Below are 105,607 nucleotides of genomic sequence, written 5' to 3'. Positions count from 1 at the left end.
GGTCAAACCGGGGTTGCCGCATTCTCGACCAGGACAGGCATTGTCGCGTTCGGCCTGCGTGGGCTGGGTGGTGAAGTCGGTGTCGCCCTGGGTGTAATCCGTTTTTGTGTCGATACCCTGCTGCTGCTCCATCGGCAGCGCGACGCCCGCGTCGGTGCCCTGGTCGTTGCCCTTCGCGATCTGGCTGTAGATGAACATCGGGGCCATCGGGCCGCCGGTGATGCCCTGCTCATTCATCAGCACGCCATAACCGGTGTAGCCGGTCGCCCAGGTGACGCACGAACCGACCTGCCCCTGGTCGCCCGGGACGTTGGCATAGTGGGTCAAGTCGGCGCTCGGCGGCGCGGCCGCGGCCCCGAGCGGGTGGACCGGCTGAGCTGTGGGGTGAACGTGACTCCTGGACTGCGCGGCGCGCAGAGCGGCGACGTTCAGGCCCAGCCCGTGCTTCTGGTGCTGGACCGCAGCCGTGGCAGTGCCCACGGTTGCGGCAAGTCCGGCTGCAACGATCAGGGAAAGAACGGCTGGCGTTTTTTTGATGTGCATTCTTAAGCACTCCTTCACGTACACGGCACGCGAAATCGCGGCACAGACATTCCGCGTGCGACAAAAAACAAATAAAGGTCCGCGAGCGGATGGAACCGAAGACAAGGCGCAGGAACTCGTCGTGCACCAGTTCGCCGGTTCCCGTTCAAGACATTGCGGCTGCAGTGGTGCGGTCAGGTCGCCGCGCAGATCTACGCCGACGCGTGCTCTCACGCGGTCGGTGCATCCGCGACCGGGCGCACCTCGGCCGACAACCTGCCGTCTGGATAGATGACCTTCTGCGCCGTCCTGCGGAAACTGCTCTGCAAGTGAGACGTGACCATGTCGAACTATGATTTCCCACAACAGGTTCGACCACGTTCTGGATGCGCCTCGACCGCGCGGAGTCAGGGGAAATTACGCACGGTCGAGGCGCGCGGGCCGGGCAGAGGGGCCAGGTTCCCACCCGGCCCGAGTCTTCAGGCGGCCGTGACCTCGATCAGGGCGCCGAGCCCGGCATCACAACGTCCCCGCTCATCAGATGACGAGCAGTGCCGCGGCCCCACGCCGGATGGCGGCAGAACGCGATGCACCGCAGTGTCGCGCAGCGTTGGCCCAGCCATACAGACCTATCACCTCCCTCAGTTGACTGAGGTCAAGCCTGACGGGCGTTTTCGGGACCAGTCCCGAAAACGCCGCCTATATGCTCCTGGCCTGCCGGAAGATGATGCGGTCTTGCACCATTTGCCGAGCGATGACTCGATGTCGAGTCCGACGAGGTCGACGAGCGTCGGTCACCGCGAATCCGGTCGGCCTGAACTTCAGCTCCCCGCGGTGCCCGGCCAGACCGACCTGCCGTGTCCAGCGTTCAAGAATCCCTCAGCCGCCAGAGATCTCGATTCGCTGCTGCACTACCAGCCTCTGACTGCGACCGGGCCGACAACCGCGGCCCCGTCACCCGAGGTGCCTTCGCTGTCGCGAGCTGGTCATCGCCGCAGGTATCACGCCATCGAGATTGGGCACCGGGAAACGGACGACAGCACCAGTTTCGGATCGCTTCAGGACTGGGCCGCGCTGAGCACGGACACGCGAAGGTAGGCGGTGAGTCGAATGCGCAGGCCCCGCAGATCCCGCAACGCCACGATCTGCTGTCGACGGCTACCGGCCGGGTGCGGAATTCGGGGAGCAGCTGGTGCAGGGGGTGTTCGAGTACGAGCTTAGCCCGACACGCGACGTCGACCTGAAATCGTTCAGTCCCCGAGGGCGGCCTGAGGTTCGACCGCGCTTTCGATCTGCGAGACAAGCAGGGCGGTATCTTCGACCGCACGGTGCCGGGCATGTCGTATTCAAAGACCGATCCAGGAGTCGCCGGACGCGCCGCGCACATCGACGAGGCTCGCACCAACCCGAGGCGACAGTGCCGCAGAAGCCGGGCAAGCGGCTGCTGGGCGGATCCCCGGCTCCCGGGGAAACTGCACCATCTGGCCAGCGCCCGCAGCGACGCCTCCCGCCCACTCGCAACGACAGGGTGGCGAGGAGTTTCTGCGACACGCAGCAGATGCCTCCGAAGCCGCCCACCGGCGGGCCGTTCGACTGCGACGAGTACGCCTTCGTCTCCAGCTACGAAGTCGCTGCCCGGCACAACTACGCCCCCAGTACGAACTGGAGCGCTCCGTCCGCTGGGTCGACTGAAAACAGAACCGGGAAGTTGGTCAGAGGCCGTACGGCTGGCGGGAAAACGACCGTATCCTCGTGCATTGTTCAGACCGCGCCGCTGATCGAGATCGGCATCTCGGCGCTGTGGACGACGATGCCCTCGGCGGTGGTCGCTCAGGGAAATCCTCTGCCGTGATCGGGCAGGCGCACCCTCGGCCGACGGGAGAGACCTGACCGCATCTAATATTTGACACCATTTGAGACTACGTATTGCCCTACGTCAACTAATGTCCTAACCTGCCTGATGGGGGGCCGGGAAATCCGCTCCAGAGAAGGGAAATCCATGGACTTCGGTCTGACCGAGGACCAGGCGTCGGTGCGGGACGCGGTCCGGAAGTTCGCCCGCGATCAGCTCGCTCCGGGGTACCTGGCTCGCGCCAAAGGCGAGGAATTCCCGTGGGAGCTGCACCGGCGGGTCGCAGACCTCGGCGTGCTGGGGCTGCTGGCCGGGCCCGAGCACAACCCGTTCGCGGACGAGGATTACGTGGCGGCAGGTCTGGCGATCGAGGAGCTCGCGTACGCCGACTTCAATATCGCGAACGCCGTCATCCCTGTGTTGCTGATGTCCGCGCTGATCCACCGGCACGGGTCGCCGCGGGTCCGTGCGGACTGGCTGGGGCGGCTCGTCTCCGGGGAGACCTTCGTCGGATTCGGGCTGACGGAACCGGGTTCGGGCTCCGACGCCGGAGCGCTGCGGACCAAGGCCGTCGCCGCGGAGGGTGGTTACCGCATCAGCGGCGAGAAGACCTCGGTCACCATGCTCGCCAACGCCGAAGCGATGATCGTGACCGCGCGGACCTGCCGGGACGGGCAGGACGCGGGAGTCTCGGCGTTTCTGGTCGGCCTGGACCTGGCCGGGGTGTCGAAGGCGGCGATGCCGGACACCGGCTGGCGGCCGCTGGGACGTGGGCTCGTGCATTTCGACGAGGTCGAAATACCGGAGGACGCCCTGATCGGCCCCGAGGGTTCGGCTTTTCGCGCTGTGCTCAACGGATTCGACTTCACCCGCCCGCTGCTCGCCCTCACCGGGATCGGCTGCGCGCAGGCATGCCTCGACGAAACTGCGGAGTATCTGCGCACCCGCACCGCCTTCGGCTCCTCGTTGGCGGGATTCGAAGGCGCGTCGTTCCCGCTCGCCGAGCACACGACGACGCTCGAGGCGGCTCGCCTCTTGTGCTATTCCGCGCTGTGGCGCAGGACCGAGGGGCTGCGCCACACCGCGGAGGCCGCCATGACCAAGTGGTACGGCCCGTTGACGGCGAGCCAGGCGGTCAAGGATTGCCTGCTGCTGCACGGGAACTACGGCTATTCCGAGGAACTCCCTTTCGAGCAGCGGCTCCGTGACGTGATGGCGGTCGAGATCGCCGACGGCACCGCCCAGATCCAGAAGATCATCATCGCACGGGAGCGGTACGGCCGGGAGTTCGTGCCTTACCGGCGCTGATATGACGCTCCGAGCGTGGCCTTCGCCGCGAAAGGGCTTCTGTGACCCACTACGCCTGATGTCGTGCCGGGTGAGCCAGTTCGGGTGCCGAATCTCGCGTGAGACCCGCACTCGGCGAAACTGGCCCAGCAGCCCACGAGCCCGTATTCGAACGGCATAGCCCCACGCTATGCCGTTCGAATGGTCAGCCCCGGCGAAGGGCGATCGTCTCGCCGAGGTGGACAGCGCCGCCCGGGGAGCCGTCGCACCCGGCGCACGAATGTCCTGCCCCGCCACTGGGGAACAGCTGGACATCGGTGTCGGCATCCTGGCCGGCAGGCACCGGGCCTGACGATTCCCTCGCGAGGAGGGCGGCACCGTAGGCACCGGTGATCTGGGGATGCTCCGGCACCCGCACCTCGAGGTCGAGTGCCTGTTCCAGGAACCGCACGGCGGCGGGGTTCCTGGCGACGCCACCGGTCAGCACGACCGGCGCGTGCCGGCCGACCTGCGCCACCAGCGCCAGCGTCCGGCCCGCGATCGCGCGGTGCACGGACGCCGCGATGTCCGGCGCCGGAAGTCCTTCCGCCAGCATGGAAACGATCTCCGTCTCGGCGAAGGTCGCGCACATACTGCTGACTTCCAGATCCTGCTTGCCGCGCAACGCCAGCTCCCCCAGCGTGCCGATCTCGCATTCGAGCGCCCGCGCCAGCACCTCGTAGAACCGACCGGTGCCGCTGGCGCAGCGGTCGTTCATCGCGAAGTCGTCCACGAGACCGTCCGCGTCGACGGTGATCGCTTTGCTGTCCTGGCCGCCGATGTCGATGATCAGCTTGGCCCCGGGGCACATCTCGGCGGTGCCCCGGGCGTGACAGGTGATCTCGGTGAACGTCCGCTGCGCGCCGGGTACGAGCTTGCGCCCGTACCCGGTCGACACAGTGCCGCGCACATCTCTTTCGGCGATGTCGGCGTCCGCGAGCGCGTCGTCGATGGCCGCGTGCATCCCTTTCCGGCTCACCGCGCCCATCTGGATCACGCTGGCCCCCGCGATGGCGCCGGTTTCGTCCACGACGACGGCCTTCGCAGTGGTGGAGCCGAGATCGACCCCGAGGTAGTACGCGGTCATGAGATCGGCACGAACCCGGCGGGCAACGCCCCGCGCTGCCTGCGGACGTCGATCGCTTCCAGCATGGCTACCAGACGCGACTCCAGGATGCCGTCCTTGTAGAACGCCGCGTCCGCCACGTCGCCTTCGAAGAAGATCGACGGGATGCCCAGTTTGTCCTGCGCGGACTTGGCCAGCAGCCGCTGCGGCCCCGTGAAGGCGCGGCAGGTGCGGGTGGAGTGGAACACCAGCCCGTCGAGGTCGTACTCCTCGCAGTCCCGCAACGTCAGGTACTCCAGCGTTTTGGCACCGTGGTTGGTGGGGCACAGCAGGTAATGCTGCGCCATGCCCATGATCGGGTCGCTGGTTTCGATCAGCTGCGGCTCCTGCCAGAACGCGTTCTGGATGTAGCGCCCGGCCAGCACCGCCACGCCGTACTCGGCGAATTTCCTCGACAGGAAGCCGAGTTTGTTCCAGTTCATGATGCCGTCGAAGTACAGCCGGTACTTCTCGTCCTTGACCGCCGAGACGCCGTTGTCGATCCGGTCCTGGATCTCGTCGCGCACGGCCGCGAAGTAGTCGACCAGATCCTGTTCGCCGGGCAGGAAATTGATCGGGGCGACGCTCGCGATCCAGTCCCAGAACGTGGCGGGCGCGGGCTTCGCCTTGCACAGATCGAGCCCCTCGCGGCGAAGCTCGGCGGCGCGCTTGATGTAGGTCATGCTTTCCGACAGCGCGTCGTAGTCGAACGGCCGGCCGGTCTGCTGTTCGAGGAAGTCGATGAGATTCCGCAACTGCTCGGCGACGAATTTCGAAGCGTCTTCCCATTCCTCGCCCTTGAGGTAACCGGAGTCCGGTTTGTTGCCCCACAGGAACGGGTGGGAGATGTTGAAGATAGGCAGCTTCTTGCCGAAGACGCGATACGAGATGCCGTCCCATTGCTGGCCGGTGCTGCAGCCCGCGTAATTGTTGACGAAGAAGTCGGGCGCGGGCAGCTTCGCGGCGAGCACCTCTTGGTCGTGCACCCCGACGACACCCGTCTGGTCGCCCTCCGAGCCCTGCACGGTGAGCACGGAGCAGCCCAGGTGCGTGCGCGAGTAGGAGCACAGTTCGGCGTTGTAGCCGTACTCCGCCCCGGCCAGCTGCGCCGGGCCCTCGAGCTTCTGTGCGGCCAGCCGCGCGGCGAACGCCTCGCCGTGGCACCAGGCCAGCCCGGCCGCTTGGAACATGGGGTTGAGCGCACCGCCGTTGTACCAGACGATCTGCTTGCCCTGTTCCCGCGCGGTGAACAGGTCCTCCCAGTAGTCGGCGATCATCTGCCCGCCGACCCGTGTGATGCCGAGCCGGTTCGTCTTGTCCTCGGCGGGCTTTTCCTTGGTTTCCAGCATTTCGCAGCTTCTCCTGTCGGCTCGGGCGTCAGACGTGCGCGGGACGGCGCCGTCGGGTGCGTTCCACCAGCGCCTCGATCCGCGTGCGGAAGGACTCGATCGGGATGCCCTCGTGCTCGGTCTCGATCTGCAGCTGCGGGATGTTCTCCGCGTCCAGCCGCTTGCGCAGTTCCGGGTAGTAGAGCATGTGCGGTTCGCAGAACTTCGGTATCAGGTGGATCACCGCTTCGGCCCCGCTGGCGTGCACGGAGTCGACCAGGTAGCCGTCCCAGTCCACGTCCTGCTGAACCCTGGTGGGACAAGGGATCGCGACGTTGCGCCGGGCGTACCACTCCCCCAGCGCCGCCATCGGGTCGCCGGTCTCCGCCACGTCGGCGGAGACGTACCGGCGGCCGTGGTACAGGTCGTCGTCGACGACCAGCGCGCCGCTGTCCTCGATCACTTCGAGCAGTTCGCGCCGCGGCGCGTGGCACAGGTGGCCCGACAGGTGCACGCGCACCCGGTCGTCGCGTTCGGACCGCCGCGGCTCGCCCAGCGCCTCGGACAGCAGGGCGTGGTGCTCGCCGGGGTCCATCACCATGCTCGACGCGATGATGTCCTGCAGTTCCACCGGGCTGAACGCGGTCTCCCCGGCGCTGCGCTCGTCGAGCAGGCGCCGGATCAGCCGGCGATCCCGGTTGTACGCCGTGATGCTTCCGCGCAGCGCGTCCGGGTCGATTTCCTCACCGGTGAACGATTCCAGCTCCGTGCGGATGCGCCGCATCATCTCCGCGACCCGCTCGCCCGCCCACGAGTCGTTCATGGACGAGTTGAGCATGCCCAGGAAGACCGTCTTGTCCGGTTCCAGCGCGCGCACGATGTCGGCCGAGCCGATCAGCTGGATGCAGTGGTCGGCGGTGAACACCGCGTCGTAGACCGAAAACCGGCCGGTGGCCACCTGATCGGCGAGGTTGCGGGTGTAGCCGCAATAGAACTCGGCCAGCAGCGCGCGGCCTTCGGTGACCGGCTCCCGATCGTCCTGGACGATCACCGGCAGCGCGCCGAGAGCGTGGGCCAGTTCGCGCGGAAAGTTCATGGGCAGGATCGCCAGCACGGGACGGCCGGGATGCGCGCCGCGCCACTGCCCGAGGTAGGCACGGGGGTCGCGGGCCGCTTCGACCAGTCTGGCCATCGCTGCCGAAGACGCCTGGGTCATCGCTGCGGGTTCCTCTCGTCGGCTCTGTTCGATACTCTACACCTCACGCAATCTGATCTCAATCCGCGTAAAATATCTATCGTCGAACGGAGCCCGGCATGCCGCCGATCGTCAACCGCTACACCCAGCTCACCGGGATCGAGCACCCGATCGTCCAGGAAGGCCTCGGCCCCTTCCGCACCCCGAAACTCGCTGCGGCGGTGTCCAATGCGGGCGGCCTCGGCACGGTTTCGATGCCCGGGATGCCGGAGGACATCGCGGCGGGCGCCCGGACCTTCCGCGAGCACATCGAGGAGTGCGCCGGGATGACCGAGCGCCCGTTCGCCGTGAACATCCCCGTCGGAGTTGACAGCAACGGAGACGTGCTTCCCTTCACTGACATCTATATCCGGACCGCGCTGAAAGCGCGGGCGGCGGATCCGGAACTGGCCCGGCGGCTGCGCGTGCTGACGACGTCGGCCGGGTTTCCCGGGGACTACATCGCCCGGATCAAGGACGCCGGGATGGTCCACCAGCACAAGGTCGGCTCGACCCGCCAGGCGGTGAAGGCTGCCGAAGCCGGGGTCGACGTGGTCATCGCCGCGGGTTTCGAGATGGGCGGGCACGCACCGAGCAAGGCCGTGCACAGCTTCGTGCTCGTACCCAGCGTGACCGAAGCAGTCGACGTGCCGGTTCTGCTCACTGGCGGAGCGAGGGACGGGAGGGGACTGGCGGCGGCGCTCTCGCTCGGCGCCGAGGGCGTGGCGATGGGCACCCGCTTCATCACCAGCACCGCCAACTCCGACTGGCATCCGGCATACATCCAGGCGTTGCTGGACGCCGAGGAGGGCGACGATGTGGCGTTCGACGGGGTGTACGGCCCCTGCCGCGGCTTGCGCAACACGGCGTCACTGCGGCTCATCGAGGAAGCCAGGCGGGACAATGCGGATCCGGTCGAGCTGACCCGGCGGAAGATCGAATCGATGCAGCGGGCGCAGACCGAGGGCGACACCGAGAACAGCCTGGTGATGACCGGCCAGGTGGCCTCGGCGATCAAGGAACTCGTCGACGTCGCGGAGTTCGTGCCCCGGATGGCGGCCGAGGCGGCCGGGATTCTGCGTACACTGGCGGCGAGCCTGCCGTCCGCCGTCGGCGCGCCGTAGCCCTCAGCCGGGGCCGTGGTGGTGCGCCGAGGCGACGATGCAGGGTTTCCCGGCTTCGTTGAGCCCCGTCACGTGCGTCACGGCCAGCCTGCGGCCCCGGCTGGCGACATCCGCGCGGAACGTGGCGACGTCGCCGACCACGAACGGCCGGAGATAACTCACGGCCAGCGAGGCTGGAACGAGACCGGACGCCACCGAATCGACCGCCCGGCAAGCCAGGAGTTCGGCCAGCCACAACGTGACCCCGCCGTGCAGCGTCCGGAGCGGATTGACGAGATCCTCCTCGACGGGCAGCGAGAACCAGGCCAGGCCGTCGACGGCCCGGGCATCGCCCAGCACGGCGCCGGTGACCTCGGCGACCGATCGGCAGGGACCGGAGAACCCGCCTGTGCCGCCGTCCCGTTGTGGGGTCGCTTCGATGAAGCGCCCCCACTGACGGCATCGGGCGACCAGCTCGCCGCCGGAGGAGAACAGCGAGCCCTCGGCGAGCCCCGCGCCCGATGATGCGTGCACGACGTGGGCCTCGGCCGACAACCGTGTTCCGTCCGAGGGCAGCGGACCGCAGAAGTCAAGCGAGATCTCCGTGCTCACCGACCACCTGCCGAGCGGGGCCGAAGCGATGAGCGCGTACCCGAGCACGTTGTCCGCGAGCACGCCGACAGCCGCCGCGTTCGCGGGCCCTGCCGACCAAGGGCCGCTGACCATGGACGCCCGGAAGCCGGCGTCGTCGGCGGTCAGCTGGTCGACCCCGAACATGATCTCGGGACCGCCGGGCTGGAAGTCATGCCGGTTCTGACACGTGGTCGCCGTGTCCATTCACGCTCCTTGAGGGAATCGCTCGGCGCTCAGGCCGTGTTGAGTTCGGCGAAACGGCGACGCACGACGGGCGTCCACTCCGCCCGCAGCGCCTCGATCCGCCGGGCGACGCGCCGGCCCGCCCAGTCCGGCAGGATCGCCTCGGGCAACTGCGGATCGACCCGCGGGAACTCCTGCCATTCGTTCATCAGCCGCAGATGCGTGAACAGCGTCTCGTCCTCGGTCTTCGGGCGCAGCGAGTCCATCGCCTGCCACACCTCTTCGTACCGGGCCCGCAAGGCGGCCAGGTCCCAGCCGCGCTCCACGACCTGGTCGCGAGGGAGGCCGACCGCGTCCAGCGCGCCGGTGAACGCGAACGTGTGCTCCTTCAGTTCGAGCTGTTCGAGCAGCCCGCCGACCTCGCCCGACCGCTCGACGTGCGGCGTCAGCCACAGGCCCGGCGCCGGATTCCCGAAGCCCGCCCAGGTCAGGCCCGCGTAGAGCGGCCGGCGCGCGCGGCGCAGCGGCTGCGGGATGATCACCCAGAGGGCGAGCCAGGTGCCGTCCCAGCTCGTGTACGGGTCGCTGAGCGAGTACACGCGGCGAGAGCCGGTCTCGAAGATGTGCGCCAGCTTGTCCGTGAGCGACCAGCGCACTTCCCGCCCGTGGCGTTCCGGCGTGATCCAGCCCGATCCCGACGCCCGGGCGATCGCCTGCCGAGCCGCCTGCTCCTCGATGCCCAGCCCGCCGAGGACGCGCACGAGGGTCGACGTCCACACCGGTTCCCCGGTCTGCCACACCAGCTCGCCGAGCGTCGTGATGAGCAGCGAGCGCGCGCTGCCAGGGGTCAGCACAGCGTCCGCGAACTCGCGCGGCGAGCTTTCGAGCGCCCCGGGGAGCGGCATGTGCGCCTCCTGCTGATCGTGGACCGGCCTGTGCGTACTTTACGCGTCCCAGAACCCAGAACGCGGCAACGTAGACAAACGTCACCTCACCCGTTCCCGCTGAACAGGCATCTTCCTCCTCTATCGGCGCTGCGGATCTACATTCGAAGTAACGCAATCCCCAAACGCGTCATATGATTTTTGGCCAGACCATTTGCAAGGTCGGACCGAATGGGTACACTCCGGTGACCCGAGTCACACGTCGATACAAGGGAGTACCGCGATGACCGACGCCCGGGTCCTGAAGACTTCGTACTGGCCCGCGGAGCCGGGGGACATCCACGACACGACTGTCTGCGAAACGCTCCGGCACGCCGCGGCGACCGTGCCGGACCGCCTGGCGCTCGTCGACTGCGTGCCGGACGCTGAAGCGCGCGAAACCTGGACCTACTCCGAACTGCTGGCGGACGCCGAACGCGTCGCACGGGCCTTGCTGGGCGCGTTCGAGCCGGGCGACCGCATCGCGGTCTGGGCTCCCAACAGCGCCCGGTGGATCGTTCTGCAGCACGGTGTCGCCTTGGCCGGAATGGTGCTCGTGGCGCTGAATCCGGCCTACCGCGCCCGCGAGATGGGCTTCGTACTGAAGCAGTCCGGGGCCGCTGGGCTGTTCTGCCCGGCCGAGCACCGCGGGTTCGACATGCGCGGCATGCTCCAGGACATCCGGCAGGAGACGCCCGAACTGCGGAAGATCGTGACGTTCGGCGAATGGGACGCGTTCCTCGCCGGCGGGGACCCGGAGCGCGAACTGCCCGCGGTGGCGCCCGGTGACGTGGTCCAGATCCAGTACACCTCCGGCACGACCGGCTTCCCCAAGGGTGCGATGCTGCACCACAAAGGTCTCGTGAACGAAGCCAGGCACGTCGCCGAGCGCGCCGGGATGAGCGACGGGGGCGTCTACGTCAACGCGATGCCGATGTACCACATCGGCGGCGGCGCGGTCACCTCGTTCGGGGCCTGGGCCAAGCGCGGCACGTTCGTGATCCTGCCCGGGTTCGACCCGGGGCTGCTGCTGGAGGCGTTCGAGACCTACCGCGGCACGCACACCCTCGTCGTGCCGACCATGCTGATCGCGATGCTCGATCACCCCGACCGCGCACGGCGGGACCTCACCAGCGCGCAGACGATCCTCAGCGGCGCCGCCTCCGTGCCCGCCTCGCTGGTGCACAAGACCCAGCAACTGCTCGGCTGCCAGTTCTCCATCCTCTTCGGACAGACGGAAACCCACGGCGTGATCAGCCAGACCAGGGTGACCGACGCGCCGGAGGACCAGGCCGAGACGGTCGGGCAGCCGCTGCCGCGGCTGGAGGTCAAGGTCGCCGACCAGGTCACCGGCGAGCCGGTCGCGCCGGGCGAGACCGGCGAGATCTGCTGTCGCGGCTACCAGACCATGCTGGGCTACTTCCGGATGGAGGCCGAGACCGCGACCACGATCGACGCCGACGGCTGGCTGCACATGGGCGATCTCGGCTCGATGGACGAGCGCGGGTTCCTCCGCATCCGCGGCCGGTCGAAGGACATGATCATCCGCGGCGGGCTGAACATCTACCCGGCCGAGATCGAAGCCGCGCTCGGCGATCACCCGGCCATCGAGTACGCCGCCGTGATCGGCGTGCCCGATGCCAAGTGGGGCGAGCAGATCGGCGCGGTAGTGACGCTGCGGGACGGCGCCGGACGGCCCTCGCTGGAGGAGCTGACCACGTATCTGCGCTCGCAGCTCGCGCCGCACAAGACGCCGGTCTACTGGGCTTTCGTCGACGAGATGCCGGCCACGCCCAGCGGGAAGATCCAGAAGTTCGTGCTGCACAAGCGTTTCGAGGACGGGTCGCTCCGCTTCGACGCGGTCCGCGCGTCGAGCACCGAACCCGTGGCGCCCTGATACCGGGCGAGCCCGTCCCGGCCGTCGCGGATCCGGGATCGCGCGTCAGTCCGCGACCGCGGCGGTGCGGATCTCGATGCCGAATTCGTATCCGGCGAACGCGTTCCGCAGCGCTTGCTCTTCGCCGTCGCCCCGCTGATCGATGGTGAGCACGGCCACCGGCCGCCGCCCGGAATGGTCGACAGCGACCTGGAACCGGGCGGAATCCCCGAGAACGTCTGCGGCCACCGCGCCAGCCGCCCGCTCGACAATGTCCCGGCGCAGCGCGGGCTTCGAGATCTTCCCGACGGGCGTCAGCGGCATCTGGCCGACCACGATGATCTCGACGGGCACCGAGGCCCGCTCCTGGATCCGGGTCCGGCAGAACTCGAGCAGTTCGGCCGGGTCCGCGCTCGCCCCTTCGAGGAGCTGCACGTAGGCGATCGGCAGCTCGCCCTTGAGCGGATCGGGACGGCCGATCGCGGCGGCCAGGTGCACCGCGGGATGCGCCGCGACGGCCTCTTCGACCGGAACCGGGTCGATGTTGTGCCCGCCCCGGATGATGAGGTCCTTGGCACGCCCGAAAATCCAGACGTACCCGTCCTCGTCGACGGTGCCGAGATCCCCGGTGCTCGCCCAGCGCCTTCCCTCGCCGAGACCCTGGACGAACAACTCGGCCTGAGGCGCCGGAGCGAGGTAGCCGGGCGTCACGGTGTCGGTGCCGAAGACCAGCAGGCCCCGCTCCCTTGGTGCGCATTCCCGGACGACCGCATTGTTTTCGTCGACTTCGACGGCCTTGACCCGGACGTGCGGAAGCGGCACTCCGGCGGAGCCGACCCGCGGTTCGCGGTCGCCTCCGGGATGCCCGGTCATCGTCCCGTGCACCTCGGTCATGCCCCAGTTTTCCCGCAGCCAGATGCCGAACCGGTCGTGGAAAGCGCGCACCAGCGCGAGCGGCACCGTGCTGCCGCCGCAATGGAAATCAGTGATGCAGTGCCCTTCCGACGAGGCGCCGGGAACGGCGAGAAGCGCGGCCGCGGTCGTCGGAGTGGCCAGCAGCGAGGTCATCCGGTAGTGCCGGGCGATGTCCCAGAAGTTCGCCACGACGCCCTTGTCCCGGAAGCCGCCGGGGGTAAGCGTCAGCAACGTCTGCCCGTAAAGGAATGCCCGCAAGCCGAGCGAAAGAGTTCCGCCGCAATGGAAGTTCGGCATCCCGTGCCCGACTACGCCGTCTTGGCCGGCACCCATCAGCGCCCCGACGTTCCAGGCGACAGTCAGCTGGCCGCGGTGGGTCATCCGCACCAGCTTCGGCGCTCCGGTCGTCCCGCCGGTGGGCATCCGCATGACTTCGGCGTCCGGATCGGCGGACGGGGCGAACGTCAGCCTGCCCGCCGGATGCGCCGCGATCGCGGCGGCGAAGTCATGAGGCGAGCCTGAGGCGTCCACCAGCAGGATCCGCCGCAGCGTCGGCACAGCGGCCCGGAGTCCGGCCAGCCGAACCTGGTCGAACTGGTCCGGAGTGGTGACCAGCGCGGTCGCACTCGTCGCGTTGAGGATGGCGGCGACAGCGTCCGCTTCGAGGTACGGGTTGACCGGGACCGCGACGCCCGCCGTGGCCGCTCCCCATGTGGCGATCATCCCTTCCGGCACCATCGGCAGCAGGATGCCGACCGCGCTCGGAGCTCCTTCCGCCGTCTCGCGGAAGAGGTTGGCCGCTCGCTCGATCGAAGCGACGAACTCGCGATAGCTGAGCGTCGTGGGCGGGTCTTCCACGCGGTGCGACCACAGCTGGACGATCGCGGCCTTGTCCGGGTGCTCGGCTGCCGCCGCGCGGATGGCCTCGTACACGGTCGCGCCCTCGCGCAACGTCTCCGGCTGGTGCGCTTCGATCCGCCGGACATCGGCCGGCGACCGAAGCCGCGCCCTGGCGATCCGCCCCTCCCCCGGAGCCGCTCCCGGCAACCAGAGGGGATCCGCCTGATCCTGCCCGCTCGGCCGGGATTCTGGCTGTGTCATGGGATCGCGCCTCCTCGATCGCCTGCGCGGCGCCGGACAACGACGGGACCGACCATAACAAAGGACTGACCACAGAAATATAAGACAAACCGGCGACTTGAGTTTTCGGAGCCGTACAGCCCGCACCCGCAGCAGGTCGCTGCTGGGGACAAAATCCTCGCCCGAGCAGACTCGATAGTCGACATCATATGCAACTGAGTCTTGTCTCATGTAATATAATCTTCTACGATGCAGGAAACGAACCGAAGGGACCGACCATGACCGGCTCCATTCCCCGCGCCGACGAGGGATTCGACTTCTCCGGCAGCGGGGTGCTGATCGCGGGCGGCACGTCAGGGGTCGGCCTCGCCACCGCAGTGGCCTTCGCGCAGACGGGCTGCCATCGGCTGATGCTGCTGGGCCGCAACGAAGAACGCGGCAAACGAGCGCTCGACCACGTGCTGTCGACCGTGCCGCGAGCGCACGCGGAGTTCCTGTCCGCGGACGCGAACGACCCCGCGTCCGCAGCCGAGGCCGCCACCGAGGCGCACCGCCGGCTGAGCGGGATCGACGTCCTGGTCAACTCCGTGGTCGCGCCTTACCAGCCGACTCCCCTGCACGAGATTCCGCTCGACGAGGTCCGCGACATCCTTGCTCAGCAAGCGCTGGGGCCGCTTGTGATGAGCCGCGCCGTGCTGCCTTTCCTGCGGGAGCAAGGATCGGGCTCGATCGTCAACATCGCCTCCGACGCGGCGAAGGTGCCCACTCCGGGCGAAACCGTGCTGGGCGCCGCGATGTCGGCCATCGTCACCTTCTCGCGCACCCTGGCGCTGGAGGCGAAGCGGTACGGCGTGCGGGTCAACGCGATCACGCCGTCGCTGATCGCCAACACCGGTTCCTACGACCGGGCGATGTCCCAGCCGTTCAGCAAGAAGATCTTCGGGAAGATCACCAGTCAGGCCCACCTCGGCCTCACCGAGCCCGAGGACCTCGCCAACCTGACGCTGTTCTTCGCCTCTCCGCTCTCGCGCCTCATCACCGGGCAAGTGGTCAGTGTCAACGGCGGCATCTCCGTCGCCTGATCCGCCACTCCCGTAAGGGGTATTTCGCTCCTCCTTTGGAGAGCAATCACGTGCGGCGGTGTATCCCCGGCACCGGTCCGCGGCGACAATCGGCCGGACAGAGCAGCGCCGCTCTGGCGGTCGAACGAGGAGAACAGTCGTGGACAGCGGTGGCGAACTGATCCGGCGAACACAACGCACCCTGTGCGAGATCGCCACGCTTTGGGGTGGCCAGGACGTCGCCCGGGCCGCGTTTCGCGATCTGCGATCGGCCGAAATCGCCCTCCGGGGCGCGGAAAGCGGCCTCCTCCGCGAGCTGTCCGCGTTCGACGGCCGAGGCGCCGACGGCGCACGGATCGCCGCGGCGCTGGCTCGCGTGAGCGCTTTGCGCACGGAGATCCGGGACAGCATGCTCGCCACCCGCACCGCCGCGATGTCCGATCTGCACCGCTGCCTGCACCGGCTGCGGTCCGCGTCCTCCCTTCGGGACCTCGCCGACCGGGTGCCGGCCGAGATCAACCGGCTGGGCTACCGGCGCGCGCTGTTCTCTAGCCTGTCCGGCCGGAGCTGGAGCGCGCGCTCCGCGTACGCCTACGCCGATCCCGAGCTGAGCGCGGACCTCGTGCGGGTCGGTACGGCGATTCCGGGGCAGATCGGCCGCGAGCTGCCGGAGACTGAGGTCGTCCGCACCCGCACCCCGGTGCTCGTCGAGGACGCCCAGCACAACCCGCACGTCCACCACCGGCTCATCAACCTGGCGCGCACCAAGGACTACGTGGTCGCGCCCCTGATCGGGCGCGGCGAGGTGGTCGGCCTGGTGCACGCCGACCAGCACGTGGACCACGACCACGTGGATGCGTTCGACCAGCAGCTGCTGGGGTTGTTCGCCGAGGGCCTCGGGTGCCTGTTCGAACGCGTGGTGTTCCGCGAACAGCTCGCCGCGATGCGGGCGCGGCTGCGCGAGCAGGCCGACGCGGTGGACGACGTACTGGGCGGCCTGCAAGGCTCCGGAATCACCGAAGCCGAACGACCGCGGCAGGCGGACCCGCTGGAGCGCGTGGACGGCCCGCTCGCCCAGTTGACCCGGCGGGAGCTCGACGTCCTGCGCCACCTCGTGCGCGGCGAGAGCAACAGCCAGATCGCCGAGGAGCTCTTCGTCTCCCCCGGCACGGTGAAGACGCACGTCAAGAACGTGCTCCGCAAGCTCGGCGCCGCCAACCGGGCAGAGGCGGCCGCCCGCTGCCACGCCCTCGTCCGCGGGAGCTAGGGAGAAATCCGGGGGGAGAAATCTCTTCCTCCGGGGTGATGCACGCCACGTCTGTTGGACCAAAGATTGGACCAACAACGTGCACCGCAGCCGTTACCCCGGAGGGAAGTTCCGATGACCACCACGCCCGAGGTGTCCACCCGCCCGATCCCCGAGGAGATCGCGAAACAGGTCGTGCTGCCGGAGGGGCACCGCGACGACGGACCGCTCTTCGAGGCCTACCGCTGGCTGCGCGAAAACCATCCGCTGGGCCAGGTGCAGGTCGAGGGCTACGACCCGGTCTGGCTGGTCGCCAAGCACGCCGACATCATGGAGATCGAGCGGCAGCCGCACGTGTTCACCAGCGGCGGGGGCGACGAGCCGGGCTCGCACAACCCGATCCTGCAGAACCAGGCCGGCGACGCGTTCACCCAGCAGCTCACCGGCGGCAGCCTGCGCATCCTGGACACGCTGACCTACCTCGACCCGCCCGAGCACACGCAGATCAAGGACATCGCGAACGACTGGTTCCGCCCGGCGAACCTGAAGAAGTGGGAAGACCGGATCCGGCAGCTGGCCCGCGAGGCGATCGGCAAGTACCTGCGCAGCGGCGCCAACGAGATCGACTTCGTGCAGCAGTTCGCGCTCTACTACCCGCTGCACGTGATCATGTCCCTGTTCGGCGTCCCGGAAGAGGACGAACCGCGGATGATGACGCTGACGCAGGAGTTCTTCGGCACCGCTGACCCGGACGCGCAGCGCGAGGACGTCGAGCCGCTCACGCCCGAAGCGGCCGCGCAGCAGTGGTCCGCCGCGATCAACGACTTCTACGCCTACTTCGACAAGCTGGTCGAGGACCGGCGCGCGGACCCGCGGGACGACCTGGCCACCATCATCGCCCGCGCCCGCGACGAGAACGGCGAGTACTACCGCAAGGAGTTCGCCTACGGCTGGTTCATCGCGATCGCCACGGCCGGCCACGACACGACCTCGAGCACGATGGCGGGCGCGATCGAGGCGCTGGCGATGTTCCCGGACCAGCTGGCCAAGGTGCAGCACCGTCCCGAGCTGATCCCGGACCTGGTCAACGAAGCCCTGCGCTGGGTTTCGCCGGTCAAGCAGTTCACCCGGCGCGCGCAGGAGGACTACGTGCTGCGCGGGCAGCAGATCCGCAAGGGCGACCGGTTCATGTTGCTCTACCAGTCGGCCAACCGGGACGCCGACGTGTTCGAGGAGCCGGACACCTTCCGCCTGGACCGCAAGCCCAACCGGCACATCGCCTTCGGCTACGGCCCGCACATGTGCATCGGGCAGCACCTGGCGAAGCTGGAGCTGCGGATCATGTTCGAGGAACTGCTGCCGCGGATCGCGGGGGTCGAGGTGACCGGCCAGCGCAAGCCCGTGGTCACCAACTTCGTCGGCGGGCTGCGGAAACTGCCGGTCCGGCTGGATCTGTCGTGACCGGGCGGGTGCTGGTCGTCGGCGCGGGCCACGCCGGCGCGACGGTGGCCGGCCTGCTGCGGCAGGCGGGCCACCCCGGGCCGGTGGAGCTGTTCGGCGACGAGCTGGACCTGCCTTACCAGCGTCCGCCGCTGTCGAAGAAGTTCGCCGAAGGACAGCTCGAACAATGGCTGCGGCCGGCGGAGTTCTACCGGGAGCAGGACATCACGGTCCGGCTCGGCGAACAGGTCACCGCGATCGACCGGGACCGCCGGTGCGTGCGGACCGACACGGGCCGGACCCACGGCTACGAGTACCTGATTCTCGCGACCGGCGCGGAGCCGCGCCCGTTGCCGGTACCCGGTTCGGGTTTGCCCGGCGTCGTGTCGCTGCGGACGCTGGCCGACGCGCGGGTGCTGCGCAAATGCGTCGAGGAGCGGCGCGCGCTGGTCATCGTCGGCGGCGGGTACATCGGGCTGGAGGTCGCGGCGGTCGCGCGGGCGAACGGCGTGGCGGTGACGATCGTCGAACGGGAGGACCGGGTGCTTGCCCGGGTCGCCAGTCCCCGGCTGTCGGAGATCCTGGCCGCACACCACCAGGGACAGGGCACCCGGATCGTGACCGGCGCGGACGTCGTGCGGATCGACGGCGACGACCGGGTGCGGGCAGTCGTGCTCGGCGACGGCGGGGAAATCCCGTGCGAGGCGGTGCTGGTCGGGATCGGCGCCACGCCGCGCGACCGGCTGGCCGCGGAGGCCGGACTGGTGTGCGCGCAAGGGATCGTCGTCGATGCGCAGGCGCGTACGAGCGACCCGCACATCCTGGCGATCGGCGACGTGACACGACGTCAGCTGAGCACGGGTTCGCTGGCCCGGCTGGAAAGCATCCCGAGCGCGACCGAGCAGGCAAAGCAGGCGGTCGCCGCGATCACCGGCGCGCCGCCGGTCGCGCCCGAGGTGCCGTGGTTCTGGTCGGATCAGTTCGACCTCAAGCTCAAGATCGCCGGGCTGGTGCCGCCCGGCCCCGGCACGGTGCTGCGCGGCGATCCCGCGAGCGGCCGGTTCGCGCTGTTCCACCACCTCGGCGGCATCGTCGCCGCGGTCGAGTCCGCCAACTCCCCCGCCGAGTTCATGGCGGGCAAGAAGTTCATCGCGTCCGGCACCCGGATCGACCCGGCCCGGCTGGCCGACGCCACGGTCCCGGTGCGAGACGCGGTCATTCAGTGAATACGGAGACATCATGCCGAAAGTGAGCTACCAACTGCCCGACGGAACCACGCACGATCTCGAAGTCCCTTGTGGACAGAGCGTGATGGACGGCTCCGTGCGCAGCAACCTGCCCGGCATCGTCGCCGAATGCGGCGGCGGCTGCTCGTGCGCCACTTGCCACGTCTATCTCGAAGAAGGAGCGTCCTTTTTCGACGAACCGACGGACGAGGAGCGGGAACTGCTCGAGTTCGCCGAGGACGCGCGGCCCAACTCCCGGCTGTCGTGCCAGCTGATCCTCACCGAGTCCTGCTCGGGCGTGCGCGTCACGGTCCCCGATTCCAACGGCTAGCAATCCCCCACCGGACAAAGGAGTTCGACATGGACGTCACCGCCGCGGTGGCCACGGAGATCGGTGGCCCCTTCGCGATCAAGCAGCTCGCGCTCGCCGATCCGGCACCCGGCGAGGTGCTCGTCGAGATCGCCGGGGTCGGCCTGTGCCACACCGACCTCGCTGCCAAGGACGGGCACTTGCCGTTCCCGCTGCCCGGGGTCTTCGGGCACGAAGGCAGTGGGGTCGTCACTGCTGTGGGCAGTGCGGTCACCAAGGTCGAACCTGGCGACAAAGTGGTGCTCAGCTTCGACAGCTGCGGCCACTGCACGCAGTGCGACGCCGGTGAACCTGCCTACTGCCAGGAGTTCATGGCCTACAACTTCGGCGGCGCACGCCAGGACGGCACCAGCCCGCTGAGTGACAGCGGCGAGCCTGTGGGCTCGGCGTTCTTCGGGCAATCGTCATTCGCAACCCACGCGCTCGCCCGCGAGCGCAACGTGGTCAAGGTGCCCGGCGACGCGCCGCTGGCAGTGCTCGGGCCGCTCGGCTGCGGCGTGCAGACCGGCGCTGGCGCGGTGCTCAACTCCCTGGACTGCCAGCCGGGCGGCACTCTGCTGGTGCTCGGCGGCGGTTCGGTGGGGCTGTCGGCCGTCCTCGCCGGGGTCGTACGGGAGCTGAGCCGGATCATCGTGGTGGAACCGCATGCCGCGCGGCGCGATCTCGCGCTTTCGCTGGGCGCGACCCATGTGGTCGACCCCGGTGCCGGCCCGCTGGCCGAGCAGGTGCGCGCGATCGCGGCCGAGGGCGCCGATTACGCCATCGACACGACCGGAATCGCCGCCGTGCTGCAGGACGCGATGCAGGCGCTGGCGCATCGCGCCAAGGTCGGCATCATCGGCGTGCCCGCCGATCCCGAGGCGGCTCTGGCGCTCAACCTCATCCAGGCGCAGGTGCTCGGCGTCCGGGTGATGGGGATCGTCGAGGGCGACAGCGATCCCGACGTGTTCATCCCGGAGCTGCTGGAACTGCACCGCACCGGCCGGTTCCCGTTCGACAAGCTCGTCACCACCATGCCGTTCACCGAGATCAACGAGGCCGTCGCCGCGCAGCACCGCGGGGACGCCGTGAAAATCGTGCTTGTGCACGGGGAGCTGTGATGACACTCGACTACGACCGGCTCTATCTCGCGGGCGACTGGGCCGAACCCGCTTCGGCGCAACGGATCCCAGTACGCTCGGCCACCACCGAAGAACCGATCGGCAGCGTGCCGGAGGCAGCCGAGGCGGACGTCGACACCGCTGTCGCGGCTGCGCGGCGGGCCTTCGACGATCCCTCCGGCTGGTCCCGGAATCCACAGCTGCGCGCCGAAGCATTGGAACGCTTCGCGGCGGCGCTGGAAAGCCGGGCCGCCGAGACCTCGCGCCGCGTGACCATTCAGAACGGCATGCCGATCAGCCTGGCGCAGCAGTTCGAAGGCGGATTCCCGCCGGTGCTGCTGCGGTACTTCTCGGGCCTGGCGACGGGCTCGCCGCAGGAAGAGACTCGGCCGGGCATGCTCGGCGGCAGCTCGCGCGTGCTGCGGGAACCGATCGGCGTCGTGGCGGCGATCGTGCCGTGGAACGTGCCGCAAGCCATCACCTTCCTGAAACTGGCCCCCGCGCTGGCGGCCGGCTGCACGGTGGTGCTCAAACCGGCGCCGGAGACGGTGCTCGACGCGATGCTGATGTGCGAGGCGGCCGCCGAGGCGGGACTGCCCGAAGGCGTGCTGAACGTCGTTCCCGGCGGTCGCGAGCTCGGCGCTTACCTGATCGCCCATCCCGGTGTGGACAAGGTCTCCTTCACCGGTTCCACCGCGGCGGGCCGCTCGATCGCGGAGACCTGCGGGCGGCTGCTGCGGCCGGTCACGCTGGAACTCGGCGGGAAATCGGCGGCGATCGTGCTCGACGACGCCGACCTGGCGGCCACCATCGAAAGCTTCTTCGCCGCCACCTTGCTCAACAACGGCCAGATCTGCTGGCTCGGCACGCGGGTGCTCGCGCCGCGCGCCCGCTACGCCGAGGTCGTGGACACTGTCACGGATCTCGCGCGTTCGCTGAACGTCGGCGACCCGCTGGAGGAGACCACCCAGCTGGGTCCGCTGGTCTCTGCCCGGCAGCGGGACCGGGTGGAGTCCTACATCGCCAAGGGCCTCGGCGACGGCGCCCGGCTGACCACCGGCGGCGCCCGGCCCGCCGACCGGGACCGGGGCTGGTTCGTGCAACCCACGGTGTTCGCCGACGTGGACAACAACCACACCATCGCGCAGGAGGAGATCTTCGGGCCGGTGCTGTCGGTGATCCCCTATGCCGACGAGGACGAGGCGGTCGCCATCGCCAACGCCAGCGAGTACGGCCTCGGCGGCACGGTGTGGACCGCCGACCCGGACCGCGGCGAGGCGGTGGCCAGGCGGGTCGCTTCGGGAACGATCGGTATCAACGCCTACACCAACGATCCGGTCGCGCCGTTCGGCGGAATCAAGTCCAGCGGGATCGGCCGCGAGCTCGGCCCCGAGGGACTGCACTCCTACCAGGTGTTCAAGACCATCTACCTGGACCCCAGCAAGGGGTAGCCGAGCTATCCACAAAGGGGTAAATCCCTCCTCCTTCCGCACTCCGGGGCGGCGGCGCTCTTGATAACGCTCGTTCACAGACCTACGTTCGGTGAAGGGCGGGAGCGCCGCCGCTTCGACGTTCTTCCGACGGGGAAAGGATCGCGGTCTTCATGGACGAGTTCACCGACATCAGCTACAAGGTCGAGGACGGCCTGGCCTGGATCACCATCAACCGGCCGGAGCGGTACAACTCGTTCCGCGCCCGCACGGTCGACGAGCTGGTGAAGGCGTTCAAGAAAGCCTGGGGCAGCGGCGAGGTCGGCGTCATCTGCCTGACCGGCGCGGGCGACAAGGCGTTCTGCACCGGCGGCGACCAGAAACAGCGCGCCGAGACCGGCGACTACGGCCCCTCGGACTCCGGCCTGTTCGAGATCGACGCTCTGCACCACGTCATCCGCGACGTGCCCAAGCCGGTGATCGCCGCGGTGAACGGCTTCGCCATCGGCGGCGGCCACGTGCTGCACGTGCTGTGCGACCTCACGATCGCCGCGGACACCGCGAAGTTCGGCCAGAACGGGCCGCGCGTCGGATCCTTCGACGCCGGGTTCGGCACCGGCTACCTCGCCCGCATCCTCGGCGAGAAGCGCGCCCGCGAGGTGTGGTTCCTCTGCCGCCGCTACACCGCGGCCCAGATGGAGAACTGGGGCCTGGTCAACAGCGTCGTGCCGCAGGAGGACCTGTACCAGGAGGTGCGCACCTGGGCGGACGAGATCCTCTCCCTGTCCCCCACCGCGCTCAAGGTGCTCAAGCAGTCGTTCAACACCGACACCGAGCAGTTCGCGAGCACCGGGCAGCTGGCGTACTCCTATCTGCACTCGTTCGGCGAGTCCGAGGAGGCGCAGGAGGGCATCAAGGCGTTCAACGAGAAGCGCAAGCCCGACTTCGCCCCGTACCGCGGCAACTGAGCGGAAACGAGCGTTATCACGATGCGTTTCACGAAGGAACAGGAAAGCTTCGCCGCCGCGGTGCGCGCGTTCTGTGAAGCCGAGTGCGGCACGCTCGCCCAGCGGGACGCGCTCACCGACGGCGGGAAGCTCTCCAACAGCCCGGAGATCCTGCGCAAGCTCGCCGCACAAGGCTGGCTCGGGGTCTCGATCCCGGAGGCGTATGGCGGCGGCGGGGCCGGCATGGTCGAAGAGTGCCTCTTCCTGGAGGAGACCTCGCGCGGGCTGGCCCCGATCACCGGGTACTCCACCGGTCTGACCGCGGGCCAGACTTACCTGCGGTACGGCACCGAGGAACAGAAGAAGGACATCCTCGGCGGGCTGTGCGCCGGGGCACTGGAGGCGATCGCGCTGTCCGAGCCGGGTGCGGGCTCGGACCTCGGTTCGGTGCGGATCAAGGCCGTGCCGGACGGCGATCACTACGTCGTGGACGGGCAGAAAACCTGGACGTCCGCGGCGCACGTCGCCAAGCACCTGCTGTTGCTGGCTCGCACCGACTCGAGCGGGCCGAAGCACCAGGGCCTGACGCTGCTGATCGTGCCGACCGACGTGCCGGGTCTGGAGATCCGGCCGATCGAGACGATGGAAGCGCACACGGTCAACGACCTGTTCTTCACCGGCGTGCGGATCCCGGCGGCGAACGTCGTCGGCGAGGTGGGCCAGGCTTGGAAGCACCTGATGCGCGGGCTGAGCGTTGAACGGCTCATCATCGCCGCGATGTCGCTCGGCGCGGCCGAGCGTTCGCTGGACGACCTGCTCGGCTACGTCAAGCAGCGCGAGCAGTTCGGCCGCACCATCGGCAGTTTCCAGGCGGTGCGGCACCGGATCGCCGATCTGGCCACCGAAATCGCCTACGCCAAGGCGTTCGTCTACGACGTGGCCGCCCGGATCGACGCGGGCGAGGAGGACCAGCTCGCCCGGGAAGGATCGATGGCCAAGCTCAAGTGCACGGAGATCGCCAAGCACACCGCACTGGAGGCCATGCAGCTCATGGGCGGCTACGGCTATGCCCGCGAGTACGGCATGGAAGGCCAGGTCCGCAAGGCGCTGGCACCGCCGATTTACGGCGGTACGAACGAAATCCAGCGCGAGATCATCAGCAAGAGCTTCGGGCTCTGACACGAGGGACCATCGCATGGCAACGACGAAGTCCGTGTTCGCGCCCGATCTCCTGGCGGGGCACCGCATCCTGATCACCGGCGGCGGCACCGGCCTCGGCCGGGGCGTCGCCGGGCACCTCACCGCGCACGGCGCGCAGGTCCATCTGTGGGGCCGCCGCGAAACGGTGCTCGCCGAAGCCGCCGAGGAGGCGGGCGAGCCGGGCACGGTGCACTACCAGACCGTCGACGTCCGCGACGCGGACCAGGTGGACGCCGCGATGGCGGAGATCTGGTCCGGGCACGGGCCGCTCACCGGAGTGATCAACAACGCCGCCGCGAATTTCATCGCACCCACGAAGTCGTTGAGCGCGCGCGGTTTCGAGGCGGTCAGCTCGACGGTGATGAACGGTTCGTTCAACACCACGCACGCCGCGGGCCGGCGCTGGATCGAACAGGGCCTGCCGGGAGTGGTGCTGTCGACGCTGACCACGTGGGTCTGGAGCGGCTCGGCTTTCGTGGTGCCCTCGGCCATGGCGAAAGCGGCCGTCCACGCGATGACGATGTCGCTGGCGGTGGAATGGGCGCGGTACGGGATCCGGCTCAACGCGCTGGCTCCCGGGCCGATCCCGACCGACTACGCCTGGGAAATGCTCAACCCGACCGACAAGAGCGGCGTCGGCGCGACCCAGGCCGACCAGGTGCCGATGGGCCGGATGGGCACGGTGGAGGAATTGGCGAACCTGACCGTCTTCCTGCTGTCCGACGCTTGCCCGTACCTGACCGGCGAGACGATCGCGATGGACGGCGGCCAGCGGCTGGCCGGGCCGGGCACCTTCGCTGGCCTGACCGCACTGTCCGACGAGGACTGGACGGAAATCAGGGAACAGAGCAAGAAAGCCAGCGCGGCGGCGAAGGCACAGCGCAGCGTGTGAACGGGTCGGGCCGCTTGCCTCGGGCGAGGCAAGCGGCCCAGCTCAGCGCCCGCAGTCGAAGCCGCCGCTCGGGTCGGCGTAGCGGGCCTCGGACACGTTCGCCAGCGACTCCCCCAATTCCACCAATCCCGTTGAAATAGCGGCTACCGCTTCGTCTTCGGCGCCCTGCGCCGTACGCATCGGGGCGGCCGCGACCGGAGTCGGTGGCTCGTCGAGGTGGAACGCCGTGCGCTGCTGCACCGCGTCGCCGGCCCGCACGACCAGCCCTTCTTCCCACCGCCGCCCGGCCAGCGACAACGCGAGCGGCAGTCCTAGCCCGGAGAGCCCCATCGGGAGCACGAGCACCGGATTGCCCAACGGATTCCAATACGCCGTGTGCAGCGAGGTCATCACGCTGGTCGGGTCCAGGCCGGTGACCTCCGCCAACGACGGTGCGCCGAGGTGTCCCATCGGTGTGGCGATCAGGTCGACGGTCTCCAGCAGCGCGTCCATTTTCGCCTGAGCGACACGTCGGACCCGCATCGCTTGCAGGTAGTGCGCCGCAGTGATCGCCCGCGCGCTGCTGAGCAACACCCGGGTCGCCTGTCCGTAGTCGGCGCCGCGGGCACGCAGATCTCCCTCGTGGTAGCTGAGCGCCTCGGCGAGCATCACCACCGAGTCGATCGCCTGCAGTTCGGGGTACATCGGCAGGTCCACCGGCACGAGTTCCGCGCCCGCGTCGGCCAGCACGCCAAGCGCCGCCGCGAAGCAGCGCCCCGTCTCCGGGTCAGCCCGCGGGGCAAAGCGGTCGAGGTCGTCGACTCCGACCCGCACGCCCCGGAGGTCGCCGGTGAGGCCGCCCAGGTAGTCGCCGGGCTTCGTCTCCGCGGCGTATGGGTCGGCTGGATGGTGCCCGGCCAGCACCGACAGCAGCAGCGCGCAGTCCCGTGCGCTGCGCGCCAGCGGACCGACATGGTCGAGGGTGTAGCTCAGCGGCACCATCCCCGCCTTCGGAACGCGGCCGAAGGTCGGCTTGAGCCCGGTGACACCGTTGAATCCAGCGGGCATCCGGATGCTGCCCGCGGTGTCGGAGCCGAGCGCGCCCAGCACCATCCCGGACGCGACGCCGCTGCCGCATCCGGAACTTGAGCCACCGGCGTAGTGGGCGGAGTTCCACGCGTTGCGGGGCACCGGAAACGGCTTGCCGGGGTCGGGCACGCCGAGGGCGAACTCCATGGTGGTGAGCTTCCCGAGCACGATTCCGCCTGCGCGCCGCAGCCGGGCGACGGCCGGGGCGTCACCGATCCCTTCCGCCCAGCCGCGATCCAGCACCAGGCTTTGCGCCGTCGTGGGGCCGCCCTCGGCAGCCAGGATGTCCTTGACCCCCAAGGGAATGCCGTCGAGCGGGCCGACGGGCTCGCCGCGCGCGAACCGGTCGTCGGCCGCGCGGGCCGCCTCCCGGGCACCGGCGTCGTCACGATGCAGGAAGACCCCGAGCACCGGGTCGAACGCATCCGCCCGCGCTATCGCCTCCTCGACCAGTTCCGCCGCGCTCGCCCGGCCCGCGCGCAGATCCGCCGCGGCACCGGTGATCGTCCTGATCACGAGGCCGCTTGCTCGGCCGCTGCCAGGAACGACTTCACGAGTCCGGAGTCCGCGTAGTACTCGTCCCCCACACCTTGCACGGCCCGCCGTCGCCCGTATTCGTACAGGACAGCCAGCTTCCACAGCGCCAGCGCGGTGTACCAGCCCAGGCCGGACAGATCCCGTCCGGTCTGGTCCGCATACCGCTCGGCCAGCTCGGCCCGCGTGGGATAACCCTCCTCCAGCGCCGCGACCCCGAGGTCTTCGGTCGGCGTCCGCACCTGTCCGGCGACCGGCCAGGACGCCAGGAAGTAGCCGACGTCGAACAGCGGGTCCCCGAGCGTGGCCAGTTCCCAGTCGAGCACCGCGAGAACACGTCCTGGCGAATCCGGGGCGACGATCACGTTCCCCAGCCGGTAGTCGTTGTGCACGATGGTCGCCCCCGCCTCGGCGGGCACGTGCGCGGCGAGCCACGCGTCGATCGCGGCGAATTCCGCGGGCGGCTTGCCGTCGCCGTCGGCGATGAGACGACCCATCCGGCGGAAGTGCCGGGCGTTGAACCCCTCCGGCCGGCCGAGATCTCCCAGCCCGCGCGCGACCCAGTCCACTGAGTGCAGGGTGGCCAGGGTGTCCGCAAGGGACTCGCCGATCCGCCGCCGGTCGGCCGGAGTGTCCAGCTCGGGAGGCGTGCGTTCGGTGATCACCGGCCCCTCGACGTAGCTCATCACGTAGAACGGCACGTCGAGCACTTCGCCCGGTTGTCCGGTGGCGAGCACCTCGGCCACCGGAACGCCGGTCCCCGCCAGCGCGCCGATCAGCTTCGCCTCCCGCAGCATGTCGTGCGCCCCGGGCGGGGTCGGCGGCGGAGGCGGACGGCGCACGACGGCCTGCCGCTGTCCGTCGCTGACCAAGAACGTCAGGTTGGAGTGCCCGTCGCCGATCCGCCGCGTGCTGACCGGACCCGAGCAAATCCCTTTCCGGGCGAGGAAATCGGCCAGCAGGGCGCGCTGCTGCTCGCTCCAGTCCCAGCTCATCGACCGCTCTCGATCAGGTGCTGCAGGTACTGGCCGGGCCAATGCGTCTCGAACTGCCCCGCACCTTCCTCGCCGTCGATGGTGACAGTGCAGGCGGCCTCGGTGATCACGGTGCCCATGGGGTCCTTGGTGGGCAGCTTGATCACGCCGTACGCGTCCATCACCAGCCGGGTGGTCTCGCCGGTGATGTCCACGACGTCCGCTTCAAGGTGCTTCTGCGTCATGTCGTCGTGGTACTCGGCGTGGTGCTTGATGTGCGAGACCGGCACCGTGACCCCGTCTTTGACCACGTACCCGGCGAAGCCCCATTCGCCGCGGGCGATCCAGATCCAGCCGTTGACGACCCGGCCGGATTCGGTGTAGGCGATGAACCACTTCCAGTGGTGCGGCACGCCCCAGTCGCGGGTGCCCCACGAATGGTCCCGGTGCCCCTTGCGGTCCAGGGAAATCCGCCGTCCGCCGGCCTCCAGGAACCCGGTCACGTGCCCGGTCTGCTCCAGCCGGTTGGCGGCGAACCACGACGGCAGCCCGTCGGGATTGCTCTTGTAGCTGAACGCGTCGTGCAGCGCGGTGAAGTCGAACTGCAGGTTCACTTCGTCGCTGACGTAGCTGACCTGCGCGGTGCGGCGCAGTTCCGGCTGCTTGACCGAGAGACCCTCGAACTCGAAGTTGTCCAAGTCCATCTCGTCGCCGACGGAGCCCTGCGCGAGCTTGAGCGCGACCGGTTCCTTGTCTGGGCCCCAAACCGAGACGTTGTAGCCGGTCTTGCCTCGGTTGGTCAGGTACAGGTAGACCTGCATGCCGAGGTGCTCGTCGGGCAGGATCATCTCCCAGAACAGCGAATCCCGCATCCGGCCGCCGGGCTCCGGCCAGTGCCGCAGGTCGTCGTGCGGACCGAAACCCGGGTCGATGTCGCCTAGGGTCACCATCTTCGTCACCTTCCCGTGAACTGCGGCGCGCGCTTGTCCTTGAACGCCGCCAATGCCTCGGTCATGTCGTCGCAGCGGGTCAGCAGCGCCTGCCCGCGGTTCTCCAGCTCCAATGCCCCGGCGTAGCTCGCGACTTCTTGGTTGCGCTGCAGTGCCCGCTTGGACATCCGCACGCCGCCGGGCGAGTTCCCGGCGATCTGCCGGGCTGTCTCCAGCGCCTCGTCCATCAGGTTCCCGCTCGGGACGACGCGGTTCGCCAAGCCGATCCGTGCCGCTTCCTCGGCGGCGACAACCCTTGCCGTGTAGGCGATCTCGGCCGCCCGGCCCGGACCGACGAGCCGGGTCAGCTGCCACGACGTGCCCAGCTCCCCCGCCGAAAGGCCGACCTTGACGAAGGCGGCGTTGAACTTCGCCGTCGGCGCGGCGAGCCGGATGTCCGCCGCCAGCGCGAGCGAAAGACCGCCGCCCGACGCGGCGCCGTGCACCGCCGCGATCACCGGGAACGGCAGCTCGCGGATGGCGGCCAGGCCACCGGTCGCGGTCTCCTGGAAGTGCAGGAACTCCCGCACGCCCATCCGCGTGATCACGTCGATCTCGTCCAGGTCGAACCCCGCGCAGAACGCCCGCTCGCCGGCACCGGTCACGATCAGCGCGCGGGCCTTGCTGTCCCGCATCGCCCTGGCCGCCGCGAGGAATTCGCCGAACATGCGCACCGTCATGGAATTCATCCGGTCCGGCCGGTTGATCCGCAGCACCAGCACGCCTTCCTCGGGCGATTCGAGCGTGAGGGTCCGCAGTTCCGGGACCTCGAAGTCGATCATGGCGGGTTCCCTCAGCGTCCAGTGAACTTCGGCGCGCGCTTCTCCTTGAAGGCAGCCAGCGCTTCGGGCATGTCCTCGCTCCGGGTGAGCAGTGCCTGCCCGCGGTTCTCCAGTTCCAGCGCGGCGGCGTACGAGGTGATCTCCAGGTTCGCCTGCAGCGCCCGCTTGGACAGCTGCACGCCGCCGGGCGAGTTGGCGCGGATCAGCCGGGCCATCGCGATGGTCTCGTCCAGCAGCTTCTCTCCGGGCACCACGCGGTTGACCAGCCCGATCCGCTCGGCCTCCTCGGCGAACACGAACCGTCCGGTGTAGGCGATTTCCGATGCGAGCGCGGGGCCGATCAGCCGCGGCAGCAGCCAGGACGAGCCGAGATCGCCCGCCGACAGTCCGATGCGGACGAAGGCGGCGTTGAACTTCGCCGACTCGGCGGCCAGGCGGATGTCCGCGGCCAGCGCGAGCGCCAGACCGCCGCCCGCGGCCGCCCCGTTGACCGCGGCGAGGACCGGGATGCGCAGCGACCGCAAGGCCGACAGCGCGCGGACCGCGTGTTCCTGCCGTTCCAGCATGCCCAGCGCGGTCAGCCCGGCCAGCTCGTCGGCGTCGTCGAGGTCGTATCCGGCGCAGAACGCCTTGCCGGCGCCGGTGACGATCAGCACCCGGGTGTCATCGTCGTCGCCGAGCGCGAAGGCCAGTTCCTCGAGCTCGGCGAACATGCGCACCGTCATCGAGTTCAGGGACTCCGGGCGGTTGAGCGTCGCCACCACGATGCCCTCTTCGGGCCGGGACAGCTCCAGCGTCTCCGGTTTCAGCTCCGCCATCAGCGCATTCCCTCCACAATGGACTCTGTCGCGTCCTCGGCTTCTTCGGGCTTGAGCCCCCACGGCACGCTGACGAGGTTCAGATGGTCGTAGTCGCGCGCGTGCACCGCCACGCGTTCCTTGAGTTCGCCGGGACGGCAGGCCACTCCGACGGCGTCGATCGCCTCGTCCGGCACCGCAGCGGCCATCGCCTCGGGATCCCGGTTCCGCGCCGCCTCCCGGATCCGGTCCTGAGCTTCGGTCCAGCCGTGTAGCGCGAAAAGCCGGTCGTACACGCGGGAAGCGGCGTACTGCGCGACGGCGAAGGCCAGGCGGCGGCGTGCCGCCTCTTCGTCGGAATCCACTGCGCACATGAGGATGCCCATCAGCTGCACGTCGCTCGCCGCGCGGCCGGAGTCCGTCAGCCCCTTGGCCAGGCCCGGCCGCACGACCTCCCGCACGTAGGCGGAGGTGAACATCGGATGCCCGACCAGCCCGTCCGAGACCCGGCCCGCCACGCGCAGCATCAGGGGGTTGACCCCGGCGGTCCAGATCGGCAGGTTCTCCTGGACCGGCGGCGGGGTGTCGGAGGTGGGCTTGAGCCGGACCCGGTAGAACCGGCCCTCGTGCTCGACCGGCCCCTCGTGCAGGCGCCAGAGCTTGCGCAGCACGGTGACCAGCTCCTCCATCCGGGCGGCCGGGGCCTCGCCGCTGACGCCGTGCCAGTCCTCCATCATCCGCGGGGTTCCGTTGCCCAGCCCGAGGGTGAGCCTGCCGCCGGACAGCTCGTCGAGGTCGCGCGCCTCGGCGGCCCACACGAGCGGGGTGCGGCCGACCCCGTAGGCGATGTTGCTGCCCAGCCGGACCCGGCTGGTGGCGTTCGCCAGCACCGCGAGCGGCACGGTCACCGACCGGTTGTACAGCTCGTTGGCCCACACCGCGGAGAATCCGGCCTTCTCGGCCCTGGCCGCGAGGCCGGCGAGCCGCCGGTAGCGCTCGGGTCCGCTGCCCGCGCTGAACACGGTCAGTCCGTACATTCCTGTCCTCCTAATCCGCGACCGCGATCGCGCCCGACCGCCGCCAGTCCCGCATCCGCTGCCCGCTCACGCCCCAGTCCCGCAGCGCTTGTTCCGTGTGCTCTCCCGGCGCGGGCGGCGGATGGCCGAGCGCGGCCGGGGTCCGGCTGAATTTCGGCGCCGGCGCGGGCTGCACCAGCCCGTCTTTGTCCACAAAGGACTTCCGCGCCACGTTGTGCGGATGTCGCGGTGCTTCGTCCACGTCGAGCATCGGTGCCACGCAGGGAGTTCGCCCCTCGGCGAGCCGCACCCACTCGTCCCGTGTGCGGGTGCGCACGGCGTCGGCGAACAGCTTCCGCAGCCGCGGCCAGCCGGTCTTGTCCTCGCGATCGGGCCGGTCGGCGGGCAGGCCGAGCAAGTCGGCGAGATCGTCGTAGAACCGCTCTTCCAGCGCAGCCACGGAAAGCCAGCGCCCGTCCGCGGTCTCGTAGACGTCGTAGTACGGCGCGCCGCTGTCGACCAGGTTCGTGCCGCGCTCGGGATTCCACGCGCCGGTCTGCGCGAAGCCGAAGAACGCCGTGCCCAGCAGCGCGGCTCCCTCGACCATCGCCGCGTCGACCACCTGTCCTCGCCCGGACCGCTGCCGTTCCAGCAAGGCCGCGAGCATTCCGAGCGCCAGCAGGTATCCGCCGCCGCCGAAGTCGCCGACGAGGCTCAGCGGCGGAGTCGGCGGCTGTCCCTGGCGGCCGATCAGCGAAAGCACCCCGGACAGCGCGACGTAGTTCAGGTCGTGCCCGACCGCCTGCGCCAGCGGGCCGTCCTGGCCGAAACCGGTCATCCGCCCGTAGACGAGCGCCGGATTGCGCGCCAGGCACTCTTCGGGTCCGATGCCCAGCCGTTCGGCAACTCCGGGGCGGAACCCTTCCATCAGGGCGTCGGCCCGCTCCACGAGGTCGAGTACCACGGCAGCGCCGTCGGGGTGCTTGAGGTCGACCGCGACCGACCGGCGACCGCGATGCAGCAACTCGGTGCGAAAATCCGCGTTCGGCCCGACCAGCGCGGCACCCGCTGCGCGGTCGATCCGGAGCACGTCGGCGCCGAGATCGGCCAGCAGCATGGCGCAGAACGGTCCCGGGCCGATCGAGCCGATCTCGATCACCCGGATGCCCGCGAGCGGTCCTGCCACGGCGTCGCTCCTCACGCGAAATTCGGCGGCCGCTTCGCCAGGAAGGCAGAGAGCCCTTCCTGCGCCTCACCGGACTCGAACAGCTCCTGTTCCTGCTCGACCTCGAACCGGAAACCCTGCTCCAGCGGCAGATCGAACGCGGCGTCCACGGTGCGGATCACCGCCTGCTGCGCGGGCAACGACAGCCCGGCCAGCTCTCCGGCGAGGTCGAGCGCGGCCTTCTCCGCCGTCCCGGCGGGCACCAGCCGGTCGATCAGGCCCATCGCGTGGGCTTCCTCGGCGGGCACCTGGCGTCCGGTGAGCATGATGTCCAGCGCACGGCCCCGGCCGACCAGCCGCGGCAGCCGCTGGGTGCCGCCCGCACCGGGGATGAGGCCGAGTTTCACTTCCGGCAGCCCGAATTTCGCGGCGGCCGAGCCGACCCGCAGGGAGCAGGCCATCGCCAGTTCCAGCCCGCCGCCGAGGGCGAGGCCGTCCACCGCGGCGATCGTGATCCGGTCCGGCGAAGCCACCCGGTCGAGCAAGCCACGCAGCTTGTCGCCGTACTCGGTGAACGACTTCGCGTCGATCGAGGACATGTGCTTGATGTCCGCGCCCGCGGCGAAGAAGCCCGGCACCTCGGACGAGATGACCACGACCTTCGCGTCCGCCGCCTCGTCGAGCGCGGCATGCAGCCCGTCGATGATGGGCAGTCCCAGCGCGTTGGCCGGCGGGCGCTTCAGCGTGCAGACCTCGACCCCCGCCCCGGCGGAGCGGCGCACGACCACGTTGTCGCTCATGATGAACCTTTCGTCAGGGACGGCGCGGGAACCGGCCGAAGTCCGGCGTGCGCTTGTCCTGGTAGGCCTCGCGGCCCTCCTTGGCTTCCTCGGAGGCGTAGAAGAGCAGGTTGGCGTCGTGCGCCAGCTGCTGGATCCCGGCCAGCCCGTCCTCGGCGGCGTGGAAGCTCGCCTTGAGCATCCGCAGCGCGAACGGCGAAAGCGCGAGCATTTCCCGGCACCACCGCACGGTCTCGGCCTCCAGGTCCGCCAACGGCACGACGGTGTTGACCAAGCCCATCTCCAGTGCCTGCCGGGCGTCGTACTGGCGGCACAGAAACCAGATTTCCTTGGCCTTGCGAGCGCCCACCAGGTTCGACAGGAGTCCGGCGCCGAACCCGCCGTCGAACGAGCCCACCCGCGGCCCGGTCTGCCCGAACCGCGCGTTGTCGGCCGCGATCGCCAGGTCGCAGACCAGCTGGAGGACGTGCCCCCCGCCGATGGCGTATCCGGCGACCATCGCGACCACCGGTTTCGGCAGCCGCCGGATCTGCACATGCAGGTCGGTCACATGGAACCGGCCGGGCTTTCCCGGCTCGGACAGATACCCGGTGTCGCCGCGCACCCGCTGGTCGCCGCCGGAGCAGAACGCCAGATCTCCCTGCCCGGTAAGGACGATCACGCCGATTTCAGTGTCTTCGCGGGCCGCTTCGAGCGCGTCGGAGATTTCGACGAGCGTCTGCGGGCGGAACGCGTTGCGCACCTCCGGACGGCAGATGGTGATCTTGGCGATGCCGTCCCCGCTGTAGTCGAGGCGGATGTCGTCGTAGTCGCCGATCTTCTTCCAGTCCACGCTCACGCCATGGTCAATCCGCCGCTGACGGACAGGGTCTGGCCGGTGATGTACTCGGCGGCGTCGGAGGCGAAGAACGCCACCGCGGCGGCGACGTCGCTCGGTTTGGCCAGCCGCTTCATCGGCACGCTGCGCACCATGCCGCCCAGGACCTTGTCCGCGTCCTGGCCGGAGCTGTCGGCGAACTTGCGCAACGCCGGGGTGTCGGTCGGGCCGGGGCACACCGCGTTCGCCGTGATGCCCTTGGTGGCGACTTCGCGGGCGAGGGTCTTGGTAAAGGCGATGATGCCGCCTTTCGCGCCCGAGTAGACCGCTTCGAGCGACGAACCGACGCGGCCGGCGTCCGAGCCGATGTTGACCACCCGGCCGAAGCCGCGCTCGATCATGCCCGGCACGACGGCCTGGATGACCCTCAGCGCGCCCTTGAAGTTGATGTCCAGGATGCGGTTCCAGAAATCCTCGTCGGTGTCGACGAACTTCATGAAGTCGTCCCAGCCGGCGTTGTTCACCACCACCTCGATCGGGCCGAGTTCGTCGGTCACGGTCTTGACCGCGGCCCGGACCGACGAGGTGTCGGTGATGTCGGTCCGCACGGCGAGGGCGGTGCCGCCGGCCTCGGTGATGGCCTTGGCGGTCGACTGCGCTGCTTCGAGGTTCAGGTCGGCGATGGCCACCTTGAAGCGCTGTTCGCCCAGGGTCAGCGCGATGCCCTGCCCGATGCCCTGCGCACCGCCGGTGACGAGCGCGACGCGGTTGCTCATGAGGTGTTTCCTCTCAGTTCCAGTTGACGGGTCCGGCGACGATGGAATGGCTGGTCAGCTTGCGGCCCAAGGTGTCCTGCGCGGCGCGCGCGGCGTCGATCAGGCCGGGCAGCGACAGGCCGGTCTCCACGCCCATTTCGTGGAACATGCTCACCAGGTCCTCGGTGGCGATGTTGCCGGTGGAGCCGGGCGGAACCGGGCAGCCGCCCAGCTCGCCGAAGCTGGACTCGAAGCTGGCGCAGCCCGCTTCCAGCGCGGCGAAGGCGTTGGCCAGGCCCTGTCCTCGGGTGTTGTGGAAATGCGCGGTCACCTCGACGCCGGGCAGCCGCTCCAGCGCCGCGGCGAAGAACTCCGCTACATAGGCCGGATTCGCCATGCCGGTGGTATCGCCGAAGCCGATCTCGGCGGCCCCGGCCTCAGCGAACCGCTCGGCGAGCCCGAGCACCCGCTCCAGCTCCACCTTGCCCTCGTACGGGCAGCCGAACGAGGTGGCGATCACCGCGGCGCAGTCCAGGCCCTCGGTGTTGATCCGGGCGGCCATCTTGTCGTTGTCGGCCATGGTTTCCGCGACTGTGCGGTTGACGTTCTTCTTGTTGTGCGTCTCCGAAGCGGACACGAAGATCGCCGCCTCGTGGAACTTCTCGCGCACTTTCAGCGCGTTGTCCAAGCCCCTGCTGTTCGGGATCAGCACCATCAGCTTCACGTCGTCGGGCACGTCGATGCCGTGCAGCACCTCGATCCCGTCGGACAATTGCGGGATCACGTCCGGCCGGACGAAGCTGGCCACCTCGATGCGCTTCAGCCCGGCCTGGGCCAGCGCGTTGATCAGCCGGATCTTGTCCGCCGTCGGGATGTGCTCCGGTTCGTTCTGGAAACCGTCGCGCGGGCCGACTTCGCGGACGTGCACGCGGCTCGGTCGCCGGCTGGTCATGGCTGGACTCCTTTCGACAGGGCTTCCCGGTGCTCGGGCGCGGCGATCGCGACGAGCCGCCGTGCCCGTTCGGCCGGGTCGCAGCCGCGCAAGGCGGCCGCGCCGTACTCGGTCACCACATAGTCCACATCGGACCGCGAAGTCGTGACCACGCCGCCGTGCAGCGCCGGGACAATCGTGGAATGCGCGCCGGCGCGAGCTCGCACGGTGATGATCGACCGCGCCCCGGTGAGCGCGGCGGCGCGGCTGAAGTCCGCCTGGCCGCCGACCGCGCCGAGGTAGGCGCCTCGGGCGATCTCGGCGCCGACCTGGCCGGTGAGATCGACCTCGATCGCGGAATTGATCGATGCCAACGAGCGCAGGCCGGCCAAAGTGGACGGTGCGTGGGTGTAGCTGGCGGGCCGGAATTCGACCGGCAGCTCCGGCAGGCGGTCGTAAAGGTCGGTGGTGCCCAGTGCTGCGCCGGTGACGATGACGCCGGGGTCGATTTCCTTGCGGGCACCGGTGAGCACGCCCTTGTCGACCAGCCGGAGGACTCCGTCGGAGATCATCCCGGAGTGGAAGCCCAGGTCGGTGTGCCCGGTCAACGCGTCCAGCACCGCCGAGGGCAGCGAACCGACGCCCATCTGCAGGGTGTCGCCGTCCTCGACCAGTTCGGCGACGTGCCGGGCGATGGCCAGTTCGACGTCGTCCGCGGCCTTGGCCGGGGCTTCGGCGAGCGGCCGGTCGGTTTCCACCGTGGCGGCGAACCGCTGCAGGGGGATTTTGGGCGTGCCGGTGGTGACCGGCATCCGGTGGTTGATCTCGGCCAGCAGGACCGGAGTGTGCTCGACAGCGTCCGCGGCGTAGTCGGCGCCGACGCCGAGCGAGCACCGGCCGTCGGCGTCGGGCGGCGACACCTGGACCAGGCCGACGTCGCTGGGCAGCGAGCCTTCGGCGAACAGCCGGGGCAAGGCCGAATAGTGGCAGGGCACGACGGTCAGCCGTCCCGCCCGGCTGAGCTTGCGCAGTTCGCCGAGCGCCCCGTAGGACATCAGCTCCAGCTCGGACGGCAGTTCGCGGGTGAGCCGCTGGTCCCAGGTGAGACCGCAGAACGCCCGGTGCGCGCCGAGGTCGCCGACCTGGTCGAGCAGGGCGTGCACGAGCGGCGTGGGCTCCGCGCTGGCCTGGCCCCACCAGATGCCGGCGCCCTCGGGAATGAAGAGCTTGAGGTCGATCATCCGTCGAGCCGCTGGATCAGGGTGGCGGTGCCCAGGCCGCCGCCGCAGCACATGGTCACCAGGCCGAGTTCGGCGTCCCGGCGTTCCAGCTCGGCCAGGATGGTGGCCGTCAGCCGGGAACCGGTCGCGCCGACCGGGTGGCCGAGCGCGATCGCGCCGCCGTTCACGTTCACCCGGTCCATGTCCGGCTTCAGCTCGCGCTCCCACGCCAGCACGACCGAACTGAACGCTTCGTTGACCTCGAACAGGTCGATGTCGTCGACGCTCAGCCCGTTGCGCTCCAGTATCTTCCGGGTCGCCGGAATGGGACCGGTGAGCATGATGACCGGATCCACGCCGACGGTGGTCTGGTCGAGGATGCGAGCCCGTGCGCGCAAGCCGTGCTCGGCGGCCGCCTCCCGGGAGGCGAGCACCACGGCGGCCGCGCCATCGGAGATCGGCGACGAACTGCCTGCGGTGATCCGACCGTTTTCCTTGCGGAAGGCGGGTTTCAGGCCCGCCAGCTTCTCCAGGTCGGTGCCGGGCCGGATGCTCTGGTCGCCGTGCAGGTCGCCGAACGGCACGGTCTCCGCGTCGAACCGGCCTTCCGCCAGCGCCTCGGCGGCCAGCCGGTGCGAGCGGACCGCGAACTCGTCCATCTCGGTGCGGCCGATGCCCCAGCGGTCGGCGATCAGTTCGGCGCTTTCTCCTTGGTGCACGAAGGAATACAGCTCGCGCAGTTCCTCGGGCCACGGGTCGCCGTACAGTTCGGCGATCTTCCCTGGAGAGTCGATCGGCACGTGTCCCATGTGCTCGACTCCCCCGGCGATGACGAGGTCGTGCGTTCCCGAGCCGACCAGCCCGGCGCCCATCGCGATCGCGGTCTGCGCCGAACCGCAGCGCCGGTCGAGGGTCACTGCGGGCACTTCGGGCGGGTACCCGGCCTGCAGCCAGGCGTTGCGGCCGATGTTGCGGGACTGCTCGCCGAACGGCGCGGTGCAGCCGATCACGAGATCCTCGACCGCGCCCGGTTCGAGGCCGGTGCGCTTGACGAGCTCGGTGTAGCAGGCGGCCAGCAGCGCGTTCGGGTGTGTGTCGCGGTACCAGCCGCGCTCCGGGTGCGACTTGCCGATCGGAGTGCGCACGGCCTCGGCGAGGAGCACCTCGCGGCCCGCCGCGAGCATCGGGCTCTTGGTGTGCTTGCTCATCACATCACCGTCCCGCCGTCGACCGGCAGTACCTGGCCGGTGATGTACCCGGCCGCGCCGGACGCCATGAACACGAAGCTGCCCGCGATCTCGTCCGGATAGGCCCAGCGCCCCAGCGGAATCCGCGCGAGGGTCTTCGCTGCGAGCTTCTCGTTGCTGCGGATGTTTTCCGTCATCGGTGTGGCGGCCAGCGGCGCGAGCGCGTTCACAGTCACCTGCCGCCGGGCGAGTTCCTTGGCCAGCGACTTGGTGAGGCCGATGATGCCTGCCTTGGCGGCGCCGTAGTTCGCCTGGCCGATCGTCCCTTCCAGCCCGGCAGCGGAGGTGACGTTGATGATCCGGCCCGTGCCGTCGTCGGGCAGGTAGTCCAGCACGGCTTGGCTGCACACGAAGCTGCCGACGAGGTGGATGTCGACGATGCGCCGGAACGCTTCCTCGGTCATCTTCGGGAACATCGCGGGCGCGATCGCCCCGGCGTTGTTGACCAGAATGTGCAGCGTGCCGTCTGTAAGAGCCGCGGCCTGCTTCGCCGCCTCTTGCGCACCAGCGGCGTCGCGGACGTCGAGGGCGCGGTACTCGGCCTTCTCGCCAATGCTCTCGGCCGTGGCTTTCGCGGCCTGCTCGTCGATATCGGTGACCAGCACGCGCGCCCCGGCGGCGGCGAAGGCACGGGCCACGGCGGCGCCGATCCCGCTGCCGGCCCCGGTGACGAGCGCGGATCGGTTGTCCAGTCCGAACATCAGTAGCTCCTCGGCAGTCCGAGCACGTGCGAGCCGAGATAGTTGAGCACCATCTCCTGGCTCAGCGGTGCGATCTTGAGCAGGCGGGCCTCGCGGAAGTACCGGGCGACGTGGTACTCCTCGGAGTAGCCCATCCCGCCGTGTGTCTGCAGCGCGCGGTCCGCAGCCTGGAAACCTGCGTCAGCACAGAGATACTTGGCGGTGTTCGCCTCGCGGCCGCAGGGTTTTCCGTTGTCGTAGAGCCAGGTCGCCTTGCGCAGGGCCAGTTCCGCCGCGTCGAGCCGCGCCAGCGAGTCCGCGAGCGGGAACTGCAGCCCCTGGTTCATCCCGATCGGACGGCCGAACACCTCGCGTTCGTTGCCGTAGCGCACCGCGGCGCGCAACGCCGCCCGGCCGAGCCCGAGCGCTTCCGCGGCGACCAGCATCCGCTCCGGGTTGAGCCCGTCGAGGATGTACTTGAACCCCTTGCCCTCTTCGCCGACCCGGTCCTCGGCCGGGATCCGCAGATCGTCGATGAACAGCTCGTTGGAGGTGACTGCGTTGCGGCCCATCTTCTTGATCGGCCGGATGTCCACTTTGGACCGGTCGAGATCAGTCAGGAACAGGGTGAGCCCGTCGGTCTTCTTCTCCGCGTCCTCGAACTTCGTGGTCCGGGTCAGCAGCAGGATCTTCTCCGACTCGACAGCCTTCGAGATCCATACCTTGCGCCCGTTGACCACGTACTCGTCGCCTTCGCGGCGAGCGAACGTGGTGATCTTCGTGGTGTCCAGGCCCGCGCCGGGCTCGGTGACACCGAAGCACACGTGCAAGTCGCCGTTGACGATCCGCGGCAATGTGCGCCGTTTCAGCTCCTCGGACCCGTGCACGATCACCGGATGCATGCCGAAGATCGACAGGTGCATCGAGCTGGCCGCGTTCATCCCGCCGCCGGACGCGGAGACCTCTTCGAGCAGCAGCGCCGCCTCGGTGATGCCGAAACCGTGGCCGCCGTACTCCTCCGGCGTGGTGATGCCGAGCCAGCCGCCTTTGGCGAACGCGTCGTAGAACTCGGCGGGGAACTCGTGGGCAGCGTCCTTCTCGAGCCAGTACTGGTCGTCGAATTTCCCGGCCAGCTCCGCCACCGCCTTGCGGATGGTGGCCTGGTCCTCGGTCAGCTCAAAGTCCACAGCGGTTCTCCCAAGCACTTGATTTGGGCTAACTATATCAAAGGACTGACCAAAACTGTAGGCGTCGGCCAGCGCGCGGCGGAACGGAATCAGGGTCGGTCAGGCCGCGGGCAACAGGGGCAGTTCGCGCGCCAGCCGCTCGTTCCACACCGCCGGGGCGCCGAACAGGCTGCCGTTGAGCTTGGCGCGCTTGTAGAACAACTGCAGGTCGTGTTCCCAGGTGTAGCCGATCGCGCCGTGCATGGTCAGCGCGCTGTCCGCGGCACGCACTGCTTCGGCGCACACCTGAGCCTTCGCCGCCGCCGCGTGCAGGACGTAGTCCTCGTGCTCCTGCTCGACCGCCGCGGCGGCGTAGTAGACCAGCGACCGGGCCGACTCGACGGTGACCAGCATCGTCGCCGCGGCGTGCTTGACCGCCTGGAACGACCCGATCGGAACGCCGAACTGCTTTCGCTGCTTGCTGTACTCCACCGCGAGTTCGAGCATCCGCTCCGCGGCGCCCAGACTGTCCGCGGCGACGAGAACCGCTGCCCGCAGCGCGATTCGCGACAGCTCAGCGACAGGCAAGGACAACTCGGTCCCGTGTGCGCCGTCGAGCACGACATCCGCCACCGAGCGGCTGCGGTCGAGCAACGCGCGCCGGGTGAGCGAAGCCTCCTCGGCGTCCACCAGGTAGAGCCGCCCGCCGGCGGGCACCACGAACCGGCGGGCCCGGTCCGCCGCGAGCACCAGGGGCACAGTGCCGCGCAGGGTTCCACCCTCGGCGACCACCGTCGTCGCAGCGTCGACCGGCTTCCCCGCGCTGACCGCGAGCGCCACGAATTCCCCCTCGGTCAAGCAGGCTTCCGCCGTCTCGGCGGGCAGCACCGGTGCCGCCAGCACCGAAGCCAGCCACGCCGAAGAAGGCGCCGCCGCCCTGCCCAGCTGTTCCGCCGCCAAAGCCAGGTCCAGCAAACCGCCGCCCTGGCCGCCCAGCGATTCCGGCGATCCGACGGAAAACCAGCCTTCCTCGACGAACCGCCGCTCGAAGGGGGCGCTGTCGCCGCTGTCGAGCCAGCCGCGGACGTCTTCGGCGGCGGCGAAGCGTTCCAGCCAGCCCCGGAAGGCGTCCTGGAACAGCTCCTGATCTTCGGTCAATGTCCACCGCATTGCTCGTGCCTTTCGCCGTTGACGTCACGATTGCTGGTTCAATACGACCCGACCCGGGAAAAATGGTAACTTAGGTCAGACCTTTAGGCCAAAGAGTGGGGAGACTGACATGGCGGGCACCCGCCCCCCGGCAACCAGCACCGGCCGCTCGGCGGTGCGCCTGGCGCCCATGGAGGTGCCCAAGGCTTCTGATGTGCTGGCCGACGACCTGCGGGAACGCATCCTCGAGGGCGAGTTCGAGGAAGGCACCGCGCTGCCGACCGAGCGCGACCTCGTCACCCAGACCCGGATGAGCCGCACCACCGTCCGCGAGGCACTGCGCATCCTGGAGGTCCAGGGCCTGGTCCGGATCAAGGCCGGCCGCGGCGGCGGCGCCTTCGTCCAGCGGCCGGGCAAGGAGTCCGTGGCCAGCTCGGTGAACCTGCTCATCCGCGGCCAGCGGGTCCGGCTCGCCGCCCTGCTGGAGACCCGCGAAGCGATCGAGCCGTTCTGCGCGAAGCTGGCGGCGCAGCACCGCACCGACGCCGACCTGGCCCGGCTCGACGCGGCCAACAAGGCGATCGCGGACGAAACCGGCAGCCTGGCCGATTTCCTCCAGGCCAACGTCGACTGGCACGTCGCGGTCGCCACCGCCAGCCACAACGAGCTGCTGATGGGGCTGATGTCGGCGCTGTCCACGGCGATCTACACGGCCACCGAGAACGAGACGTTCGTCGACGACGAGGTCCGCCGCACCACGGTGCGCGCGCACAAGTCGATCACCACGGCCATCCGGGCCAAGGACCCGGACGCCGCGGTCCGCCGGATGAACCGGCACGTGCACTCCTACGCCCAGGCGGTGCTCGAGGTGGACGAACGCACGGAGATCCCGGTCCCCGGCGAGAACTGAGCTCACGGCCGCACGAGCGCGCGGATCTCCCCGACCGCCTCGGGGTTTTCCGCGCCGGACAGGTCGCCGGGGTCGGTGCCCAGCACGGCGGCCCGGACCGCGCGGCGCAGGATCTTCGCCGAGCGAGTCTTGGGCAGCTGCGCCACGCGGTACACCGCCGACGGAGCGAACGGCTTGCCGAGTTCCTCGGCGACCATTTCGCGCAGCTTCGCCGACACGTCCTCCCCCGCCCCCGGGCGGGGGACCCAGAACGCCCAGACCGCTTCGCCCTTCTTAGCGTCGGGCACCCCGACCGCGGCGGCTTCGGCGACCGCGGGATGCGCGGCGAGCACCGCTTCGACCTCGGCAGGGGCGAGCCGTTTGCCCGCCACGTTCATCACGTCGTCGGAGCGGCCGCGCAGGAACCACTGCCCGTCAGCGTCGACCAGCGCGTAATCGCCGTGCCGCCACATCCCGGGGAACGTCGACCAGTACGCCTCCAGGTAGCGCTCGTCGTCCTTCCACACCCCGCGGGTCATCGCGGGCCACGGCTGGCGGCAGACGAGTTCGCCGATCTCGCCGCGGACCGGTTTCCCGGCGTCGTCGACCACGTCCACGTCCATGCCCAGCGAAGGGCCGCCGAGCGAGCAGCTGCGGATTTCCTCCACCGGGTACGGCGCGAGGAACGAGCCGCCCACCTCCGTGCCGCCGGAGAAGTTGATGATCGGCACCCGGCCGCCGAACACGTCGCGGGCCAGCCATTCGTAGGAGTCCGGGTCCCAGGGTTCGCCGGTCGAGCCGAGCACATGCACCGCGGACAGATCGAACCCGCTCAGATCGGCCTTCTCGCTCGTGCGCAGGGTGCGGATGAGCGTCGGCGACACGCCGAGCATGGTCACCCGGTGCCGCTGCGCCAGATCCCACAACCGGTTCAAGTCCGGCACGTCCGGCGAGCCCTCGTAGAGCAGCAGGGTCGCGCCGTTGGCGTGCGTGCCGACGATCGACAGCGGGCCCATGATCCAGCCCATGTCGGTGACCCAGCAGAACACGCCGCTCTCGCTGACGTCGAAGGAATAGGCCACCTCGCTGGCGGTCTTCACCAGGAACCCGGCGTGCGTGTGGACCGCGCCCTTGGGCTTGCCGGTGGTGCCGGACGTGTAGGCCAGCAGCAACGGATCGGCGGCGGACATCGCCTCGACCGGCCCCGGGTCGCCAGCGGGGAGCTGCGACCACAACACGTCCTTCGGGGTGCTGGGTTTCGGCTCCGCGGTCAGGTTTCCGACGAGCAGCACGTGCTCCACGGTCGGACACGACGCCAAAGCCTCGTCCAGCAACGGCTTCATCGCGACTTCCCGGCGCCGGCGCACGGTTCCGTCGGCGACGACGACCGCTTTGGCGTCGGCGTCCTGCAACCGCGACGCGATCGCCGTGGGCGCGAATCCGGAGAACAAGGGAACAAGCACTGCTCCGAGACGCGCCACGGCGTAGACGGCCACCACCGCTTCCGGGATCATCGGCAGGAACAGTCCCACCGCGTCGCCGCGGCCGATGCCCAGCGCGCGCAGTCCGGCGGCCACCCGCTCCACTTCGGACACCAACTCGCCGTAGGTCAGCTTCCGGACCGTGCCGTCCTCCGCCTCGTGCACGACGGCGTCGCGCTCGGGCGGCTTCTCCGCCCAGCGCGTCAGGCAGGCGTCGACGATGTTCAGCTCGCCGCCGACGAACCAGTCCGGCCACTCCGCACCGCGCGACAGGTCCACCACCTGCGAGTACGGCTTACGGAAGGGCAGGCCGAGGTCTCGCACGACGGCGTCCCAGTACCAGCCGATGTCCTCGACCGACCGCGCGCGCAGTTCGGCCAGGGAGTCCGCGCCGTGCGTGCGGGCGAGCCGCGTGACGTTGGCGTTCTCGACGTAGTCGTCGGTGGGAACCCAGGTGTAGACCACGGTGTCAGCTCCTCGGCATGCCGAGCATCCGCTCGGCCAGGATGTTGCGCTGGATGAAGGTCGAACCGCCCGCGATGGCGGTGCCGCGAGCCTGGTAGGCCAGCCGGAGCCACCGCGAGCCGGCTTGCTCGTCGTCGAGGCCGAACTGGTCGCCGAGCGGATCCAGCGACAGCCGGAAGTCGGCGAGATCCTCCACCAGCGGGCAGAAGTACAGCTTGCCGATCGAGGTGACCGGCCCGGGCGGGCCGCCCTCGGCGGCGAGCGTGACCACCCGCTGGCCGATCAGCCGGTGCGTCAACGCGCGGCCGTAGAGATCGGCGATCTTCTGCCGGACCACCGGGTCCGCGCCGAGCGGCTCGCCGTTTTCGCCGGTGCGGGCGGCGATGCCGGCGACGATGTCCTCCACCGCGCGGCGCGTGTTGACCCGGCCGGTCGCGATGGCGACCCGCTCGTAGCCCAGCGTCCCCATCGCGACCCGCCAGCCGCCGTCGACTTCCCCGACGACGAGCTCATCAGGGATGAACACGCCGTCGAGGAAAACCTCGTTGAATTCGGCCTCGCCGAGCATGTGCTCCAGCGGCCGCACGGTGACCCCCGGGCTGTCCATCGGCAGCAGGAAGTACGTGATGCCCTTGTGCCGCGGGCCGCCGCCGGTGCGGGCGAGCAGGATCGCGTGCGCGGCCAGCTGCGCGCGGCTGGTCCAGATCTTCTGCCCGTCGATCCGCCAGCCGCCCTCGGTCCTGGTCGCCTTGGTGCGCAGCGAGGCCAGGTCGGAACCGGCCTCGGGCTCGGAGAACAGCTGGCACCAGATCTCTTCGCCGGTCAGGATCGGGCGCAGGAACCGTTCTTTCTGCGCGTCGGTGCCGAAGCCGGCGATCGTGGGCCCGGCGAAGTCCTCGCCGATGATGTTGAGCCGCTCCGGCGCGCCCGCGCGGTCGGTTTCGTCGGTGAACACCGCGCGCAGTTTCTCGTCGACGCCACGGCCGCCGTATTCGGCAGGCCAGGACAGCCCGGCGTAGCCGGCGTCGAACAGCATCTGCTGCCACTGCCGCCAGAACGGCAGCTTTCCCTCCAGGTCCGGCGGTTCGGGCCAGGGCAGTTTCGGCAGCGCGCTGCCGAGCCAGTCCCTGATCTCCGCCCGGAACCGGGCCTCTTCGGGCGAGTCCGCGAGCTCCATGGGTCAACCCTTCACGTCGTTTCGGGCTAATGATACTATAGGTCTGACCAAAAAGGGAGGTGCGATGGACGTCCTCGACGAGGTCTCCTTCGACGTCGAACGCGGCAAGGTCCGGGAGTTCGCCCTGGCCACCCGCGCGGCCGACCCGGTGCACGTCGACCGCGCCGCCGCCGGTGCCGCGGGTTTTCCCGACGTGCCCGCCACGGCCACGCATGTGGTGGCGGCCGGGCATTTCCGCGATCAGCTGGCGTTCGTGGCCAAGCTGGGGCTGGCGTTCGAGCGGGTCGTCGTGGGTTCGGTGAAGTGGACTTACTTCCGGCCGTTGTGCGCCGGGGACTCGGTGCACGGCGTGCGCCGCGTCGCCGATGACACGCCGAAACGCGGCATGCGCTTCGTGACCCTGGAAACCGACTACCTCGACGCGTCCGGGGAATGCGCCGTCCGCGTGCGGGAAGTCCTGATCGAGCGGAGTGCCCAGTGAGGAATCCCGTCACCGTGACTGCCGGCGAGGTCTTGCCCGACGGGGAAACCGGGCCGGTCACCCAGACCGACGTCGTGCGGTTCGCCGGTGCGGGCGGGGATTTCAACCCGCTGCACCACGATCCGGAGTTCGCCGCGGCCGCCGGCTTCCCCGGAGTGCTGGCGATGGGCCAGTTCCAGGCCGGGCTGCTCGCCGCGTGGCTGACCGACTGGTGCGGCATCGAGCACCTGCGCGAGTACGAGGTCCGGTTCGTCGCGCCGGTCTTCCTCGGGAACCGGCTGCGGTTCTCCGGCGAAGTCACCGCGGTCGAGGCCGGGGTCGCCGACCTGACGCTGCGGGTGACGCGCGGCGACGAGGAGATCGTCCGCGCCGCCGCGCGGGTCGCCGTTGCCTGAGCGCGGTCAGGCAAACCGCTGCCGGAGCTTGTACTTGAGGATCTTGCCGCCGACCGTCTCGGGCATCTCCGCCACGAAGAAGATCCTTTTCGGACACTCGTACCCGGCCAGCTGTTCGCGCGCGTAGGCGATCAGCTCCGCATCGGTCACCTCGGCGGTCTTGATGACGACGGCGGCGACCAGCTCGCCCCACTTCTCGTCCGGAACGCCGATCACGGCGACCCGGCCGACCGCAGGATGCCCGGCCAGCACCGTCTCCACCCGGAGGCTGGACACGTTCTCGCCGCCCGTCTTCACGATGTCCTTGAAGCGGTCCACCATGATCTGTTGGCCGTCGTCGTCGAAGACGCAACTGTCGCCGGAGTGGAACCAGCCGTCCCGGAAGGCCGCGGCCGTCGCCTGCTCGTCCCGGTAGTACCCGGCAGTCAGCGCCGGAGACCGGTACACCGCCTCGCCCGGCTCCCCCGGTATCCCGCGCAGGCTCCGGCCCGTCTCGTCGACGATGTCCGCGGCCAGCACCGGATTCGGCGCGCCGACGTGATTCACGCCGTTGAGCGCCTGCTCCCGCTTCGCCGGGTAGCGATCCGGCCAGAACCGGTAGCAGGACATCGATTCGGTTTGCCCGAACACTTCCAGCAGCGCGACGTCCTCGCCGCACACCTCGCGCATCCGGTCGAAGAGGTCGGGTTTCATCGCGCCCCAGGAGAACATCGCGACGGTGAGGCTGCGCAGGTCCACCTCGCCGGGCCTTGCGAGCGCTTCGTCGACCAGCTTCTGCAGCCACAGCGGCGATCCCGCCCAGAGCGCCGTTACACGCTCGCGGGTGACGGTGTCCGCGAGCACCCCCGCGTCAGGCCTGCGGCTGAGGACCATCCGGCCGCCAGCGAAGAACGCGGGCAATAGCGCCGAGTTGTGGCCGCAGTGGTAGACGATCGGCAGGAATGTGCACAGCCGAAGATCTTCTTCGTAACGCAAGCCGCGGGTCAGCGACAGGGCGTAGCTGTAAGCGGTCAGGTACGAGTAGGTGTGCGTGGCCATCGAGGCTTTCGGCATCGCCGTGGTGCCGGACGTGAACACCAGGCTCCACACGTCGTCGCCGTGGATCTTGACCTCGGCCTCGTGGTCCGGACGGCCGCGGATCCACTCCGCGAACCCGTCGCCGATCACCACCGGTTCCGGCAGGTTCGCCCCGGCCAGCAGCGGGGCGGCTCGCTCGGCGAACTCGGCGTCCATCACGGCGAAGGCGGCTTCGGTGTGGCCGAGCACCCAGGTCAGCACGTCCGGCGCGAGCAGCGGGTTCACCGGCACCGCGACCAGGCCCGCCTTGGCGATGCCGAACAGGGTCACGATCGCTTCGACCGAATTGTCGCAGTACAGCAGCACGCGATCGCCGCGCTTCAGCCCTTCGCCCAGGAGCGCGTGCGCCACGCGGTTTGCCGCCTCGTCGGCCTGTTTGTATGTCAACTCCCGGAATTCCGGGCTGCTGAAAGCCCCTGGCGCACCGATGATCGCGGGCTGATCGGGCCTGCTCCAGGTGAGCCGTTCGAGCACATCGCCGACGGCCGTCCGGTTCCAGCGGTCGCCGGCCCGGCGGCCGTACAGAGTGGTGACGTCCATTCGGGTCACACCGTCGTCTCGGCGGCCTTCACCTTCTCCGCGATATCCGCTCGCAGCCGGTGTTTCTGGATCTTCCCGGTGGCCGTCATCGGCAACTCGGGCACGACCTCCAGCCGTTCGGGCATCTTCTGGATCGCCAGCCCCTGCCCCAGCAGGAAGTCCTTGATCTCGTCGAGCGTCACGTTCTCGTGGCCGGGCCTCGGCACCAGATACAGGCAGATGCGCTCGCCGAGCCGCCGGTCCGGCATCCCGACCACGGCCGCGGCGGCGATCGCCGAATGCCGGGTCAGCAGGTCCTCCACCTGGCGGACGCTGATGTTCATCCCGCCGCGGATCACGATGTCCTTCAGCCTGCCGGTGACCCGGAGGTAGCCGTCCGAGTCCATCACCCCGAGGTCGCCGGAACGGGAGTAGCCCTCGGGCGTGAACAGCGCTTCGGTCTCCGTGGGATTGCCGATGTATTCGAGCATGTGCATCGGGCCGCGGTAGGCGATGTCGCCCTCCTGCCCACGAGGCACCTCCTCGCCCAGTTCGTCGACGATCTTGACCGAACTGCCCGGAAGGACCCGCCCGTCGGAGGTCGACGACCGGGCCGGATCGTCCTCGACCGTGCACATGCTGGTGGTCACGTTCTCGGTGCGGCCGTAGAGGCTCAGCACCCGGCAGCCGGGCAGCAACCGAGCGGCCTGCTCGACGAACGCGGCCGGAATCGGCGCGCCCGCCGCGACCCACAACCGCAGGCTGCTCGCGTCGTGCCGGGCCGGGTCGTAGACGTCCATCAGCATCTGCAGGAACGTCGTCGCGGTGACGGACACCGTGCACCCGAAGCGGCGGATGTGGTCCAGCCCGGCCTCCGGCTCCCACACCTCCATGACGTGCGACGCGGCGCCGTGCATGAGCGGGAGCAGAATGCTGGTGACGAGGCCCGTGGTGTGCGTGATCGGCGACGGCCCGAATTGGACGTCGGTGTCCTGGTAGCCGAATCCCTGGGCCAGCAACCGGGATCCGCACGCCAGCGTGTTGAAAGTGTGGAGGCAGCCCTTCGGCCGCGAGGTGGTGCCCGAGCTGTACACGATCACGAAGTGGTCGTCGGCTCCGACTCCCGGGCCGAGATCGCGGTCGTCGTCGGCTTCCAGCGACGCGAGCGGGATCGTGCCTTCCGCTTCCCCGCGCACCAGCACGAGGGTTTCCAGACCGGCCACGTCCTGCTGGATGGTGCGATACATGGCGGCATAGTCGAATTTCTTGAAGCTCTGGCAAGTGATCGCCATCTTCGCGCCCGAGTTGCGCACGATGTAGCCGACCTCGTCCAGGCGGTAGATCGGCATGATCGGCACCATGATCGCGCCGATCCTGGACAGCGCCACGGCGATCTGCGCGAACTCGACCCAGTTGGGCATCTGCACGCACACCCGGTCTCCGACGCCGATCCCCTTGCCCCGGAGGCCTTTCGCCAGCCGGATCGCTCCGTCGCGCAGTTCGCGGAAGGTGAGCGACCGGGTGTCGTCGGTCAGGAACACCTTGTCCGGCCGCAGTTCCGCCTGCTGTTCGAGCAGCTCGAAGAACGTCTCCCGCCGCCACCGGCCGGTGGCGTGGAAGTGCTCGATCTCCTCGGCCGAGTAACGATCAGTGACTCGCGCGAACTCCATGGGCGATCTTCCTTGATCTGAAGAGGAATACGGTGCACGACCCGCTTGTCGGTCCAACGCTAATATTGTTGGACCAAAAACGCAACGGTGCCAATGTGGCGAAACATCAAGGAACGCAAGCCTGCCAGGAGGTTTCGCCGCGACGCGGCATGCGAGAAGCAGCCGCAGGACGGCCAATGGCTATGTGCGGGACAGTGCGAAGCGCACTTCAGCGCCGCTGCCACTCCGGACGCCGTTTCTCCCGGAACGCCGCAACGCCCTCCCCGAGATCCTCCGTCGTGAAGGCCAGCGCCAGCTGTGCCTGCAACACGTCCAGCGCCTCCGGCAGGCCGAGGTCGCGCGTGGAGTCGATCGCGTTCTTGCCGAGTTTCATCAGCAGCGGAGACTTTTCCGCCACCCGGTGCGCCCAGGACCGCACGGTCTCGTCGAACTCCGCGTCCGGGACGACCTTGTTCACCACGCCGAGGTCCCGCGCCTCGGCGGCGGTGATCTTGTCGCCGAGCATCATCAGTTCGTTGGCCTTCATCCGGTCGACGTTGCGGTAGATCAGCGCGGAGATCATGAACGGGAACGCCCCGACGTTGATCTCCGGGCAGCCGAACCGCGCGGATTCCTTGGCCAGCACCAGATCGCACGCCAGCGCGAGACCGAAGGCCCCGGCGAGAACATCGCCGCCCGCCGCGCAGATCACCGGTTTGCCGAGCGCGCCGATGAGCTTGAACAAGCGCGGGAACCGATCGAGCCCGGCATATTTGACGATCGGCGGGCGCTTGTCGGCGAAGGCTTTGAGATTGCCGCCGGACGAGAACACCCGGTCGTGCGAGGAGCCCAGCACCACAACCCGGACCTCGTCGTCCGCGCGGGCGGTTTCCAGTGCCCGCAACAGTTCGTCGAGGAGTTCGTCGCTGAGCGCGTTGCGGGTCGCCGGATCGTCGAGCGTGACGTAGGCCGCGCCGGCGGCGTCGACCTCGTATCGGACCAGAGCGTCAGTCATGCCGCAGAACCACCTTTCCGAAGCCGCCGCCCTGTTCCAGGTAGCGGTGCGCGGCCGCCGCCTCGTCGAGCGGGAAAACCCGGTCGACGACCGGCGGCGCGATCGACCGGCTGTCCAGCAGGGCGAGCAGCCCCGCGAAATCGCGCGGGCTGCCCATCGTGGTGCCCAGCAGGCTGTACTGCCCGAAATAGAACGGCCGCACGTCGAGTGGAGCCTTTTCCGCCGCGGAAGCGCCCAGCACCACGAGCCGACCGCCCGGACGCAGCGCCTGCACCGACTCCGGCCAGCTGCCGACCGAGTCGAGCACGAGGTCGAAGCCCTTGCCGCCGGACGAAAGCGCCTTCGCCTGCTGCGCCCAGTCGCTTTCGGTGTAAAGCACCCCGCCGTCGGCGCCCAGTTCGCGAGCCTGCGAGATCTTGCTCTCCGACGAGGACGTGACCACGACCGAAGCGCCTACGCCGCAACCGAAAGCGACTGCCGTCGTCGCGATACCGCCGCCCGCGCCCAAGACGAGCAGCGACTCGCCTTCGCGCAGCCCGCCGCGGCTGAACAACGCCCGGTAGGTGGTCAACCCGACCAGCGGCAACGCGGCGGCCTGCTCCCAGCTGTATCCGGCCGGACGCGGCGCCACGCACTCCGCAGGCACCTGTACCACCTCAGCGTAAGTGCCGGGCCGGTGATCCCCGAGGATCTCCCAGCCCGGCGCGGGCGCGGATTCGTCGTCGCCCCACCACAAGGACGGGAGGACGACCACCTCTTCGCCGGTGTCCGTCCGGACGCCAGCACCGTCGGCACCGGGCACATGCGGCAACGGCGATCCATACTGGCCACGCCGGACCAGCACGTCATGCCAGTTCAGCGCACTCGCCTTGAGCCGGACGGCGACCCAGCCCGGCTCCGGTTCCGGATCGGGCACTTCCTCCGGACGCAGCACGTCGGCAGTCCCGAACTCCCGCAGCACGATCGCCCGCACCCGCCACCTCCGCCTTAGGTTTAACTATTGGACCATAATTCGCGGACGGCTCGCGTTCAAGGCCCCGCCCGGGTTTTCAGAGACCCCGGTCGCCCATGGTCAGCCGGAGATACCGCGAAATGGCCTCCGCCCGGTTCTCCACGCACAGCTTCCGCAAGATGCGCTTGACGTGCGACTTCACCGTGCCGTCCGCGATCACCAGCTCGTCGGCGATCCGGCTGTTCGTCGCGCCGGTGGCCATCAGCGCCAGCACCTCGAGCTCACGCCCGGTGAGCAGTGCTTCGAGCGTGGCCGAGGAGCGGGCCGGGGCTGGCGCGGGGCGCAGTGAGTGAAGCGGCCGGGCGGCGAGTTCGATCTCCGCGGACGCGAGGTCCTCGAGCACGGCCTCCACCGTCCGCATCGCTTCCCGCACCTGCTCCCGTTGTTCCCGCAGGCGACGCAGCAGAACCGCGCGTTCGAAGAGGCGGCCGAAGGCGTCCGCGAACGCGCCGAGGATGTCCCGGTCCAGTTCGGCGACCGGGCGAGACTCGCAGTCCGCGTGCAGGAAACCGATCACCCGGCCGGTCGGCATCAACGGAGCCGCGACATAGGAATTGAGCCCGGAAGCACGCAGCAGCGGCTGGTAGACGCGCGGGTCCCCGCGCGGGTCGGTCACCAATGCTGCTTCCCTGCGCCGGACCATCTCAGTCTCCAGCACCAGGTTGTCCAGCCGGATCTCCGGCACGGTGCGCATCCATTCGCGAAACGCTCGTTCCGGATCGGCGTCGGTCACGGCGAAACTCTTCCACGGCCGCCACAGCGAACCCTCGACCTTGGACAGCATCACGCGGTCGAACCCGCACGACCGGACCACCGCCTCGCAGGCACGCGCCAGCAGGCTGTCCGGATCGGACACCTTCCGCAACTGGGAGAGCCCATCGTCCAGCGCGTCCAGTCTGCGCGCCCGCTGACCGTCGAGCCATTCTCTGATCTCGTACCGCAAATCCTGCGTATCAGCGAGGAGGACTGCCAACTGCGGCGCTTCCGGCAACTGCTCGCGCAGCGCAGCGGCGAGGGCGGTGAGCGGCCCGTCGAAACCGGCCAGGCCGATCGGTTCGGGCAGCGCCACGCCGGCCCTCGCCGCCGCTTCCCGCAGCAGCGCGCGGCCCCGCTCGGCCAGTTCGGCTTCCGTGCGCACCTCGCCGTGCCCTTCCGCTCGTCCCCGCCTGCCGAGTCTAACCGCAATAACGATCGTTCACAGTCGTGCTAGATTCGGCCGGTGGACAGGGACCGCAAAATCCTGGACACCGCCGCCGCGGTCTTCTACGAGAAGGGCTTCCACGGCGTCGGTGTCGACGAGCTCGGCAAGCGCGCCGGCCTGTCCGGGCCCGCGCTGTACCGCCATTTCTCCGGCAAGGACGAAATCCTCGCCGCGCTCTTCAACGAGGCGCTGGACGAGCTGCTCAGCGCCACCGCGCCGGTGCACGAGGACCCGGCGAAGGATTTGGAGCGGCTGATCCGCCACCACGTCGGGTTCGCGGTCGGGCACCGGCATCTGGTCAACATCTACCAGCGCGAGGACCGCTCGCTGGCGGAACCGTGGAAACGCCAATTCGACCGGCGGCGGCGCCAGTACGTGGACCGCTGGGAGACCGCGGTCGCCCGGTGTTACCCCGATGCCGCCGCTGACGCGATCTCCGCGGGCACCCAGGCGTGCCTCGGGGTCATCTTCTCCATCGCGTACTGGCCGGCGAAGCTGGCGCAGACCCCGGCGCTCAGCGATCTGATCGCTGGCTTCGCCGGCAACGGCCTGGCCACGCTCCGCCGCTGAGGTCAGCTCTTCCGGAAGCCGAACAGCGAACCGGCGATCCGGCGCAGCTGCAGTTCGTCGGAGCCTTCGGTGATGCGGTAGCGGCGGTGGTGCCGGTAGATGTGTTCGAAGGGCAGATGCCGGGTGTAACCGGTGCCGCCGTGGATCTGCATCGCCCGGTCCGCGGCGCGGCAGGCCAGCTGGTTGCCGCGGATGTTGACCATGGAGACCTTGTCCGTGACGCCGGTGCGGCCGTGCGTGTCCATCAGCCAGGCGGTCTTGTACAAGGTGTTGCGCACCAGTTCGGCGTCGGTCTGCAGTTCGACGAGTTGCCACTGGATGCCCTGCTGCTCGTGCAGCGCTTTGCCGAACACCGTCCGCTCCCCCGCGTAGCGCACGCTGCGGTCGATGCAGAACTGCGCGGCACCGAGTGACGAAGCAGCCTGCCGGATCCGGTTCTCGTGCACGAAGAGCTGCGCGCAGTCGAGGCCGCGGCCCTCCTCGCCGAGAATCGCCGACGAGGGCACCCGGACCTCGTTCAGCCGGACCTCCGCGTGATCGCTCGGCATGTTCAATGTCCAGTGGTAGTACGGAATCTCGAAGCCCGGCGCGTTCGTCGGCACGAGGAACGCGGTGATCCCGGCCGCCTTGCCCGGCTCGCCGGAGGTCCGGGCGAACACCAGATCGACTTCGGCCACGTCCACCACGCTGTTGAACCGCTTGGCGCCCTCGATCACCCAGTCGTCCCCGTCGCGGCGCGCAGTGGTCTCCAGGTAGGTCGCGTCGCTGCCGTGGCCGGGTTCGGTGAGTCCGAAGGCCATCTCCAGCTCGCCTGAGACGAGCCGCTCCAGGTACGCCTCCTTCTGCGCGGGCGTGCCGTACTCGTGCAGCACCAGGGCGAGCGGAAGATTCGCCACCACGGACGCCTCGTGGCTCAGCTCCGCGTGGAGCCCGGGTCCGAGCCCGGCGAGGTGCTCGCGGATGACGGCCATCGCCAGGTTGGTCCCGTCCTTGCCGCCGAGGGCGGACGGCAGCGGGTACCGGTAGAACCCGGCGGCGTCGGCCCGGCGGCGAGCTTCGCGCATCAGTTCGCGCCAGCGGCGGGTGGGGATGCCGTCGCGGTCCACGTCGGTGCGGGTGAACTCGCGGCGGTGGTCAAACAGGTCCGGATTGTCCGCTTCCAGCGGCTTGATTTCGGCCTCGATGAACCGGTCGAGGTCCTGGACGAACTGTTCGACGTCGGCGGGGATGGACCACTCCATGTGGATTCCTCCAGTGGCTAGGTTGACTGGGCGAGGATGTCCCGGCCCCGTTCGATCACTCCGGGCAGGCTCTCGGCCGCGGTGACGAGGCGGGCCTCGGGAGCGGCGCTGCGCCGGTTCCGCTTCACGAACACCGACAGCGTCGCCGCCGCTTTGTAGTGGCAGTAGGCGAGAAACCACGGCAGGCCGGGGAGATCGTCGCCGCGGACCTCCTGGTAGGCGTCCAGCAAGGCGGCCCGCGACGGCATTCCGCGGCCCGCCCGAACGTTCGCCTCGTCGCGGTATTCGTGGAAGCGGTGCGGCGGATCGGTGTGCATCAGCAGCCAGGCGAGATCCGCCCGGGGATCGCCGACCGACCAGATCTCCCAGTCGATCACCGCGGCGAGCCGTTCCCCGGTGAACAGCATGTTGGCCAGCCGGTAGTCCCCGTGCGACAAGCACGGCGCGACCGGAGCCGGAACACGGGCGGCAAGCTCGCGGTAAAGCTGCTCGTGCTGGGGCGCGATTCCCGGGTCGACCGTGTCGAGCAGTCGCGCCCAGCGATCCAGTTCGTCGCGGACGGGTATCGCCCGCTCCCTCGGCGGCGGCACCTTCTGCAGCCGCGCGAGGGCCCGGGCCGCCGCGAGCACGCGGGCCGTGACCACGCTCGGCGACGGAGGTTGCGCAGTGACGTCCAGCAACGGTTCGTAGGACTGGCCCGGCACCAGGGTCATCGCGAACAGCGGCGGGCTGTCGTCGTCCTCGGCCAGCACCTCGGGTACCGGCACGCTGCCGTCCGCACCCAGCAGTCTCAGGATTCTGGCCTGGCGCAACACATCCCGGTTGCGCACCGGAGCAAGACCGGGCGGGGCCACCTTGAGCACCACACGGGTGTCGGGTCGCTCCGGCCGACGCAGAACCGAGGCGAAGGTCAGGCTGGAAACGCCGCCGGGCAGCCGGTGCAAGCCAGTCAGTTCGCTGCCGGGCCAGTGCCGCACCACCCGGCGGCGCAGTTGATCGTGATCGAGTTCCGGCACCGCCTCACTGTGTCCAGCGGGCCACCAAGCACGCAACAGCCCGGCGACGCGGCACTGGAGATCTCGACAGTCGCCGCTTTGCGCGAACGCGAGACGTCCGGGCCAGGCGTGTTAGAAGCGGAGGATGAACCGATTTCGTCTCGACGGCAAAGTCGCCATCGTGACCGGGGCGTCCTCCGGACTCGGTGTCGCGTTCGCCCTCGCTCTCGCCGAGGCAGGCGCTTCGGTCGCGCTCGGCGCCCGCCGCGAAGAGCAGCTCCGGGAAACCGCGCGGGCTGCCGGGAAGAACGCACTGGCAGTGCGCACCGACGTCACCGACATCGACGACTGCAACGCACTCGTGGCCGCAGCGAAGCAGAAGTTCGGCAGGGTCGACATCCTGATCAACAATGCCGGCACGGGCGGGGAATACCACCCGGCGACCGAAGACCCGCCGGAACAGTTCCGGTCGGTGGTGGAACTGAACCTCTTCGCGGCCTACTGGATGGCGCAGGCCTGCGGCCAGGTGATGGGGCCGGGTTCGTCGGTGGTCAACATTTCCAGCGTGATGGCGCTGACCACGGCGAAGATGCCCGCCGCCGGATACAGCGCGAGCAAAGCCGGGGTGCTGGGCCTCACCCGGGACCTCGCCGCGCAGTGGGGCCCGCGCGGGATCCGGGTGAACGCGCTGCTGCCCGGCGTCTTCCCCAGCGAGGCGACCGCGCACTACAGCGAGAACTACCAGCGCAAGATCATCGACGCGAAGATCCCGCTCGGCCGGATCGGCGACCCGGCCGACGTCGCCGCGGCCGCCGTCTTCCTGGCCTCGGACGCGAGCGCCTACATCACCGGGGTCAGCCTTCCGGTGGACGGCGGCGTGCTGATCAACTGACCCTCCGCCTTGCGCGGCGCGGTCACCGCCCGGAAACAGAACGCACACGCGGGCACCCGTGCTCCGGTTCGCGGGGCGAGCGGCACCGTCAGGCCGGGCATGGCGTTCACGCTGCAGATGCTGGGGTCGTGGCCGAGCGGGCGGCACAGGCACTGACATTCCATCCGGCCATGCTTGCATCTTTGGTCCGATCATTATAAGTTTGGACCAACTTGAGTGACGCACACCACTCGCTCATGGGAAGGGCACACGCATGTCAACGCCGACCGTGCGGGACCGCTATCGCGAGGACGAGATCCAGGCCTTCTACGAGGCCGGTTACTGGCACCGGGACGGATTGGCCGAACTCCTGGAAACCCGGAGCCGGACCCACGGCGCCAAAGTCTTCGTCTCCGACGGAACGACCAGCCGCAGTTACTCCGCGGTGCGTTCGCAGAGCCTGCGGCTGGCCGGCGGGCTGCGCGAACTGGGCATCGGGCGGGGCGACCGGGTCGCCGTCCAACTGCCCAACTGGACCGAGTTCGCCGTCATCGCCGCCGCCGTCAGCAGGCTCGGCGCGGTGCTGGTCCCGATCATGCCGATCTACCGGGCGACCGAGGTGGGCTACGTGCTCGGGCACTCCGGCGCCAAGGTCGCGATCACCTGCGAAGAGTTCAAGGGTTTCGGGCATCTGGAGATGTTCTCCGCGCTGCGCAAGGAAAATCCGGCGTTCGAATCGCTGGTCGTCGCACGCGGCCAGCACGGGTCCGCCGCCTCGCTCGACGACCTGATGGCCGGGCCGGAGCCGGACCTGGCCCCGCCGCCCTCGGCGGACGACGGGTTCCTCATCGTCTACACCTCCGGCACCACCTCGCGCCCCAAGGGCTGTTTCCACACCTTCAACACGCTGCGCGCCAGCGCCGAGGCCATCGCGAAATCCGTGCAGTACACCGAGGATGACGTCCAGTTCGGCCCGTCTCCGGTCACCCACAGCACCGGGCTCGTGACCAGCGTCGTGCTGCCGCTCCTCGCGGGCGCGTCCTCGCACTTCATGGAGGCGTGGGAGCCGGAGGAAGGGCTGCAGCGCATCGCCAAGCACGGCTGCACTGCCGCGGTCACCGCGACGCCGTTCCTGCAGATGCTCACCGCCGCCCACGATTCCGATCGGCACGACGCGAGCAGCCTGCGGCTGTGGGTGTGCGCGGGCTCGCCCATCCCCGGCTCGATCGTGCGCCGCGCGGCCGAGAAGTTCGCCGGCTGCCGGGTGCTGAGCCTGTACGGGCGCTCGGAGAACTTCCTGACCACCATGTGCACGCTGGACGATCCGCCGGACCGCTCGGCGACCTCCGACGGCAGCGCGGTCGCCGGAGCCGCGGTGAAGATCGTCGATGAGACCGGCGCCGAAGTGCCGCGCGGCACCGAGGGCGACATCGCCTACCACGGGCCCAGCCACATGCTGGAGTACTACCGCGACCCCGAACAGACTTCAGCATTGTTCACGGCTGAGGGGTATTCCCGCTCCGGCGATCTCGGTTTCATGGACGAGGACGGGTACGTGCGGGTCACCGGGCGGCTCAAGGACATCGTAATCCGCGGCGGCCTCAACATCAGCGCACGCGAGCTGGAGGATCTGCTGCTCGAACATCCCGCCGTCGGGGCGGTGGCCGTGGTCGGCATGCCGGACGAGCGGCTCGGCGAACGCGTCTGCGCCTACGTCGTGCCCGCGGGCGACGCGGCTCCGGCGCTCGCGGACCTGACCTCCTACCTCCGGGAGCGCGACGTCGCCACGCCGAAGCTCCCGGAACGGCTGGAGGTGGTCGCCGAACTGCCGATGACCGCCACCGGGAAAGTGCAGAAACACGTGCTGCGCGCCGAAATCAAAACCAAACTCGCCCAGTGACCGCGGAAACGTGGCGGGCGCTGCTGGACCAGGCGCCGGTGGTCGCCGGGTTCGGGAGCGCACACCTGCGCTGCCCCGGCGAAGTCAGCACCGGGATCAGCCACGACGCCGCGGGAACCGTCGTTTCCGTGCCGGTGGGCACGGCCGCGGTGCTCACCCTCACCGACCCCGCGTACATCACGGTCGACGACCAGGTGCTCGAACGCCTCACCGCGCTCGCCGCGCTGGCGTCCGCCGCGCTTGCCGAATCCGGTCGGCTCGCCGCGGAGACGGCCGCCGAACGACGCTTGAGCGAACTCGTCGGCGGCCCCGGCGGCCTCGCCGCGCTAGTCGCCGCATGCGCCGAACTCACCGGCAAGGTCACCGCGCTCTTCGGCGTCCAAGACCGGCTGATCGCGACGGAAAGCCCGCCCGGTGCAAGCCCGATCCGCCTGCGCTCCCTCGCCGAAATCGGGGAACGGGACGGCCTCGTGCCCGCGAGCCGGCACGGGCTCACCCGGCGGCATCTCGTCGTTCCCGCCGTCCATCGCGGCGAAACCTTCGGCTGGCTCGTGCTGGTCGAGCATCCTTCCGTGCTCCGTCCCGAGGACCGCCTCGTCGCGGAACGCACCGCTGTGCACGCGGGTACCGAGTTCGCGGTGCAACGCCGGGTCGCCGCGGCGGCGTGGAACGCCCGTTCGTCGCTGGCGCGCCAGCTGATCCGGGGTTCCTCCACCATGGACGACCTGCGGGCGAGCGGCGAGTACCTCGGCGTCGACACCAAGGCCCGGCGGGTGCTCGCGTACGTCATCGGTTGCGCGAACGCCGAGCGGCTCGCGCACGCCGTCGAGGAACGGCTCGGTGCCGAGGTGCTGGCCACCCGGGGCTCGGAGGGCGTGTTGCTGCTGATCGAGGCGACCGAAACCGGCATGGCCGCGCGCACGAAGGCGGCTCTGCGCGCGGTCGCCGCCGAACTGCCGGGCTGCGCCAGCCTCGTCGCCGGAGTGTCGCCGGTGAGCGAACCGGCCAAACTCGGGCGCGCGTATCGGGAGGCGCAGGAGGCGGCGCGGTGTGTGAACCGGTTCGTCGGTCCGTCGTCGCCGCGAGTGCTGGCCGCCGACGATCTCGGCCCGGCCCGGCTGTTCGTCGCGAACAGTGCGGTCGCGGCCGTTCGCGAGTACCTGCACGACATTCTCGGCCCGCTGCTGACCGGCGAGACCGCCGAAGCGGATCTGCTGTCGACCTTGCAACAGTTCTTCGACAGCGGCCGCAGCGTACGCGTGTCGGCCGCGCGGCTGGGCGTGCACGAGAACACCGTCCGGCTGCGGCTGGCGCGGGTGCGCCACGCCACCGGGCTCGACGTCGCAGCCGATGCGAACGATCAGCTCAGCGTGCAGACGGCCTTGCTCGTGCTGCGGTTGCAGGGACATCCGGCGCTGCCGTCGTTCGACGAGGGCCTATCCGACCACGGAAGGAAAACAGCGTGAAGCTCAAGGCACTGGTCACCGGGGCGGCCCGCGAGGGCGGGATCGGGCAGGCGATCGCGGCGCGGCTGGCGGCCGACGGCGTCGTGGTCGAGACGCTGGACCGCGAGCCGGGCTGCACCTACCAGGCCGACATCGCCGCCGGCGAGCTTCCCGCGCTGGACGACATCGACGTCTACGTCGGCAACGCCGCACTCACCACGATGTTCGGTTCCGCGCACCGGTTTTCCCTGGAGCGTTGGGAGAAGGACCTGGCAGTCAACCTGACCGGCACGTTCCGGGTGCTTCAGGCCTGCCTGCGCGGGATGCGAGAGCGCGGGTTCGGCCGCGTAGTGCTGGTCTCCAGCACCGCCGGCACGCAGGGCCTGCCCGGTCAGGTCTCGTACAGCACCAGCAAAGCCGGGCTGCTGGGGATGATGAAGACAGTCGCGGCGGAGAACGTCACCGCCGGGATCACGGCCAACGCCGTCCTGCCGGGCATGACCGCCAGCTCCGGCGTGCTGTCGATGCCGCCGGACATCGTCGACGCCTGGCGGGAAAGCATGCCGGGCGGCCTGGTGCGGCCCGAGGACATCGCCGAAGCGGTCGCCTTCTTCGCCTCGCCCGCCGCGTCGCGGGTGACCGGCCAGGTGCTCACCGTCGACGGCGGCGACAGCCTCAACATCCGATCGGTCACGTCGCCGAAGGTGCGGAGCTGATCATGCGGGGCTTTCTTGTCACCGAACTGACCGGCCCCTCCGGCGGCTCCGTCGCCGAGGTGCCCGAGCCCGACGGCGCGCATCCCTGGGCGGACGGGCGGCTGCTGATCGAGGTGCACGCGGCCGGAGTGTCCTTTCCGGACCTCCTGCAGACCCGAGGCCAGTACCAGCACGGCGCGCCGCCGCCGTACGTCGCGGGCGGCGAAGTGGCCGGGGTCGTAAGGGAGGCCCCTGCGGGCTCCGGCTTGCGACCGGGAGACCGGGTGGCGAGCCTGTCGGTCTGGGGCGCGCTCGCCGAGCGCGCGCTTGCGATCCCGCACTACACGGTGAAACTGCCAGACGATTTCGACTTCACCGCGGGCGCAGCGCTGTACCTCAACTACGCGACCGCGTGGTTCTCCTTGCACCGCGTCGGATTCCAACGGGGTGAGCAGGTGCTGGTGCACGGTGCGTCCGGCGGTGTCGGCACCGCGACCCTCCAACTGGTGCGCGCGCTGGGCGGGCATCCGATAGCCGTTGTCTCCACAGTGGACAAAGAACGCGTCGCGAGGGAGGCCGGTGCCGAGGAGGTGCTGCGCACCGGCGACGACTGGCCGGAGAAGGTCCGGCAGCTGACCGGCGGCGGCGCGCAGATCGTCGTCGATCCCGTCGGCGGCGACCGGTTCACCGATTCCCTCCGCTGCCTCGACGTCGGCGGACGGCTGGCCGTGGTCGGCTTCGCCGCCGGGACGATCCCGACGGTGAAGGTGAACCGGCTGCTGCTGCGGGACCTGAGCGTAGTCGGCGTGGCGCTGGACCCCTACGTGGCGAGATTCCCCTCCGTGGTCCGGAATTTGGCGCGCGAGCTGGAGAACCTGGCGGCCTCGGGCGCGATCCGGCCGCTCGTCGGGCACGTCCTCGACCTAGCCGAAGCGCGCCGGGCCCTGGAACTGCTCGACACCCGGCGGGCCACCGGCAAGGTGGTCGTGCGGATCCGCTGACCGGCACGACCACCGTGCGCGGGGCGTCAGCCGCGTTTGACCAGCGGCAGCTCGGGCCGCCGATCCGAGACCCCGGCCTTGTCCGCGAGTTCGCCGGACACCGTGCCGGACGAGAAGAACTCGTGGAAGACCGGGTTGAACAAGTCCGGCCGGTCGGTCTGGCCCTGGTGCCCGCAGTCGTCGGGGTAGAAGAACTGGACGTTCGGCAGGTGGTCCTCCTGCGTGTAGCCCCATTCGACCGGCGTCAGGATGTCCTGGCGGCCGTAGAGGTAGATGCCGGGGATGTCGAGCCGGTCGAGACGGCCCTTGGTGACCAGCCGCGCGGCGCGGTTCTGGTCCGTCCACGGCGCGAGGTGGCGGTACTGCAGCAGCGTCGGCCAGAACTGCCGGTGCGCCTCCATCCGGTCGCGGGCCGACCGGAACCGCATCTCCACGAGGTCGTCGCTGACCGCCTCGGTGCGGTGGATGATCGACTCCATCATCGAGCGCATGCCCTCGCGCGTGCCGTCGTAGGCGGTCATGTGGAACTGGCCGCGCGGCGGCGGGACGTCCTCGGGCACGACGTCGCCGATGTCGCCGGCGATCAACGCGAAGCTGGCCACCCGGTCCGGATGCGCCACCGTGTAGTTCACCGTGTTCATGCAGCCCATCGAGTTGCCCGCGAGGTGGAACCGGTCCAGGCACAGCGCGTTCGCGAACTCGTGGACGAAATCGACGAAGTCCTCCATCCCGCGCGGCCAGTGTTCCGGGCGCGGGTCGGAGAGGCCGAACGCCGGCATGTCCGGGCAGTACACGCGGAAGCCGCGCTCGCCGAGATACGGGGCCATGAACCGCCAGCCCGCCAGCCCGGAGGACCCGGGAAGCCCGCCGTGCAACAGGATCACGGCCGGGCCGGCGTCCCCGGCGGTCATGTAGTGCGCCCGCGCGCCGCTGGCCAGGCGGACCCACCGGCTCGCCAGTCCCGGCACCTCGACCAGGTCTTCGCTCGTCAACGTCATCGCTGTGCTCCTTCGTTCGCGTTCAGTGCCGGCAGGCCCAGGAATTCGAAAGCGTTCGCCGCCAGGAATTCGTGGCCGGCGCGCCGGGGAAGGGCCTCGCTTCGCAGCCCTGATTGGATCGATGCCATCGATTTCGCCATCTGGTCCGGGAAGAACGGGGCGTCGCTGCCCAGCAGCAGCCGCTCCGCGCCGAAGCGGTGGACCAGCAACCGCAGGTGCTCGTCGTCGAAAACCAAGGTGTCGGCGTACAAGCGGCGCGCCTCGCGGTCCCAGTCCTCGGCGGTGTCCCCTCGGGACAGAGCGGCGGCGACGCGGAGACGGGGATAGGCCCACGGGAACGCGCCACAGCCGTGCGCCAGCGCGACCCGCAGCCCGCGGTACCGCCCGAGAACACCGCCGAACACCAACGCCGACGCGGCGATCGCGGTGTCGGTCAACATGCCGAGTCCGAGGTCGTACGGTGCGCCCGCACGCCGCACGACGCCCTTCCCGCCCTCCACCGGATGCACGAAGACCGCTGCCCCGAGGTCGTCGCACGCCGCCCAGAAGGAGTCGAGTTCGGAAGCGTCGAGATCGAGTTCGCCGACTCTCGTCCCGATCTCGACTCCGCGCAAGCCGATCCGGAGGCACCGCTCGAGCTCTGTTCTCGCGGATTCGCCGTCGGCCAGCGGGAGGCAGCCCAATCCGAACAGGCGGCCACCGGCGGCCTCGCATGCCGACGCGATCGAATCGTTCGTCGCGGCGGCGTAGGCGGGCTGCTCGGCGGCGTACTCCATGGCGACCGGCACCGGGGAGATCACCTGATGGGAAATCCCGGCCCGGTCCATCTCCGCGAGCCGCCGGGGCACGTCCCAGAGCACCGGCGACACCACCCGGAAAGTGTTCTCCCCGCGCATGATCCGCCCGCTGTCCCCGTCGAGCACGAGCCGGGGCGCGTCGCCCGCGGGCAGCGGCAGGTCCGTCCCGAAGTGGTGCGCGTGCGCGTCGACGGCGGTGCGAGCGGTCATGCGACGGACGTTAACCGCGGCGACGCGCCTCGGGCGCGCACGGTTTCAGTGGCCGGAACTCGGTCCCCGGGCGGCATTCCCACCGAAGTCTCCCCTGGTCGCTGTGGACGGGCAAAACGAAAGACCGCGGCACCGGGTTCGCACACCCGGCGCCGCGGTCCGCGGTTTCCGCTACCGCCGGTCCAGATAGACCGACTGGAGCTGCTGATAAGCCGCCAGCCCTTCCGGCCCGAGCTCGCGGCCCATCCCGCTCGCCTTGACCCCGCCGAACGGCGCGGTCGGATCGGGCAGATAAGCGTTGACCCCGATGGTGCCCGTATTGACCCGCTTGGCGACCTCCGCCCCGCGTCCGGGATCCGCCGTCCACACCGAGCCGCCGAGGCCGTAGTCGGAATCGTTGGCGATGCGCACCGCGTCGTCGACCCCGTCGTAAGGGATGACCGACAGCACCGGGCCGAAGATCTCCTCCTGCGCGATCGTGAAGGCGTTGTCGACGTCGGCGAACACCGTCGGCTGTACGTACCACCCCTTGTCCAGCTTCTCGGGCCGTCCGCCGCCCGCGGTGAGCCGGGCACCTTCAGCCTTGCCCTTGGCGATGTAGGACTCGACCCGGTCGCGGTGCCGGGCGCTGGCCATCGGGCCGATCTGGGTCGCGTGGTCCAGCGGGTCGCCCACCGCGAGGCCGCCGGCCAAGCCGGAGAACAGGTCCACGACCTGGTCGTAGATGCCGCGCGGGGCCAGGATCCGGCTGCCCAGGTAGCAGGTCTGGCCGTTGTTGATGAACGACGTGGCGAAGAGCTGCTCGACGCTCCCGGAGAGGTCCGCGTCGTCCAGCACGATCACCGCGGACTTGCCGCCCAGTTCCAGCGTCACCGGGCGGAGCAGCCTGCCGCACGCCTCGCCGATCGCCCGGCCGGCCGCGGTCGACCCGGTGAACGCGACCTTGTCCACACCGGGGTGCGAAACCAGGTAGGCGCCGACCTCCCGTCCGGCGGGCACGAAGCTCAGCACCCCCGGCGGAACACCGGCCTCCTCCGCCGCTTCCGCGAGCAGGAACGTGTCCAGCACCGTCTCCGGCGAAGGCTTGACGACGACAGTGCACCCGGCCGCCATGGCCGGTGCGACCTTGAAAAAGGTAAGTGCCTGCGGGAAGTTCCACGGCACGATCGCCCCGACCACGCCGATCGGCTTCTTCCGGACCAGGGTCGTCCCGCCGAGCAGCCCCGGCCGTTCCTCCTCGGCGGCGCTCTCGCGAGCCAGATTCGCGTAGTAGCGCAACAGCATGCTGGGGAACGCGCCCTCCAACTGCTCCGCGACGACGATCGGCATCCCGTTCTGCGCGCTGATCCGGCGCACCATCTCGTCCTTGCGCACGTCGAGCGCGTCGGCGAGGCGCTCCATCACCTCGGCCCGGCGAGCCGGTTCCCAGGAAGACCAGCCCGACGGGTCGTCGAACGCCCGGCGCGCGGCCGCGACCGCGTCGTCGATGTCCGCCTCGACGCCCAGCGGCACCGAGCCCAGCGGCTCTTCGGTCGACGCCGACACGACCTCGATGACGTCGCGGCCGTGCGGGTTCGTCCACTCCCCGCCGAGGTAGAGCTTGTCGTACTGCACCATCGATGTTTCCTTTCCCGTGAACTTCGGATCGCCCGGAACTGTCAGGCGAGATCGGCGACAACGGCGATCGCGAACAACGCCGCGACCGCCTCGCAGCCCAGCGCTCCCCGCCGCAGCACCGCCTCCCGGTGCTCCCGGCCCGGGCCCGCTCCGGACAGGACCCGGGCGTTGCGCCGGCCCCATTCCCCGACGAGCCCCAATGCGCCCGCCAGCGCGAGCTGCAGGACGGCCAGCATCCACATAGGACAGACCTACTTGCCCGCCGGAGCCGGGACCGGTGCCGCGGGCTGCCCGTCCAGGCCGGTCGGCGGCGGCGCGTCCGGGTCCGCCGGCCGGTAGTCGTCGGCGTACTGCACGGCGGCCGACCGGATCTGCTGGGTCAGCCAGTCCTGCCAGCGGCTCATCAGCTGTTCGTTGGTCAGCTGCAGCTTCAGCTTGTCCTTCACCGCGTCGAATTGCGCCGGCACTGCGGGCACCACCGACACGACCTTGCCCACATTCCACCCGTGCGAGGTCTGCACCGGACCGAACACTGCGCCCGACGGCGTGGCGAAGGCGGCTTTGGCGTATGCCGGGTCGAGCTGATCCGCGGTCAGCGCGCCGAGATCCCCGCCGGAGGCGCGAGTCTGGTCGTCCAGGCTGGATTTCTTCGCGAGGCCCTCGAAAACCGCCCCCGAAGAGACCTGGCCGAGGAGTTGCTTGGCCTCGTCCTGGGTGCGTACGACGATGTTGCGGATCTCCCGCTTCTCCGGGGTGCCAAGCGAGGCCTGCCGCTTCGGGAAGGCGTCGCGGACCTGCTGGTCGCTGACCGCGACTCCGTGCGTCTGCTGGCCGAAAAGCTGGTTGACCGCCAGCATGTGCTTGATCTCGTCGAGGACCGCCTGCTCCGAGGTGCCCGCCGCGCCGAGGCCTTGCACGAAGTTCGCTTTGGCGTCGGCGCCGTCGCCGGACTGCTGCGAGACGTACCGGGTCAGCACGTCCTGCGCGGTTTTGTCGGCGACGACGATCCCGTGCTGCCGGGCTTGGCCGTCGAGAATGATCCGCACCGCGTCGGCTTTCGCGACCGCGCGGCGGAATCCGTCGAGTTTGGCCGGGTCGGTCGGGACCTGGAGCCCGTACAGCGCGCGCAGCCGGTCCGCCTCGGCGTTGAGCTGATCGACCGTGACGACCGTGCCGCCGACCCGGAACGCCGCTCCGGCGGGCAACCGCCCGGCGTCCCACCAGAAGTAACCGCCGGTTCCGCCGCCGACGAGCACCGCCAGCACGAGCACCGCGACAATCCGGCCCTTCCGGGTGCGCGGCAGCCGCACCGCGCGGCGCACCCGGGAAAGCACCGAACGGATCCAGGACTGCCGAGACGGCTCCGCGTCCTCGCCGCCGCGGGGAAGGCCGGATTCCTCTTCCACGGCCTCGACGTCGTCGTCCTCGGCCACGACCGTGGCGACCCCGCTGCGGGCGGTCTCCTCGGTTTCGTCGTCGGCTGGCATGGTCAACGCACCTCCTCGAGTGTCTTCAGCGCGGGTTTCCTTGCGGTGGGTGTTTCTCTCTTTCGCGGCGGCCCGGGCACCGACACCGCGACCACGCAGGCCGCGGACAGCAGAGCCAGCACGACGGAACCGGCGAGCAGAAGCCCGAACTGCTGGATGACCGCCAGCTTCGACACGACCAGCGCCGCATAGCCGGCCGCGGACGTGATAGCAGCGAGGACGACCGAGCGGCGCAACGCCGGGTTGCCCGTCCGGACCGCCGCCGCGAGCACGACGGTGAACTCCGCGCCCACCGCGGCGGTCAGCGAGCCGAGCGCGACAGTGATCGGGCTCAGCGGGATTCCGCCCGCCCACAGCGCGAAAAGCCCGAGCCCGGTCGCGGCCGTCGCGGCGGCGACCGCTCGCAGCGCGTCGCTCCGCCTCCGCAGGCCGACGGCGAGCACCAGTCCCGAAGCGACGATGCCGAGCACGTTGGACCAGACCCGATCGCCGGAAATCAATTCGGAACCGCGCACGGCGGCCATCGGCAACCCCGTCAGGTCCGCCCGATACCCGGCGGGCGGGTTCGGCAGCCGCCGCAGCACGTCGTCTCTCAACTGCCGCAACGCGCCCAGGTCATTGGTCCGCGCACCGAACACGAGCACGGAGCTGGTGCGGTTCTCGCTTGCCACCGCGGAGCTGAGATACGGCGGCAGCAATCGCATCCCGGCACTGACCTGCTCGGCTGTCGCGTCGCCGCCCAGGAACGTGAGAAGCGACGGGAGCGAAATAGCGGGGCGAAGCTGGTCGCCGTGCTCGGTGACCACGGAATCCTGCGCTTGCCGCATCCACCGCAGCGCGGCCGGGGACGTCACGTCCGGCCCGCGCAGGACGAGGTCGACCTCGCCGGACGATCCCAGTGCCCGCTCGACTTCGGCCGCGTCGGCCAAGGACGGCAGCCCGGTCGCGAAAGCCTCCACATTCGCCTGCAACGGCAAGGAAGGCAGCGAATACCAGCCTGCCGCCGCGAGCGCGGCGGCGAGCACCGCCATCGCGACACCGCGTTTCCGGTGCACCGCCTTGACCGGGGCAACGGGGACGGGCTCCGCGGACGCGAATCGCCGCAGCAGCAACGCGCCCGTCACCGCCGAAAGGACCACGCCTACCGAAAGCGTCATCCCGAGATCTCGGACGAACGGCAGCGGGGACACCATCAGCATCGCGAAGCTCGCAGCACTCGCCGCCGCGACCACCAGCACGGTGCGACGCTTGGCGCGCTGGACGAAGTAAGCCGGGTAGTAGCAGCCGACGCCGAGAAGCACCGACAGAAACGCCACCACGCCAAGAGAAAGCGGCTTGCCGGACCACCCGAAGAGACCGAGTGTGAGCAGGATCGAGATCAGCGTCACCAGCAGCGGCGGCAGCCGGTGCCGGCGGCGTGTCCACGGCACCAGCCACAGTGCGAGGCCAACGGAGGCCAGCGCGACCGCCCCGATCACCGGAAGCTCCCTGGCGATTTGCTCCGCGATGGACGACGCCACTGCGGGCACGCCGGAAACGGTCACCCGGTCCGCACCGGCGGGAGCCTGCCCGACCGCCGCGCGCACTCCGGCCGCCAGCCGGGCAGTCGCGTCCTGGTCCATGCCCTCTCGCGGGCGGACCAGCACCGCCACCGAATTCTGCGACGGAACCACGAAATGCCATTGCGCGCGGACCCCGCCGTCGCCGGAATACATGACCGAATCCACGAAACGCTGATTGCTCAAGGTCGGCAGCCCGGCAGGCATGCCCTGGACCAGAAGCGAGCCGTAACGGCGATCGAACTCGTCCTGTGCGCGCTGCCCCGCGGCTTGGGCCTTCTCCGGTGCCGCGCCCGTCGCGGCAGCCTCCTGGACCGCTTGCTGACGCACAGCGTCCCGGCGGCCGGTCAGCTCGGCCAGCAAGTCCTGCGCGCGCCCGGCGAGCTGATTCAGCACAGTCCCGGGCCCGTAGACGCTCGCCACGTCGGGCAGTCCGGCCAGCTTCCCTTCGAGACCGACCAGCTGATCGAGGTTCCGGCCGCTCAGCATCGCTTTGGGCGCCCGGGATTCGAGCAGCACCACGATCGGATCCCCGCCGAACGACCGCGCCTTTTCGTCGAGCTGTGTCACGCTCGGGTCGCCGGAGGGCAGAAACGACTCGACCGTCGTCTCCACGCGAAGTCTCGCCAAGCCGCCCGCGCCGAGACCGGCGACGCAGACCACTGCGAGCACAAGGCACCACCCGCGCACGGTCCAAGTGCGCGGCGCCCACCGGCGCGCGAGAGCCGCCCGCGTGGCGATCCGCTGGCCGCTCATCGCGGGGCCGGGAGCGGGTTCACGTGCGGGTACTGACCGCTGAACGGAACCGGCTGCACCGCGCCGGGCGCGGGGTACGGATTCCGTTCGTTCAGCGGACCCACGTTCGTGTTGAGCGGAACGCCGGTGACGGCTTGCCGGTTCAGCACCGGCAGCAACCGCAGTGCCTTCCCGTCCTTGTTGCCGGTCATCAGCGAGGCTCCCCAGTTCACGAACAGGTGCGCGATGTCCTGGCCGTAGGGCTCCAGGTAGGTCAGCATCGGGTTCAGCTGCAGCAGATCGTCCTGCAGCGACGGGATCAGGGCATCCAGGTCGGCGGCGGCCGGCTGAATCCGCTGCACGGTCGCCGGGGCCTTGCCGAGCACCTGGTCGAGCGCCGGGAGAATGCCGCGCAGGCCGCTCGCCGCCCTCGGCAGCTGCTCGAGGGCCGTGGTGAGGTCGGGTGCGGCCGTGCGCAGGTCCCGCGCCACCGGCGCCAGCGCGCCCGAGAGCTTCGACAGGCTCGCGGTGGCCCCGTTGGCCGAGTCGAGGACCCCGGGCAGCTTCCGCACCACCTCCTGCAAGCTCTGGCCGTTGTCCGCGGTCGCCGCCGCGAGCCGGTTGGCGTTGTCGACCAGGTCCGCGATCTCGCCCTGCCTGGTGTCCAGCGCGGCGAGGAGGGTCGCCGTGCCGCCGGTCAGCTGCTTCAGGTCGGCGGACTGCGCGGCGAGTGCGTCGAGCGCGGTCTTCCCGTTCCGGCCCAGCTGGCCCAGCCCGCTCAGCGCCCGGTCGATGTCCTGCCTGCGGTCCTGCGTGGCCATGCCGAGGGACCGCAGGCTCTCGCCCAGCGCCTGCCGGGTGCCGCCGTCGAGGCTGACCAGCACGTCGTTCAGCTCGACCGCCGGTTTGGCCGAGCCGTCCGGCAGGCTCGCCCCGTTCGCCAGCGCCGCGCCCTTGCCGTCGGCGACCTCCAGGAACGTCTCGTCGACCAGCGTCTTCTGCCGGACCTGAACAGTGGCGCCGCCGTGCAGCGGCGCGTTGCTGTCCAGCTGAAGCGTCGCTCGCGCACCGTTGCCGACGACCTCCAGCGAAGCGACCTTGCCGACGGTCACGCCGGCGATCGTCACGTCCGAGTTCTCGACCAGGTTCGACGCCTTCGGGAGGTTCAGGCTCACCCGGTAGCCGGTCTTGCTGACCAGCGGCAGCCTGCCGCCGGCGTTGACCCACAGGTAGCCGAAGATGACGACGCAGACGAGGGCGAACACGCCGAGCACGATCAGCCGGATCTTCGGCAACGCGGCATGGGGAATGTTCATCGGGACCACCTAGCGCGGGGAGTGCGGGAACCGGTACGGAGCGGCCGGCGTGGACAGCGGCAGCAGCGCGTTCGTGCCGAGCGTCTGCGGGGTCAGCACGAGGAAACCGCGCAGGATGCCGCCGTTTCCGTCTTTCATGCTGGTCAGCGATCGGGTGTTGACGAAGAACGCGCCGAGATCGGACAGGCTCGACACCGCCGCGCTCGTGACTCCGTTCAGCCTGCTGGTCGACGCTCGCAGGTCCGGGAGCGTCGCCTGCAAATCCGACGCCACCGGGCGGAGGTCCTGCACCACCGGCCGCGCCTTCTGCACGACCGGCATGCCCTTGTCGACGGTGCTGCCGAGATTGCCGACGGTGTTGCTCAGCTTGTTCAACGCTCCGGGAAGGGTGCCCGCGGCGTTCTTGAGGTTGTCCAGCGTCGGGTCCAGCTGGCCGCTGAGCGACTGCACCGCGTCAGTGGCCTGCTTGAGCTGCCGGGTGAAGTCCGGCAGCTGGCCGAGCACCGATTTGAGGTCGCCGTTGTGCGCGCCGACGGCCGCCAGCGTGGTGTTCAGATCTCCGGCGAGGCGGCCGAGCCGGTCGCCGTCGCCGCCGACCGCCTGCGAGATCTGCGACAACGCCGTCACCAGCCGCTGCAACGCGTCCCGGCGGGACTGCAGCGATTCGACGACCGGCTGCAGCTTCTTGGCCACCTCATCCGTCATCCGGACACCGCCGGGCAGGTTCTGCGGCGCGGCGGCCAAGGCGACGTCGGACTCCTGGAGAAGGGTGGCCAGCGCCTGCCGGGTGTTGTCGTCGAGGTGACCCAGGACCTCGTCGATCTGAACCGGGCGCTGTGACTGCGAAACGGGCAGCACGCCGTCGGCGTCCAGCTTCGGCGCGGGCGGGCCGCCGGGACTCAGCTCGACGTACATCTCGTTCAGCGGGCTCTTCGGCCGCAGGACGACGGTCGCGTTCTGGTACACGGGATAGCGGGAATCGATCGACAGCTCCAGCCGGGGCCGTCCGCTGTCGTCCAGGCCGGCCGCCTCGATCTCCCCCACCTGCACCCCGGCGATGCGCACTTCCTGGCCGTGGCCCGGGCTGACGCCCGGCGTGTCCTCGAACGTCGCGGAGAAGGTGAACCGGTCGTTCCACGGCCAGGAGAACCGCTGGTTGGCCAGGATGATGCCGCCGACCAGTGCCGCCAGCACGATCAACGCCGCCAGCACCGCGACGTTGCGGAACAGCCCTGGTTCGGTGCGGACCCGCTGCCAGCCCCGTCCGATCTTGCCGAGCCGCGCGTTCATCGGCCCCCCTGCTGGTTGAGGTGGATCTGCTGCTGAAGCTGGTCGAGGAAGTGCTGGAGGTTCACCGGCAGCCCGCCCGCGGTGCCCAGCCCGAACCCGACCTGGATCGCGATCGCGTGCCCGTTCGGGTCGAACAGCGACGAGGTCTTGTCCAGATTCGTCACCGCGCCGCCGATCTCCTGGTACATCGGAACGTCCGAAGTGGACTGGGCGTACTCGCCGGCGCCGTGGTACTTGCTGTACAGGAAGTCCTTGACCGGACCGTTCAGCCGGTCCAGCACCGGCCCGCGCACGTCGGAGAGAACCCCGGTCGCGTCGCGGCTGACCGGGACGAGCTGATTCACCAGCGGTCCCGCGTCGGCGAGAAGAGCATTGGTCTGCCGGACGAACGGCTCTGTCTTCGCGAGGACCGGGTCAAGGCGCGTGAGCGCGGCGGACAACTGCTTGACGGTCGGCCGCGCGACGTCCGAAGTGTCACGCAGCTTGCCGAGGCTGGTGTCGAGCCGGTTCAGTCCCGCGTCGGCGGAGCGCAGCGTCGCGGGCAGATCCCGGACTGTCGCGGCGATTTCACTGCTCTCCTCGCCCAGGGTGGAGCTGACCTTCGCCAGGTTCGAGACTGTCGAATCGAGCTGTCCCTGATGCTCGGACAACCTCGCGGACGCGGATTCCAGACCGGTGACCAAGTTCGGCAAGTCAGTGCCGGGGTGCTGGCCGCGCGCCGCGTCGAGCACGTTCCCCGCCGGTTCGAGAACGTCCGGGGCGTCCGCCAGGAGCTGGTCGATCGCCTGCCGCCCGCCGCCGCGCAACGTCTCGTCCGTCTTGCCGACCGTGTGCTGCAGCCCGGCCAAAGCGTCCGGCTGCACCGTGTTGGCCACCTGGTCGAGTTCCACCGGAAGCTGCGTCCGCTCCACCGGGATGCCGGAATCGGCCAGCTCGCCCGGAGCACCGCCCGGCTGGAGATCGACGAAGTAGTTGCCGCCCAGCAGAGTGGTCGGGCGGATCGCCGCGCTCGGCTTGGACCGCAGTTTCGCCAGCGTTCCCTTGTCCAGCTTGAGCGAAACCACCGCGCTGCCGTCGGTCTGCTCGTCCACCCCGGTGACCGTGCCGACCGGCGCGAACCCGACCTTGACCTGGGATTGGTAAGGCTGCAACCGATAGTTCCGGGCGAAGTGCGCGGTGATCGTGTCGCCGGGCGACAGCGTCGTGACGATCTGGGATTTCGCGAACAGGCCGATGCCGACCAGCAGAATCAGCACCACGAAGAGGCTGCCCAGCTTGACCGGGGAGATCCGCCGGCGAACGCCGTCCGGGCGGGCGCCGCCGAACAGCCTGCGAAGCGTCGACTCGGTCATTGGCCCGCTCCTGTCGTCCCGGCCGCCGAACCGCGACGCTGCCCGCCAGCCGTCCCTGGCGGGGCATAGGGGTCACGAGCTGCGGTCGGATCCTTGAGCCCGACCAGACCGGTCACCGATTCGGTGTCGATCGGGGTGTAGATCCGGAGGAAATGCCCTGCCGCGTCGCCGTATTTCATGGCGTCGGCGAAATCGGAGAAGAACTCGGAGATCTCCGGCGAATAGGGGGCGATCTGCTCCAGCGGCTTCCGTGCCGTGGTGACCGCGGACGTCAGCAGCGGGGCCAGCGGCCGCGCGTCGGCCAGCGTGCCGGTCAAGGCGCCGACCGCCGGTTGCGCCTGATCCGCCACGCCGGGAACCCGTTGCAACGGCGGAATGCTCTCGCGCAGCACGCCGCGGACGTCCGGAGTCGCCTTGCCGAGCGCGTTCGCACCCGGCCGCAACGCGGTCACCGCCGCCTCCGTGTCGGACAACGGACCGTGCAGGTCCCGCAACGCGCCACGGACCTTCTCCAGCGTGCCCGGCGCCCGATCCATCGTGTCGCTCAGCGGCTTTCCGTTGTCCGCGTCCAGTGCGCGCAAGGTGGTGTCCAGCCGTCCGGCCAGTTCGCCGAGTTGCTGCTGCCTTCCGGAGAAGCCCCCGGCGAAATGGTTGGCGACCTGCAGCAGGCGAGTCAGGTCCTGTCCGGACCCCGCGCTCAGCGCCCGCGAAACCGTGCCGAGGTCGGGCACGATCGCGGGCAGCGCACCCGCCGCGTCGGAAAAGTCCTTCACGTGTCCGGCCGCGCCGCCGCCGACCTCGCGGACGGTCGAGCCGAGCGCCTGCCGGGTGGGTGCGTCAAGCACCGCCAGCACGTCCGAAAGCTCTTGTGCCCCGACTGTTTTGGTCGCCGGAATCACCGCGGCCGAGTCGAGTTTGCCCGCTTTCGGATCCCCGGGATTCAGGTCGACGTACTTCTGGCCCAGCGCGGACCTCGCCCCGACGGACGCGGTCACCGCCGACGCGTCCCGGAAGACCTGCCGATCGTCGTCGAGCCGCATGGTGACCCGCGGCTTCCCGTCGACCAGATCGATCGCGCTCACCTGGCCCACCCGCACGTTCGCGATCCGGACGTCGTCGCCCGCCCGCAGCGCGCCGACGTCGTCGAACGTGGCGCGCACTACCGTCCCGGAGGCGCCGGGCAGTCCCGAACTCGCGGTGAGCGCGAGGTAGAGCGCGCCGCCGAACACGACGGCGATCGCCCCGCCCAGCAGCATGGCCCGCCGCCGCGCCCACTTCCCGCTTCCAGTGGCCATCAGTCAGTTCCCTCCGAGCAGGAATTGCAGTGCACCGTTTTCCTGGCCCTGCGACATTCCGGTGACGCTCCCGTCTGGGCCGGTCTTCGGAGCCAGCAGCCCGCCGAGCGGCGCGGGGGCCGCAGCCGGAGGCTTGCCCGCGGCCGGTGCCTGCCCGGTGGGCGCGGGGGCGGCAGTTTGCGGCTGCCCCGCCAGCGACGGCAGGAGGCCGGTCGCGATTCGCGGGTCGACGACGAACAGCGCCCGGAAGTAGTGGGAAAGGCCGTCGCTGCCGTTGGTGCTCAACGCCCAGCCGCGGACGAAGTTCATGACGTCGCCGATGTTGTTCGCCAGCTCGGCCGTGACCGGCTTGAGCGCGGCCGCGTCCGCCCGCAGCGGAGGGCTTGCCTTCAGCAGTTCCTGGGTGACCGGCCTCGCCGCGTCGAGCAGCGCCTGTGCCTTGTCGAGCACCGGCTGCGCATGCGTCAGCGCCGGGTCGGCGCTTTCGGTGAACCGGGTGATCTCGTCGCTGATCGCCTGGAGGTTCCCGGTGACCGGCCGGATGTCGGCGAGCACCGGGGTCGCGGCGCCGGCCGTCCCGGCGAGCTGCGACAACGTCGAGCGCGCTTGGGCCAGAGTCGCGGGCAGCTGGGCGAGCGTCTGCTGCACCTGCTGTTGCTTGCCCGCTGTCGTGGCGAGAAGGTTGTGAGTCGACTCGACCAAGGAGTCCAGCGTCTGGCCGTTGTCCCGCGCGAGCGACTGCGCGACCGGCTCGACGTTGTCCACCAATTGGTTCAGCGTCGTGTTCTGCTCGTTGAGCACCTTGGCGAGCCCGCTCGCGTCGGTCATCGCCGGTGCCAACGCCTTGATCGTGTCCGCGACGTGGGTGCCATTGCCTTGCATGCCCTGGCCCAGCATGGTGACCAGAGCCGCGAGCGCATCGCCGGTGTTCTGGTCGAACACGTTGAGCACCTGGTCGAGGTCGGTGTTCTGAGTCGTGTGCGCGAGGGGGATCACTCCGCCCGGGCGCAGCACCGGAGCCGCGGGCGTGCCGCGGCCGAGGTCGAGAAAGCGCTCGCCGAGAAGGCTTACCGGGCGGACCGCCGCGGTGGCGTCGACGTGCAGCGGCAGGGCTCGTTCGTCCACCGTGAACGTGACGGCCGCGTGACCGTCCACAACGGACATCGCGGTCACCGTTCCGACGGCCACCCCGTCCACTTTGACGTCGTTGCCCACCAGCAGCGGACTGGCGTCGGCGAACTGCGCGACGACAGTCTGCGGCTCGTGATGCCCCGCGGCCTCCGCGCCCAGCACCGACCAGCCGAGGCCCACCGCTGCGACCACGACGACGCTGAGCAGCCGCAACCGGCGTGCCGCCCAAGACCCGATCCGCTTCATCGCACTCCACTCCCCCACGCGTCTTTCCACGGCTGGTTGGCGTTCGCGCCGGGCAGCGGATACGGCTCGTTCTGGGTTCCCGGCGGCAGCACCCCCGGGTTGTCCGCGAACGTCGTGGCGCCCTCTTGCAGATAGAACCGGACGAAGTGGCCGTTCGCGTCGTAGTTGCCGCCGTTGGACGACCATTCCGAAACCCAGCCGGCGAGTTCCGGGGTGAACGGCCGCAGGTAATTCAGCACCGGGCCGAGGTAGCTGGCCGTGCCCGCGACCCCGGGCACCGTCTGGTGCGCGACGTCGAGCAGGCCCGGCGTGGCGTCGAGCAACTGGTTCGCTCCGGCCAAGGTCGGGGCCAGTTTGTCCAGCAGTGGCGGGATCTGCTGCAGCACCGGCGAAAGCTTCCTCGCCACCGACGGCAGCTGTTGCGTCGCCGGTTGGAGGTCTTGCAGCAGCGGAACCGCCTTGTCCGCGGTCGCCGGCACAGTGCCGAGCACCCGGTTGGCAGTGTCCAAAGTCCCCGGAAGCTGTTTGAGCGTGCTCGCCAGCTGCTGCCGCTGTTGAACCGTCAGCGCCGTCGTCTTCGACAGCGAGTCGATGATCGCGCGCACGTCTCCGTCGTGTTTGGACAGTGTCCCGACCATCGAGTTGACCTGGGTGACGAGATCGCGCACAGCGGGGCCGTCCCGCCCGATCCCGCTCAGCACCTGTCCGAGGGACGACAGCGCGGGACCGGCGGCACGCAAGGTGTCGCTGGCGTTCCGCTCGTTCCCGTGCACGGTCTGGTCGAGCTGGTTCACCAACGACGAGAGGTGCTCGCGCGTCGGCTTGTCCAGCGCGGCCAGCACGTCGTCGAGGTTCGTCGGAGCGATTTGCGAGCCGGGGAGCATCCCGCCGTCCGGGATCGCCGCGTTGGCGGGCGCGCCGTCCTTGATTTCGACCCACCGCTCCCCCAGCAGGGCTTTCCACTCCACGGTCACCTTCGCGCCGTCGTGCAGCGGGGCGCTCTTTTCGTCGAGCGCGAGCCGCAGCATCGCTTTCCCGTCCTGGACCGAGATCGACTCGACCTTCCCGGCCGGAAAGCCGTTCATGGTGACCTCGCCGCCCTCGTGCAGGTTCGTCGCCGAAGCCAGCACGACGCCCACTCGGTAGACCCGGCTGTCCACGGCCCAGACGAGGCCCGCGGCCACCAGGACGGCGACCGCGATCACTCCAGCAAGCACTCCTCTGCGCACCGGAATCAGTCCATTCCCAGCGGCCCCGCGGAATCACCCGCGAGGAACTGCCGGACGAACGGGTCCTGCGACGCGAACGCCTCCTCGGCCTCGCCGTAGTGCACCACTTTGCCCTTCCAGATCAAGCCCACGTAGTCGCTGACTTTGCGCGCGCTGCGAATGTCGTGGGTCACCACGAGATAGGTGCCCTTGTGCCGCTCGTGCATCTGCAGGATGAGATCGCACAACAGGCTGGTGCGCACCGGATCCAGCCCGGAATCCGGCTCGTCGAACAACACGATCTCCGGGTTCATCACCAGCGCCCGCGCGAAGCCGGCGCGCTTGCGCATCCCGCCGGAGATCTCGCTCGGGTGTTTGGTCAGCGCTGCTTCGAGGCCCACCTCGATCAGCCGCTCCATGACGATGTTCTCGATCTCGGCCTCGGGCAGATCGGTGTGCTTGCGCAACGGGAACGCGACATTGTCGTAAATGTTCATCGAGCCGAACAGCGCGCCGTCCTGGAACAGCACCCCGAACCGCTTCCGCAGTTCGTAGCGCTCGTGCTCGCTTATCCGCCAGATGTCCTTGCCGAAGATCAGCACCTCGCCGTCGTCCGGTTCGAGCAGTCCGACCAGATGCTTGATGAGCACGCTCTTGCCGGTGCCCGAAGGGCCGAGGACAGTCGTGATCGCGTCGTTGGCGAACTCCAGATTGAGCCCGTTGAGCACGTGGAAATCGCCGAACGCCTTGTGCACGTCGCGCACCTGCATCGTGTGCGCGGGCCTTCCGACCGCCGGGGCGACGCTCCCGAACGGAACCGTCGGGTCCGGATCGGACACCGCCCGCGCGGCGGGGATCTTCGCGCTTCCGGAATTCACCGGACCTCCTCTTCGTCGGCACAGCTGGGGGTTTCGGGGACGGGCGGCTAATTCGCGATCGGCGCGTTCGGGCTGAGCCCCCAGAACAACTGGGTGCCGAGCAATCCGACGACGTGGATCAGCACCATGGACAGCATCATGGATTTCGCGGTGTTCTTGCCGACGCCGACCGGCCCGCCGCCCGCGGTGTAGCCGTAATAGCAGCCGACGAACACCACGACGGTGCCCATCGCCAGCGCCTTCGCCAAGGAGTACAAGAAGTCCAGCGGATTCTGGAACAGCCAGAAGGTGTACAGATAGCCGCCGGAGGAGACCCCGCTCAGCTGGACGACCGTGACCAGGTACATCGACAGGTACATCAGGCCGAGCCCGACCGTGAACAGCAACGGCATGGCGATCCAGGTGGCCACGATCCGGGTGCCCACGAGGTAGCTGCGCGACCGGATCCCCATCACCTCCATCGCGTCGATCTCCTCCGCGATGCGCATCGACCCGATCTCCGCGACCAGGCCGCAGCCGACCTTCGCCGCGAAGATGTAGCCCCACATGTACGGAGCCATTTCCCGGGTGCCGCAATAGGTGTTGAAGATCCCGCTGTAGATCGGCGCGCCGATCTGCTTGAGCGTGTAGCTCGCTTCCAGCCCGCACACCGAGCCCATCACGAACTGCATCATCCAGATGATCAGGCCGCTGGACAGGATGAGAATGCCCGCCTGGTGGAAGATTTCCGAGAAATAGCGGCGAACCTGCGGCAGCGCGCGGGCGGTCTGCCCGGAGAACCGGGCGATCTCTCCGCCGGTGGCGAGCGCCTCGCGCATTTTCGCGCCGATGTTCGCCGCAGAAATGTGGACGTCAGGCGGTTTCGGCGCGCGCGACACGCGTGCCGGAGGGAGGTCTTCGTCGATCGACATGCGCCGGCCTTACTTGTAGACCTGCATCTGCGGGTTGAGCCCGAGCAGGATGGTCGTGAAGACGTAATCGATGATCCAGATGGCGGCGAACGCGCTCACCACCGCCTGGTTGACCGCGCGGCCGACCCCGATCGGGCCGCCCTTCACATGGATGCCCTTGTAGCAGCACACGACGCCGATGATGAAACCGAACACGGTCGTCTTGGCCACGCTGCCCCAGATGTCGATGGTCGTCGCGTTGTCGAAGAAGCTGGCGAAGAAGCTCGCCTGGTTCGCCCCGAAGACCACCACCCCGGCGAGATAGCCGCCGACGACGCCGAAGACCAGCGCCACCAGGTCCATCAGCCCGGTCATGAAGGTGACCGCCAAGACCCGGGGCAGCACCAGATCCCGGATCGGGTCGACGCCGAGCACTTCCATCGCGTCGATCTCTTCCCGGATCCGCCGGGCCCCGAGGTCCGCGGTCATGGCGGTGCCGACCACCCCGGCCACCACCATCGCGTTGATCCACGGCGCGAACTCGCGCACGCTCGCCATGATGAAGAACGAGCCCAGCCGCTCCGGAATGCCGAACAGCAGGAAGATGTTGCCGCCCTGCAAGCCCGGCGCGCCCAGGCCGAACGCCGTCGTGGACACGGCCATCGGAAGCCAGCACAGCCGGAGGATGCCGAACATCTGGTCGCGCACCGAACCCCAATAGCCGACCGGATGCCGCACCGCCGACCGCACCACCTCGCCCGCGAGCTGCACCATCTCGCCGGCTTCCGCCAGCGGGGAACCAGTCTTGGCGAGGAACCCGCCGCCGAGCGGCTTCCGTTTCGGCTTCGCAGCCGCTGGCGCGGTCATGTCCGCTCCCTTCGCCGGGCTCCGGCGAAGCCCGCCGCCGCGCCCACCGCGAGCGCGACCGCGGCGGTCAGCCCGATCCAGCCGAGCCCGGCGGCTCCGCCTCCGCCCGCGAGGACCAGGGGCAGAACGAGGAGATACGAACTGACCGCAGCCACTATGCCTTGCACCACCGGGTGTTCGCTGCCGCCGACCCGCACGCCCGCGACGGCGAATGCCGCCACCGCCACCGCCGACAGCCAGCAAGGCCCGATGACGGGGAGCCGTCCGGCCAGCGGCGCCAGCAAACCGCCGAGCACCAGCACCGTGAATCCCCGGGAGCAGCCGCGAATCAGCGCCTCGGCGTCGATCCCGCCCCAGAGCGCGAGACCGGTCCGGTCGCGGTGAGCTGAACTCATCGTCCGTTTCCTTTCTGTCACGCCGAGACCTCCTCCGGCGCGAGCAGTTCGGCGAGATTGCGCGTCGCGCGCAACTGCAGCTGCCGCAACGCGGTCCGGCTGCGGCCCAGTGCGAGTGCTGTCTCCGCAACCGAACGACCCTCGAGAAATCGCAGGTACAGACACTCCCGCTGGGCCGGGGCGAGTTGTGCCAGCCTGGTCCAGACCACGTCCCGGGCCAGCCGCCGCAGCACCAGATCTTCCGCGCTCGGTTCGGCCGGGCCGGTGTCGTCGGGCGCGCTCACCGGTGTCACCGAGCGCTGGTACCGGGACTTCGCGTGGTCGAAGACCATATTCCGGCCGATCGTGAACAGCCAGGCGCGGAACTTTCCTTTCTGGAACCGCACCCCGTCCAGCGATCGAAGCATCCGCACGAACACTTCGCTGGTCAGGTCGTCCGCGAGGTCAGGACTCGCCACCTTCGACCGGATGAAGCGCCGCACCGCGCCGACGTGCGCGCGGTAAAGCGCCGCCACCGACTCGATATCGCCGCGCCGCGCCGATTCGAGCAGCGCCCAGGACTCCTCGTCGGGGAAGAAGTCCCGCTCCCGCAGCGGATCAGAATCGGATGACGCCGCGGATGTTGCGGCCGGCGAGGAGATCATCGTAGCCCTCGTTCAGGTCCTCGAGCCGGTATTCGGTGGTCACCAGCTCGTCCAGTTTGAGCAGGCCCGCGTTGTACATCTCCAGGTATCGCGGGATGTCGAACCGCGGATTCGACGACCCGAAAAGCGCGCCGCGGATGGACTTCTCGTACAGCGTCAGCTCGAACAGCGAAGCCGCCACCGAGGTTTCGGCGGGATGGCCGAGCGCCGTGACGACAACCCGGCCTTGCTTGCCGACGAGGCTCAGCGCTTCCCCGACCTGGTAGCCCTCGGCGTTGTCCGTGGTGATGATGCAGGCGTCCGCCAGCCTTCCGCGCGTGAGCTCGGTGATCGCCGGCAGCGCGTCGGCAACTGATCCGAACGTGTGCGTCGCACCGAATTCCTTGGCCTTGTCCCGCTTGAACTCTTGGGGATCGATGGCGACGACGTAGCTGGCGCCCGCGTTCTTCGCGCCTTGAACGGCATTGACCCCGATGCCGCCCGCGCCCATGACCACCGCGCAGTCGCCGTGGCGAATCTCGCCCTTGTTCACCGCGCTCCCATAGCCCGTCGGCACGCCGCAGCCGACGAGGACCGCCTTGTCGAGCGCGGTGCCGGGATCGACCTTGACGACCGACGCTTGGGGCACGACGGTGTACTCGGAAAACGTGCCCAGCAAACACATCTGGCCGACGCCCTGGCCGCGGCTGTGGAACCGGTGCGTGCCGTCCAGCTGCGGACCGAGGATCACCGACGCGCCCAGATCGCAGAGATTGGTCATTCCCTGTGCGCAGTAGCCGCATTGCCCGCAGGCGGGCAGGAAGCTCAGCACCACGGAATCGCCCTCTTCGACACCGGTGACCCCCGGCCCGACTCCGGCCACGACGCCGGCGCCCTCGTGCCCGCCGACCACCGGATAAGGCATCGGCATGTCGCCGGTCACCAGGTGGTAGTCCGAGTGGCACAGCCCGCTCGCGGTCAGCTTGACCAGTACTTCGCCGTCCCGGGGCGGATCGAGTTCGATCTCCTCGATCTGCCACTTCTCCTTCGGCCCCCAGATCACCGCGGCCTTCGTCTTCATCGTGCTGCTTCTCCCTCTGCGTTGAGGTCGCCCCACGGGCTTGTGCTGCCGATCGATGTTTCCCCTGAAGCGCGGGCCCGGCATCTTCCGTGCGGGGTAGTTTCGCGGTCCTCCGGGGGATAGCCGCGCGGCCCGGACGGACGGGGGACGCAAAGCATCCCCTTCGGGAGATGTCTCCGGACCCGGCGGCTTCCTACCATCGGCCGGAATCCGTTATGCCGACGGCACAGGAGGAACAATGTCCAGCGCCACCAGCGAGCAGGAATCGACTCGCATCCCGGATGAGATAGCACGGGCCGTCGTGCTACCGGAGTCCTACGGCGACGAACAGAACGTCACCTACCCCGCGTTCGCGTGGCTGCGGCAGAACATGCCAATCGGCCAGGCGTTCGTGGACGGCTACGATCCGCTGTGGCTGATCACGAAGTTCGACGACATCATGACCGTCGAGAAAAACCACGCGCTGTTCACCGCGGGCATGAACAACCCCATCCTCAACACCCAGGCGGGCGACGCGTTCCTCCGTTCGCTGACCCCGGACGGGTCGACCCGCTACCTCGACGCGCTGCCGTTCCTCGACCCGCCGGAGCACACCCAGGTCAAGGCGGCCACCAGCAACTGGTTCGTGCCGAAGAACGTGGCCAAGTACACCGAGAAGATCCGCGCGATCGCCAAGGAGGACGTCGACAAACTCCTCAGCGGGCCCGACGAATGCGACTGGGCGGCCGATTTCGCGCTCTACTACCCGCTGCGGGTGATCCTCGGCCTGTTCGGCATCCCGCAGGAAGACCTGCCGCTGATGCTCAAGCTCACCCAGGAGTTCTTCGGAGCCAACGATCCGGACGAGAAACGCGATGACGTCGAGGTCAGCCCGGAGGCCGCCGCCCGGCAGTTCCAAGCCGCGTTCGCGGACTTCTTCGCGTATTTCGACCAATTCACCGAAGACCGGCGAGCCGCCCCGCGCGACGATTTGATGTCGGTGATCGCCAACGCGAAGGTCGACGGCGAGTTCCTGCCCCAGGCCACCGTCAACGGCAGTTACCTCCAAGTGGCGACCGCGGGCCACGACACGACCTCGTCGACGATTTCCGGCGTGGCCATCGCGATGGCCCGGCATCCGGAACAGTGGCAGCGGGTGCGGGCGGACCGTTCGCTCATCCCGAAACTGATCAACGAGGCGGTGCGCTGGACCTCCCCGGTGAAGCACTTCATGCGCAGTGCCTCGGAGGACACCGAACTGCACGGCGTCCGCATCCGCAAGGGCGAACGAGTCATGCTGAACTACCCGTCCGGCAACCGCGACGAGGACTACTTCGACAACGCGAACGCGTTCGACCTCGACCGGTCTCCCAACAAGCACCTGGGTTTCGGCTTCGGCGGCCACATGTGCATCGGCCAGCACATCGCCCGGCTCGAAATGGAGATCCTGTTCGAAGAGCTCGCCGAGAAGATCGAGAAGTTCGAACTCGTCGGCGAGCCGAAGCCGATCAAGACGAACTTCGTGTCCAGCTTCAAGAGCGTCCCGGTGAGGTTCACCAGGGCCTGAACGGCCTGTACGGAAAGGCCCCGGGGAGTCCGCGCTCCCCGGGGCCTTCTCGTGCGCGCAGTTCAGGATTTCGTTTTGGCCGCGCCGAATTCGACCGCGCTCGACCAGGCCTCCCGGTTCGCGATCATGCGGCGGAACTTCATCACGAGCGTGGGGCGGTTGACCGTCAGCGCGCCGGTCACCCGATCTCCGCAGCGGTAGAGCGCCAGGAGTTTCCCTTCCTCCCAGCCGCGGTCGACGATCGCGATCTCGTCCGCCTCCGGCTCGCCGACGAACTGGATCCGGCTGTCGTACCAGTCCGACCAGAAGTACGGGACTGTGTCGTACGGTTTGGCCGTCTGCGGCGCGAGCGCGTTGCGAGCGGCCAGCACTCCTTGCTCGGCCGCGCTGGTCCAATGCTCGAGCCGCAGCCGCCTGCCGAACAATTCGCTCTCCCACTGGCACACGTCGCCCGCGGCATACACGCCTGGAACAGATGAGGCGAGCGTGCTGTCGCACAGGATCCCGCCGTCCCGCGGATCCAGCGCAAGTCCGCTTTCCCGCAGCCACCAGGTCGCCGGTGCCGCTCCGATCCCGACCACGACCAGGTCCGCGGGAACCTCGGTGCCGTCGGTCAGGGTCACCCCGGACACCGCGCCGTTCCCGTTGAGCCCGGCGACCCCCTGCCCCAGCCTGAGATCGGTACCGGCCTGGAGGTGCAGGCTGGCAAGCAGTTTCCCCGTCTCCGGCCCGACCGAACGAGTCAACGGCACCGGGGCAGCTTCGATCACCGTGACCGGAAGGCCCCGGTTCCGTGCCGAGGAAGCCACTTCCGAACCGATGAACCCGGCGCCGATCACCACGGTGCGAGCCCCAGCGTCAAGCGCGGCTCGCACTTTGCGTGCGTCGTCGAGCGTGCGCAAAGTGCAGACGCCCTCGAGTCCTTCCGCGCCCGGGACAGTGCGCGCCTCCGCTCCGGTCGCGATCACCAAGGCTTCGTAAGGGATTTCGCGTTCGCCAGCGCATACGACGCGCGCGCGTGGATCGAGCCCCGTCGCTGTCGTGTCGAGCCGGAGCTCGATTCCCCATTCCTCCCTCAACGCGCGCTCGTCCCGGTACACCGGATCCGCCGGTTCCTCCGCACCGAGGAACTGTTTCGAAAGCGGAGGCCGGTCGTAAGGAAGATGTTCTTCGGAGCCGATCAGCGTGATCCGGCCCTCGTAACCGGCTTTCCGAGCCGCTTCGGCGGCCCGGAGTCCCGCCAGCGAAGCACCGACGATACTGAGCCCTGCGCCGCTCATTCAGTCCTCTTCGACCAGCAGCGCGCCCGTCGGGCAGCCTTCGACGGCGTCGAGCGCAGCTTGCCGGAACTCGGCGCCCGGCCGGTCGTCGATGATGGTCAGCGAGCCGTCGTCCTGGACCTCGAACAGGTCAGGGGCAACGGATTCGCAGATGCCCAGAGCGGTGCACTTGGACCGGTCCACAGTGATTTTCATCGGAACTCCACCCACTTTCGCGGAAACGACGCGGCCGTGACGACGGCCGCGCTCCACGGTAAGAGGGCATCGGCTCCGATTCATCGCTCGCCGGAGGTGTTTCCCTTCTCCCGACCGGGAGAGGCCTGCCCGGCGAGCAGGCGCCGCGGCTAGGCTTTCCGCATCATCAGGTGGTAGCGGGACACCGCCTCGGCCCGGTTCGCCGCTCCCAGTTTGCGCAGGATGTGCTTCGCGTGCGTTTTCACGGTTCCTTCCGACACGAAGAGATTTCCCGCGATCTGCGCGTTCGTCTGCCCCAGTGCCATCTGCTCCAGCACCTCAGCCTCCCGCCGGGTCAGGCACATGCCGCCGACCCCTTCAGCCCGCGGCGAGGACGCCGCGGCGCCTTCGTCCGGCCACAGCTTCTCGGATTCGGCGAATTCGTCGATGAACGCGCTCGCCGCGCGGTGCTGGTCGTCGAGCTTCCGCCGGAGACCGCGCAGCCGTTCGTGGAACATCGTCCGCTCGATGGCGAAACCCAGCCCCTCGGCCGCCGTGCCGATCAGCTCCCGGTCCGCCTCGTCGACTGTGCCGGTGTCGAGGTTCTGGTCTCCGTGCACGAGACCGGCTACCTTGCCCGAGACCATGATCGGCGCGGAAACGTACGCGTGGCAAGAGATCAGCGAACGCAGCTGGGGATGCACCCGCGAGTTGTTCTCCGCGTCGTGCACCAGGATCGGAGCGCGCTTGCGGACCATCTCGGTCTCCACCATCCCGCCGGTGAGAGTTCCCGGATGCTCGTTCCCGACCCGGACCATGGCCTGCGCCAGCTCGGTGTGGCCGACCGCCTCGGCGGAACGCGCGATCCACTGCCCGTCGCTCACCCGCGACACCAGCACCCGGCCGAGCCCGAGCCGGCAGACCTCGCCCGGAATACGGTCCACCAGGTCCGGCACGCTCGAGTAGAGACGCAGGTTGTGCAGGAACGCCGAGATCCCGAACATCCGGGACTTCCGTTGCGCCGCAACCGAATTGCGGAAGGACGAACGCACCGCGCCCAGCTGCAGGAAAGCGGCGAGCATGCGGGCCGTGTCCGTGTCGCGGCGTCCGGTCGACCACCGGCCCCAGCTTTCCGCCAGCGCCTGTTCGGCGGCACTCATCCCGGCTTCGAGCGTCGCGGGTTCCCGATCCGGCACCCTGCCGTAGGAGACGTCGTCGCGGACGATGCCCTCGACTGCCGACAGCAGTGCGAGCACCCGCTCCGCTTCCCGCTCCGCCCAACCGTCCGCGGCGACCGCTCCCCGATCGTCCCGGCCACTGTCCGAGGCGTGCTCTCGACGATTCTGGACCACTTTGTCCGTCCTCTTTCTCCAGCTCGAACTCACGGCGCGGACCGACCCGCTCCCGGTCGGCGAACCCGCTCCCGGCCGTCGCGCGGACTGCCTGCTCCGGCGCTCCGCGCGACGTTCGCCACATGCTAGGTGTTCCTTAACACAGGTTCAAGGCGATCGGTGAATGTTTCCGCTTTCGAGTGCGTCATAAACAAATCCCCCCAGCTTATGAGCTACGGCGAGCTACCGCACACACTCAATTGTAGTAACATTTTTGGCAAGAATTCCGGCAAGGAGGCGCTCGTGGAGCCGAACGCACCCCAGTCACCGGCGCGGGCGTCCCGCGCCCAGCAGGTGGCCGCCGAACTGGAAGCGCAGATTCTCGGCGAACGGCTGAGCGCGGGCACCCGGCTCGCACTCCGCACCGAGCTCATCGTCCGGTTCGCGGTGAGCGCGCCGATCATCAACGAAGCACTGCGTATTCTGCGCGAGCGCGACCTGATCATGGTGAAGCCGGGCCCGAACGGCGGCGTCTTCGTGGCGAACCCGCCGCCGCAGGTCCGACTCGGCGGAATCGACCTGTGGTTCCAGGGATTGCATGTCGAACCGGAAGCTCTCTTCGAGGCACGCGAACACCTCGACCGGCTGTTCGCCACCGTCGCACTGCAGCGCGCGACCCCGGAGGACCTGCGCGCCATGGAATGGGCGCTCGACGAAATGCGGGAACTGCGGCACGATCCGCGCGGCTGGCTGGGCGCGGCGATGCGGCTGCACCTCGCGATCGCCAGGGCGTCCCGCATCGAGGTGCTGACCGGGATGTACCAAACGGTCGTCACTACCCTGCAAGCGACGATGACCCGCGCGGCGTTCGCCGAGGGCCTCGAGGAACGCCGCAGGCGCAACTTCGCGCTGCACGCCGAGATCGTCGCCGCGATCCGCGACGGAGACGCGGTCGCGATGGACAAGCTGCTCGGCTTGCACGAGCAGGACTTGGTCCGCATGGCCTGATCTCACGCCCGGCTCCCCCGCTCATCGTCGAGCAGCAGTACCCGCGCTATGGTACAAACATCATACCAAACCGTCAACGGCTCGGTTTCGCCGCGCCGAGACCGGCGCCCGGCCGCTCGCCTCCGCGCCCGGCCGGAGTTCGCCCTGCGATTTCGCGTCCGCCCGACGAACAAAGGTGTTCCGATGCTTTCCTTCTCTTTCACCGACGAACAACAGCAGTTCGCCGAAACGCTCGCCGCGTTCGCGCGCAAGCACCTGCTGCCTGGCTACCGGGACCGCGCGGCCTCGACCGACTTCCCTTTCGCACTCCTGCGCCGGCTCGGCGAACTCGGGGTGCTCGGCATCGGCCTGCCGGAGAACGTCGGCGGCACCGGCTCCGACGATCCGATCCTGCTCGGCCTCGCTGCCGAGACCCTCGCCTACGGGGACGTCAACCTCGCTTCCGCGCCCGTCCAGGCCGGTCTCATCTCCGCACAACTGCTGCACGGCAGCGAAGAAGTACAGCAGACGTACTTGCCACCGCTGATCGAAGGACGCCACACCATCGCGATCGCGCTCACCGAGCCCGGCTCCGGTTCCGATGCCGCGGCGCTGACCACGGCCGCGCGTCCCGTAGCGGGAGGATGGCGGCTCACTGGGGAGAAAACCGCGATCTCGTGGGCGTGCAACGCTTCCGCGGCCGTCGTCTACGCGCGGGACCCCGGCACGATCCGGGCGGACGGAGTCAGCGCCTACCTGGTCCCGCTCGATTCCGCCGAGGTGACCGTCCGCCCGCTGCCGGGAATGGGCTGCCTCCCCCTCGGCTGGGGCTCCATCCACCTGGACGACGCGTTCGTCCCGGAGTCCTACCTCATCGGTGAACCCGGGCAAGGCTTCCGCACGGTGATGAGCCATTTCGATTTCAGCCGCGCAGCGCTCGGCCTCATGTGCCTCGGAGCGGCGCAGGCCAGCCTCGACGAGGCCGCGGTCTACGCGAACCAGCGGCACGCGTTCGGCCGGCCGATCAGCGCGAACCAAGGCGTCTCGTTCCCGCTCGCCGAGCACGCCACCTATCTCGAAGCGGCACGCTGGATGTGCTACCGGGCATTGTGGCTGCGCGAACAAGGCCAGCCGCACACCTCGCTGGCTTCGATGAGCAAATGGTGGCCGCCGGTCGTGGCCAAGGACGCGATCGAAGCGGCGATGAAGATCCACGGCAACCTGGGCTACGCGACCGAATTCCCGCTGCAGCAACGGTTCCGCGACGTCATGGCGTACCTCGTCGCGGACGGGACAGCCGAGATCCAGAAGAAGGTCATCTCCAGGGACATCCTCGCGAGGGAGACTGTCCGCTTCTGAACCGGGCGCTCGGCGGGTTACAGTGAGGTGCGGTTGTGCCGCGAGACGCTGTTCATCGAAGAGCGGCCAAGGAGGTGCTTGGTGACCACCGTCCACGAGCATGCTTCGGAGGCGGACGACCAGCCTGCCTCGATCCTGTCGAAAGCTTTCACCGTGCTCGAAGCCTTCGACCACGAGCACCGCGTCCTGACCCTAACCGAGATCGCCCGGGCCAGCGGGCTCCCGAAATCGACGACGCACCGGCTCCTGCGCCGGCTGATCCCGCTCGGCGTCATCGAACCGCACGGCCCGGGTTTCAAGGTCGGGCTGCCCATGCGGCGCTTCGCGTCGGTGATGCCCATCGAAAGCCTGCGGCAGTCCGCTCTCCCGCATCTCGGTTCGCTGCACCGATGGTCTGGCAGGCATGTCCACCTCGGCGGGCTGCGCGGCGGCCGGGTGGTCTTCGTCGAGCGGTTCCTGGTGCCCGGGCACGAACTTCCCTCGGCCAGCCCGGGCACCGAGCTTCCCGCCCATGCCACCGCCCTCGGCAAGGCGATGCTCGCGTTCCTGGCCCCGGAAGAGCTCGACGCCGTCCTGTCCCAGCCACTAGAGGCTCTCACCCCGGACACGGTCACCGATCCGAAGGACCTGGCCGCGGAGCTGCGTACGGTGCGGCAGCGGCGCGTCGCCATCGCCCGCGGCGAAGCCGACCCGGACGTCACCTGCGTGGCAGCCCCGATCCTGATCCGGGGCCGGGCGGTCAGCGCGATCTCGGTCTCGGCGATCGGCCGGGACGCGGCCACCGATCGCTCGCTCGTGGACGCGGTTTGCGTGACCGCGGACCGGATCAGCCGGGACAACCAGCAGGTCCTCGCCGCGGGCCACGACAGCTGGTTCCCCGGATTCGACTGAGACCGGCGGGGTCAGCCCTGGTAGACGGCGAACGGCTTGTTGGAGTTGAAGACGTCGGTGGTGACCATGGTCGACCACGTCAGGTCCAGGCCGAGTTCCTGGACCGCGCCCACCAGGCAGAACCAGTTGAGCATCTCGTGCTGTCCCGAATGGACGACCTCGCGCGTGCTCGTGGCCGCGAGTTCGTCGTAACGCCCCTCGACGAGCATCCGGTACAGCCGCTCGTCGGCCTCGGTGTCCGGCCGGATGTGCCACAGCGCGTCGGCCAGGAAAGCGTGCGACCAGCTTGACGACGCGATGAAAGCGACCCGCAGGTCCTGCTTCAGGAAGTGCCGTGCGATCGCCCTCCCCACCGCCACGCACCGGGCCGGGGTCGGACCGACCGGGTCCAGCTGCTCGCGGCTGATGTCCGCGAACCTGGCCAGCCCGCCCTTGCGGGCGATCGCGTGCTGGCCGTAGCAATTCACCGTCACCGGAAGGATCCGGTACGGGAACTCGGCTCCCGCGTGCTCGTAGTCGAGGAACAGCTGGGTGTTGAGGATCGCGTGCGGGAAATGCGCCCCGGCCCGTTTCCGGTACGAGTACGCCATGTCGACGCCGTCGTTGAGCAGCCCGTCCGCCAGCCCTCGGGCCCGGGCGGCGTCGCCGTGCAAGGTGATCTCGAAATCGTCCGGCAGCCCCCAGACGTTGGGGCTGCCTCGTTCGTTCATCACCTCGAACGCCGGCACGCGCAGATCGTCGTAGGCGAGCACGCAGAACGGCGGGACGACCTCCTCGCGGAAGTTCTCGTACTGGTCGTCGCCCCACACGACGACCAGGTCCGGGGCGAACTCGTCCAGCGCGGCACGGCACCGGCGAAGACCGTCGAGCAGCCGCGCGCGGTGCCCGGCCGCGGCCGCGCGGCCCTGGTCCTCGCCCCACTCCGCGCGCATTCCGGCGGGCCAGCTGGCCGGGTCCTTCTCCGCCTCCGGGATGTCCGGGTCGGCCAGCGTCCAGCGGAGCAGTCCGGCCATGTGCTCGTCGGTGCCCGCCAGCAGCGGGTAGTGCGTCATGCCGAGTCCCAGGAAACGGCTCATCGTCGCGCCTCCTCGCGGTCGAGGTCCCGCCCGAGGGCCGCCGCCGCGTCCGCGGTCGGCTGCCCGGCGTGCGAAACCGGCATCACCACCACATTCGAGGTGCCCAGGTGCATCCACCGGACCCCCTCATCGTCCGGCTCGTGCGGCAGGATTTCGATCGTCGTGAACGGCACCCCCGAGGGATCGTGCGTCCCGACGATGATGTTGACGTCGCACCCGACCGACCGGACGTGCAGGATCTTGTCCGGGCCGTCGGGGATGTCGTGGTCGACGATGCGCATGTGCACTCCGTGCCGGTGGGGGTCACCGGGTCCGGCGGCTCCGGCCCGGGTCGCGCCGAGAGGCGACGGGCCCCGACGCTAATCCGCGGCGGCCTGCCGCACCGCGCCGGTTCCGGTCGCTGGAACCGCGCCCCACGCCGGGCGCGCACCGGCCTAGCGTCAACGCACTCCTGAACGTCCGCTCGACGAACAACCCGGAGGGCGCGCGCCGCGAATCCGCCGTCCGGCCCGCCCCTCATGCCCTGCTGTGCCGGCTGACCGCCACAGCCCGCGAAGGGAGTTTTCCCAGTGCCTCAGCCGTATGTGATCGACAACCGCGCGGAATCCCTTTTCCAGGTGGACCGGGAAGTCTTCACCTCGCCCGAGATCTTCGAAAAGGAACGCCATCTGCTCTTCGCCGACGCCTGGCTCTACGTCGGCCACGAATCCGAACTGCCCAAGAAGAACGACTTCCGCACCCGGGACGTCGGCGGCCGTTCGGTGATCTTCAACCGGGACCGCCAAGGGATCGTGCGCGTCCTGCTCAACACCTGCCTGCACCGGGGCGCGTCGGTGTGCCGGCACCCGGAAGGCAACCAGAAGATCTTCACCTGCTTCTACCACGGCTGGGCTTACCGCAATTCCGGCGAACTGGTCAACGTGCCCTCAGGCGAGGATTACCGCACCGCGCCGGCCGACGTCTACGGCGGACTCGGCTCCCCTCGCACCGAGGAATACCGCGGCTTCTGGTTCGTGAACTTCTCCGCTCAGGCACCGGATCTGCGCACCTGGCTCGGCACGTCGGCCTATCTGCTCGATCTCGCCGCCGACCAGTCCGAAGACGGCGTGGAAATCCTGGGGGGCACGCACAATTACACGCTGAACGCCAACTGGAAGCTGCTGGTCGAGAACAGCGTCGACGGCTACCACGCGAAATCCGTGCACCACACGTACTTCGAGATGATGATGGAGCTCGGCCAGACCCCGCCCATGCTCGGCGACGGCACGGTCAACGGAGTGCCGCCCGCCGGAATCGGGACCGAGTTCGGCAACGGCCACGCCACGCTCATCTATCCCGGCAACGGGCTGCCGCTGGCGAACGAACAGGTAGCCCGCAATCTCGCCGAACTGCGCGGGAAAGCGGTGGCCCGGCACGGCGAGCCCTACGCGTCCGCGGTGTTCAACCTCGCCCGCAATTCCGTCTTCTTCCCCAACTTCGTGCTGATCGACCTCAACTTCGGCATGATCGTGCGCACCATCATGCCGGTCGCCCCGGACCGCACCCACGTCACCAGCTGGCACCTCGCCCCGCGCGGTCTCGACCAGGAATCGCTGCAGTACCGCATCGACAACGCGCTCACGTTCTGGGGCCCGGCCGGGCTCGCCACCCCGGACGACGTCGAAGCGCTCGAACAAGCGCAACGCGGTTTCAGCGCCCGCCGCGAGGTGCCGTTGTCCGACATCTCCAAGGGCATGGGCAAGGCTCGTCCCGCGGCGAACGACGAGCTGCAAATGCGCGCCTGGTGGCGACAGTGGAACTACCTGATGACCGGCGAGCAGCTGCCCAGGGAGGTCGAGGAATTCGTGCCCTTCCCGACCCGCGAGCACCAGGAGGCCTGAGGACATGACCGCACCCGAGACGACTCCTGCCCCGGCTCGGCCGGTCGCCGGAATCACCCGCGCCGAGGTCGAGGATTTCCTCTTCGCCGAGGCGGCGCTGCTCGACGACTGGCGGCTCGAAGAATGGCTCGAGCTGTTCACCCTCGACTGCATCTACGAGGTCCCGGCCACGGACGCGCCGCTCGCCGACCCCGGCCTCACCTGGTCGCTGATCCACGACCGGCGGACCATGCTAGAACAGCGGGTCATCCGGCTGAAGAAGCCGGAGGCACACGCCGAGTTCCCGCACTCGCAGACCAGCCGGATCATCGGCAACGTCCGGATCGTCAAGCGGAACCGGGAATCCCTTCTGGTGGAGGCGAATTTCCTTGTCTCCCGGATGAAGGCGGGCAAATTCGACCAGTATGCCGGCCGGCACTACTACGAACTGATCCCGGCTCGGCAGCAGTTCCTGATCCGGCGGAAGAAAAGCGTGTTAGCCCACGACCGGCTCGATCCGCAAGGGAAGATCTCGTTCGTCCTGTGAGGACGGACGAGAGCGGAAGGAGGCAGACATGACCGAGGAAAGTGCAGTGGCGGAGCGGACCTTCGCCTGCGAGGCCGACGAGCTGGAAGACGGCGACACGATGCGGGTAGAGACCGGCGGTGCCGCCGTCGCGCTCTACCGCGTGGGCGACGACTTCTACGCGACGTCGGACAGTTGCACGCACGAGAAATGGTCGCTGGGCGAGGAAGGCGATCTCGACGGCTTCGAGGTCAGCTGCACACTGCACAACGCCCGGTTCGATGTGCGTGACGGCAAGGCATTGTGTTTCCCCGCCACTGTCGGTCTCACGCGGTACGAGACGATCATCGAAGACGGCAAGGTCTACATCTCACCGACCGGAGTCGCGCAGTGACGGCGGACCGTTTTACCGGCCGGATCGCGGTCGTCACCGGAGGAGCCAGCCCGATCGGCTACGCGATCGCGGAACGGCTCGTCGAGGAGGGCGCTTCCGCCGTGCTGGGCGATTTCGACCCCGAACGCCTCGAAACGCTCGGTGCCAAGCTTTCGGCAAACGCACCCGGCAGAGTGCACACGGAGTTCCGGGACCTGAGCAAGCAAAGCGATGCCGAGGCGCTCATCCGCGCCGCGATCGAGCACTACGGAAAGCTCGACGTTCTCGTCAACTGCGCGGGCGGCGGCGTCATTCGCGCCACGCCTGAGCACACTGAGGAAACCCTGCGCACGACGATCGACCGCAACCTGTGGACGACGATGTACTGCACCCTCGCCGCCCTCCCGGTCATGGCCGAAGCGGGATACGGCCGAATCGTCAATGTAGGCGCGGAATCCGTGCGGAACGGGCTCTACCGGCACGCGATCTACAACGCGGCCAAAGGCGGAGTGCACGCGCTGGCCACCGGTTTGGCCCGCGAGTACGCCCGGCAAGGAATCACCGTCAATGTCGTGGCTCCCGCCTGGATCACCACCCCGGAAGCCGATGCCCGGATCGCCGCGTCGTCTCCGGCCGTCCAAGCGGATTGGGCGGAGTTCACCGACCAGATCCGCTCGACGATTCCGATGGGCAGGCCCGGCACCGTGCACGAGGTCGCGGCAGCTGTGGCGTTCGCCGCGTCCGAAGAAGCTTCTTATTTGACCGGCCAGACGATCAGCGTCAACGGCGGCAGTTCGATGCTGTGAGCGCCGCCCAGTACTCATTGCGCCCCAAGGAGATTTCGTGTCCACCGCAGATCCGCTCCGCTCGATCACCGTCGTGGGCGGCGGGCTGGCCGGGTTCACCGTCGCCAGGGAACTCCGGTCGCGCGGCTTCGACGGCGTGCTCCGCATCGTCGACCCGCAAGGACTCCCCTACGACCGTCCGCCGTTGTCCAAGTCGTACCTCGCCGGGGAAACCGGGGCCGAGGCGCTCAGGCTCGCGCCGCCGTCGTGGTACCCCGAACACGAAGTCGAGTTCATCGAAGACTCCGCGGTGAAGCTCGCCGCCGACCGCGGCTCCGTGGTGCTCGCGGGCGGCACCGAACTGTCCAGCGATGCGGTCGTCCTGGCGACCGGCGGACGTGCCCGGCAGCTCTCCGTACCCGGCCACGACTCGCCGGGAGTGGTCGCGCTGCGCACCCTGGCCGACGCGGAGCGGCTGCGCGCCGCCCTGCGCCCCGGACTCCGGTTGCTCATCGTCGGAGCCGGACTGATCGGCGCGGAAACGGCGGCGACCGCGGTGGCCGCCGGTGCCGAGGTCACGCTGGTCGATCCGGTGCCGGTCCCGCTCATCCCGGCGGTCGGGCAGGAACTGGCTGAAGTGCTGCACGCGATGCATCCGGCGCACGGAGTGGACGTCCGGACCGGCGTCCCGGTCGAGATCGCCCGCGACGGCCAGCGCCTGCTCGTCGATCTGGACCAGCACCCGGGGCTCGAACGGATCAGCGCAGACCTGGTTCTCGTCGCCATCGGCCTGGAGGCGGACACCTCTGTCGCGGACTCCGCAGGCCTGCGAACCTGCTCCGGCATCGAGGTCGACGAGGCCGGCCGGACGTCGCATCCAGCGATCCGCGCGGCAGGCGACGGCATCCGGCTGCGCCAGCCGGACGGAACTCCCGGCCGCCGCGCCGAACACTGGGAGGCGGCTCTGCTCAGCGGCACCGCAGTCGCCTGCGGGCTCCTCGGCGAGGAACTCCCGCCGCGCCCGCCCTCCTGGTTCTGGAGCGACCGCTACGGCGTGCACGCCGAGGCGGTCGGCTCGATGTCCGCGCCGGGCCGGACGGTGGTGCGCACTGACGGGGCGAAGCAGTTCGCGTTCCGGATCGACGACGGGCAGGTGCTCGTCGGCTGCGCCGCGATCGACGGAGGAAAGACCCTCCGCGCCGCGAAGCGGCTGATCGCGGCGGGTGCCGTGGTGGACCCCGACCAGCTCGCAGACCCTGCTGTCGACCTCAGGAAGCTCGGGCGCGCGATCTCCTGATCGCGAGCACTCCTTTCAGGGCTTGTCGCACCCGTCCGCCCTCAGATCATCCAGACACTGAGGCAGGGACTCAGCGAAGCCTGAGCAGTGCGTCGACCGTGCGGTGCGCGATTTTCTCACGGGTTTCGGAGTCGAGGTGGAGCCGGTCGAACCAGTCGCGGGCACGGCGGTTGTCAGCGAAGGGGTAGTCCACGGAGAAGATCAGCCGGTCGTCGCCGAACGCCTCGCGGGTCAGCCGGAACGGACCGTCGTGGAAGTAGCCGCTGGCGGTGATCCAGAAGTGCTCGCAGAGGTAGTCGCCGATCGGCTTGGGCAGCCCGGAGATCGCGGGCGCGAGCGTGTCTTCGATGCGGGACAGGTGGAACGGGATGCCCTCACCGAGGTGGCCGAGGATCAGCTTGAGGCCGGGCAGCTGGTCGAACACCCCGCGGAGGATCATCCGCAGCGCGTGCAGCGAGGCCTCGTAGTGCCAGCCGTAGCCGCCGGTGGCCAGGATCTGGTTGATCGGATCCGAGAAGCCGGTGTAGTACGCGTCGGCGACCGGCTTCGGCGGCGGCGCTGGGTGCAGGTAGATCGGCACGTCGAGCCTGGCCGCGGTTTCCAGGATCGGGGTGAACAACGGGTCGTCGAGCAACCGGCTGCCGATTGCACCGCTGATCATCGCGCGCACAAAGCTCAGTTCGCTGACGGCGCGCTCCAGTTCGGCCGCGGCCGCGTCGGGGACAGTGACTGGCAGTGTCGCGAACGCAGCGAAGCGGTCGGGACGGTCCTCGACCATGCGGCGCAGTTGTTCGTTGGCCTTGGCAGCCAAGGGTTTCGCGGCTTCGGCGGGCAGCATCTCGGGCGTGGGCATCACGGCGGAGAGCACCTGCTGGTCGATTCCGGTGGCGTCCATGTCGGTCAGCCGCTCGTCAACCGTGGCGCGCAAGCGGTTTCGCATCGCGGGCGGGAGCTGGTCCAACTGCAATGAGCCGCTCAGCTCAGGGATGACGTGGTGTTCTTCGATGGCTACGACGCGCATGACGGTCGACCTCCCTGATCTGGCGCGGATGCGGCACACGATGACGGGAAAGAGGGTCGAGGTTCCGGTCAAACGCATTCTTCAGGGTGCTGCGCCGGACAGTGTGGCGAATCCGGCTGCGCTCGATGATGCTGGCGCGCTCGCGCAGTTCGCCGCGATCGCGAACGACCGGAAAGCCACCCGGGACACGGCTTGAGGATCCGGGCAACGCTGACCGCAGTTCAAGCGGTACGCCGTACCATCCCGTCCCACAGCACACGTCTGGCCAATCTGACAACCTTCTCCCGTTGCGCCAATGCATCCACATCGAGCGGATCGGTCTCCACCTCAATATTCAGCTTCTTCGACGGAGCACGCGCGCCCGTTCCGAGGAAACGGCACGAGCCGCCAACCGCCGCGCGCAACTCGATCGCATCGAGAAACACGGCCCGATCCCGCTGGCCAAGGCCCGCTGCCTCAGCAACCAACACAGCCCTGTCACGCACTCGCTGGCAGCTCTGTTGTCGTGCGAGAAGGAGCGCGTCGTAGATGTCGATGATCTCCCGGTCCAGACCGACAAGGACACTCGCTTCGCCTGATCTTCAAGAACCAGGCAATCATCGTTCGCCGCAGTCAGGGCAGCTCTTCGAACACCCCGGGCCATCTGACGCGCACAGTTCGCTCGGCCCGGGGTCAATCCGTTCGGTTGACCGGCTCGTTCCAGGACCGTCTCGTCCCGGCCCCGACCGACTGCTTCGCGACTCAGCCGGGACTCCAGCACAACCGCCTAAGAGTGTGATCCAGCCCACATGCGAACTTCCTTGCCGGACATCCGCACAGGTCTAGCCTGGCTATAAGTGAACTTAGTTAGGTGAACTTTCCAGCAGTGGGAGAATGACATGCAGATCGCCATCGACGAGGGGAAATGCTGTGGCGCCGGCCAGTGCGTGCTGGCCGCCCCGGACGTGTTCGACCAGCGGGACGAGGACGGGATCGTCGTCTTGCTCGACGCCGAACCGGGCGAGGACCAGCACGCAGCGGTGCGGGAAGCGGCAGCGGTGTGCCCGGCGATGGCCATCGTGGTGGACGAATGACGAAGCGGGTGGTCGTCGTCGGTGCGTCGGCAGCCGGGTTGGCGGTCGTGGAGACGCTGCGGCGGGACGGCTTCGACGGCCGGATCACGATGGCCGGCGAGGAGAGCGTCGCGCCGTACGACCGGCCGCCGTTGTCGAAGGAGATTCTCTCCGGAAGCTGGGCTGAGGAGCGGGTCTGGCTGCGCAGCGACGCGGCGCTCGCCGGGCTGGACCTGGATCTCCGCCTTGGCGCGCGAGCGGTGCGAGCCGACCCGGCGGCGCGCACCGTGGAGTTCGCGGACGGTTCCGTCGTCGGATACGACGAGCTGGTGATCGCGACCGGGGTGCGGCCGCGGCAGCTGCCCGGCACCGACGGGCTGGCCGGTGTGCACCTGTTGCGCACGCTGGACGACGCGAGGCGGCTGCGGGCCGTCATCGAGGAGAAGCCACGGCTGGTAATCGTCGGCGCCGGCTTCCTCGGTGCGGAAGTCGCTTCGGTGGCACGCGCGGCGGGCGCGGAGGTCACGCTGGTGTCCGACCTGGAGGCGCCTCTGTCTGATGTGCTGGGTCCGGATCTCGGCGGGCTGCTCGTCGACCTGCATCGCGAGCACGGAGTCCAGGTCGTGACCGGCAGCCGGGTGCGCGAGGTGGCGGGCGCCGGAGGGCGCGCGCACGGGGTGCGGCTGGCCGACGGGCGGCTGATCGAGGGCGACGCGGTGCTGGTGTCGATCGGTTCGGCGCCCAATGCGGAGTGGCTGGCGGGCAGCGGGATCGAGACCGGCAACGGCGTGCTGTGCGACGAGTTCTGCCAGGCCGGTCCCGGCGTCTGGGCCGCGGGTGACGTGGCCGCGTGGACGCATCCGGCCTGGAGCGGGCGAATCCGCCTGGAGCACCGCACGAACGCGGCCGAGCAGGGCATGGCGGTGGCGCGCAACATCCTCGGCGCGCGCACGCCGTTCGCGCCGGTCCCCTACATCTGGTCGGACCAGTACGACCGCAAGATCCAGATCTACGGCCTGCCGCGGGGCGCCGACGCGTTCGCGGTGACCGAGGGCAGCACGGCCGACCGCAAGCTCGTCGCGTTGTACGGCAAGAACGACGTCGTGCGCGCCGCGGCGGGCATCAACATGGCGCGCTCCGTCCGCGCCGCGCGGGCGCATGTCGCCGCGCGGACGGCGTGGGATGAAGTCGTTGCGCAGAAAGGAGTTCCGGCATGAGCGCAGTACCCGGAGACCAGCCAAGGGTCGGGGTGATCGGACTGGGCATGATCGGCGGCGGAGTCGCGGTCAGTCTGGTCCGCAGCGGACAGGTCCCCGCCGTCTACGACATCCGCCCGGAGGCCGCCGACGGGCTGGCCGGGGTCCCGGCACCACTCGGCTCGCCCGCCGAGGTGGCGCGGGCCAGCGACGTGGTGCTCGTCGCCGTGGTCGACGCGGACCAGGCTAGGCAGGTGCTGTCCGGAAAGGACGGTGTGCTCGCCGGTGCGCGTCCGGAACTGGTCGTGGTGTTGCTGTCGACGGTGGCCGTGCCGGTGGTGCACGAACTGGCAAAGACCTGCGCGGGCCACGGCATCGCGCTGCTCGATTGCGGGGTCACGCCCGGGGACAAGGCCGCCGAGAACGGGATGGTGGCTATCCTCGGCGGCGAGGACTCCGCGGTGGCCCGCGCGATGCCGGTGCTGTCCGGCTTCGCCAAGCGGGTGGTCCATTGTGGACCGCTGGGTGCCGGGATGGCGGCGAAGATCGCCCGCAACGTCATCACCTACGGGACCTGGCGCGCGGTGCACGAGGCCAGCGCACTGGCCGAAGCCGCCGGGGTCGCCCCGGAAAAGCTCGTCACCGTCGTCGAGGAGGCGGACCCGCAGGGCGCGACGCTGTTCTCCTGGCTGCGCATGCGGCTCGCCGCCAAGGACGAGACCCGCGCGCTGGTTCCTCAGGTGCAACGGTTGCAGGACAAGGATCTCGCCGCTGCCCAAGACCTCGCCGAACGCGTGCACGTGCCGCTGCCGCTGGTCGACGCGGCCCGTGCGCACGGCGCGGAAACGCTGGCTTTCCCGGCGAAGGAGGACAAGTGAGCAGCGAGCTGGGCCGCAAGATGATGGATGAGGTCTACGGCGCCGGGTTCAGCGAGACCCTGCCCGCGGAGACCACGCCGATGCTGGAGAAGACCGTCGATCACCTCTTCGGCGAGATCTGGAGCCGCCCGGGGCTGTCGGTGCGCGACCGGCGGCTGCTGGTCCTCGGCGCCACTGCCGCGCTCGGGCGCGCCGACCTCGTCCAGATCCAGGTCGAAGGCGCGCTCGCCAACGACGAACTGACCGCCGAGCAGCTGCGGGAAGCTGTGCTGCACCTGCAGTACTACGTCGGCTGGGGCAACGGAACCCAGGTGAACAACGGAGTCGAGGCGGCACTGCGCGCCCGCGAAGCGAAGGAGAAGAAGTGACCGTCGAACTGCCCGAGATGCCGATGGCCCGGCAGCGGCTGCTGGACCCGCCACTGGAGTACACGCAGCTGCGCGAAGAACAGCCGATCGTGCGGATGCGCTTCCCCAGCGGCCGGGTCGGATGGCTGGCCACCCGGTTCGAGGAGGGCAGCCAGGTGTTCTCCGACCCGCGGATGAGCGCCCGCCGCCCCCGGCACGACGTGCCGCCCGAGGAAAGCGACGACCACTCCTCGGACGAGTCGGCCGAGGAAATCGACCCGACGTTCGTGTTCATGGACGAACCCGACCACAGCGCCTACCGCCGTCTGCTCGCCGGCCGGTTCACCCCGAAATCGGTGCAGCAGAAACTCCAGCCCTACCTCGACCGGATCGTGGACGAGCACCTCGACGCCATCGAGCGCGCGGGTTCCGGCGGCGCGCCGGTCGACCTCGTCGAGCACCTCGCGCTGCCGATCCCGTGCCTGGTGATCTGCGAGCTGCTCGGCGTGCCGTATGCCGACCGCGACGGGTTCCATCACGCCACCGAGGTGATGATGGACGTGAGCAAGAGCCGGGCCGAACGCGGAAAAGGCGCGCGATGGCTGCAGAACTACATCACCGGCCTCGTCGCGGCGAAGAAGGCCGACCCCGAGTCCACCGGCCTGCTGGCCGACCTGATCCGCACCAGTCAGGTAGAGGGCTCGATCCTCACCGACAAGGACCTGATCAGCATCGGGGTGCTGCTGCTGTTCGCCGGGCACGACACTACGATGGCGATGATCGGCCTGTCCGCTCTCACCCTGCTCACCCACGACGAACAACGCCGCTACCTGCGAGAGAACCCCGGCAAGGTCGGCCCGGCGGTCGAGGAACTCCTGCGCTACCTCACCATCGTCCAGTTCGGACTCGGCCGGACGGCCAAGGAGGACCTGGAAATCGGCGGGCAGCAGATCGCCAAGGGCGACCTCGTGGTCGTCGCGATGCCCGCCGCCAACCGCGACCCGCGCGCGTTCGACAGTCCCGACACGCCGGACTTCGAACGCGCCATGACCCGGCACCTCGCGTTCGGCTACGGGGTGCACCAGTGCCTCGGCCAGAACGTCGCGCGGGCCGAACTCAAGACGATCCTGCCCCGGCTGTTCGAGCGGTTCCCCGGCCTGCGCCTGGCCACCCCGCTCGAAGACGTCGAAATGGACACTTACGGCACCAACTACGGCGTGCGCAAGATGCTCGTCACCTGGTGACCGCCTCGGCGGGGCGGCGGTGTCCGGTCGCCGCCCCGCCGACCGTCTATCGTGAACCGGTGGTGAAAGGCGTGTCTTCGACCAGGCCCGGACGGCCCCGCAGCCGACGGGGCCAGGGCGACCAACTGCGGGCCGAAGTCCTCGATGCGGTCAACCGGCTGCTCGACGAATGGGGCAGCGACGAAAAGCTGACCATGCGCGCGGTGGCCAAGGAGGTCGGCGTCGCGGCACCGAGCATCTATCTGCACTTCGCCGACAAGGCCGAACTCGTCTGGGCCGCACTGACCGACAAATACGAACAGCTCGCGCGGCACATGCACGAAGCCGACCTGCGCGCCGCCGAGCGAGGCACCCGGGAACGGCTCCGCGCCCAGGTCGACGCCTACTGCCGATTCGCGCAGGAGAACGCCGGGCACTACCGGCTGATGTACGAGGTCCGCCAGCCCACCGCCGACCCCGCGCGCATCGGACACCACCCCTCCCGCCTGGTCTCGCGAGGGCTGCGCCGCGCCCTCGCCCGGTGCGCCGACGAGGGCTACTCGCTCGCGCTCCCGCTGCACCAAGCAGCCCACACCCTGTGGACCGGACTCCACGGCCTGGTCTCCGTCCAGCACAGCCTCGCCATCACCACGCCCGCGAACACGATCACCGACCTGGCCGACGGTCTCCTCGACGTCCTCGTCAGCACCGAACGCACCGACGGACCCAGCTACCCGCCCCCGACCGAAGTCGACCGGCTCATCGCCGAAACCGTCCTCGACTGAAACCGGCGCAGGCTCTCACGCGCGTGTGGCGACCCACGCGGCGACCTGAGCGCGCGAGGTGAACGACAGTTTCGCCAGCACGTGTTCCACGTGCCCTTCCGCGGTTCGCTGCGAGATCACCAGCCGGGTGGCGATCTGCTTGTTCGTCAGGCCCTCCGCGATCAGCTCGGCCACCTGCTTCTCCCTGCGGGTCAGTCGCGGTCCGCCGGCCGGTTCCGGCACCGCGTCGTCGCACGCGAACGACAGCACCTCCGAGACCGACATCTGCTCCCCCAGCGCGTGGCAGTGGCCAAAGACCTTGCCTGTGGGTGCCGAAAACTATGTCACATCATGCGACCTGCTGATATTCGTAGATCAGACCGCCAAGTCGACCGTGCCGACGTACCGATCTGGCATCACGCATCCGGACCGGAACCTGCCGTTCGGGCGGTCGTTGGCCCAAGGAGCGATGAGGTCGATGGTGATTGAAGTGATCGACATACTCGGCCAGGACCTGTTCGAGATGAGGCCGGTTGACGATAAGCATCCGATCCAGACACTCGCGGCGAACGCTGCCCACCCAGCGTTCAGCGATCGCGTTCGCCCGCGGCGCCCGAACAGGACTGCGCAGGATGTCGATGCCGACCGAGGCGAACACCGCATCGAACGCAGTGGTGAACTTCGCGTCTCGGTCACGGATCAGAAACCGTAAACTGTCCACGCGACCATCAAGCTTCATCAGCAAATTCCGGACCTGCTGAACCACCCACTCCGCAGTCGGATGAGCGGTCACCCCTGCAACATGGACACGACGACGGTCGTGTTCAACAAAAAACAACACGTACAACCGGCGCAGCAACACCGTGTCGACGTGGAAGAAGTCGACCGCCAGGATGCCCTTAGCCTGGGTAGTGAGGAACTGCTTCCATGTCGGTCCCGTTCGGCGCGGCGCCGGGTCCAAGCCTGCACCCTTGAGGATCGTCCATACCGTCGATGCCGCGACTGTGTGCCCCAGCCCGACGAGTTCACCGTGGATTCGTCGGTAGCCCCATCGTGGGTTGTCCCGGGCCATCTCCAGCACCAACCGGCGGATCGCTGCCGCGACCGCCGGGCGCCCTGGTTGGCGTCGACAGGTCCACCTACGCCGCACTAACGAGGCGTGCCATCGCAAGATCGTCCGTGGCGACACGATCAACGGCAACCGACGCCAGTTCGGCACCAGCCGCACCAACGCCGACAACACAGCGCGATCAGCCCAGGTCAGATGTGGCCGCGTCACCTGGCGCCGCAGCACAGCCAACTGATGACGCAGCACGAGGATCTCCACATCCTTCGCGGCCGCGGGCCGCGCACACAGCACCAGCCACCCGAACACCCGCGCCACCAGCAGATACAGAAACCTTATGACCACAACTCGTGATCATCGACCACCGGGCAGTCACCCCATCAACCACCCGCCCACACGCCACGAACCAGCTGGTCAGAACCTATGACAGCGTTTCCGGCACCCACAGGGTTTTCTTCCGGTTCTGGATTGTCCATTGTGGTCGTTGGCGAGCCCGAGACTTCTCGCCGACTGCTGCGGGATGATCGCCGCCGTCGCTTCCGCCGCCGCGAACGCCACCTGAGGCAAGACCGTCGTGTAGGTGTCGGAGGTGACGGTGATCGAGGAATGCCGCAGCATCCTGTGAGTGCCGAGAACTGTGTCACGTCATGTGACCTGCTGATATTCATGGATCAGTCCGCCGAGCCGATCACGACGCCGAACCCGCCCCGAGCCGGTCATGCGGCCGGGTACCGAGACTTGATCGGGCGGCCGTTGATGCAAGGAGCGATGAGGTCGATGGGGGTTGAAGTAATCGACATACTCGGCCAGCACTTGCTCCAGATGAAGGTGCCGTCGTGGCAGGAGATGGCCCCAGGCGTATAAATCGAGGCCGGGGAAGATCGTCTCGACGAAGAACGCGATGCCGTCCATGGTGGACAGCGGGCCGACCACCTTGCCCGTAGGTGTCCATTAGCCAGCGCAATAGGATGTCCATCGCGGACCTGCGGATCATGTCCAACAGTGCGCCGACCGCGAACAGCGCTCCCGCCCGCCTGAGCCGACCGCGTTCCGCCGCTCCGCGACCAACGTCAGCGCAGGCATCCCCGAACGACAACTGCCCCAGGACTAGCGCCCCGGACGGATTCCCGTCCGGAGTGAGCACGCCAGGCAGTTCGTCGGGCCGGCTGTTCGTGTTGAGCGGGCGCACGGGCTCGTGGCGGGGGAACGTGATCCGGCCGCGGCCAGGCCTCGCAGGCTCATACGCGCGCAACGTCGCGATGCCGCTGCCGAAAACCGACATGCGCCGCCGACATTTCAACCGCGAGTGTCGTGGCTAGCACCATCGTCCGCTGTCCTTGTTCAGACGATGCCCTTGCGGACAGACCATCAAGAACGCACAGCTCGGCCAGCCGGTCGGGCGATCCTGCGGACGGGCCGGCTGAAGAGTCCCGCCGCGGCGCACATAAGCAGCGCGGCCGTACACACGAGGGTCCCGGCTTGAGGTCCGAGCGCGTGGGCAACCGAGCCGATGATGTTGTTGGTCGCCAACAGGGTCACACTCTGGATCACCGAGAGGATTGCCTGTACACGAGCGAGATGAGTATCAGGAGCGGCGCTGAGGAGCAGCGGGCTGAGGTGGCTGACGAACATGCCGCTCGCCGCGCCGACGCCTAACGCGCCCGTGATGGCCATTGGCAGCGCTGGCGCGAGGCCAACCGCCAGTTCGCCCACGGCGACCACCGCCAGCGCGAGCGCGGCAACAATGCCGGAGCGGGCGAAGATCCCGCGGCGACTGATGATCAGGGTTACGACGATCGTGCCCATGCTCTGGGCTCCGACCACAAACCCCGCACCGGTCGAACCCCATCCGTGCTCTCGCGCCAGCAGCGGGATCAGCAAAGTTGCAAAAGGCAGCACGAATCCCGCCGCGCCCGCGACGAGCAACAGGACGGGTCCCAGTCCGGAGGTCCTGACCGCGACCTGGATCCCTTCCCACACCTCGCGCAGGATGTGCTTGCGCTGCGCGGGCGACGGCGGGGTGAACGGCGGACGCACCACAACCAGCACGACCAGTACCACGGCGAAGGTGATCGCGTCGGCCCATGCCGCTGCGGAGAGCCCGGCGAATGCCACCAAGGCACCACCGATAGGAGCACCGACCAGACTAATCACCTGCGTTCCGCTCTGACGAAGCGCGACTGCCCGCGGGAGCAATTCGGGCTCGACGAGCCGGCGGGGCATCGATCCGGACGAGGGCAGGTAGAAGGCGTCGTTTGTGCCGACTATGAGGGCAGCTATCACGAGAATGGCCAACGGCGCCCCAGCTGCCCCCGACACGACAGCCAGTGTTACGGCGACGACCAGCATCACGGCATCACCGATGATCATGACCTGTCGGGCACCGAGCCGATCGCCGACGGCACCGCCGAACAGCAGCAGAATCGTCCGCGGCAGCGCGACCGCCGACAGAATCCAACCGGCCGCCAGGCCGCCGTGAGCCGAGGCCGCCCACCCCAATGCGAAGTACAAAGCGGCGTCGCCGAGTTGCGACACCAGAGCACCGCCCAGCCAGACGTGAAAAATGCGGGGAAGCACGGCTTTCTCCGCTGTACTGGACGATGCTGTCACCACGAATCTCCCCCAGTGGTGCACGTGCGCGATGGGCATTCCGGCCGTCGGAAGCCATCCACAGCGTGCTCGACCTCGGCTGCAAATACCAAGAGCCACCAATCATATCCACGGCGTGCGGACAGCATTACAGCGAAAGGGGGCCCGGGTCCGCCGGGAGCCCAACCGGGACTGTGATGCTTGGTCTGCCTTCGACGTTGGCAGGGATCGTGAACGGCGCGAACTCAGCTTGCGCTGCTACAGCAGCCACCGGGTCGGAACGCCGCAGCTCACCGATCGCCAGTTTCGGACGCGAACAGCCGGGACCGAGCTCGACATCCACTCGGTTGTGGGCAGCGTCCAGCAACGCGACCTCGCCTGATAGGTCGGCCGGCACCACAGCGGCTCCGAGCCGCCGCAGTAGCCTGGTCACCTCCTGCAGATCGTTCTCGCGTCCGACAGGGACCGGCAGTTGCGCGACATATGCGACCCAGGCCGTGAAATAAGCGGCGGTCGCTTCTTCACTCAACCGAATGTCGGTTTCGACCAGTTCACGCCCGGCCCTCTCGAGCGCGTCGGCTGCGGCACGCACGGCAGCGCGGATCCGGGGATCGACCGACGCGAGTATTGCGTCCGAGCACACGCGCCCACGCGCTGGCGCTTCTGTTGCGGCTCAGGGCGAAGGTATCCGAACGCCGCCGGGGCTATACGGGCATCAGCATGTCACGGAGAAGTATTCGGAACATCCCACCCGGCTCACTCCGCTACAACCCGACCTCAGGCCAACCGTTGAGCACTTAACTGAGGACGCCGACCTAGTGTCCTGCGTCGTAAATTCGTCGCTAGTTAGA

At 69.1% G+C, this 105,607-nt stretch carries 99 protein-coding genes and 1 pseudogene; 39 read left to right on the top strand and 61 right to left on the bottom strand.

What is annotated here, in order from left to right; all coding sequences use genetic code 11:
- Positions 1-543, bottom strand: a pseudogene (locus EIZ45_RS38140) (peptidase); the annotation flags it as partial.
- A 1,978-nt stretch (positions 544-2,521) separates the two neighbouring features.
- On the opposite strand from EIZ45_RS38140, the gene EIZ45_RS38135 reads away from it, so the two are divergent.
- On the top strand, positions 2,522-3,682 hold the full coding sequence (locus EIZ45_RS38135; RefSeq protein ID WP_134668235.1) for an acyl-CoA dehydrogenase family protein: 1,161 nt from the start codon (positions 2,522-2,524) through the stop codon (positions 3,680-3,682).
- 184 nt (positions 3,683-3,866) lie between these two features.
- Here the strand turns inward: EIZ45_RS38135 and EIZ45_RS38130 are convergent, their stop codons facing one another.
- From EIZ45_RS38130 to EIZ45_RS38120, 3 genes are read right to left on the bottom strand one after another with little or no spacing between them, the layout of a single operon-like run.
- Positions 3,867-4,787: an acyl-CoA dehydratase activase gene (locus EIZ45_RS38130; RefSeq protein ID WP_134668236.1), complete on the bottom strand. Its 921-nt coding sequence runs from the start codon at positions 4,785-4,787 to the stop codon at positions 3,867-3,869.
- On the bottom strand, positions 4,784-6,154 hold the full coding sequence (locus tag EIZ45_RS38125) for a 2-hydroxyacyl-CoA dehydratase subunit D (protein ID WP_134668237.1): 1,371 nt from the start codon (positions 6,152-6,154) through the stop codon (positions 4,784-4,786). The genes EIZ45_RS38130 and EIZ45_RS38125 overlap by 4 nt, the downstream gene beginning before the upstream one ends.
- 28 nt (positions 6,155-6,182) lie before the next feature.
- Entirely contained in the window at positions 6,183-7,349 is a 1,167-nt protein-coding gene (locus tag EIZ45_RS38120) for a 2-hydroxyacyl-CoA dehydratase subunit D (protein ID WP_134668238.1), read from the bottom strand.
- Between the two features lie 98 nt (positions 7,350-7,447).
- Between EIZ45_RS38120 and EIZ45_RS38115 the strand changes: the two genes are divergently transcribed.
- Positions 7,448-8,491, top strand: coding sequence for a nitronate monooxygenase family protein (locus EIZ45_RS38115; protein WP_134668239.1), 1,044 nt, complete (start codon positions 7,448-7,450; stop codon positions 8,489-8,491).
- Positions 8,492-8,494: 3 nt separating this feature from the next.
- On the opposite strand, the gene EIZ45_RS38110 is transcribed toward EIZ45_RS38115, so the two are convergent.
- Both EIZ45_RS38110 and EIZ45_RS47530 read right to left on the bottom strand, forming a co-directional pair.
- A complete protein-coding gene (locus EIZ45_RS38110; protein WP_134668240.1) occupies positions 8,495-9,307 on the bottom strand; it encodes a PaaI family thioesterase in 813 nt (270 codons plus the stop codon).
- Between the two features lie 29 nt (positions 9,308-9,336).
- Complete coding sequence (locus EIZ45_RS47530; RefSeq protein WP_134668241.1) at positions 9,337-10,191, bottom strand: PaaX family transcriptional regulator C-terminal domain-containing protein; 855 nt, start codon at positions 10,189-10,191, stop codon at positions 9,337-9,339.
- A gap of 262 nt (positions 10,192-10,453) precedes the next feature.
- Between EIZ45_RS47530 and EIZ45_RS38100 the strand changes: the two genes are divergently transcribed.
- Positions 10,454-12,106 (top strand): AMP-binding protein, encoded by a 1,653-nt coding sequence (locus EIZ45_RS38100; protein WP_134668242.1) that lies wholly within the window; start codon positions 10,454-10,456, stop codon positions 12,104-12,106.
- A gap of 45 nt (positions 12,107-12,151) precedes the next feature.
- Here EIZ45_RS38100 and EIZ45_RS38095 read toward each other — a convergent pair whose 3' ends face one another.
- Complete coding sequence (locus tag EIZ45_RS38095) at positions 12,152-14,101, bottom strand: AMP-binding protein (RefSeq protein WP_134668243.1); 1,950 nt, start codon at positions 14,099-14,101, stop codon at positions 12,152-12,154.
- Positions 14,102-14,358: 257 nt separating this feature from the next.
- Here EIZ45_RS38095 and EIZ45_RS38090 point away from each other — a divergent pair, with 257 nt between their 5' ends.
- The 10 genes from EIZ45_RS38090 (at position 14,359) to EIZ45_RS38045 (ending at position 24,992) form a co-directional block, all read left to right on the top strand.
- Positions 14,359-15,162: an SDR family NAD(P)-dependent oxidoreductase gene (locus tag EIZ45_RS38090; protein ID WP_134668244.1), complete on the top strand. Its 804-nt coding sequence runs from the start codon at positions 14,359-14,361 to the stop codon at positions 15,160-15,162.
- Positions 15,163-15,301: 139 nt separating this feature from the next.
- Positions 15,302-16,408 carry a LuxR C-terminal-related transcriptional regulator gene (locus EIZ45_RS38085; protein ID WP_134668245.1) on the top strand — a complete coding sequence of 369 codons (1,107 nt, stop codon included), beginning with the start codon at positions 15,302-15,304 and terminating at the stop codon, positions 16,406-16,408.
- A 114-nt stretch (positions 16,409-16,522) separates the two neighbouring features.
- Positions 16,523-17,848 (top strand): cytochrome P450, encoded by a 1,326-nt coding sequence (locus EIZ45_RS38080; protein WP_134668246.1) that lies wholly within the window; start codon positions 16,523-16,525, stop codon positions 17,846-17,848.
- The gene (locus tag EIZ45_RS38075; protein ID WP_240690889.1) at positions 17,845-19,053 is read left to right on the top strand and encodes an NAD(P)/FAD-dependent oxidoreductase; all 1,209 of its coding nucleotides are present in this window, start codon (positions 17,845-17,847) and stop codon (positions 19,051-19,053) included. The genes EIZ45_RS38080 and EIZ45_RS38075 overlap by 4 nt, the downstream gene beginning before the upstream one ends.
- Before the next feature lie 13 nt (positions 19,054-19,066).
- Positions 19,067-19,384, top strand: coding sequence for a 2Fe-2S iron-sulfur cluster-binding protein (locus EIZ45_RS38070; protein WP_134668247.1), 318 nt, complete (start codon positions 19,067-19,069; stop codon positions 19,382-19,384).
- A gap of 29 nt (positions 19,385-19,413) precedes the next feature.
- Positions 19,414-20,523 (top strand): NAD(P)-dependent alcohol dehydrogenase, encoded by a 1,110-nt coding sequence (locus tag EIZ45_RS38065; protein ID WP_134668248.1) that lies wholly within the window; start codon positions 19,414-19,416, stop codon positions 20,521-20,523.
- Positions 20,523-21,974 (top strand): aldehyde dehydrogenase, encoded by a 1,452-nt coding sequence (locus EIZ45_RS38060; RefSeq protein WP_134668249.1) that lies wholly within the window; start codon positions 20,523-20,525, stop codon positions 21,972-21,974. The genes EIZ45_RS38065 and EIZ45_RS38060 overlap by 1 nt, the downstream gene beginning before the upstream one ends.
- Positions 21,975-22,126: 152 nt before the next feature.
- Positions 22,127-22,921 carry an enoyl-CoA hydratase-related protein gene (locus EIZ45_RS38055; RefSeq protein ID WP_134668250.1) on the top strand — a complete coding sequence of 265 codons (795 nt, stop codon included), beginning with the start codon at positions 22,127-22,129 and terminating at the stop codon, positions 22,919-22,921.
- A 21-nt stretch (positions 22,922-22,942) separates the two neighbouring features.
- Positions 22,943-24,079: an acyl-CoA dehydrogenase family protein gene (locus EIZ45_RS38050; RefSeq protein WP_134668251.1), complete on the top strand. Its 1,137-nt coding sequence runs from the start codon at positions 22,943-22,945 to the stop codon at positions 24,077-24,079.
- Positions 24,080-24,095: 16 nt separating this feature from the next.
- Positions 24,096-24,992 carry an SDR family oxidoreductase gene (locus EIZ45_RS38045; protein WP_134668252.1) on the top strand — a complete coding sequence of 299 codons (897 nt, stop codon included), beginning with the start codon at positions 24,096-24,098 and terminating at the stop codon, positions 24,990-24,992.
- A 42-nt stretch (positions 24,993-25,034) separates the two neighbouring features.
- Here EIZ45_RS38045 and EIZ45_RS38040 read toward each other — a convergent pair whose 3' ends face one another.
- The 16 genes from EIZ45_RS38040 to EIZ45_RS37965 form a co-directional block, all read right to left on the bottom strand.
- Positions 25,035-26,576: an amidase gene (locus tag EIZ45_RS38040; protein ID WP_134668253.1), complete on the bottom strand. Its 1,542-nt coding sequence runs from the start codon at positions 26,574-26,576 to the stop codon at positions 25,035-25,037.
- A complete protein-coding gene (locus tag EIZ45_RS38035) occupies positions 26,573-27,589 on the bottom strand; it encodes a phosphotransferase family protein (protein ID WP_134668254.1) in 1,017 nt (338 codons plus the stop codon). Before EIZ45_RS38035 ends, EIZ45_RS38040 begins: the two co-directional genes overlap by 4 nt.
- Entirely contained in the window at positions 27,586-28,518 is a 933-nt protein-coding gene (locus tag EIZ45_RS38030) for a hypothetical protein (RefSeq protein ID WP_134668255.1), read from the bottom strand. Before EIZ45_RS38030 ends, EIZ45_RS38035 begins: the two co-directional genes overlap by 4 nt.
- Before the next feature lie 5 nt (positions 28,519-28,523).
- Entirely contained in the window at positions 28,524-29,339 is an 816-nt protein-coding gene (locus EIZ45_RS38025; protein WP_134736102.1) for an enoyl-CoA hydratase/isomerase family protein, read from the bottom strand.
- A gap of 11 nt (positions 29,340-29,350) precedes the next feature.
- Positions 29,351-30,157: an enoyl-CoA hydratase/isomerase family protein gene (locus tag EIZ45_RS38020; RefSeq protein WP_134668257.1), complete on the bottom strand. Its 807-nt coding sequence runs from the start codon at positions 30,155-30,157 to the stop codon at positions 29,351-29,353.
- Positions 30,157-31,173, bottom strand: coding sequence for an LLM class flavin-dependent oxidoreductase (locus tag EIZ45_RS38015; RefSeq protein ID WP_134668258.1), 1,017 nt, complete (start codon positions 31,171-31,173; stop codon positions 30,157-30,159). The genes EIZ45_RS38020 and EIZ45_RS38015 overlap by 1 nt, the downstream gene beginning before the upstream one ends.
- Positions 31,174-31,183: 10 nt before the next feature.
- A complete protein-coding gene (locus tag EIZ45_RS38010; protein ID WP_134668259.1) occupies positions 31,184-32,338 on the bottom strand; it encodes a CaiB/BaiF CoA-transferase family protein in 1,155 nt (384 codons plus the stop codon).
- Between the two features lie 11 nt (positions 32,339-32,349).
- Positions 32,350-33,117: an enoyl-CoA hydratase/isomerase family protein gene (locus tag EIZ45_RS38005; RefSeq protein WP_134668260.1), complete on the bottom strand. Its 768-nt coding sequence runs from the start codon at positions 33,115-33,117 to the stop codon at positions 32,350-32,352.
- Between the two features lie 13 nt (positions 33,118-33,130).
- Complete coding sequence (gene menB / locus EIZ45_RS38000) at positions 33,131-33,955, bottom strand: 1,4-dihydroxy-2-naphthoyl-CoA synthase (RefSeq protein WP_134668261.1); 825 nt, start codon at positions 33,953-33,955, stop codon at positions 33,131-33,133.
- A complete protein-coding gene (locus EIZ45_RS37995) occupies positions 33,952-34,710 on the bottom strand; it encodes an SDR family NAD(P)-dependent oxidoreductase (RefSeq protein WP_134668262.1) in 759 nt (252 codons plus the stop codon). Before EIZ45_RS37995 ends, menB begins: the two co-directional genes overlap by 4 nt.
- A 13-nt stretch (positions 34,711-34,723) precedes the next feature.
- Positions 34,724-35,641, bottom strand: coding sequence for a hydroxymethylglutaryl-CoA lyase (locus EIZ45_RS37990; RefSeq protein WP_134668263.1), 918 nt, complete (start codon positions 35,639-35,641; stop codon positions 34,724-34,726).
- On the bottom strand, positions 35,638-36,861 hold the full coding sequence (locus EIZ45_RS37985; protein WP_134668264.1) for an acetyl-CoA hydrolase/transferase family protein: 1,224 nt from the start codon (positions 36,859-36,861) through the stop codon (positions 35,638-35,640). Before EIZ45_RS37985 ends, EIZ45_RS37990 begins: the two co-directional genes overlap by 4 nt.
- The gene (locus EIZ45_RS37980) at positions 36,858-38,048 is read right to left on the bottom strand and encodes a thiolase family protein (RefSeq protein ID WP_134668265.1); all 1,191 of its coding nucleotides are present in this window, start codon (positions 38,046-38,048) and stop codon (positions 36,858-36,860) included. The genes EIZ45_RS37985 and EIZ45_RS37980 overlap by 4 nt, the downstream gene beginning before the upstream one ends.
- Positions 38,048-38,788: an SDR family NAD(P)-dependent oxidoreductase gene (locus tag EIZ45_RS37975; RefSeq protein ID WP_134668266.1), complete on the bottom strand. Its 741-nt coding sequence runs from the start codon at positions 38,786-38,788 to the stop codon at positions 38,048-38,050. The genes EIZ45_RS37980 and EIZ45_RS37975 overlap by 1 nt, the downstream gene beginning before the upstream one ends.
- Positions 38,788-39,954, bottom strand: coding sequence for an acyl-CoA dehydrogenase family protein (locus tag EIZ45_RS37970; RefSeq protein ID WP_134668267.1), 1,167 nt, complete (start codon positions 39,952-39,954; stop codon positions 38,788-38,790). Before EIZ45_RS37970 ends, EIZ45_RS37975 begins: the two co-directional genes overlap by 1 nt.
- A 99-nt stretch (positions 39,955-40,053) precedes the next feature.
- Positions 40,054-41,103: an acyl-CoA dehydrogenase family protein gene (locus EIZ45_RS37965; RefSeq protein WP_134668268.1), complete on the bottom strand. Its 1,050-nt coding sequence runs from the start codon at positions 41,101-41,103 to the stop codon at positions 40,054-40,056.
- A gap of 109 nt (positions 41,104-41,212) precedes the next feature.
- Here EIZ45_RS37965 and EIZ45_RS37960 point away from each other — a divergent pair, with 109 nt between their 5' ends.
- On the top strand, positions 41,213-41,992 hold the full coding sequence (locus EIZ45_RS37960) for a FadR/GntR family transcriptional regulator (protein WP_205670247.1): 780 nt from the start codon (positions 41,213-41,215) through the stop codon (positions 41,990-41,992).
- Positions 41,993-41,994: 2 nt separating this feature from the next.
- On the opposite strand, the gene EIZ45_RS37955 is transcribed toward EIZ45_RS37960, so the two are convergent.
- Both EIZ45_RS37955 and EIZ45_RS37950 read right to left on the bottom strand, forming a co-directional pair.
- Complete coding sequence (locus EIZ45_RS37955) at positions 41,995-43,917, bottom strand: AMP-binding protein (protein WP_134668269.1); 1,923 nt, start codon at positions 43,915-43,917, stop codon at positions 41,995-41,997.
- A gap of 4 nt (positions 43,918-43,921) precedes the next feature.
- The gene (locus EIZ45_RS37950) at positions 43,922-45,094 is read right to left on the bottom strand and encodes an acyl-CoA dehydrogenase family protein (RefSeq protein ID WP_134668270.1); all 1,173 of its coding nucleotides are present in this window, start codon (positions 45,092-45,094) and stop codon (positions 43,922-43,924) included.
- Positions 45,095-45,158: 64 nt separating this feature from the next.
- Between EIZ45_RS37950 and EIZ45_RS37945 the strand changes: the two genes are divergently transcribed.
- A complete protein-coding gene (locus tag EIZ45_RS37945) occupies positions 45,159-45,575 on the top strand; it encodes a MaoC family dehydratase N-terminal domain-containing protein (protein WP_134668272.1) in 417 nt (138 codons plus the stop codon).
- 14 nt (positions 45,576-45,589) lie between these two features.
- Entirely contained in the window at positions 45,590-45,970 is a 381-nt protein-coding gene (locus EIZ45_RS37940; protein WP_205671784.1) for a MaoC/PaaZ C-terminal domain-containing protein, read from the top strand.
- Positions 45,971-45,976: 6 nt separating this feature from the next.
- On the opposite strand, the gene EIZ45_RS37935 is transcribed toward EIZ45_RS37940, so the two are convergent.
- From EIZ45_RS37935 to EIZ45_RS37915, 5 genes are all read right to left on the bottom strand, one after another.
- Positions 45,977-47,587, bottom strand: coding sequence for an AMP-binding protein (locus EIZ45_RS37935; RefSeq protein WP_134668276.1), 1,611 nt, complete (start codon positions 47,585-47,587; stop codon positions 45,977-45,979).
- Positions 47,588-47,592: 5 nt separating this feature from the next.
- A complete protein-coding gene (locus tag EIZ45_RS37930; protein WP_134668279.1) occupies positions 47,593-49,236 on the bottom strand; it encodes an AMP-binding protein in 1,644 nt (547 codons plus the stop codon).
- A gap of 208 nt (positions 49,237-49,444) precedes the next feature.
- Positions 49,445-50,230 carry an enoyl-CoA hydratase/isomerase family protein gene (locus EIZ45_RS37925; protein WP_134668280.1) on the bottom strand — a complete coding sequence of 262 codons (786 nt, stop codon included), beginning with the start codon at positions 50,228-50,230 and terminating at the stop codon, positions 49,445-49,447.
- Complete coding sequence (locus tag EIZ45_RS37920; RefSeq protein ID WP_134668283.1) at positions 50,223-51,203, bottom strand: zinc-binding dehydrogenase; 981 nt, start codon at positions 51,201-51,203, stop codon at positions 50,223-50,225. The genes EIZ45_RS37925 and EIZ45_RS37920 overlap by 8 nt, the downstream gene beginning before the upstream one ends.
- A gap of 76 nt (positions 51,204-51,279) precedes the next feature.
- Positions 51,280-52,380 (bottom strand): LuxR C-terminal-related transcriptional regulator, encoded by a 1,101-nt coding sequence (locus EIZ45_RS37915; RefSeq protein WP_134668285.1) that lies wholly within the window; start codon positions 52,378-52,380, stop codon positions 51,280-51,282.
- 81 nt (positions 52,381-52,461) lie between these two features.
- Between EIZ45_RS37915 and EIZ45_RS37910 the strand changes: the two genes are divergently transcribed.
- Positions 52,462-53,013 (top strand): TetR/AcrR family transcriptional regulator, encoded by a 552-nt coding sequence (locus EIZ45_RS37910; RefSeq protein WP_134668287.1) that lies wholly within the window; start codon positions 52,462-52,464, stop codon positions 53,011-53,013.
- 2 nt (positions 53,014-53,015) lie between these two features.
- On the opposite strand, the gene EIZ45_RS37905 is transcribed toward EIZ45_RS37910, so the two are convergent.
- Both EIZ45_RS37905 and EIZ45_RS37900 read right to left on the bottom strand, forming a co-directional pair.
- Complete coding sequence (locus EIZ45_RS37905; RefSeq protein WP_134668289.1) at positions 53,016-54,254, bottom strand: acyl-CoA dehydrogenase family protein; 1,239 nt, start codon at positions 54,252-54,254, stop codon at positions 53,016-53,018.
- Between the two features lie 17 nt (positions 54,255-54,271).
- Positions 54,272-55,270 carry a phosphotransferase family protein gene (locus EIZ45_RS37900; protein WP_134668291.1) on the bottom strand — a complete coding sequence of 333 codons (999 nt, stop codon included), beginning with the start codon at positions 55,268-55,270 and terminating at the stop codon, positions 54,272-54,274.
- Between the two features lie 124 nt (positions 55,271-55,394).
- Here EIZ45_RS37900 and EIZ45_RS37895 point away from each other — a divergent pair, with 124 nt between their 5' ends.
- The 5 genes from EIZ45_RS37895 (at position 55,395) to EIZ45_RS37875 (ending at position 61,161) form a co-directional block, all read left to right on the top strand.
- Entirely contained in the window at positions 55,395-56,141 is a 747-nt protein-coding gene (locus EIZ45_RS37895; protein ID WP_134668293.1) for an SDR family NAD(P)-dependent oxidoreductase, read from the top strand.
- Positions 56,142-56,394: 253 nt separating this feature from the next.
- Positions 56,395-58,020, top strand: a complete 1,626-nt coding sequence (locus EIZ45_RS37890; RefSeq protein ID WP_134668295.1) for an AMP-binding protein — start codon at positions 56,395-56,397, stop codon at positions 58,018-58,020.
- Positions 58,017-59,486, top strand: a complete 1,470-nt coding sequence (locus EIZ45_RS37885) for a CdaR family transcriptional regulator (RefSeq protein WP_134668297.1) — start codon at positions 58,017-58,019, stop codon at positions 59,484-59,486. The genes EIZ45_RS37890 and EIZ45_RS37885 overlap by 4 nt, the downstream gene beginning before the upstream one ends.
- A complete protein-coding gene (locus EIZ45_RS37880) occupies positions 59,483-60,181 on the top strand; it encodes an SDR family NAD(P)-dependent oxidoreductase (RefSeq protein ID WP_134668299.1) in 699 nt (232 codons plus the stop codon). Before EIZ45_RS37885 ends, EIZ45_RS37880 begins: the two co-directional genes overlap by 4 nt.
- A 2-nt stretch (positions 60,182-60,183) precedes the next feature.
- Positions 60,184-61,161 carry an NADPH:quinone oxidoreductase family protein gene (locus EIZ45_RS37875; protein ID WP_134668301.1) on the top strand — a complete coding sequence of 326 codons (978 nt, stop codon included), beginning with the start codon at positions 60,184-60,186 and terminating at the stop codon, positions 61,159-61,161.
- A 26-nt stretch (positions 61,162-61,187) separates the two neighbouring features.
- Here the strand turns inward: EIZ45_RS37875 and EIZ45_RS37870 are convergent, their stop codons facing one another.
- The 18 genes from EIZ45_RS37870 to EIZ45_RS37785 form a co-directional block, all read right to left on the bottom strand.
- On the bottom strand, positions 61,188-62,159 hold the full coding sequence (locus tag EIZ45_RS37870; protein WP_134668303.1) for an alpha/beta fold hydrolase: 972 nt from the start codon (positions 62,157-62,159) through the stop codon (positions 61,188-61,190).
- Complete coding sequence (locus EIZ45_RS37865; protein ID WP_134668306.1) at positions 62,156-63,166, bottom strand: amidohydrolase family protein; 1,011 nt, start codon at positions 63,164-63,166, stop codon at positions 62,156-62,158. The genes EIZ45_RS37870 and EIZ45_RS37865 overlap by 4 nt, the downstream gene beginning before the upstream one ends.
- A 171-nt stretch (positions 63,167-63,337) precedes the next feature.
- The gene (locus EIZ45_RS37860; protein ID WP_134668308.1) at positions 63,338-64,783 is read right to left on the bottom strand and encodes an aldehyde dehydrogenase; all 1,446 of its coding nucleotides are present in this window, start codon (positions 64,781-64,783) and stop codon (positions 63,338-63,340) included.
- Between the two features lie 41 nt (positions 64,784-64,824).
- Positions 64,825-65,019: a hypothetical protein gene (locus tag EIZ45_RS37855; protein WP_134668310.1), complete on the bottom strand. Its 195-nt coding sequence runs from the start codon at positions 65,017-65,019 to the stop codon at positions 64,825-64,827.
- A gap of 15 nt (positions 65,020-65,034) precedes the next feature.
- Entirely contained in the window at positions 65,035-66,270 is a 1,236-nt protein-coding gene (locus EIZ45_RS37850; protein WP_240690897.1) for a peptidylprolyl isomerase, read from the bottom strand.
- A 2-nt stretch (positions 66,271-66,272) separates the two neighbouring features.
- Positions 66,273-68,501 (bottom strand): RND transporter, encoded by a 2,229-nt coding sequence (locus tag EIZ45_RS37845; RefSeq protein WP_240690890.1) that lies wholly within the window; start codon positions 68,499-68,501, stop codon positions 66,273-66,275.
- 80 nt (positions 68,502-68,581) lie between these two features.
- A complete protein-coding gene (locus EIZ45_RS37840) occupies positions 68,582-69,880 on the bottom strand; it encodes an MlaD family protein (protein WP_134668314.1) in 1,299 nt (432 codons plus the stop codon).
- A 9-nt stretch (positions 69,881-69,889) separates the two neighbouring features.
- Positions 69,890-71,170 (bottom strand): MlaD family protein, encoded by a 1,281-nt coding sequence (locus EIZ45_RS37835; protein WP_134668317.1) that lies wholly within the window; start codon positions 71,168-71,170, stop codon positions 69,890-69,892.
- Positions 71,167-72,522, bottom strand: a complete 1,356-nt coding sequence (locus EIZ45_RS37830; protein WP_134668319.1) for an MlaD family protein — start codon at positions 72,520-72,522, stop codon at positions 71,167-71,169. Before EIZ45_RS37830 ends, EIZ45_RS37835 begins: the two co-directional genes overlap by 4 nt.
- Positions 72,519-73,817: an MlaD family protein gene (locus tag EIZ45_RS37825; protein ID WP_134668321.1), complete on the bottom strand. Its 1,299-nt coding sequence runs from the start codon at positions 73,815-73,817 to the stop codon at positions 72,519-72,521. The genes EIZ45_RS37830 and EIZ45_RS37825 overlap by 4 nt, the downstream gene beginning before the upstream one ends.
- Positions 73,818-73,820: 3 nt before the next feature.
- Complete coding sequence (locus tag EIZ45_RS37820; RefSeq protein WP_134668324.1) at positions 73,821-75,194, bottom strand: MlaD family protein; 1,374 nt, start codon at positions 75,192-75,194, stop codon at positions 73,821-73,823.
- A complete protein-coding gene (locus EIZ45_RS37815) occupies positions 75,191-76,399 on the bottom strand; it encodes an MlaD family protein (protein WP_134668326.1) in 1,209 nt (402 codons plus the stop codon). The genes EIZ45_RS37820 and EIZ45_RS37815 overlap by 4 nt, the downstream gene beginning before the upstream one ends.
- A 29-nt stretch (positions 76,400-76,428) precedes the next feature.
- Positions 76,429-77,172: an ABC transporter ATP-binding protein gene (locus EIZ45_RS37810; protein ID WP_134668389.1), complete on the bottom strand. Its 744-nt coding sequence runs from the start codon at positions 77,170-77,172 to the stop codon at positions 76,429-76,431.
- Positions 77,173-77,327: 155 nt separating this feature from the next.
- Positions 77,328-78,191, bottom strand: coding sequence for an ABC transporter permease (locus tag EIZ45_RS37805; protein ID WP_134668328.1), 864 nt, complete (start codon positions 78,189-78,191; stop codon positions 77,328-77,330).
- Between the two features lie 9 nt (positions 78,192-78,200).
- Entirely contained in the window at positions 78,201-79,037 is an 837-nt protein-coding gene (locus tag EIZ45_RS37800) for an ABC transporter permease (RefSeq protein ID WP_240690892.1), read from the bottom strand.
- The gene (locus tag EIZ45_RS37795) at positions 79,034-79,432 is read right to left on the bottom strand and encodes a hypothetical protein (RefSeq protein ID WP_134668330.1); all 399 of its coding nucleotides are present in this window, start codon (positions 79,430-79,432) and stop codon (positions 79,034-79,036) included. The genes EIZ45_RS37800 and EIZ45_RS37795 overlap by 4 nt, the downstream gene beginning before the upstream one ends.
- Positions 79,433-79,449: 17 nt before the next feature.
- Positions 79,450-80,076 carry an RNA polymerase sigma factor gene (locus EIZ45_RS37790; protein ID WP_134668333.1) on the bottom strand — a complete coding sequence of 209 codons (627 nt, stop codon included), beginning with the start codon at positions 80,074-80,076 and terminating at the stop codon, positions 79,450-79,452.
- Positions 80,030-81,136 (bottom strand): NDMA-dependent alcohol dehydrogenase, encoded by a 1,107-nt coding sequence (locus EIZ45_RS37785; RefSeq protein WP_134668335.1) that lies wholly within the window; start codon positions 81,134-81,136, stop codon positions 80,030-80,032. The genes EIZ45_RS37790 and EIZ45_RS37785 overlap by 47 nt, the downstream gene beginning before the upstream one ends.
- Positions 81,137-81,374: 238 nt before the next feature.
- On the opposite strand from EIZ45_RS37785, the gene EIZ45_RS37780 reads away from it, so the two are divergent.
- Entirely contained in the window at positions 81,375-82,682 is a 1,308-nt protein-coding gene (locus tag EIZ45_RS37780; RefSeq protein ID WP_134668338.1) for a cytochrome P450, read from the top strand.
- A 62-nt stretch (positions 82,683-82,744) separates the two neighbouring features.
- Here EIZ45_RS37780 and EIZ45_RS37775 read toward each other — a convergent pair whose 3' ends face one another.
- The 3 genes from EIZ45_RS37775 to EIZ45_RS37765 all read right to left on the bottom strand — a co-directional run bounded on the left by EIZ45_RS37775 (position 82,745) and on the right by EIZ45_RS37765 (position 85,488).
- The gene (locus tag EIZ45_RS37775) at positions 82,745-83,962 is read right to left on the bottom strand and encodes an NAD(P)/FAD-dependent oxidoreductase (protein ID WP_134668340.1); all 1,218 of its coding nucleotides are present in this window, start codon (positions 83,960-83,962) and stop codon (positions 82,745-82,747) included.
- Positions 83,963-84,157 (bottom strand): ferredoxin, encoded by a 195-nt coding sequence (locus EIZ45_RS37770; RefSeq protein ID WP_134668342.1) that lies wholly within the window; start codon positions 84,155-84,157, stop codon positions 83,963-83,965.
- 149 nt (positions 84,158-84,306) lie between these two features.
- Positions 84,307-85,488: a LuxR C-terminal-related transcriptional regulator gene (locus EIZ45_RS37765; protein WP_134668344.1), complete on the bottom strand. Its 1,182-nt coding sequence runs from the start codon at positions 85,486-85,488 to the stop codon at positions 84,307-84,309.
- A gap of 282 nt (positions 85,489-85,770) precedes the next feature.
- Between EIZ45_RS37765 and EIZ45_RS37760 the strand changes: the two genes are divergently transcribed.
- From EIZ45_RS37760 to EIZ45_RS37750, 3 genes are all read left to right on the top strand, one after another.
- The gene (locus EIZ45_RS37760) at positions 85,771-86,475 is read left to right on the top strand and encodes a FadR/GntR family transcriptional regulator (RefSeq protein WP_205670248.1); all 705 of its coding nucleotides are present in this window, start codon (positions 85,771-85,773) and stop codon (positions 86,473-86,475) included.
- A gap of 183 nt (positions 86,476-86,658) precedes the next feature.
- Positions 86,659-87,813, top strand: coding sequence for an acyl-CoA dehydrogenase family protein (locus EIZ45_RS37755; RefSeq protein ID WP_134668348.1), 1,155 nt, complete (start codon positions 86,659-86,661; stop codon positions 87,811-87,813).
- 81 nt (positions 87,814-87,894) lie between these two features.
- Positions 87,895-88,704 (top strand): IclR family transcriptional regulator, encoded by an 810-nt coding sequence (locus tag EIZ45_RS37750; RefSeq protein ID WP_167756677.1) that lies wholly within the window; start codon positions 87,895-87,897, stop codon positions 88,702-88,704.
- Positions 88,705-88,715: 11 nt separating this feature from the next.
- On the opposite strand, the gene EIZ45_RS37745 is transcribed toward EIZ45_RS37750, so the two are convergent.
- Positions 88,716-89,780, bottom strand: a complete 1,065-nt coding sequence (locus EIZ45_RS37745) for an extradiol ring-cleavage dioxygenase (protein ID WP_134668352.1) — start codon at positions 89,778-89,780, stop codon at positions 88,716-88,718.
- Positions 89,777-90,061 carry a hypothetical protein gene (locus tag EIZ45_RS37740; RefSeq protein WP_205670249.1) on the bottom strand — a complete coding sequence of 95 codons (285 nt, stop codon included), beginning with the start codon at positions 90,059-90,061 and terminating at the stop codon, positions 89,777-89,779. The genes EIZ45_RS37745 and EIZ45_RS37740 overlap by 4 nt, the downstream gene beginning before the upstream one ends.
- 288 nt (positions 90,062-90,349) lie before the next feature.
- On the opposite strand from EIZ45_RS37740, the gene EIZ45_RS37735 reads away from it, so the two are divergent.
- The 5 genes from EIZ45_RS37735 to EIZ45_RS37715 are packed head-to-tail and all read left to right on the top strand — an operon-like array spanning position 90,350 to position 94,620.
- Positions 90,350-91,660 (top strand): aromatic ring-hydroxylating dioxygenase subunit alpha, encoded by a 1,311-nt coding sequence (locus EIZ45_RS37735; RefSeq protein ID WP_134668354.1) that lies wholly within the window; start codon positions 90,350-90,352, stop codon positions 91,658-91,660.
- Positions 91,661-91,664: 4 nt separating this feature from the next.
- On the top strand, positions 91,665-92,186 hold the full coding sequence (locus EIZ45_RS37730) for an aromatic-ring-hydroxylating dioxygenase subunit beta (protein WP_134668356.1): 522 nt from the start codon (positions 91,665-91,667) through the stop codon (positions 92,184-92,186).
- 28 nt (positions 92,187-92,214) lie between these two features.
- A complete protein-coding gene (locus EIZ45_RS37725) occupies positions 92,215-92,559 on the top strand; it encodes a non-heme iron oxygenase ferredoxin subunit (protein ID WP_134668358.1) in 345 nt (114 codons plus the stop codon).
- Positions 92,556-93,344: an SDR family oxidoreductase gene (locus tag EIZ45_RS37720; RefSeq protein ID WP_134668360.1), complete on the top strand. Its 789-nt coding sequence runs from the start codon at positions 92,556-92,558 to the stop codon at positions 93,342-93,344. The genes EIZ45_RS37725 and EIZ45_RS37720 overlap by 4 nt, the downstream gene beginning before the upstream one ends.
- Positions 93,345-93,381: 37 nt before the next feature.
- A complete protein-coding gene (locus EIZ45_RS37715) occupies positions 93,382-94,620 on the top strand; it encodes an NAD(P)/FAD-dependent oxidoreductase (protein WP_134668362.1) in 1,239 nt (412 codons plus the stop codon).
- A 70-nt stretch (positions 94,621-94,690) separates the two neighbouring features.
- Here EIZ45_RS37715 and EIZ45_RS37710 read toward each other — a convergent pair whose 3' ends face one another.
- Complete coding sequence (locus EIZ45_RS37710; protein ID WP_167756676.1) at positions 94,691-95,641, bottom strand: amidohydrolase family protein; 951 nt, start codon at positions 95,639-95,641, stop codon at positions 94,691-94,693.
- Here EIZ45_RS37710 and EIZ45_RS46320 point away from each other — a divergent pair.
- The 8 genes from EIZ45_RS46320 (at position 95,625) to EIZ45_RS37680 (ending at position 101,122) form a co-directional block, all read left to right on the top strand.
- Positions 95,625-95,837, top strand: a complete 213-nt coding sequence (locus EIZ45_RS46320; RefSeq protein WP_167756675.1) for a hypothetical protein — start codon at positions 95,625-95,627, stop codon at positions 95,835-95,837. The genes EIZ45_RS37710 and EIZ45_RS46320 overlap by 17 nt on opposite strands.
- Positions 95,838-95,928: 91 nt before the next feature.
- Positions 95,929-96,219, top strand: coding sequence for a hypothetical protein (locus EIZ45_RS37705; RefSeq protein ID WP_134668367.1), 291 nt, complete (start codon positions 95,929-95,931; stop codon positions 96,217-96,219).
- A gap of 300 nt (positions 96,220-96,519) precedes the next feature.
- Positions 96,520-96,714 carry a ferredoxin gene (locus EIZ45_RS37700; protein ID WP_134668369.1) on the top strand — a complete coding sequence of 65 codons (195 nt, stop codon included), beginning with the start codon at positions 96,520-96,522 and terminating at the stop codon, positions 96,712-96,714.
- A complete protein-coding gene (locus EIZ45_RS37695) occupies positions 96,711-97,910 on the top strand; it encodes an NAD(P)/FAD-dependent oxidoreductase (protein ID WP_134668371.1) in 1,200 nt (399 codons plus the stop codon). Before EIZ45_RS37700 ends, EIZ45_RS37695 begins: the two co-directional genes overlap by 4 nt.
- On the top strand, positions 97,907-98,767 hold the full coding sequence (locus EIZ45_RS37690; protein WP_205670250.1) for an NAD(P)-dependent oxidoreductase: 861 nt from the start codon (positions 97,907-97,909) through the stop codon (positions 98,765-98,767). Before EIZ45_RS37695 ends, EIZ45_RS37690 begins: the two co-directional genes overlap by 4 nt.
- Positions 98,764-99,135 (top strand): carboxymuconolactone decarboxylase family protein, encoded by a 372-nt coding sequence (locus tag EIZ45_RS46595; protein WP_240690893.1) that lies wholly within the window; start codon positions 98,764-98,766, stop codon positions 99,133-99,135. The genes EIZ45_RS37690 and EIZ45_RS46595 overlap by 4 nt, the downstream gene beginning before the upstream one ends.
- A complete protein-coding gene (locus EIZ45_RS37685; RefSeq protein ID WP_205670251.1) occupies positions 99,132-100,358 on the top strand; it encodes a cytochrome P450 in 1,227 nt (408 codons plus the stop codon). Before EIZ45_RS46595 ends, EIZ45_RS37685 begins: the two co-directional genes overlap by 4 nt.
- 71 nt (positions 100,359-100,429) lie before the next feature.
- Positions 100,430-101,122: a TetR/AcrR family transcriptional regulator gene (locus EIZ45_RS37680; RefSeq protein WP_240690894.1), complete on the top strand. Its 693-nt coding sequence runs from the start codon at positions 100,430-100,432 to the stop codon at positions 101,120-101,122.
- 15 nt (positions 101,123-101,137) lie between these two features.
- On the opposite strand, the gene EIZ45_RS37675 is transcribed toward EIZ45_RS37680, so the two are convergent.
- The 5 genes from EIZ45_RS37675 to EIZ45_RS37655 all read right to left on the bottom strand — a co-directional run bounded on the left by EIZ45_RS37675 (position 101,138) and on the right by EIZ45_RS37655 (position 105,348).
- On the bottom strand, positions 101,138-101,386 hold the full coding sequence (locus tag EIZ45_RS37675; RefSeq protein ID WP_205670252.1) for a helix-turn-helix transcriptional regulator: 249 nt from the start codon (positions 101,384-101,386) through the stop codon (positions 101,138-101,140).
- Positions 101,387-101,450: 64 nt separating this feature from the next.
- The gene (locus EIZ45_RS47100; protein WP_240690895.1) at positions 101,451-102,485 is read right to left on the bottom strand and encodes an integrase core domain-containing protein; all 1,035 of its coding nucleotides are present in this window, start codon (positions 102,483-102,485) and stop codon (positions 101,451-101,453) included.
- A gap of 327 nt (positions 102,486-102,812) precedes the next feature.
- Positions 102,813-103,079: a hypothetical protein gene (locus EIZ45_RS37665; protein ID WP_134668375.1), complete on the bottom strand. Its 267-nt coding sequence runs from the start codon at positions 103,077-103,079 to the stop codon at positions 102,813-102,815.
- Between the two features lie 456 nt (positions 103,080-103,535).
- Positions 103,536-104,777 carry an MFS transporter gene (locus EIZ45_RS37660; RefSeq protein WP_205670253.1) on the bottom strand — a complete coding sequence of 414 codons (1,242 nt, stop codon included), beginning with the start codon at positions 104,775-104,777 and terminating at the stop codon, positions 103,536-103,538.
- A gap of 127 nt (positions 104,778-104,904) precedes the next feature.
- The gene (locus tag EIZ45_RS37655; protein WP_167754399.1) at positions 104,905-105,348 is read right to left on the bottom strand and encodes an amidase family protein; all 444 of its coding nucleotides are present in this window, start codon (positions 105,346-105,348) and stop codon (positions 104,905-104,907) included.
- Positions 105,349-105,607 lie beyond the last annotated feature (259 nt).

This window comes from Amycolatopsis sp. CFH S0740 (genome assembly GCF_004522315.1).
Classification (GTDB): Bacteria; Actinomycetota; Actinomycetes; order Mycobacteriales; family Pseudonocardiaceae; genus Amycolatopsis; species Amycolatopsis nivea.
The sequence above is the reverse complement of the archived record's forward strand: the minus strand, read 5'-3'. Positions and strand labels throughout refer to the sequence as shown.

Coding starts and splice junctions, on each gene's coding strand:
- EIZ45_RS38135 (WP_134668235.1), top strand. CDS start 2,522: ATGGACTTCGGTCTGACCGAGGACCAGGCGTCGGTGCGGGACGCGGTC.
- EIZ45_RS38130 (WP_134668236.1), bottom strand. CDS start 4,787: ATGACCGCGTACTACCTCGGGGTCGATCTCGGCTCCACCACTGCGAAG.
- EIZ45_RS38125 (WP_134668237.1), bottom strand. CDS start 6,154: ATGCTGGAAACCAAGGAAAAGCCCGCCGAGGACAAGACGAACCGGCTC.
- EIZ45_RS38120 (WP_134668238.1), bottom strand. CDS start 7,349: ATGACCCAGGCGTCTTCGGCAGCGATGGCCAGACTGGTCGAAGCGGCC.
- EIZ45_RS38115 (WP_134668239.1), top strand. CDS start 7,448: ATGCCGCCGATCGTCAACCGCTACACCCAGCTCACCGGGATCGAGCAC.
- EIZ45_RS38110 (WP_134668240.1), bottom strand. CDS start 9,307: ATGGACACGGCGACCACGTGTCAGAACCGGCATGACTTCCAGCCCGGC.
- EIZ45_RS47530 (WP_134668241.1), bottom strand. CDS start 10,191: ATGCCGCTCCCCGGGGCGCTCGAAAGCTCGCCGCGCGAGTTCGCGGAC.
- EIZ45_RS38100 (WP_134668242.1), top strand. CDS start 10,454: ATGACCGACGCCCGGGTCCTGAAGACTTCGTACTGGCCCGCGGAGCCG.
- EIZ45_RS38095 (WP_134668243.1), bottom strand. CDS start 14,101: ATGACACAGCCAGAATCCCGGCCGAGCGGGCAGGATCAGGCGGATCCC.
- EIZ45_RS38090 (WP_134668244.1), top strand. CDS start 14,359: ATGACCGGCTCCATTCCCCGCGCCGACGAGGGATTCGACTTCTCCGGC.
- EIZ45_RS38080 (WP_134668246.1), top strand. CDS start 16,523: ATGACCACCACGCCCGAGGTGTCCACCCGCCCGATCCCCGAGGAGATC.
- EIZ45_RS38070 (WP_134668247.1), top strand. CDS start 19,067: ATGCCGAAAGTGAGCTACCAACTGCCCGACGGAACCACGCACGATCTC.
- EIZ45_RS38065 (WP_134668248.1), top strand. CDS start 19,414: ATGGACGTCACCGCCGCGGTGGCCACGGAGATCGGTGGCCCCTTCGCG.
- EIZ45_RS38060 (WP_134668249.1), top strand. CDS start 20,523: ATGACACTCGACTACGACCGGCTCTATCTCGCGGGCGACTGGGCCGAA.
- EIZ45_RS38055 (WP_134668250.1), top strand. CDS start 22,127: ATGGACGAGTTCACCGACATCAGCTACAAGGTCGAGGACGGCCTGGCC.
- EIZ45_RS38050 (WP_134668251.1), top strand. CDS start 22,943: ATGCGTTTCACGAAGGAACAGGAAAGCTTCGCCGCCGCGGTGCGCGCG.
- EIZ45_RS38045 (WP_134668252.1), top strand. CDS start 24,096: ATGGCAACGACGAAGTCCGTGTTCGCGCCCGATCTCCTGGCGGGGCAC.
- EIZ45_RS38035 (WP_134668254.1), bottom strand. CDS start 27,589: ATGAGCTGGGACTGGAGCGAGCAGCAGCGCGCCCTGCTGGCCGATTTC.
- EIZ45_RS38030 (WP_134668255.1), bottom strand. CDS start 28,518: ATGGTGACCCTAGGCGACATCGACCCGGGTTTCGGTCCGCACGACGAC.
- EIZ45_RS38025 (WP_134736102.1), bottom strand. CDS start 29,339: ATGATCGACTTCGAGGTCCCGGAACTGCGGACCCTCACGCTCGAATCG.
- EIZ45_RS38020 (WP_134668257.1), bottom strand. CDS start 30,157: ATGGCGGAGCTGAAACCGGAGACGCTGGAGCTGTCCCGGCCCGAAGAG.
- EIZ45_RS38015 (WP_134668258.1), bottom strand. CDS start 31,173: ATGTACGGACTGACCGTGTTCAGCGCGGGCAGCGGACCCGAGCGCTAC.
- EIZ45_RS38005 (WP_134668260.1), bottom strand. CDS start 33,117: ATGAGCGACAACGTGGTCGTGCGCCGCTCCGCCGGGGCGGGGGTCGAG.
- EIZ45_RS37995 (WP_134668262.1), bottom strand. CDS start 34,710: ATGAGCAACCGCGTCGCGCTCGTCACCGGCGGTGCGCAGGGCATCGGG.
- EIZ45_RS37990 (WP_134668263.1), bottom strand. CDS start 35,641: ATGACCAGCCGGCGACCGAGCCGCGTGCACGTCCGCGAAGTCGGCCCG.
- EIZ45_RS37985 (WP_134668264.1), bottom strand. CDS start 36,861: ATGATCGACCTCAAGCTCTTCATTCCCGAGGGCGCCGGCATCTGGTGG.
- EIZ45_RS37980 (WP_134668265.1), bottom strand. CDS start 38,048: ATGAGCAAGCACACCAAGAGCCCGATGCTCGCGGCGGGCCGCGAGGTG.
- EIZ45_RS37975 (WP_134668266.1), bottom strand. CDS start 38,788: ATGTTCGGACTGGACAACCGATCCGCGCTCGTCACCGGGGCCGGCAGC.
- EIZ45_RS37965 (WP_134668268.1), bottom strand. CDS start 41,103: ATGCGGTGGACATTGACCGAAGATCAGGAGCTGTTCCAGGACGCCTTC.
- EIZ45_RS37960 (WP_205670247.1), top strand. CDS start 41,213: ATGGCGGGCACCCGCCCCCCGGCAACCAGCACCGGCCGCTCGGCGGTG.
- EIZ45_RS37950 (WP_134668270.1), bottom strand. CDS start 45,094: ATGGAGCTCGCGGACTCGCCCGAAGAGGCCCGGTTCCGGGCGGAGATC.
- EIZ45_RS37945 (WP_134668272.1), top strand. CDS start 45,159: ATGGACGTCCTCGACGAGGTCTCCTTCGACGTCGAACGCGGCAAGGTC.
- EIZ45_RS37935 (WP_134668276.1), bottom strand. CDS start 47,587: ATGGACGTCACCACTCTGTACGGCCGCCGGGCCGGCGACCGCTGGAAC.
- EIZ45_RS37930 (WP_134668279.1), bottom strand. CDS start 49,236: ATGGAGTTCGCGCGAGTCACTGATCGTTACTCGGCCGAGGAGATCGAG.
- EIZ45_RS37925 (WP_134668280.1), bottom strand. CDS start 50,230: ATGACTGACGCTCTGGTCCGATACGAGGTCGACGCCGCCGGCGCGGCC.
- EIZ45_RS37905 (WP_134668289.1), bottom strand. CDS start 54,254: ATGGAGTGGTCCATCCCCGCCGACGTCGAACAGTTCGTCCAGGACCTC.
- EIZ45_RS37895 (WP_134668293.1), top strand. CDS start 55,395: ATGAACCGATTTCGTCTCGACGGCAAAGTCGCCATCGTGACCGGGGCG.
- EIZ45_RS37890 (WP_134668295.1), top strand. CDS start 56,395: ATGTCAACGCCGACCGTGCGGGACCGCTATCGCGAGGACGAGATCCAG.
- EIZ45_RS37875 (WP_134668301.1), top strand. CDS start 60,184: ATGCGGGGCTTTCTTGTCACCGAACTGACCGGCCCCTCCGGCGGCTCC.
- EIZ45_RS37870 (WP_134668303.1), bottom strand. CDS start 62,159: ATGACGTTGACGAGCGAAGACCTGGTCGAGGTGCCGGGACTGGCGAGC.
- EIZ45_RS37865 (WP_134668306.1), bottom strand. CDS start 63,166: ATGACCGCTCGCACCGCCGTCGACGCGCACGCGCACCACTTCGGGACG.
- EIZ45_RS37860 (WP_134668308.1), bottom strand. CDS start 64,783: ATGGTGCAGTACGACAAGCTCTACCTCGGCGGGGAGTGGACGAACCCG.
- EIZ45_RS37855 (WP_134668310.1), bottom strand. CDS start 65,019: ATGCTGGCCGTCCTGCAGCTCGCGCTGGCGGGCGCATTGGGGCTCGTC.
- EIZ45_RS37850 (WP_240690897.1), bottom strand. CDS start 66,270: ATGCCAGCCGACGACGAAACCGAGGAGACCGCCCGCAGCGGGGTCGCC.
- EIZ45_RS37840 (WP_134668314.1), bottom strand. CDS start 69,880: ATGAACATTCCCCATGCCGCGTTGCCGAAGATCCGGCTGATCGTGCTC.
- EIZ45_RS37835 (WP_134668317.1), bottom strand. CDS start 71,170: ATGAACGCGCGGCTCGGCAAGATCGGACGGGGCTGGCAGCGGGTCCGC.
- EIZ45_RS37830 (WP_134668319.1), bottom strand. CDS start 72,522: ATGACCGAGTCGACGCTTCGCAGGCTGTTCGGCGGCGCCCGCCCGGAC.
- EIZ45_RS37825 (WP_134668321.1), bottom strand. CDS start 73,817: ATGGCCACTGGAAGCGGGAAGTGGGCGCGGCGGCGGGCCATGCTGCTG.
- EIZ45_RS37820 (WP_134668324.1), bottom strand. CDS start 75,194: ATGAAGCGGATCGGGTCTTGGGCGGCACGCCGGTTGCGGCTGCTCAGC.
- EIZ45_RS37810 (WP_134668389.1), bottom strand. CDS start 77,172: ATGCAGGTGCGCGACGTGCACAAGGCGTTCGGCGATTTCCACGTGCTC.
- EIZ45_RS37805 (WP_134668328.1), bottom strand. CDS start 78,191: ATGTCGATCGACGAAGACCTCCCTCCGGCACGCGTGTCGCGCGCGCCG.
- EIZ45_RS37800 (WP_240690892.1), bottom strand. CDS start 79,037: ATGACCGCGCCAGCGGCTGCGAAGCCGAAACGGAAGCCGCTCGGCGGC.
- EIZ45_RS37795 (WP_134668330.1), bottom strand. CDS start 79,432: ATGAGTTCAGCTCACCGCGACCGGACCGGTCTCGCGCTCTGGGGCGGG.
- EIZ45_RS37790 (WP_134668333.1), bottom strand. CDS start 80,076: ATGATCTCCTCGCCGGCCGCAACATCCGCGGCGTCATCCGATTCTGAT.
- EIZ45_RS37785 (WP_134668335.1), bottom strand. CDS start 81,136: ATGAAGACGAAGGCCGCGGTGATCTGGGGGCCGAAGGAGAAGTGGCAG.
- EIZ45_RS37780 (WP_134668338.1), top strand. CDS start 81,375: ATGTCCAGCGCCACCAGCGAGCAGGAATCGACTCGCATCCCGGATGAG.
- EIZ45_RS37775 (WP_134668340.1), bottom strand. CDS start 83,962: ATGAGCGGCGCAGGGCTCAGTATCGTCGGTGCTTCGCTGGCGGGACTC.
- EIZ45_RS37770 (WP_134668342.1), bottom strand. CDS start 84,157: ATGAAAATCACTGTGGACCGGTCCAAGTGCACCGCTCTGGGCATCTGC.
- EIZ45_RS37755 (WP_134668348.1), top strand. CDS start 86,659: ATGCTTTCCTTCTCTTTCACCGACGAACAACAGCAGTTCGCCGAAACG.
- EIZ45_RS37745 (WP_134668352.1), bottom strand. CDS start 89,780: ATGAGCCGTTTCCTGGGACTCGGCATGACGCACTACCCGCTGCTGGCG.
- EIZ45_RS37740 (WP_205670249.1), bottom strand. CDS start 90,061: ATGCGCATCGTCGACCACGACATCCCCGACGGCCCGGACAAGATCCTG.
- EIZ45_RS37730 (WP_134668356.1), top strand. CDS start 91,665: ATGACCGCACCCGAGACGACTCCTGCCCCGGCTCGGCCGGTCGCCGGA.
- EIZ45_RS37725 (WP_134668358.1), top strand. CDS start 92,215: ATGACCGAGGAAAGTGCAGTGGCGGAGCGGACCTTCGCCTGCGAGGCC.
- EIZ45_RS46320 (WP_167756675.1), top strand. CDS start 95,625: ATGGCTACGACGCGCATGACGGTCGACCTCCCTGATCTGGCGCGGATG.
- EIZ45_RS37710 (WP_167756676.1), bottom strand. CDS start 95,641: ATGCGCGTCGTAGCCATCGAAGAACACCACGTCATCCCTGAGCTGAGC.
- EIZ45_RS37700 (WP_134668369.1), top strand. CDS start 96,520: ATGCAGATCGCCATCGACGAGGGGAAATGCTGTGGCGCCGGCCAGTGC.
- EIZ45_RS37695 (WP_134668371.1), top strand. CDS start 96,711: ATGACGAAGCGGGTGGTCGTCGTCGGTGCGTCGGCAGCCGGGTTGGCG.
- EIZ45_RS37690 (WP_205670250.1), top strand. CDS start 97,907: ATGAGCGCAGTACCCGGAGACCAGCCAAGGGTCGGGGTGATCGGACTG.
- EIZ45_RS37675 (WP_205670252.1), bottom strand. CDS start 101,386: ATGTCGGTCTCGGAGGTGCTGTCGTTCGCGTGCGACGACGCGGTGCCG.
- EIZ45_RS37665 (WP_134668375.1), bottom strand. CDS start 103,079: ATGGACGGCATCGCGTTCTTCGTCGAGACGATCTTCCCCGGCCTCGAT.